At 61.6% G+C, this 115343-nt stretch carries 92 protein-coding genes, 1 tRNA gene and 5 pseudogenes (1 of these 98 running past the window's edge); 37 read left to right on the forward strand and 61 right to left on the reverse strand.

What is annotated here, in order from left to right:
• Positions 1–51 carry the 5' end (the start) of a glutamate synthase large subunit gene (gltB, locus tag AC0L24_RS06520; protein WP_292661540.1) on the reverse strand. The gene continues 4686 nt to the left of window position 1, outside the view, so 51 of the gene's 4737 nt are visible here — the first part of the coding sequence; its start codon is at positions 49–51; the stop codon falls past the left edge of the window.
• Between the two features lie 510 nt (positions 52–561).
• Here gltB and AC0L24_RS06525 point away from each other — a divergent pair.
• Positions 562–1614 (forward strand): threonine aldolase family protein, encoded by a 1053-nt coding sequence (locus AC0L24_RS06525; protein ID WP_128363168.1) that lies wholly within the window; start codon positions 562–564, stop codon positions 1612–1614.
• A 69-nt stretch (positions 1615–1683) separates the two neighbouring features.
• Here AC0L24_RS06525 and AC0L24_RS06530 read toward each other — a convergent pair whose 3' ends face one another.
• Complete coding sequence (locus AC0L24_RS06530; RefSeq protein ID WP_013529716.1) at positions 1684–2151, reverse strand: Hsp20 family protein; 468 nt, start codon at positions 2149–2151, stop codon at positions 1684–1686.
• Between the two features lie 478 nt (positions 2152–2629).
• Here AC0L24_RS06530 and AC0L24_RS06535 point away from each other — a divergent pair, with 478 nt between their 5' ends.
• Positions 2630–3607: an alpha/beta fold hydrolase gene (locus AC0L24_RS06535; RefSeq protein WP_127329365.1), complete on the forward strand. Its 978-nt coding sequence runs from the start codon at positions 2630–2632 to the stop codon at positions 3605–3607.
• 90 nt (positions 3608–3697) lie between these two features.
• Here AC0L24_RS06535 and hisN read toward each other — a convergent pair whose 3' ends face one another.
• Positions 3698–4471, reverse strand: coding sequence for a histidinol-phosphatase (hisN, locus tag AC0L24_RS06540; RefSeq protein ID WP_127270523.1), 774 nt, complete (start codon positions 4469–4471; stop codon positions 3698–3700).
• 325 nt (positions 4472–4796) lie between these two features.
• Entirely contained in the window at positions 4797–5738 is a 942-nt protein-coding gene (locus AC0L24_RS06545; RefSeq protein WP_127329367.1) for an N-formylglutamate amidohydrolase, read from the reverse strand.
• A 163-nt stretch (positions 5739–5901) separates the two neighbouring features.
• On the opposite strand from AC0L24_RS06545, the gene cpdR reads away from it, so the two are divergent.
• Positions 5902–6264 carry a cell cycle two-component system response regulator CpdR gene (gene cpdR, locus AC0L24_RS06550; protein ID WP_006199474.1) on the forward strand — a complete coding sequence of 121 codons (363 nt, stop codon included), beginning with the start codon at positions 5902–5904 and terminating at the stop codon, positions 6262–6264.
• A gap of 114 nt (positions 6265–6378) precedes the next feature.
• Positions 6379–6453: transfer RNA gene (locus AC0L24_RS06555), tRNA-Val, on the forward strand.
• Between the two features lie 182 nt (positions 6454–6635).
• Here AC0L24_RS06555 and AC0L24_RS06560 read toward each other — a convergent pair.
• From AC0L24_RS06560 to AC0L24_RS06570, 3 genes are all read right to left on the reverse strand, one after another.
• Positions 6636–7031, reverse strand: coding sequence for a hypothetical protein (locus AC0L24_RS06560; RefSeq protein ID WP_292680867.1), 396 nt, complete (start codon positions 7029–7031; stop codon positions 6636–6638).
• 14 nt (positions 7032–7045) lie between these two features.
• Entirely contained in the window at positions 7046–7405 is a 360-nt protein-coding gene (locus AC0L24_RS06565) for a lysozyme inhibitor LprI family protein (RefSeq protein WP_127272393.1), read from the reverse strand.
• Positions 7406–7715: 310 nt separating this feature from the next.
• Positions 7716–7922 (reverse strand): hypothetical protein, encoded by a 207-nt coding sequence (locus AC0L24_RS06570; RefSeq protein ID WP_127267240.1) that lies wholly within the window; start codon positions 7920–7922, stop codon positions 7716–7718.
• A 407-nt stretch (positions 7923–8329) separates the two neighbouring features.
• Between AC0L24_RS06570 and AC0L24_RS06575 the strand changes: the two genes are divergently transcribed.
• Positions 8330–10597 carry an alginate lyase family protein gene (locus AC0L24_RS06575; protein WP_473563572.1) on the forward strand — a complete coding sequence of 756 codons (2268 nt, stop codon included), beginning with the start codon at positions 8330–8332 and terminating at the stop codon, positions 10595–10597.
• A 157-nt stretch (positions 10598–10754) separates the two neighbouring features.
• On the opposite strand, the gene AC0L24_RS06580 is transcribed toward AC0L24_RS06575, so the two are convergent.
• Positions 10755–11909 (reverse strand): dihydrodipicolinate synthase family protein, encoded by a 1155-nt coding sequence (locus tag AC0L24_RS06580; protein WP_127809382.1) that lies wholly within the window; start codon positions 11907–11909, stop codon positions 10755–10757.
• 239 nt (positions 11910–12148) lie between these two features.
• Between AC0L24_RS06580 and AC0L24_RS06585 the strand changes: the two genes are divergently transcribed.
• The 13 genes from AC0L24_RS06585 (at position 12149) to AC0L24_RS06645 (ending at position 27232) form a co-directional block, all read left to right on the forward strand.
• The gene (locus tag AC0L24_RS06585) at positions 12149–13207 is read left to right on the forward strand and encodes a LacI family DNA-binding transcriptional regulator (protein ID WP_027037607.1); all 1059 of its coding nucleotides are present in this window, start codon (positions 12149–12151) and stop codon (positions 13205–13207) included.
• Positions 13204–14805 (forward strand): acyl CoA:acetate/3-ketoacid CoA transferase, encoded by a 1602-nt coding sequence (locus tag AC0L24_RS06590; RefSeq protein WP_127809381.1) that lies wholly within the window; start codon positions 13204–13206, stop codon positions 14803–14805. Before AC0L24_RS06585 ends, AC0L24_RS06590 begins: the two co-directional genes overlap by 4 nt.
• Entirely contained in the window at positions 14798–15574 is a 777-nt protein-coding gene (locus tag AC0L24_RS06595) for an enoyl-CoA hydratase/isomerase family protein (protein ID WP_127809380.1), read from the forward strand. The genes AC0L24_RS06590 and AC0L24_RS06595 overlap by 8 nt, the downstream gene beginning before the upstream one ends.
• A gap of 10 nt (positions 15575–15584) precedes the next feature.
• Positions 15585–17096: an aldehyde dehydrogenase family protein gene (locus tag AC0L24_RS06600; protein WP_473563573.1), complete on the forward strand. Its 1512-nt coding sequence runs from the start codon at positions 15585–15587 to the stop codon at positions 17094–17096.
• A gap of 57 nt (positions 17097–17153) precedes the next feature.
• Positions 17154–18407, forward strand: a complete 1254-nt coding sequence (locus tag AC0L24_RS06605) for an ABC transporter substrate-binding protein (RefSeq protein WP_127267247.1) — start codon at positions 17154–17156, stop codon at positions 18405–18407.
• 102 nt (positions 18408–18509) lie between these two features.
• Positions 18510–19466, forward strand: a complete 957-nt coding sequence (locus AC0L24_RS06610) for a carbohydrate ABC transporter permease (RefSeq protein WP_024502750.1) — start codon at positions 18510–18512, stop codon at positions 19464–19466.
• Positions 19463–20407 (forward strand): carbohydrate ABC transporter permease, encoded by a 945-nt coding sequence (locus AC0L24_RS06615; RefSeq protein WP_023810088.1) that lies wholly within the window; start codon positions 19463–19465, stop codon positions 20405–20407. Before AC0L24_RS06610 ends, AC0L24_RS06615 begins: the two co-directional genes overlap by 4 nt.
• A gap of 4 nt (positions 20408–20411) precedes the next feature.
• Positions 20412–21527, forward strand: a complete 1116-nt coding sequence (locus tag AC0L24_RS06620; protein ID WP_023810089.1) for an ABC transporter ATP-binding protein — start codon at positions 20412–20414, stop codon at positions 21525–21527.
• A gap of 88 nt (positions 21528–21615) precedes the next feature.
• Positions 21616–23118 (forward strand): GMC oxidoreductase, encoded by a 1503-nt coding sequence (locus AC0L24_RS06625; protein ID WP_292139024.1) that lies wholly within the window; start codon positions 21616–21618, stop codon positions 23116–23118.
• Entirely contained in the window at positions 23115–23876 is a 762-nt protein-coding gene (locus AC0L24_RS06630; RefSeq protein ID WP_292139022.1) for a 3-ketoacyl-ACP reductase, read from the forward strand. The genes AC0L24_RS06625 and AC0L24_RS06630 overlap by 4 nt, the downstream gene beginning before the upstream one ends.
• A 12-nt stretch (positions 23877–23888) precedes the next feature.
• A complete protein-coding gene (locus AC0L24_RS06635) occupies positions 23889–25517 on the forward strand; it encodes a GMC family oxidoreductase (RefSeq protein WP_473563574.1) in 1629 nt (542 codons plus the stop codon).
• A gap of 17 nt (positions 25518–25534) precedes the next feature.
• Positions 25535–25843 (forward strand): Dabb family protein, encoded by a 309-nt coding sequence (locus tag AC0L24_RS06640; RefSeq protein ID WP_127809375.1) that lies wholly within the window; start codon positions 25535–25537, stop codon positions 25841–25843.
• 153 nt (positions 25844–25996) lie between these two features.
• Positions 25997–27232, forward strand: a complete 1236-nt coding sequence (locus tag AC0L24_RS06645; protein WP_081738768.1) for an MFS transporter — start codon at positions 25997–25999, stop codon at positions 27230–27232.
• A 7-nt stretch (positions 27233–27239) separates the two neighbouring features.
• Here the strand turns inward: AC0L24_RS06645 and AC0L24_RS06650 are convergent, their stop codons facing one another.
• The 12 genes from AC0L24_RS06650 to AC0L24_RS06705 all read right to left on the reverse strand — a co-directional run bounded on the left by AC0L24_RS06650 (position 27240) and on the right by AC0L24_RS06705 (position 41752).
• Complete coding sequence (locus AC0L24_RS06650) at positions 27240–28085, reverse strand: EamA family transporter (protein WP_127329389.1); 846 nt, start codon at positions 28083–28085, stop codon at positions 27240–27242.
• A gap of 7 nt (positions 28086–28092) precedes the next feature.
• Positions 28093–28995 carry an endonuclease/exonuclease/phosphatase family protein gene (locus AC0L24_RS06655; protein ID WP_128363341.1) on the reverse strand — a complete coding sequence of 301 codons (903 nt, stop codon included), beginning with the start codon at positions 28993–28995 and terminating at the stop codon, positions 28093–28095.
• Between the two features lie 164 nt (positions 28996–29159).
• Positions 29160–30710, reverse strand: coding sequence for a cation:proton antiporter (locus tag AC0L24_RS06660; RefSeq protein ID WP_127809373.1), 1551 nt, complete (start codon positions 30708–30710; stop codon positions 29160–29162).
• A gap of 282 nt (positions 30711–30992) precedes the next feature.
• The gene (locus AC0L24_RS06665; protein WP_023810097.1) at positions 30993–32057 is read right to left on the reverse strand and encodes an ABC transporter ATP-binding protein; all 1065 of its coding nucleotides are present in this window, start codon (positions 32055–32057) and stop codon (positions 30993–30995) included.
• A 16-nt stretch (positions 32058–32073) separates the two neighbouring features.
• Entirely contained in the window at positions 32074–32865 is a 792-nt protein-coding gene (locus AC0L24_RS06670; RefSeq protein ID WP_027037623.1) for an ABC transporter permease, read from the reverse strand.
• Positions 32862–33776: an ABC transporter permease gene (locus tag AC0L24_RS06675; RefSeq protein WP_023810098.1), complete on the reverse strand. Its 915-nt coding sequence runs from the start codon at positions 33774–33776 to the stop codon at positions 32862–32864. Before AC0L24_RS06675 ends, AC0L24_RS06670 begins: the two co-directional genes overlap by 4 nt.
• A 63-nt stretch (positions 33777–33839) precedes the next feature.
• Complete coding sequence (locus AC0L24_RS06680; RefSeq protein ID WP_127809372.1) at positions 33840–34946, reverse strand: ABC transporter substrate-binding protein; 1107 nt, start codon at positions 34944–34946, stop codon at positions 33840–33842.
• A gap of 242 nt (positions 34947–35188) precedes the next feature.
• The gene (locus AC0L24_RS06685; RefSeq protein WP_127329395.1) at positions 35189–36361 is read right to left on the reverse strand and encodes an iron-containing alcohol dehydrogenase; all 1173 of its coding nucleotides are present in this window, start codon (positions 36359–36361) and stop codon (positions 35189–35191) included.
• Positions 36362–36378: 17 nt separating this feature from the next.
• On the reverse strand, positions 36379–37767 hold the full coding sequence (locus AC0L24_RS06690) for an aldehyde dehydrogenase family protein (protein WP_127396762.1): 1389 nt from the start codon (positions 37765–37767) through the stop codon (positions 36379–36381).
• Between the two features lie 125 nt (positions 37768–37892).
• Positions 37893–39263 (reverse strand): glutamine synthetase family protein, encoded by a 1371-nt coding sequence (locus tag AC0L24_RS06695; protein WP_473563575.1) that lies wholly within the window; start codon positions 39261–39263, stop codon positions 37893–37895.
• Between the two features lie 86 nt (positions 39264–39349).
• A complete protein-coding gene (locus AC0L24_RS06700) occupies positions 39350–40912 on the reverse strand; it encodes an amino acid permease (RefSeq protein ID WP_127809367.1) in 1563 nt (520 codons plus the stop codon).
• A 21-nt stretch (positions 40913–40933) separates the two neighbouring features.
• Entirely contained in the window at positions 40934–41752 is an 819-nt protein-coding gene (locus AC0L24_RS06705; protein WP_127809366.1) for an N-formylglutamate amidohydrolase, read from the reverse strand.
• Between the two features lie 143 nt (positions 41753–41895).
• Here AC0L24_RS06705 and AC0L24_RS06710 point away from each other — a divergent pair, with 143 nt between their 5' ends.
• The 3 genes from AC0L24_RS06710 (at position 41896) to AC0L24_RS06720 (ending at position 47208) form a co-directional block, all read left to right on the forward strand.
• A complete protein-coding gene (locus AC0L24_RS06710) occupies positions 41896–42723 on the forward strand; it encodes a MurR/RpiR family transcriptional regulator (RefSeq protein ID WP_127398961.1) in 828 nt (275 codons plus the stop codon).
• A gap of 193 nt (positions 42724–42916) precedes the next feature.
• Complete coding sequence (locus AC0L24_RS06715; protein ID WP_127809365.1) at positions 42917–44080, forward strand: efflux RND transporter periplasmic adaptor subunit; 1164 nt, start codon at positions 42917–42919, stop codon at positions 44078–44080.
• On the forward strand, positions 44077–47208 hold the full coding sequence (locus AC0L24_RS06720) for an efflux RND transporter permease subunit (protein ID WP_473563576.1): 3132 nt from the start codon (positions 44077–44079) through the stop codon (positions 47206–47208). The genes AC0L24_RS06715 and AC0L24_RS06720 overlap by 4 nt, the downstream gene beginning before the upstream one ends.
• 62 nt (positions 47209–47270) lie before the next feature.
• On the opposite strand, the gene AC0L24_RS06725 is transcribed toward AC0L24_RS06720, so the two are convergent.
• The 6 genes and pseudogenes from AC0L24_RS06725 to AC0L24_RS06750 all read right to left on the reverse strand — a co-directional run bounded on the left by AC0L24_RS06725 (position 47271) and on the right by AC0L24_RS06750 (position 53175).
• Positions 47271–47681, reverse strand: a complete 411-nt coding sequence (locus AC0L24_RS06725; protein WP_127809363.1) for a GtrA family protein — start codon at positions 47679–47681, stop codon at positions 47271–47273.
• The gene (locus tag AC0L24_RS06730) at positions 47678–48487 is read right to left on the reverse strand and encodes a ChbG/HpnK family deacetylase (RefSeq protein WP_127809362.1); all 810 of its coding nucleotides are present in this window, start codon (positions 48485–48487) and stop codon (positions 47678–47680) included. Before AC0L24_RS06730 ends, AC0L24_RS06725 begins: the two co-directional genes overlap by 4 nt.
• Entirely contained in the window at positions 48484–49473 is a 990-nt protein-coding gene (locus tag AC0L24_RS06735) for a glycosyltransferase family 2 protein (RefSeq protein ID WP_127329411.1), read from the reverse strand. Before AC0L24_RS06735 ends, AC0L24_RS06730 begins: the two co-directional genes overlap by 4 nt.
• Positions 49466–50629, reverse strand: coding sequence for a glycosyltransferase 87 family protein (locus AC0L24_RS06740; RefSeq protein ID WP_127809361.1), 1164 nt, complete (start codon positions 50627–50629; stop codon positions 49466–49468). Before AC0L24_RS06740 ends, AC0L24_RS06735 begins: the two co-directional genes overlap by 8 nt.
• 215 nt (positions 50630–50844) lie before the next feature.
• Positions 50845–51881 (reverse strand): annotated as a pseudogene (locus AC0L24_RS06745) (zinc-binding dehydrogenase).
• A gap of 52 nt (positions 51882–51933) precedes the next feature.
• Entirely contained in the window at positions 51934–53175 is a 1242-nt protein-coding gene (locus AC0L24_RS06750; RefSeq protein ID WP_128289366.1) for an acyl-CoA dehydrogenase family protein, read from the reverse strand.
• Between the two features lie 115 nt (positions 53176–53290).
• Here AC0L24_RS06750 and AC0L24_RS06755 point away from each other — a divergent pair, with 115 nt between their 5' ends.
• The 5 genes from AC0L24_RS06755 to AC0L24_RS06775 all read left to right on the forward strand — a co-directional run bounded on the left by AC0L24_RS06755 (position 53291) and on the right by AC0L24_RS06775 (position 56902).
• On the forward strand, positions 53291–54106 hold the full coding sequence (locus AC0L24_RS06755; protein ID WP_127398842.1) for an SDR family oxidoreductase: 816 nt from the start codon (positions 53291–53293) through the stop codon (positions 54104–54106).
• 39 nt (positions 54107–54145) lie between these two features.
• Positions 54146–54631 carry a MaoC family dehydratase gene (locus AC0L24_RS06760; RefSeq protein ID WP_023810115.1) on the forward strand — a complete coding sequence of 162 codons (486 nt, stop codon included), beginning with the start codon at positions 54146–54148 and terminating at the stop codon, positions 54629–54631.
• The gene (locus AC0L24_RS06765; RefSeq protein WP_292631952.1) at positions 54628–55659 is read left to right on the forward strand and encodes a phosphotransferase family protein; all 1032 of its coding nucleotides are present in this window, start codon (positions 54628–54630) and stop codon (positions 55657–55659) included. The genes AC0L24_RS06760 and AC0L24_RS06765 overlap by 4 nt, the downstream gene beginning before the upstream one ends.
• A gap of 164 nt (positions 55660–55823) precedes the next feature.
• The gene (locus AC0L24_RS06770) at positions 55824–56462 is read left to right on the forward strand and encodes a TetR/AcrR family transcriptional regulator (protein WP_128290218.1); all 639 of its coding nucleotides are present in this window, start codon (positions 55824–55826) and stop codon (positions 56460–56462) included.
• A 191-nt stretch (positions 56463–56653) separates the two neighbouring features.
• Positions 56654–56902, forward strand: a complete 249-nt coding sequence (locus AC0L24_RS06775) for a DUF680 domain-containing protein (protein ID WP_127268964.1) — start codon at positions 56654–56656, stop codon at positions 56900–56902.
• A gap of 42 nt (positions 56903–56944) precedes the next feature.
• Here AC0L24_RS06775 and AC0L24_RS06780 read toward each other — a convergent pair.
• From AC0L24_RS06780 to AC0L24_RS06815, 8 genes and pseudogenes are all read right to left on the reverse strand, one after another.
• A pseudogene (locus AC0L24_RS06780) lies at positions 56945–57994 on the reverse strand (Gfo/Idh/MocA family protein).
• Positions 57995–58042: 48 nt separating this feature from the next.
• A complete protein-coding gene (locus tag AC0L24_RS06785; RefSeq protein ID WP_127809356.1) occupies positions 58043–58828 on the reverse strand; it encodes a ThuA domain-containing protein in 786 nt (261 codons plus the stop codon).
• A gap of 78 nt (positions 58829–58906) precedes the next feature.
• Positions 58907–59137, reverse strand: coding sequence for a hypothetical protein (locus tag AC0L24_RS06790; protein WP_127398121.1), 231 nt, complete (start codon positions 59135–59137; stop codon positions 58907–58909).
• A 59-nt stretch (positions 59138–59196) separates the two neighbouring features.
• Positions 59197–59781: a sarcosine oxidase subunit gamma gene (locus AC0L24_RS06795; protein ID WP_127398119.1), complete on the reverse strand. Its 585-nt coding sequence runs from the start codon at positions 59779–59781 to the stop codon at positions 59197–59199.
• Positions 59774–62767, reverse strand: a complete 2994-nt coding sequence (locus AC0L24_RS06800; protein ID WP_127809353.1) for a sarcosine oxidase subunit alpha — start codon at positions 62765–62767, stop codon at positions 59774–59776. Before AC0L24_RS06800 ends, AC0L24_RS06795 begins: the two co-directional genes overlap by 8 nt.
• On the reverse strand, positions 62764–63060 hold the full coding sequence (locus AC0L24_RS06805) for a sarcosine oxidase subunit delta (protein WP_015315781.1): 297 nt from the start codon (positions 63058–63060) through the stop codon (positions 62764–62766). Before AC0L24_RS06805 ends, AC0L24_RS06800 begins: the two co-directional genes overlap by 4 nt.
• Positions 63061–63071: 11 nt before the next feature.
• Positions 63072–63512, reverse strand: a complete 441-nt coding sequence (locus AC0L24_RS06810) for a hypothetical protein (protein ID WP_127395266.1) — start codon at positions 63510–63512, stop codon at positions 63072–63074.
• A complete protein-coding gene (locus AC0L24_RS06815) occupies positions 63512–64765 on the reverse strand; it encodes a sarcosine oxidase subunit beta (RefSeq protein ID WP_292701316.1) in 1254 nt (417 codons plus the stop codon). The genes AC0L24_RS06810 and AC0L24_RS06815 overlap by 1 nt, the downstream gene beginning before the upstream one ends.
• A 268-nt stretch (positions 64766–65033) precedes the next feature.
• Between AC0L24_RS06815 and AC0L24_RS06820 the strand changes: the two genes are divergently transcribed.
• The 6 genes from AC0L24_RS06820 (at position 65034) to AC0L24_RS06845 (ending at position 69003) form a co-directional block, all read left to right on the forward strand.
• Positions 65034–65792: an SDR family oxidoreductase gene (locus tag AC0L24_RS06820; protein WP_292680893.1), complete on the forward strand. Its 759-nt coding sequence runs from the start codon at positions 65034–65036 to the stop codon at positions 65790–65792.
• Positions 65793–65900: 108 nt separating this feature from the next.
• Positions 65901–66287 (forward strand): SET domain-containing protein, encoded by a 387-nt coding sequence (locus tag AC0L24_RS06825; RefSeq protein WP_127395264.1) that lies wholly within the window; start codon positions 65901–65903, stop codon positions 66285–66287.
• Between the two features lie 201 nt (positions 66288–66488).
• Positions 66489–66767, forward strand: a complete 279-nt coding sequence (rpsU, locus tag AC0L24_RS06830; protein WP_023810129.1) for a 30S ribosomal protein S21 — start codon at positions 66489–66491, stop codon at positions 66765–66767.
• A 139-nt stretch (positions 66768–66906) separates the two neighbouring features.
• The gene (locus tag AC0L24_RS06835) at positions 66907–67749 is read left to right on the forward strand and encodes a tetratricopeptide repeat protein (RefSeq protein WP_127267752.1); all 843 of its coding nucleotides are present in this window, start codon (positions 66907–66909) and stop codon (positions 67747–67749) included.
• 203 nt (positions 67750–67952) lie between these two features.
• On the forward strand, positions 67953–68429 hold the full coding sequence (locus AC0L24_RS06840; protein WP_127290636.1) for a DUF992 domain-containing protein: 477 nt from the start codon (positions 67953–67955) through the stop codon (positions 68427–68429).
• 94 nt (positions 68430–68523) lie between these two features.
• Positions 68524–69003: a DUF992 domain-containing protein gene (locus AC0L24_RS06845; RefSeq protein ID WP_473563577.1), complete on the forward strand. Its 480-nt coding sequence runs from the start codon at positions 68524–68526 to the stop codon at positions 69001–69003.
• A 239-nt stretch (positions 69004–69242) separates the two neighbouring features.
• Here AC0L24_RS06845 and AC0L24_RS06850 read toward each other — a convergent pair whose 3' ends face one another.
• From AC0L24_RS06850 to AC0L24_RS06915, 14 genes and pseudogenes are all read right to left on the reverse strand, one after another.
• A complete protein-coding gene (locus AC0L24_RS06850) occupies positions 69243–70307 on the reverse strand; it encodes a tyrosine-type recombinase/integrase (protein ID WP_473563578.1) in 1065 nt (354 codons plus the stop codon).
• Positions 70304–70426, reverse strand: a complete 123-nt coding sequence (locus tag AC0L24_RS06855) for a hypothetical protein (RefSeq protein ID WP_473563579.1) — start codon at positions 70424–70426, stop codon at positions 70304–70306. Before AC0L24_RS06855 ends, AC0L24_RS06850 begins: the two co-directional genes overlap by 4 nt.
• 837 nt (positions 70427–71263) lie before the next feature.
• Complete coding sequence (locus tag AC0L24_RS06860; protein ID WP_473563580.1) at positions 71264–71635, reverse strand: hypothetical protein; 372 nt, start codon at positions 71633–71635, stop codon at positions 71264–71266.
• Between the two features lie 456 nt (positions 71636–72091).
• A pseudogene (locus tag AC0L24_RS06865) lies at positions 72092–72629 on the reverse strand (zinc-binding dehydrogenase); the annotation flags it as partial.
• 13 nt (positions 72630–72642) lie between these two features.
• Complete coding sequence (locus tag AC0L24_RS06870; protein WP_473563581.1) at positions 72643–73410, reverse strand: ATP-dependent metallopeptidase FtsH/Yme1/Tma family protein; 768 nt, start codon at positions 73408–73410, stop codon at positions 72643–72645.
• A gap of 43 nt (positions 73411–73453) precedes the next feature.
• Entirely contained in the window at positions 73454–73795 is a 342-nt protein-coding gene (locus AC0L24_RS06875; protein WP_473563582.1) for a hypothetical protein, read from the reverse strand.
• Positions 73789–75669, reverse strand: a complete 1881-nt coding sequence (locus AC0L24_RS06880) for an AAA family ATPase (RefSeq protein ID WP_473563583.1) — start codon at positions 75667–75669, stop codon at positions 73789–73791. The genes AC0L24_RS06875 and AC0L24_RS06880 overlap by 7 nt, the downstream gene beginning before the upstream one ends.
• Positions 75669–75881 carry a hypothetical protein gene (locus tag AC0L24_RS06885; protein ID WP_473563584.1) on the reverse strand — a complete coding sequence of 71 codons (213 nt, stop codon included), beginning with the start codon at positions 75879–75881 and terminating at the stop codon, positions 75669–75671. Before AC0L24_RS06885 ends, AC0L24_RS06880 begins: the two co-directional genes overlap by 1 nt.
• Before the next feature lie 365 nt (positions 75882–76246).
• Positions 76247–77059, reverse strand: coding sequence for a hypothetical protein (locus AC0L24_RS06890; RefSeq protein ID WP_473563585.1), 813 nt, complete (start codon positions 77057–77059; stop codon positions 76247–76249).
• A 340-nt stretch (positions 77060–77399) separates the two neighbouring features.
• Positions 77400–79991, reverse strand: a complete 2592-nt coding sequence (locus tag AC0L24_RS06895; protein WP_473563586.1) for a UvrD-helicase domain-containing protein — start codon at positions 79989–79991, stop codon at positions 77400–77402.
• Positions 79992–80109: 118 nt separating this feature from the next.
• Positions 80110–83124, reverse strand: coding sequence for a type I restriction endonuclease subunit R (locus AC0L24_RS06900; RefSeq protein WP_473563587.1), 3015 nt, complete (start codon positions 83122–83124; stop codon positions 80110–80112).
• A complete protein-coding gene (locus AC0L24_RS06905; RefSeq protein WP_473563588.1) occupies positions 83108–84421 on the reverse strand; it encodes a restriction endonuclease subunit S in 1314 nt (437 codons plus the stop codon). Before AC0L24_RS06905 ends, AC0L24_RS06900 begins: the two co-directional genes overlap by 17 nt.
• A gap of 8 nt (positions 84422–84429) precedes the next feature.
• Positions 84430–86787 (reverse strand): type I restriction-modification system subunit M, encoded by a 2358-nt coding sequence (locus AC0L24_RS06910; protein WP_473563589.1) that lies wholly within the window; start codon positions 86785–86787, stop codon positions 84430–84432.
• Positions 86784–89000: a helix-turn-helix domain-containing protein gene (locus AC0L24_RS06915; protein ID WP_473563590.1), complete on the reverse strand. Its 2217-nt coding sequence runs from the start codon at positions 88998–89000 to the stop codon at positions 86784–86786. The genes AC0L24_RS06910 and AC0L24_RS06915 overlap by 4 nt, the downstream gene beginning before the upstream one ends.
• A gap of 182 nt (positions 89001–89182) precedes the next feature.
• On the opposite strand from AC0L24_RS06915, the gene AC0L24_RS06920 reads away from it, so the two are divergent.
• Positions 89183–91747, forward strand: a complete 2565-nt coding sequence (locus tag AC0L24_RS06920; protein WP_473563591.1) for an ATP-binding domain-containing protein — start codon at positions 89183–89185, stop codon at positions 91745–91747.
• A gap of 433 nt (positions 91748–92180) precedes the next feature.
• On the opposite strand, the pseudogene AC0L24_RS06925 reads toward AC0L24_RS06920, so the two are convergent.
• Positions 92181–92468, reverse strand: a pseudogene (locus AC0L24_RS06925) (ATP-binding protein); the annotation flags it as partial.
• On the opposite strand from AC0L24_RS06925, the pseudogene AC0L24_RS06930 reads away from it, so the two are divergent.
• Positions 92469–92887, forward strand: a pseudogene (locus AC0L24_RS06930) (DUF3363 domain-containing protein); the annotation flags it as partial.
• Positions 92888–93089: 202 nt separating this feature from the next.
• Here AC0L24_RS06930 and AC0L24_RS06935 read toward each other — a convergent pair.
• The 5 genes from AC0L24_RS06935 to AC0L24_RS06955 all read right to left on the reverse strand — a co-directional run bounded on the left by AC0L24_RS06935 (position 93090) and on the right by AC0L24_RS06955 (position 103902).
• Positions 93090–93767 carry a hypothetical protein gene (locus AC0L24_RS06935; RefSeq protein ID WP_473563592.1) on the reverse strand — a complete coding sequence of 226 codons (678 nt, stop codon included), beginning with the start codon at positions 93765–93767 and terminating at the stop codon, positions 93090–93092.
• Complete coding sequence (locus tag AC0L24_RS06940) at positions 93764–94348, reverse strand: hypothetical protein (protein ID WP_473563593.1); 585 nt, start codon at positions 94346–94348, stop codon at positions 93764–93766. The genes AC0L24_RS06935 and AC0L24_RS06940 overlap by 4 nt, the downstream gene beginning before the upstream one ends.
• Complete coding sequence (locus AC0L24_RS06945) at positions 94345–95826, reverse strand: MotA/TolQ/ExbB proton channel family protein (protein ID WP_473563594.1); 1482 nt, start codon at positions 95824–95826, stop codon at positions 94345–94347. The genes AC0L24_RS06940 and AC0L24_RS06945 overlap by 4 nt, the downstream gene beginning before the upstream one ends.
• Positions 95827–95956: 130 nt before the next feature.
• Positions 95957–103099, reverse strand: coding sequence for a hypothetical protein (locus AC0L24_RS06950; RefSeq protein WP_473563595.1), 7143 nt, complete (start codon positions 103097–103099; stop codon positions 95957–95959).
• A 137-nt stretch (positions 103100–103236) separates the two neighbouring features.
• Complete coding sequence (locus AC0L24_RS06955; protein WP_473563596.1) at positions 103237–103902, reverse strand: hypothetical protein; 666 nt, start codon at positions 103900–103902, stop codon at positions 103237–103239.
• A 573-nt stretch (positions 103903–104475) separates the two neighbouring features.
• On the opposite strand from AC0L24_RS06955, the gene AC0L24_RS06960 reads away from it, so the two are divergent.
• The 3 genes from AC0L24_RS06960 to AC0L24_RS06970 all read left to right on the forward strand — a co-directional run bounded on the left by AC0L24_RS06960 (position 104476) and on the right by AC0L24_RS06970 (position 106974).
• Positions 104476–104739 carry a 5-methylcytosine restriction system specificity protein McrC gene (locus tag AC0L24_RS06960; protein ID WP_473563631.1) on the forward strand — a complete coding sequence of 88 codons (264 nt, stop codon included), beginning with the start codon at positions 104476–104478 and terminating at the stop codon, positions 104737–104739.
• 32 nt (positions 104740–104771) lie between these two features.
• Positions 104772–104957 (forward strand): hypothetical protein, encoded by a 186-nt coding sequence (locus AC0L24_RS06965; protein WP_473563597.1) that lies wholly within the window; start codon positions 104772–104774, stop codon positions 104955–104957.
• Between the two features lie 580 nt (positions 104958–105537).
• Positions 105538–106974, forward strand: coding sequence for an MFS transporter (locus AC0L24_RS06970; protein WP_473563598.1), 1437 nt, complete (start codon positions 105538–105540; stop codon positions 106972–106974).
• A gap of 12 nt (positions 106975–106986) precedes the next feature.
• On the opposite strand, the gene AC0L24_RS06975 is transcribed toward AC0L24_RS06970, so the two are convergent.
• From AC0L24_RS06975 to AC0L24_RS07005, 7 genes are read right to left on the reverse strand one after another with little or no spacing between them, the layout of a single operon-like run.
• Positions 106987–107679: a response regulator transcription factor gene (locus tag AC0L24_RS06975; RefSeq protein ID WP_127409005.1), complete on the reverse strand. Its 693-nt coding sequence runs from the start codon at positions 107677–107679 to the stop codon at positions 106987–106989.
• On the reverse strand, positions 107676–110411 hold the full coding sequence (locus tag AC0L24_RS06980) for a sensor histidine kinase (RefSeq protein WP_127809350.1): 2736 nt from the start codon (positions 110409–110411) through the stop codon (positions 107676–107678). Before AC0L24_RS06980 ends, AC0L24_RS06975 begins: the two co-directional genes overlap by 4 nt.
• A 54-nt stretch (positions 110412–110465) precedes the next feature.
• On the reverse strand, positions 110466–111032 hold the full coding sequence (gene kdpC, locus AC0L24_RS06985) for a potassium-transporting ATPase subunit KdpC (protein WP_127321033.1): 567 nt from the start codon (positions 111030–111032) through the stop codon (positions 110466–110468).
• A gap of 12 nt (positions 111033–111044) precedes the next feature.
• Entirely contained in the window at positions 111045–113138 is a 2094-nt protein-coding gene (gene kdpB, locus AC0L24_RS06990) for a potassium-transporting ATPase subunit KdpB (RefSeq protein ID WP_127379918.1), read from the reverse strand.
• Positions 113135–113332: a hypothetical protein gene (locus AC0L24_RS06995; RefSeq protein WP_245466407.1), complete on the reverse strand. Its 198-nt coding sequence runs from the start codon at positions 113330–113332 to the stop codon at positions 113135–113137. The genes kdpB and AC0L24_RS06995 overlap by 4 nt, the downstream gene beginning before the upstream one ends.
• Positions 113333–113357: 25 nt before the next feature.
• Positions 113358–115061, reverse strand: coding sequence for a potassium-transporting ATPase subunit KdpA (gene kdpA / locus AC0L24_RS07000; protein WP_473563599.1), 1704 nt, complete (start codon positions 115059–115061; stop codon positions 113358–113360).
• 20 nt (positions 115062–115081) lie between these two features.
• Positions 115082–115171, reverse strand: a complete 90-nt coding sequence (locus AC0L24_RS07005; RefSeq protein ID WP_032808122.1) for a K(+)-transporting ATPase subunit F — start codon at positions 115169–115171, stop codon at positions 115082–115084.
• Between the last annotated feature and the right edge of the window lie 172 nt (positions 115172–115343).

Here is a 115343-nt window from a genome sequence, read left to right on the forward strand (position 1 = left end):
TTTCGTCTGCGCGGCCTGGCCGTTCGTCGCAGAGTGCGTCATGTCCGTCATCTCCTGTCCTCCATTCCCAGCCATTCAGGCGCTGGTTTGCCTCGGCAAGCGCTTGGCTCACCCTGATCCTTGTGGCACGTCTTGCGAAATCCTTGCCGAACCAGGCGGCTTTCCGCATGGATCGCATCTGGTAATCGTACAGGCCAGAGTCTGGCTGTCCACCTGTCGCTCGCGGCAACAGCCGGAGAGGCCCAAATGATACGCCAATCCAGCTCGTTTTGTGCGACAAAATAAGACAGCACTACTGTCCTAAATTTTTATGGCAGAAATCTGGGACGCACACAAGACCGATTCACAAAAAACCTGGGCGTCTGGCGACAGAAAATGTCGTGAAGCCGGTGGAAAACGTAAGCTTCAGTCGTCGGCCGGGGCTTTGCCGGTTGGCTGGCTTTACTGTTTTTCCGGTGCCTGGCCCCTTGCGGTCCGCTCGCGAAACCGGTCAACTTCAGGCCGATTTCCCCAAAGCCCGATCTCCCCAACCCCCCGACCTCCCAAGACATAGGCAGATGCATGTTCTTCGCTTCCGACAATTGGGCAGGCGCCCATCCCAATATTGCCGCCGGCCTGTCGGCCAATGCCGGCGGCTTTTCCACCGCCTATGGCGATGGTGCGCTCGACCGGGCAGTCTACCAGCGCTTCAGCGAGATTTTCGAACGCGAGGTCGCGGTTTTCTTCGTCGCCACCGGCACGGCCGCCAACTCGCTGGCGCTGACCACTTACAACAAGCCAGGCGGCATTTCCTTCGCCCACCGCGAATCGCATGTCATCGAGGATGAATGCGGCGCGCCGGTGTATTTTTCCGGCGGCTCGCGCCTGCATGACATCGATGGCCCGCTGGGCAAGATCGACCCGCACAATCTGGAAAGGACCATCGCCCGTTTTGCGCCCGAAATCGTCCATTGGGGACGACCGATGGCCGTTTCGATCACCCAGTCGACCGAGGTCGGCACCATCTACGGCCTGGATGAGATCGAGACGATCTCGGCGATCGCCAAGAAGCATTCGGTGCCCCTGCACATGGATGGCGCCCGCTTTGCCAACGCGCTGGTCGCGCTTGAGACGACACCGGCCGAAATGACCTGGAAACGCGGCGTCGACATCCTCTCCTTCGGCGGCACCAAGAACGGCTGCTGGTGCGCCGAGGCGATCGTGCTGTTCGATCTTGATCGCGCCAAGGAATTGGCCTTCCTGCGCAAGCGCGCCGCCCAGTTGTTTTCGAAATCGCGCTTCGTTGCGGCGCAGTTCGAGGCCTATTTCAAGGACGGATTGTGGCTGGACACCGCCCGCCACGCCAACGCCATGGCCGCGCGCCTTGCCGCGGCGATCGAGGATTCGGCAACGGCGAAGCTGGCCTGGCTGCCGCAAGCCAATGAGGTGTTCGCGGTGATCAAGAAGGCCGAGGCTGAAAAGCTGCAGGCAGCGGGTGCCGCCTTCTACGACTGGCACAAGCCGCACGGTTTCGACGGTCATATCGGCGAGGACGAGTTGCTCTATCGCTTCGTCACCAGCTTCGCGACGACGGCCGAAGATGTCGACCGCTTTGGCCAGCTGATCGCAGGATAATCAATATCCCTGACAACAAAAAAGCGGCGCCTTTCGGCGCCGCTTCCGTCTCGGGAGGAGACTTGTACTTTAGGCAGCGGTCTTGGCCTCGATCTGCTTGGCCTTGGCCGAAGACGCCGTAATGGCGATCTTGCGCGGCTTCAGCTCCTCGGGGATGTTGCGCTTGAGGTCGACGAAGAGCAGGCCGTTCTTCAGCGAAGCACCGACGACTTCAACGTGATCGGCAAGCTGGAAGCGGCGCTCGAAAGCCCTTGAGGCAATGCCGCGATAGAGCAGTTCGGACCCTTCGCCGGTGCCCTCGTCTTTGCGCTCACCTTTCACGGTCAGCACATTGCGATGGGCTTCGATCGAGATTTCCTCGTCCGAGAAGCCGGCAACCGCCATCGAGATGCGGTAGGAATCCTCACCGGTGCGCTCGATGTTGTAGGGCGGATAGGTCTGCGCGCCATCCGGCTGCGCAAGCGAATCGAGCATGGTGAAGAGGCGGTCGAAGCCGACGGTCGAACGATAGAGCGGGGAAAAATCAACGTGACGCATGAGGTGTTCTCCTGTTGAGCAACATGGTTTGCGTATGGCCGGTGCGAAACCCTTGAGCGGCGTTTCGGCTAGACCAGCGGCCCCGACATTGGCGACCGCATGAGACATTTGGGGAGCGCCCGAAGGCATTTCAAGATTTCACCCGACGGCAAAAGCCGTGCGGCTGATTCCCAGATGAACGGCAGATGAACCGGCGCTTCGGCGCGCGTTCAGACAGCCGGCGCTAGAGTGCATTCCAGGATCAAGGACTGGCGGCGCCGATCGCACTACAGGCGCCGCAACGAGGCCGACCGGGTGTTAACGTCCCTTCCTCCCGGATCGACAGAGGCCGGAAGCACGCTTTCAAGCGGCTTCCGGCCTTCCCCGTTGCAGCCTCCGTCACCCGGAATTCCTTGGCTTTTGGCGCATGGGCGTCTATCACCTTAGCGGAGCCGGCCAGCGCAGGCGGGCATGCGAGACGCCGAGCACGAAGCGCCGAATGACGGATCTTTTCACCGAAAACTCCCTTTTTCACGAAATCGAGGGCAATCCGCGGCCGGAAAATGCCACCGGCGGCTTCTTCACCACGCGTGACCGCAAGAATATCCGCTACGGCCTGTTCGGCGCGGTCGCTCGCCCGATGAAGGGCACCGTGGTCCTGCTCACCGGCCGCAACGAGTGCATCGAGAAATATTTCGAAACCATCCGCAATCTTGCCGATCGCGGCTTTGGCGTCGCCACGCTCGATTGGCGCGGCCAGGGCGATTCCGACCGGCTGATCCGCGATCACCAGCGCGGCTACGTCAGCAGCTTCCGCGAGTACACCGCCGACCTCGAACAGTTCTTCGAGGAGATCGTGCTGCCCGATTGCCGCGGACCGTACTACATCCTCGCCCATTCGGCAGGTGCCTTGATCACCCTGCTTGCCGCCCCATCAATGGTGAACCGCATCCGGCGCATGGTGCTGATCGCGCCCTTCCTGACGCTGCCCGACCTGCCGGTCTCGATCTCGACGGTTCGCCGCGTCTGTTCTCTATTCTGCGCTCTCGGCCTCGGCCGGCTCTACGCCGCCTGGGGTCCGCGGCCGAGGATTACGGCCCCGTTCGAGACCAACAAGCTGACATCGGACCCGGAGCGCTATCGGCGCAACACACGGATCTATGAAGAATACCCGCAACTGGCGCTTGGCGGGCCGACGATCCGCTGGCTGCAGGCAGCCGCGAAAGCATCGGAAGCCGTCAGCGACCCCGATTTCATGGCTCGGATCCAGGTCCCGCTGCTGATCATCGCCGCCGGCGCCGACCAGGTCGTCTCGACCAGGGCCGTGGAAGCCTACGCCAGGCGTCTGCGGCTCGGTTCGCTGCTGATGATCGATGGCTCCCGCCACGAAATCCTGCAGGAAGCCGACATCTACCGCGAGCAATTGCTCGCCGCCTTCGACGCCTTCATTCCCGGCAGCGACGACCCCACAGCCTGACGGGCGCCGGTCGCTCCCCAAGGGGTGCCGCCGGCAGTAAAACGACTGCTTCAAGCGGTCGGCATCCCCTGAATGGCGGCGGACGCTCGTTTAGCCGCGCAGGGCGGCCATGGCGGCGGCATGAAGTTCCGGCGTCGCCGCGGCGAGTACATCGCCGCCCTGTTCCGCCGGCCCGCCATCGAATGTGGTGACGACGCCGCCTGCCTTTTCGATGATCGGGATCAGCGCCACGATGTCGTAGGGCTTCAATCCGGGATCGGCGACGATGTCGACGCTTCCCGAGGCGATCATGGCGAAGGCATAGCAATCGGCGCCATAGCGGGCGAGCTGGATCTGTCTTTCGAATGCATCGTAACGGTTGCGCGCCTCGCCCTTGAACAGGGCCGGCGTGGTGGTGAACAGCGTCGCCTGGTCCAACTTCGTCGTCTTGCGGGTCGTCAGTTTTCGCGGCCCGCCTGGCCCCTCATAATGGGAGCCCGAGCCGTTGGCGTAGAAAAGCTCGCCGGTGAAGGGCTGCGCCATCATGCCGGCAACGGCGTCGCCATCGACCGTCAGCCCGACCAGTGTGCCCCACACCGGCAGGCCGGAAATGAACGCGCGCGTGCCGTCGATCGGGTCGATCACCCAGACGTGCCGACTTGAAATGTTCTCGCTGCCATGCTCCTCGCCTAGAATACCATGATCGGGATACTCAGCCGATATCAGAGCCCGGATGGCGCGCTCGGCCTCGCGATCGGCCTCGGTGACCGGATCAAAACTGCCCTGTTCCTTGTTGGCGACCGCACCTTGGGCACGAAAGCGCGGCAAGGTCTCCGCCGCTGCCGCCTGCGCGATGCGACGCATGAAATCGATGCTGATGTCCAACTGATTCTCCCGCATTGCAGCATGCCCGAGCCCGGCTTTGCCGCCAATTTCGTGCCAAAACAAGGGTGTCGAGGATTTTTCCGCGACGGCATCTGTTGCCTGGATGTCACACAGGCGCCATCGAAACGCAATTTCCACATCAGAGTGAATTAAAAAAGGCTGAAGGTCGCTTGACATTTGTGCAGCGCACAATACCCTCAATCTCGGACAGGGTTTCCTGTCCATGCCCTCCTTGGGCGTTTCCTCCCTAGACTTCGACCGTATCGTGCAAACGATGCGGTCTTTTTTTATGGCGCCATTCAGTCCGCGGCCAGCGGCAGGTTATTCACTCCGCGGCCAGTGGCAAGTCGATGAAATGATGATCGGGCATCGACATCAGGTCGGCTGAGAACCGCGTCAGATCGTCGGCCAGCGCATCGAAGCCGGCAGCCTTCTCGAATGTCCGCTCGTTCATATAGAGCCCCCGGTTGACCTCGATCTGCAGCGCGTGCAGATGGCGCGCCGGGCGGCCATAGTGCTCGGTGATGAAGCCGCCGGCATAGGGCTTGTTGTGGGCGACCGAATAGCCCATGGCGCTGAGCAGGCCGATCGCGGTGTCGGTCAGGGCGGCCGTTGCCGAGATGCCGAAACGGTCGCCGATGATGAAGTCGGGCCGCTGGCCGCTGTCGCCGACCCTGATGCTCGCCGGCATCGAATGACAGTCGATCAGCACGGCAAAGCCGAACCGCGCATGGGTTCTGGTCAACAGCCGCTTCAGCGTCTCGTGATAGGGCTTGTAGACGGCCTCGATGCGGGCGACCGCTTCGGCCAGCGGCAAGCGGCCGGAATAGATGTCGAGCCCCTCGCCGACCAGCTTCGGCACCGTGCCCAGCCCGCCGGCCACCCGTGCCGAGCGGATGTTGCAGAAGGACGGCACCGGCTCGGCGAACATGCGCGGATCAAGCTCCCACGGTTCACGGTTGACGTCGAGATAGGCCCTCGGGAAATTCGCCGCCAGCAGCGGTGCGCCGAGCGCGACGGTCCCGCCGAACAGCTCATCGACGTAGCAGTCCTCGGACCGGCGGATGGCGTTGCGGTCCAGCCTTGCCATGGCAAGGAAGCGCTCCGGATAGTAGCGGCCGCTATGCGGTGAGTTGAAGAGGAAGGGGACGCGCTGCTCGACGCCCGACCGGATTTCGAAGGGTGGAAAGACCGAAAAATCCTCGGCTGCCGTCTTCAATTTGAACGAACCCGAAAACACCAGTGCATCATGATGTGAAAGTGCCACCTTGCAAGCCTCGTGTCCAGCATTTCGGCCGCAGCACACGCCCGGTAAATATGGATCATCCCCGTCAGCGTTCACTTGATGTTTACCCTCACCTCCTCATATACAGGATGGTTAACGGGCTTGCCCAACGGCAACCTCGGGCGGGTGATTCGGACGGGATATCATGGCACGCATTCTTCTGGCGGAAGACGACGACGATATGCGTCGGTTCCTCGTCAAGGCGCTGGAGCGCGCCGGTTACCAGGTCAGCGATTTCGACAATGGCGCCAGCGCCTATGAGCGGCTGCGCGAGGAACCGTTCTCGCTGCTGTTGACCGACATCGTCATGCCGGAGATGGACGGCATCGAACTGGCGCGGCGCGCCACAGAGATCGATCCTGATCTCAAAGTCATGTTCATCACCGGTTTCGCCGCCGTTGCGCTGAACCCGGATTCCAAGGCGCCGAAAGACGCCAAGGTGCTGTCGAAACCGTTCCATCTGCGCGACCTCGTCAACGAGGTCGAAAAGATGCTGCAGGCGGCCTGAGCCGTTTTTAGCCGAGGCGCCGCACTCTTCGCCACTGCGGCGAGACGACGCCTTCTTTCCTTTTTCCTGCTATTGACGCGCTGGATCAAAAATGGTGTATGCGCGGCTTCGGATGGGCGTGTAGCTCAGCGGGAGAGCACTGCATTGACATTGCAGGGGTCACAGGTTCAATCCCTGTCACGCCCACCATCCAACCAGACAAGCAGATCTTGCATCGGCATTTCCCGGCTGGTTCCCCAGAGGTAGAGAAGTTCGCATAGGTTGACTTATAGCCTGCACCTGGCGCAACGCCGCATGCAGTGCTTGAGCTTGGCGAACGGTTCTCGATTGGGTCGAGGCCGGACTATCGGGGCAAGCCTTGCGAAGCCAGCCTACTGGTCATCGTCATCGCCATTGTCTGGATTGTCGACCAAACATCCCGCGCCGTGACACCCTTGGTAATTGCCTTGAGTGTCGAAATTCGGATTGCCGTCCTTGTCGTAACTCGGCCTTGGGTCGATGTAGCTGTCGTTCTTTCGACGCGCTTCCTTGCGATCCTTGTCTCTCTGTTCCTGCGCAGCCATGCGATCCAATGAGCGCTGCTCGTCTTCTGAACGTTGTGAAGTCTGTTGCATCATGCAGTCGGCAAACCTGTTGGTTCCAGGCCTGTAGCCGTAAGAAGCGCACTGTTGCTGATCCATTGCGCGCTGATCCTCAGCGCTGACGCAACCAGCAACCGCCAACGGCGCAAGCGCGATCAGCACATATCTCATCTTGAAATTCGGCATTTTGTCACTCCAGATCATTCTGATGGCACCGGGCAAGAGAGGTCACCCTCCTGGCAGTTCAGGTAGGCCCTCAACTGCCTGGTGCGAGCCTTGGTCAGTTCAGCCTGACAAGCAGCGGCAACCATCGGCGCCGCGGAGCCACCATCGTCACCGCTGGATTGAAACGTGCATTCGGCGTTGCGGAACGCAATCCACGCTCTCTGCGCTTTCACCAACCGTGCCTTGCCGTCGGAATCATCCGTAAGCCGCTTCTGGATTTGCTTGAAGGTTTGGTTCAACGCCTGATCGGCTCTTTTGAAGTCCGAAGCTGGATCAGCCAGAGCCGCGGTGGCGGCGAACGACAGCATGGCGACGCCAGCAAGTAGAAAACGCATGATTGTATCCCCGGAATGAAAACAACCACAAGTAAGCACGCATGGGGGCAGCCGACAAGCACCGAAAAATTAGTAAGCAAAGGGTTGTCGGGTTCAACAACGCAGGACGGACGAGCTGGGGCCGTGAGGTGATATGCGGTGAATGGCCGCCACAAGCTGACGTTGAGATTTGCCGTTTCACCATTGTCGTGGGCGGCGCCGGCGAGTTTCGCAACCCGGTCCTGACAGACCGGACGCCGGACGCAAACGCCGTCGCGGAAAGCTGTGCGCCCGTCCCGGTGCTGACCGGGAAGGGCGACAGGCAATCAGATCATTGCGGCTCTGGATCAGGCGTATTTCCCGGCCTGTCGCCGCCGCCCTTGCCTTCACGGCAAGGCTCGCCGATGCCGCAGCATTTGCCGTTGTAGGTGACGCCGGGCTTCAGCTTGTCGCATTCCCTGGGAGCGGTTGTCTTGCAGCCGGCCAGCACCGAAACGGCGATGGCGGCCAAAAGGACGTTTCTTGAAACAGTAAACATCAGACGTTCTCCTTGATGGACCATGTTTGGACACATCGCTTGGTCGCGCCTCGGGAGAAATTGGTTCACAAGAAAATTGCGATCACCGGCGGAATCTTTTTGCGAGCTTGCCTTCGCGTGAAGGCGCATCGCCGATGCCGGGGCATTTGCCATGCTATGTGGTTTTCGGATTTGATTTATCGCATTGTCTTGTCGGCGTTGCCTGCAACCTGCCGTGACCGATGCAGCAGAACCGTAACAGGACATTCGCAACATTGCAGGCGAGAGACGTTTTCCATGATTGATCGCGTTGGACAATTCAGGGCTTGGTCGCCTCACACTCAGAAATGGTCCAGGGTCGAAGGCGGAATGGTTGGCGAAACTGCGCGCATTCCCGAGGCGGTGATCGGGTCTCCTTGCGTGCCGTCATGAGTTCACAGTCCAGAAGGGAAAAACTGTCGCCTTGGCCGAAGATACATCGCGAACTGAACCGTGTGCGCACGCAATTGCAGTCGCCGTGGTCGACATTGGGCAACGCGCTCATTTCCGCAAAGCAGAACGCTGAATACCGACGCGAACTCGGCAAGCGGATCGAAGCCGCCCGCGAGACTTACACGGCGTCGCCGATCTCGCAGATTGCCGACAGCTTCATGCTCGTCCGGATCATCGGCAATGATCTGGAACCGCGACACCGCAAGGGCCAGTCATTCGACAACGTGCTGTTCATTCTGGACAACGAACCGGTCTTCGACGCCTGCGAAAAATTCTGGATCGTCAATCGGATAGTCGACACCGACGAGGAAGCCCGGATCATCGGCCTGCTCGAAAGCCGCCGTCAGAATTTTCACACAATCCCCTTCGAACTCGATGCGTACCGGAAGATATCCTGGGACGTCGACCAGCTTGTTGCCGGCGACCTCAGATTCTCAGAGAAGGGCCGGGCGAGCGGAAAGTCCGCGCGTTACGAAACGCACATCCGCCGCAGCAAGAACCTCTATGTGATGAACAACAATGGGGCTCGCAACGCCGCGCTCGCGATTGCCCGCGGCAGGGCAAAATGGCTGATGCCCTGGGACGGGAACTGCTACCTGACAGGCTCTGCGTTCCAGCGGATACGGTCCGCGATCGAGAGAAACCCGCACCTTCCCTACGCTGTGGTGCCCATGGCGCGTATTGTCGACAATGCGCTTCTGCTGGACCAGAGCTTCCAGCCGCCGGCCGAGGAAGAGCCGCAGATCATATTTCGAGCCGATACCACGCAACTGTTCGACGAAAACTATGGCTACGGAAGGCGGCCAAAAATCGAGATGCTGTGGCGGTTGGCAGTTCCCGGCCCCTGGGATCGCTACCGCGACGACGCCTGGGATTTTCCACGCCCGGTCCGGGCAGCGGATGCCGGGCTGCTCCAGAAAGCGGGCTGGGTGGCGCGCCTGGATTCAGGACGTTCGCATCTGGAGATCGGCAAGGCCGGCTTCGTCGCGCGTCTGGTCAGCCGCGACCAGGCGATCGTCGATATGGTCGATCAATGTGACGCCAAGGCAGTCGCCGCTCGGCTTGATACCTCCCGCCTGGCTTTCTATGACGAAGACGCCCTCGCCCACGCGGTAAAGGACGGACCCATCCTGCGCTATCTCGAAACCGCGGCCGGTCAGGCACTCGCCCGCGGTCCATTCAGCGTGCTCGACAAGACTGGCCGAGCCCCCAGCGGGGATCCCCAGGACTATTTTCACCCGGCGCCTTACTGGTGGCCCGACCCCGACAGACCCGATGGCCTGCCCTATATCAGGCGCGATGGCGAACGCGTGCCCGGCACGGCATTGTATGCAGCAGGAAGCGAAACCTACGATCGCACACGTTTACAGCGCGTCTTCGACGACACAACCGTGCTTGCGCTCGCCGCAACCGTGCTTGATGGACGTCATTACGCCGTCCACGCCGCGAGGCTCATTCGCGCATGGTTTGTCGATCCCAAGACAAGAATGAACCCGCATTTGCGCTATGCGCAGGTGCGGTCGGGCCACGACAACAATGAAGGGGCCGGCTACGGCATCATCGAGCTGAAGGATTTCTATTTCTTCCTGGATGCCGTACGCTTGATCGAGCGAACAGGAGTACTGGGCGACGAGGATCGCGAGGCGTTCAGAGCCTGGCTCGGTTCCTACTGTGAATGGCTGGACACCGCGCCGGCAGCCGCGACGGCCTTCTGCAGCAGCAGCAACCAAGGAACGTACTACGATTTGCAGCGGGCATCGATCGCCACATTTCTTGGCGACAGCGCCACCCTGGCCAAGATCAGCCTCTATGCTCGGGAGAGATTGGCGACCCAGATCGCAGCCGACGGCTCCTTGCCCAGGGAACTGTCCCGCACGCGCCCCAGGCACTACGCCATGTTTACCTTGCAAGGCTGGACGTCGCTGGCCCGTGTCCTGTCTTCGGTTGGTGACAATCTCTGGCAGCACAAGACAGCCGAGGGACTGGGACTGGTCCAGGCGCTGCACTGGCTTGTTGCGCACGAGAACAAGCCACACACCATGTCGGCCGAAACTGTCGATCCGGATCGGCTTGGGCCGCTGCTTCTCGACCTGACGCATCATGATCCCGCAGGGATGCCACCTGCCGATCTGGGAAGGGCGGCCAAGCCCATTTTTCATCCAGACGAGGCAATCGCGCCTTTTTGGCTGTGGCGAAGACGTTAGAGCAGTTCACCGTTTCACGGAAACGGCGACCCGCTCTAACTCCTTGTTTTTACGCAATTCCGGACGGAAAACCGTTTCACACTTTTCCTGGAATTGCTCTAGGGACATCCGGCATTCCTGGCCTGTCACGTCGATGATGAGAACCACTTTCCCGAAATCAAACGCCCGCGACGGTGCAAAGGCTCTTCATTCTGGCCACCGCCAGATCGGGATCAGCGAGCAATCCTGCCTGGTCGGCAAGGCGGAACACGTCGGCATAGTGACGGATGCCGCGCGCCGACTGCATGCCGCCGACCATCGCAAAATGGTCCTGATGGCCATTCAGCCAGGCAATAAAGACGATGCCGGCCTTGTAGTACTCGGTCGGCGCCTCGAAGATTATTCGCGATAGCGGCACGGTCGGCGCCATCAATGTGTCATAGCCGGCGCGGTCACCCTCCGCCAGTTTCGACAGCGCCGCGTTGGCGACCGGCGCAATCGCGTCGAAAATACCGAGCAGTGCGTGCGAGTGTCTTTTCTCGTCGCCGGCGATCAGTTCGGGATAATTGAAATCGTCGCCAGTGAACATGACGACGCCGTCCGGCAGACGGTTCCTCAGCGCGACCTCCTTGCCGGCATCGAGCAGCGAGATTTTTATCCCCTCCACCTTGCCAACGTGGCGTTCGATGATGGCAACAACTGTATCGAGAGCAGTCTCGAAATTCTCGCTGCCCCAATAGCCCCTGAGCGCCGGATCGAACATGTCGCCCAGCCAGTGCAGGATGACCTTGCCGGATGCTTGGGACAGGATGCGGTCGTAGACGCTGACATAGTCGTCCGGCCCCTTGGCCACAGCCGCCAGTGCCCGACTGGCCATCATGATCGCCTTGCCGCCCAAGCCTTCGATGAAAGCGAATTGCCGCTCATAGGCGGTGACCACATCGTCCAGCGTCCTGGCGGCGGCGGGTGCCAGATGGTCGGTCCCGGCACCCGAGGCGAGATCGGCGCCATCGACGGTACGCGCCTCGGCGATCGAACGGCGGATCAATTCCTGTGCATTCGCCCAGTCGAAACCCATGCCGCGCTGCGACGTGTCCATCGCTTCGGCGACGCGGAAGCCCAGCCGCCACAGATGGTGACGGAACGCCATCGTCCTGTCCCAGTCGACCACCGGCCTGGACCACGGATCGGTCATGGCAAGCGGATCGGCAACGACGTGCGCGGCGGCATAGGCGATACGCGAAAATCGCGCGCCGATGTCAGGCTGCACGGGCTCGCCAACCAGCGTGTACCGGGTGCTGCCGCCACCCTCACCAGGCAAGGAAATGTCCATCGATCTCTCCCTTCTCAACGCTACTAAATGGAACGTTCCAATAAATCAAGAACCTTTAAGATTCCGGCTCCACGGCAGGAAGAATGCTGCATTGCAACACAAATCCTTGTGGGGCAAGCCATTTGAGTACGCACAATCGGCGTTCGAGGCGCGGGAAAAATCCCGATTGACTTACGAGCGGAGCAGAGATTAGAACGTTCCAATAACTTTGGGCCTGCACTCGGGGAGGATGCATCTGGATGGCCAACCGGGCCAAGGCGACAATATTCGACATCGCCCGCGAAGCAGGCGTGTCCAAATCGACGGTATCGCTCGTGCTCCAGGGCAGCGGGCTGATCCGGCCCGAAACAGCGAGCAAGGTGCGCAAGGCGATCGAGGATGTCGGTTACGTCTACAACCGCGGCGCCGCCAATCTGCGCAAGGCGCACTCCAATGTGATCGGCATGGTCATCAACGATCTCACCAATCCTTTCTTCGCAGAGCTGGCGGTTGGCATGGAGCGGGTCTTCCAGTCGGCGGGCATCGTGCCGTTCATCGCCAACACGGCGGAAAATCCGGTACGCCAGGAAGAAGTGCTGAAGTCGTTGATGGAGCAAGGCGTCGCCGGCCTCATCGTGTCGCCGGCTCGCGGCACGACGCCGGGCGCCTTCAGGCGGATCGAGACGGCAGGTCTGCCGGTGGTCTTCGCCATGCGCCGGCTTCCCGAGAGCCGTATTCCGGTTATCGCGCCCGACAATCATCGCGGCGCCTATCTCGCCACCGCCCATCTGATCGGCAAGGGACATCGCAGGCTGGTCTTCTTCGGCGGTTCGTCCGACCTGGTGGTCTATCACGATCGGCTTGGCGGATTTCGCGAAGCCTGCGAGACGCAGGGCATCTCCGACCGCGACGCACTGGTCGTCGAGGGAGAGACCAGCCGCAGAGGCGGTATCGCGTGCCTCGAAACCGCTCTCGCTATGGCTGAACCGCCGACCGCGGCGCTCTGCTTCAACGACGCTGTCGCCTTTGGCGCCATGCTGGCGCTGCGCAAGCGCGGGCTTGAGCCGGGAACTGATTTCGCCATCGTCGGTTTCGACGATGTGGCCGAGGCCGAACATTACATGCCGGCTCTGACCAGCGTCGCGGTGGATTCGGCCGGCCTCGGCGAACGCGCCGCCCATGTCATGCTGAAAATGATCCAGTCGCGCACCACACGCGCCGAAGACCATATCGGCGCGGTCAATCTGGTCGTCAGGGAAAGCTGTGGCCCGGATCGCCGCACCCGAAACAGGACGGCCGGTTCGGGGAGCACGAATTGAGCAAGGTCGTTTCGGCAGCGCAGGCAGCGGGCCTGATCAAGGACGGCATGGTCGTATCCGTGTCGTCGTCGAGCGGCCTCGGCTGCCCCGACGCCGTGCTTGCCGCGATCGGCGAACGCTTCGACGGGGAAGGCCATCCGAAGAACATCACGACGCTGCACCCGATCGCAGCCGGGGACATGTACGGCATCAAAGGCATCGACCATCTGGCCAAGCCCGGCCTGCTGAAGCGTACTTTGTGCGGCTCCTACCCGTCCGGCCCCTCCTCTTCCGAACCGCCGCAGATCTGGAAGATGATCGGCGACAATTCGGTCGCCGCCTACAACGTGCCGTCCGGCATCCTGTTCGACATGCACCGCGAAGCGGCCGCCAAGCGGCCGGGCGTGCTGACCAAGGTCGGCCTCGACACCTTCGCCGACCCGCGCCACCAGGGCTGCGCCATGAACGCCGCCGCCAGCGAGCCGATCGTTTCGGTGCAGCAGTTCGACGGCGAGGAATGGCTCTATTTCCGCTCCATCGTGCCGCAGGTCTCGATCATCCGCGCCACGTCAGCCGACGAGCGCGGCAACCTCACCTACGAGCATGAGGGCGCCTATCTCGGTGGCCTCGAACAGGCGCTCGCCGCCCGTAACAATGGCGGCATCGTTATCGCGCAGGTCAAGCGCGTCGTCGAAAACGGTACGCTGAAACCGCATGACGTGCGCGTGCCGGGCGTCCTGGTCGACCATATCGTCGTCGCGCCCGACCAGTTGCAGACGACGCTGACACCCTATGACCCGGCGATCTCCGGAGAAATCTTCCGGCCGCTGTCGAGCTTCCGCACGCCGGAGATGAACGTCCAGAAAGTGATCGCGCGCCGCGTCGCCATGGAGTTGCGCGACGGCATGGCCGTCAACATCGGCTTCGGCATTTCCGCCAATGTCCCGCGCATCCTTCTCGAGGAAGGACAGCATGGCAAGATTACCTGGGTGATCGAACAGGGCGCGGTCGGCGGCGTGCCGCTGCTCGACTTCAAATTCGGCTGTTCGTCGAACGCCGACGCCTTCATGCCCTCGCCGCACCAGTTCATCTATTTCCAGGCGGGCGGCTTCGACGCCTCGCTGTTGTCCTTCCTGCAGATCGACCGCCATGGCTCGGTCAATGTCTCGAAGCTTTCGGCGCGCCCGCATGTCACGGCTGGCGCCGGCGGCTTTGTCGACATCACCGCGCGAGCGAAGAAGATCGTGTTTTCCGGCTTCTTCAACGCCGGGGCAAAACTCTCATTGGCCGATGGCGGCATCCGCATCGATCAGGAGGGCAAGGTCAAGAAGGTGGTCAACGAAGTCGAGCACATCTCGTTTTCGGGCAAGCGCGCAGTCGCGCAGGGACAGGACATCACCTATGTCACCGAACGCTGCGTGATGAGGCTGACGCCGGAGGGCCTGGTCGTCACAGAACTCGCACCCGGCATCGATCTGCAGCGCGATGTGCTGGCGCAGTCGGAAATTCTGTTGGGCATTGCCAAGGACCTCAAGACGACACCGGCAGCCCTCTATCAGGAGCAACCGATAGGCCTGTCGCTGAATGGCGGCGCCTCGCTTGGAGGCGCGCATGGCTGAGCACCTCGTCACCTTTGAAACCGACGGCGCCATCGGCGTCGTCACGCTGCGCCGGCCGGAGAAATTCAACGCGCTGGACATTCCGATGCTGCGCGCGTTGGAGACGGCGCTTGACGCGGCCGAGATGGCCGAGGGCGTCCGCGTCGTGCTGCTGCGCGGCGAAGGCAAGGGATTTTGCGCCGGTGGCGATGTCGAGGCCTGGGCGCGGATGAGTGCCGCCGATTTCCAGGTGCAATGGGTACGCTACGGCCACCGCGTCTTCGACCGGCTGGCGCGGCTCAGGCAGCCGACCATCGCTGTTTTGTCGGGCCATGCACTGGGCGGCGGGCTGGAGCTGGCTGTGGCTTGTGATTTTCGCGTGGCGGAAACACAGGTGAAACTGGGCTTCCCCGAAACCTCGATCGGTGTCGTACCCGGCTGGTCGGGCACGCAGCGCGCCGTGCGCCGCTTCGGCGCGCAGACGGTGCGCCGCATGGCGCTCGGCGGCGAGATCTTTCTCGCCCCCGAGGCACTCGCTCTGGGCATCGTCGACCGGGTGGTCGCGACTGGCAAGGCATACGACGAAACAAGGGCGTGGGCGGAAAAGATCGCCGAGCGCGGCCCGCTGGCGACCGAAGCCGCCAAGCTGATGATCGCGGTCGCCGAAGGCGAGGAAAGTGCCGCCGCCACCGAAGCGCTGGCCAGCGGCTTCATCGCCCTGACCGGAGATCTCAAGGCCGGCGTCGACGCCTTCAAGGCCAAGCAGAAGCCGGCCTTTTCGAGATCCTAGAGGAAAACAGATGAACGCCCCACTCAAGATCGCCATGCCGGCCGATGCGTCCGCGGCGCCGAAAGCGTACAGACTGCTGATCGACGGCAAGCATGTCGATGCCCGCGACGGCCGCACGATTGCTCGAAATAGCCCCGGCCACGGCTTCACCGTCTCGCACTACGCACAGGCCGGCGTGGCCGAAGTGGAAGCCGCTGTGCAGGCCGCCCACAAGGCGTTCGAGACCGGTCCATGGCCCCGGATGAAGGCGGCCGAGCGTGCCGCGATCCTGCTCAAGGCGGCCGACTTGATCGAGGCGCGGCTGGAAGAGATCGCCCGGCTCGATGCACTGGAATCGGGCAAGCCGATCGCCCAGGCGCGCGGCGAGATCGGCGGCGCCGTCGAGATTTGGCGCTATGCCGCCTCGCTTGCCCGCACGCTGCATGGTGAATCCTACGCCAATCTCGGCGATGCCATGCTGGGCGTCGTCCTGCGCGAGCCGATCGGCGTCGTCTCGATCATCACCCCATGGAATTTCCCGTTCCTGATCGTCAGCCAGAAACTGCCCTTCGCGCTCGCCGCCGGCTGCACGGCGGTGGTCAAGCCGAGCGAAATGACCTCGGCCTCGACCTTTGTGCTCGGCGATATCCTGATGCAGGCCGGCCTGCCCGCCGGCGTCGTCAATATCCTGGCCGGGCTTGGCGCCGATGTCGGCGCGCCGATGGTCAGCCACCCGCTGGTCGAGATGGTCTCGTTCACCGGCTCCACCCGCGTCGGCAAGATGACGATGGCGTCCGCCGCGCAGTCGCTGAAGAAAGTCTCGATGGAGCTCGGCGGGAAGAACGGCCAGATCGTCTTCCCGGACGCCGACCTCGAAGCGGCCGCCGATGCGGCGGTGTTCGGCGGCTTCTTCAATGCCGGCGAGTGCTGCAATGCCGGGAGCCGGCTGATCGTTCATGAGGCGATCGCCGACGATTTTCTCAGCACCGTCAAGGCGCTTGCCGCCAGGGTTACGGTCGGCGATCCGCTCGATGACCAAACCAAGGTCGGCGCGATGATCTCGTCCGACCATCTGAAGAAGGTGGCCGGCTATGTTTCTGCCGCTGAAGGCGACGGCAGCCAGGTTTACAGCGGAGGCAAGCAATTGGCCTCCAATGTCGGCCAATATCTTGATCCCACCATCATCCGCGGCGTTACCGAGGAGATGGCCATAGCGCGCGAGGAAGTGTTCGGTCCGGTGCTCTCGGTGCTGACTTTTGAATCGATTGAAAAGGCGTTGCACATCGCCAACAACACGCCCTATGGTTTGTCGGCGGGCGTGTGGAGCGCCAGCATCGACACTTGCATGTCGATCGCGCGTGGAGTGCGTTCGGGAACCGTCTGGGTGAACACATTCATGGAAGGTTATCCCGAGCTGCCTTTCGGAGGCTACAAGCAGTCCGGTCTCGGACGCGAACTCGGCAAACGCGCCGTCGAGGACTATACCGAGGAAAAGACAATCCAGTTTCATCGCGGCCTGCGCACCGGGTGGTGGGTCGGCTGAGTTGAGAAGAACCCGGTGGGCTTCACCGGTCGTGTAATGCAACAAGGGAGGTAGTACATGTTGCGCAAACTGCTAATAGGAACCGCTCTCGCATCCGGCCTGGCTTTCGCGGCCCACGCCGAGGACGTCAAGGAAGTGCAGATGCTGCATTGGTGGACGTCGGGCGGCGAAGCGGCTGCTCTCAACGTCCTCAAGGGCGATCTGGCCAAGGAAGGCTATGCCTGGAAGGACGTGCCGGTGGCCGGCGGCGGCGGCGATGCCGCCATGACCGCGCTGAAGGCGATGGTCGCGGCCGGCAATTATCCGACCGCCTCGCAGATGCTCGGCTACACCGTGCTCGACTACGCCGCTGCCGGCGTCATGGGCGACCTGACCGAAACGGCGAAGAAGGAAGGCTGGGACAAGTCCGTTCCGGCGGCCCTGCAGAAGTTCTCGGTCTATGACGGCAAGTGGGTCGCGGCGCCGGTCAACGTTCACTCGGTTAACTGGCTGTGGATCAACAAGGCCGTGCTGGACAAGATCGGCGGCACCGAGCCGAAGACCTTCGACGACTTCGTTGCCCTGCTTGACAAGGCCAAGGCGGCAGGCGTGATCCCGCTCGCTCTCGGCGGCCAGAACTGGCAGGAAGCCACCATGTTCGACTCGGTCGTGCTGTCGACCGGCGGACCTGAGTTCTACAAGAAGGCCTTCAACGACCTCGATGACGAGTCGCTGAAGTCCGACACGATGAAGAAGTCGTTCGACAATTTGGCCAAGCTCGTCACCTATGTCGACCCCAACTTCTCCGGCCGCGACTGGAACCTTGCCACCGCCATGGTCATCAAGGGCGACGCCCTGGTGCAGGTCATGGGTGACTGGGCCAAGGGCGAGTTCAACGCCGCCAAGAAAACGCCGGGCACCGACTTCCTTTGCTATCGCTTCCCGGGCACCGACGGCTCGGTGATCTACAACTCCGACATGTTCGGCATGTTCAACGTTCCGGACGACCGCAAGGCCGCCCAGGTCGCGCTGGCCACCGCCACCCTGTCGAAGAGCTTCCAGTCGGCCTTCAACGTCGTCAAGGGTTCGGTTCCGGCCCGTACCGACGTTCCGGACACCGACTTCGACGCTTGCGGCAAGAAGGGCATCGCCGACCTGAAGGCAGCCAACGAAGGCGGCACGCTGTTCGGCTCGCTGGCCCAGGGCTATGGCGCGCCCCCGGCGGTCGCCAATGCCTATAAGGATGTCGTCTCCAAATTCGTCCATGGTCAGATCAAGACCTCGGACGAAGCCGTGACCGAGCTGGTCAAGGCGATCGACGACGCCAAGTAAGCGCCACGCCAAAAATGCCTTCCCCGCTCCGGCGGGGAAGGCCCAGATCCGCGAACTTAGATCCGCGAAGCTGGTTGGCCGCGAGTCGACGGGAGGAGCCCCATGAGCACGGTAGCGACAAGCCAGATCAAGCTGACGCCGGAGCATGCGCGGCCACGCGCCTCGGTGCGCTCACGCCTGCAGGACGCATTGCCGAAGATCGTGCTGGCGCCGAGCTTCGCCATCACCATCGTCTTCGTCTACGGCTTCATCCTGTGGACGATCTATCTGTCCTTCACCAATTCCAAGACCTTCCCGTCCTATGTCCTGACCGGCTCGCGCGCCTATCAGCGGCTGTGGGGCTGGACCTTCGACACCGACCCGCCGTCGAGCTGGTACACGTCGATAACCAATATGGGTATTTTCGGTTTCCTCTACATCGCAATCTGCCTGGCGCTCGGCCTGTTCCTGGCCATCCTGCTCGACCAGAAGATCCGCGGCGAAGGCGTGCTGAGGCCGATCTATCTCTACCCGATGGCGCTGTCCTTCATCGTCACCGGCGTCGCCTGGAAATGGTTCCTCGATCCCGGCCTCGGCCTCGAGCAGACCTTGCATCAATGGGGCTGGACGAGCTTCCATTTCGACTGGATCAAGAACAAGGATTTCGTCATCTACACGGTGGTCATTGCCGGCGTCTGGCAGGCCTCCGGCTTCATCATGGCGATGTTCCTGGCCGGCCTGCGCGGCATCGACGGCGAGATCATGAAGGCGGCGCAGATCGACGGCGCCACCACCTTCCAGCTTTACCGCCGCATCGTCATCCCGCTGCTGCGGCCGATCTTCCTGTCGGCTTTCATCGTACTCGCGCACCTCGCCATCAAGTCCTACGATCTGGTCGTGGCGCTGACCAGCGGCGGCCCCGGCGGCTCGGCCTGGCTGCCCTCCAACTTCATGTATGAGTACACGTTCAAGCGCAACGAAATGGCCGTCGGCTCGGCCAGCGCGGTGATCATGCTGATGACCATCGTCGCAATCATCGTGCCCTATCTCTATTCGGAACTGCGGGAGAAGCCGCGATGAGCGCCGTCACCACTCCCGCCCGCCAGGCCTCTGGCGGCGTCAACGTCAAGGTCATCAACCGCATCGTCATCTACGGGCTGCTGGCGCTGTTTGCGCTATTTTATCTGATGCCGTTGTTCGTCATGCTGGTGACCTCGTTCAAGACCATGGACGAGATCCAGAACGGCAACATGCTGGCGCTGCCCAGGGCACCGACCTTCGATCCCTGGCTGAAGGCTTGGGGCGAGACCTGCGTCGGCCTCACCTGCGCCGGCATCAAGGGCTATTTCTGGAACTCCATCAAGATGGTGGTCCCGGCCGTGCTGATCTCGACAATGCTCGGCGCGCTCAACGGCTACGTGCTGACCAAATGGCGTTTTCGCGGGGCAACGCTGGTGTTCGGGCTGATGCTGTTCGCCTGCTTCATCCCGTTCCAGTCGGTGCTGCTGCCGATGGCGACCATCCTCGGCAGCCTCGGCCGCTTCGGCGTCACGCTGCAGAATGCAACGGGAACCAGCTTTGGCCTCGGCAACCCGACGGTCAACCTCGTCTTCGTCCACGTCGTCTACGGCATCGGCTTCACCACGCTGTTTTTCCGCAACTACTACGAGGCGTTCCCGACCGAACTGGTCAAAGCGGCACAGGTCGACGGCGCATCCTTCTTCCAGATCTTCCGCCGCATCATGCTGCCGAACTCGATGCCGATCTTCGTCGTCACCGTCATCTATCAGTTCACCAACATCTGGAACGACTTCCTGTTCGCCTCGGCATACGCCGGCACCGGCGATGCGATGCCGATGACGGTGGCACTCAACAACGTCGTCAACACCTCGACCGGCGTCGTCGAATACAACGTCAACATGGCCGCCGCGATGATCGCGGCACTGCCCACCCTTCTCGTCTATGTGCTCGCCGGCCGCTATTTCGTGCGCGGTCTGATGGCGGGCGCCGTCAAAGGATAATCCGATGGCTTTTCTGGAAATTGATGGTTTGAGGAAGCGCTTCGGCCAGGTCGAGATCCTGAAGGGGATCGATGTCGAGCTCGAGAAAGGCGGCTTCCTGGTGCTGGTCGGCCCTTCCGGCTGCGGCAAGTCGACCTTGCTCAACACCATCGCCGGCCTGGAGACGATCACCTCGGGCGAAATCCGTGTCGACGGCCGCACCATCAACGATCTGCACCCCTCCAAGCGCGATATCGCCATGGTTTTCCAGAGCTACGCGCTCTACCCCAACATGACGGTGGCCGGAAACATCTCCTTCGGCATGGAGATGCGCGGCGTGCCGGCGGCGGAGCGCCAGAAGGCGATCGACAAGGTGGCCAAGGTGCTGCAGATCGGTCACCTGCTGCAGCGCAAGCCGAGCCAACTATCCGGCGGCCAGCGCCAGCGCGTCGCCATGGGCCGGGCGCTGGTGCGCGACCCCAAACTGTTCCTTTTCGACGAGCCGCTGTCCAACCTCGACGCCAAGCTGCGTGTCGACATGCGCATCGAAATCAAGCGCCTGCATGCCACCACCGGCACCACCATCGTCTACGTCACACACGACCAGATCGAGGCGATGACGCTGGCCACCAAGATCGCGGTCATGCGCGATGGCGAGGTGCAGCAGTTCGGTACGCCGGCCGAAATTTACAACAACCCGAGCAATCTCTTCGTCGCCGATTTCATGGGCTCGCCGGCGATGAACCTGATCCCGGCGACGATCGGCACGTCAGGCAACGCGCTGTCCGTCGTGCTGCAGCGCGAAGCACGAGAGCCGATCTCGCTGCCGATGGCCAATGCACCGGCCGGCCTGTCGGCATTCCAGGGCAAACCGATCATCTTCGGTGTCCGCCCCGAAGCCCTGACCGATCCGGAAGGTGCCGAGCGCAACGCCTCGCACATCGCAACCGCCGACTGTCACATCGAGGTCGTCGAACCGGCCGGCTCGGACACTTTCGCCGTCACCAATCTCGGCGGCAAGGGCGTGGTGGCGCGGCTGCGCGCCGACGCCAACATCCAGCCGGGCACCAACACGCCGCTTGCCTTCAACCTGACCAAGGCGGTGTTCTTCGACCCGGCGACCGAGACCCGTATTCGCTAATGTATGTCGCCCAAAAGTGGATCCGGTTTTGGGGCAACGACATGCATCAAAACAAAAAACTAAAGCGCGTCGGGACGCGATTTAGGCCATGACAAATCCGGACATCGTCATCATCGGCTCCGGCATCGGCGGCGCCACGATCGCTTCCGGCCTTGCCGGCAGCGGCGCCTCGATCCTGATGCTGGAGCGCGGCGAGCCGTTGCCGGCGACGCCGCACGCGCGCGACACGCGCTCGATCTTCGTCAACGGCCATTACAGGCCGAAGGAGATGTGGCGTGAGGCCGGTGGTGCCGCCTTCAACCCCGGCAATTATTACTATGTCGGCGGCAATTCGAAGTTCTATGGCGCGGTGCTGATCCGCTACCGCAAGGAGGACTTTGCGGCCATGGAGCATTTCGGCGGAGTCTCTCCGGCATGGCCGTTCACCTATGACGAATTCGAGTCCTGGTATTCGAAAGCCGAGCAGCTGTTTCGCGTGCGCGGTGCACTGGGCGAGGATCCGACCGAGCCGTTCCATTCGGTCCCCTACGCCTACAAGCCGGTGCCCGACGAGGCACCGATCGCCCGCGCCCGCGCCGAGCTGAAAAACCTTGGCCTGCATCCGGCCTCGCTGCCGCTCGGCGTCGACATCGACACCTGGCTGAAGGAGGGCAAGACCGGCTGGGATGCTTTCCCGAACACCGGCCAAGGCAAGGTCGACGCACAAACGGGACCGCTGACGGCGGCCCTCACCGACCAGAACATCAAGCTCGAGACCGGCGCTTACGTCGAATATCTCGAAGCCTCGCCAGACGGCACGACGATATCAGCCATTCACTACCGGCAGAATGGCGAGCTGAAGAAAGTATCACCGAAGCTGGTCATCCTGTCGGCCGGCGCGGTCAATTCCGCCGTCATCCTGCTGCGCTCGCCCACATCGGATGGCAAAGGCCTAGCCAACCGCTCCGACCAGGTCGGCCGCAATTTCATGAACCACAATTCCAGCGCCATGCTGGCGATCGACCCGCGCCGCCGCAACGATGCCGTCTATCAGAAGACCTTGATGCTGAACGACTATTACCTGTCCGACGGCAAGGGCGGCAAGCCGCTCGGCAATGTCCAGCTTCTGGGAAAGATCGACGGCAACATGCTGCGGGCCAATGTCAAATACACGCCCGGATTCGCGCTCGACTTCATGGCCGGCCACGCTGTCGACTGGTACCTGATGTGCGAGGACCTGCCCGATCCGGAAAGCCGCATCATGGTCGACGGCAAGGACATCGTCATGCAGTGGCGGCGCTCCAACATGCAGTCGCTCGACGGGCTGACCAAGGTGATGCGCGAAAATTTCCGCGCCTGCGGTTATCCCATCGTTCTGTCGCGCCCCTTCGACAAGCGCACGCCGTCGCACCAATGCGGTACGATAAAGATGGGCGACGATCCGGCGACGGCGGCGCTCGACCCTTACTGCCGCTCCTTCGACCACCGGAACCTCTTCGTCGTCGACGCCGGTTTCCTGCCGAACTCGGCCGCGGTCAATCCGGCGCTATCGATTGCAGCCCAGGCGCTGCGTGTCGCGGACCACATCCGCAAGACGGACCTGGCGGCATGACCCGCCCTGCGGCCATCGTCACAGGCGGCGCGCGCGGCATCGGACTGTCATGCGCCGAGGCGCTGGCCGATGCTGGCTTCGATATTCTGGTCGCCGATCTTGCTGACCAAGCTCCAGACGAACTTGCCGCCGCCATTGCCGCCCGCGGCTCAAAATTCGCCTATGTGCGTTGTGACATCGCCAACCTCGACGACCATCCAGCCCTCGTCACCGCCGCAACGAACGCCTTCGGTCGCATCGACTGCCTGGTCAACAATGCCGGCGTCGGCGCCGTGGTGCGCGGTGACCTCTTGGACCTCAAGCCGGAGAATTTCGACCGCACGCTCGGCATCAATCTGCGCGGCACCGTGTTCCTCAGCCAGGCCGTGGCCAAGGCGATGCTGGCTGCGCCAGGCGATCACCAGAGGTCGATCATCACCATCACCTCGGTCAGCGCTGAAATGGCATCGCCGGAGCGGCCGGACTACTGCATCTCGAAAGCCGGGCTTTCGATGTGGGTGAAGAACCTGGCGCTTAGGCTTGCGCCCGAAAATATCGGCGTGTTCGAGGTCCGGCCAGGCATCATCCGCACCGATATGACATCAGGCGTGACCGCCAAATATGACGCCCTCATCGACGGCGGTCTGGTGCCGGCAAAGCGCTGGGGCGAAGCATCAGACATCGGCGCGGTGGTGGCAACACTCGCTGGCGGAAAACTCGGCTTTTCGACCGGCTCGATCATCAATGTCGACGGTGCGCTCTCCGTGCCGCGGCTGTAAGTGGACAGTGTCATGACCGACTACATCATCGTGGGCGCCGGTCCGGCCGGCTGCGTTCTGGCCAACCGGCTGAGCGAGAATCCGGCAAATTCGGTCCTGCTGCTGGAGGCTGGCGGCAAGGACTGGCATCCCTACATCCACATGCCGGCCGGGTTCGCCAAGATGACGAAGGGGATCGCCTCCTGGGGCTGGTCGACCGTGCCGCAGAAGCACATGAAGGATCGCGTCTTCTGGTACACGCAGGCCAAGGTTGTCGGCGGCGGCTCCTCCATCAACGCCCAAATCTACACGCGCGGCAATGCCCGCGACTATGATGCCTGGGAGAAGGAAGAAGGCCTCGCCGGCTGGGGCTATCGCGACGTGCTGCCCTACTTCAAGCGAGCCGAAAACAACCAGCGCTACGCCAACGATTTTCACGGCGACCAGGGCCCGCTCGGCGTGTCCAACCCGATCGCGCCGCTGCCTATCTGCGAGGCCTATTTCCGTGCCGGCCAGGAGATGGGCATCCCCTTCAACCCGGACTTCAACGGCGCTGCCCAAGAAGGCGTCGGCTACTACCAGCTGACCCAGAAGGATGCCCGGCGCTCGTCCGCTTCAGTCGCCTATTTGAAGCCGATCCGCGCCCGCAAGAACCTGACCGTCCGAACCGACGTGCTGGTGACGCGCATCGTCGTCGAGAAGGGCCGCGCCATCGGCGTCGAGGTGGTCGACAGGCCGGGCGGCGAGAAGAAAATCCTGCGCGCCGAACGCGAGGTGATCGTCTCGTCCGGCGCCATCGGCTCGCCGAAACTTCTGATGCAGTCGGGCATCGGCCCCGCGGACCATCTGAAGTCGGTCGGCATCACACCGGTGCACGACCTGCCCGGCGTCGGCTCCAACATGCAGGACCATCTCGATCTGTTCGTCATCGCCGAATGCACAGGCGATCACACCTATGACAACTACGCCAAGCTGCACCGCACGGCCTGGGCCGGCCTGCAATATCTGCTGCTGAAGAAGGGGCCGGCGGCCTCCAGCCTGTTCGAGACCGGCGGCTTCTGGTACGCCGACCCGACAGCCGCCTCGCCCGACATCCAGTTCCATCTCGGTCTGGGCTCGGGTATCGAGGCCGGCGTCGAGAAGCTGAACAATCCCGGCGTCACTTTGAACTCGGCCTTCCTGCGGCCGCGCTCGCGCGGCACGGTGCGGCTGAAGAGCGCCGACCCGGCCGACCACCCGCTGATTGATCCGAACTACTGGTCCGATCCCTATGACCGCGCCATGTCGATCAAGGGGCTGCGGCTGGCCCGCGAGATCATGCGGCAGAAGGCGCTTGCCCCTTACGTGCTGCGCGAGGTGCTGCCCGGCCCGTCACTCGCCAGCGACGACGAGCTGTTCGACTATGCCTGCCGCAGTTCCAAGACCGACCACCATCCGGTCGGCACCTGCCGCATGGGCCATGACGAGATGGCTGTCGTGACGCCGGATCTGCGGCTGCGCGGCATCGAGGGCCTGCGCATCTGCGACGCCTCGGTGATGCCGCGCGTGCCTTCATCCAACACCAATGCACCGACTATCATGGTCGGTGAAAAGGGCGCCGACCTCGTCCTTGGCCGCGAGCCGCTGCCGCCGGCGGTGTTTTCCGGAAACCGGGCTGCTTAGCCACTGAGGGGTAAGACATGATCAGGCACTGTGTTTTCGCCAAGTTTCGCAACGATGTTGCCGCCGCCGAGCGCAAGGCGATCCATTCCGATCTCGAGGCGCTTCGACAGGTGATCGACGGCATGGACGCCGTAAAATTCAGCGCCAATGTCAGCCCGGAGCCGTTCGCACGCGGCTTCACCCACGGCTTCACCATCGATTTCCGCGATGCTGCCGCGCGCGATGCCTATCTTGTGCATGAAGCGCACCAGCGCGCCGGCGCGCGCCTGGTCGCTGCCCTGGAAGGCGGCACGGACGGACTGCTGGTGTTTGATCTCGAAATCTAGACCTCATTCTCAAGCCACGATCGAGTTCATCGACAGATCGCACCGGTCGCTCCTCATCGCACCTTCCGCCATTCCAGCGGGCGTTCGATCAAATGAGCCACGCGAAAACGTGACCACCGGTCTTCCCTGAACTGGCCGATAATTCCCCCATCGATGATGATGGAGGAAGATTTGCCCCTTAATTCGCAGCAGAAGAAGACCGTCCTCGCCTCATTCCTGGGCTGGACGCTCGATGCTTTCGATTTCTTCCTTCTGACATTCCTGCTCACCGATATCGCGACCGAATTCCACGCCGACGTGCCCGCGGTCTCCAAGGCGCTGTTCCTGACCTTGGCGACACGCTTCATCGGCGCGTTCTTCTTCGGCATGCTTGCCGACAAATACGGGCGCAAGCCGATCCTCATGCTCAACATAGTCAGCTATTCGGTGATCGGCGCGCTGGCCGCCTTCTCGCCCAATCTCGGCATATTCCTCGCCCTGCGTGCTTTGTTCGGCATCGCCATGGGCGGCGAATGGGGGCTGGGCAGTTCGCTGGCCATGGAATCCATTCCGCCGAGCGCACGCGGCATGGTCTCCGGCATCCTGCAATGCGGCTATCCGGCCGGCTATCTGCTGGCGGCGGTGGTCTATGGCCTGCTCTATCAGCAGACGATCGGCGGCTACACGATCGGCTGGCGCGCCATGTTCCTGCTCAGCTTCGTGCCGGCGCTGATCGTGCTCTTTATCCGCTCGCATGTGCCGGAATCGCCGGCCTTCGTCGAAGCGCAGAAGACGGCTCGACCTGGCATGTGGGAAACGCTGCAGAAGCACTGGGGCGTCGCGCTCTATGCCGTCGTGCTGATGATGTTCTTCAATTTCTTCAGTCATGGCACGCAGGACCTCTACCCTACCTTCCTGAAGAAGCAGCACGGCTTCGATCCGCATACGGTGAGCTGGATCACCATCGTCGCCAATATCGGCGCCATCGTCGGCGGCCTGGCCTTCGGCGCGCTGTCGGAGAAGATCGGCCGCGTTAACGCCATCACGCTGGCATGCCTGATCGCCTTGCCGTCCATCCCGCTATGGGCCTACTCGACCACGCCGTTCATGCTCGCCATCGGCGCCTTCGTCATGCAGGTCGCGGTCCAGGGTGCCTGGGGCGTCATCCCCGTGCACCTCAACGAGCTTTCGCCCGGAGCGGTGCGGGCGACCTTGCCCGGCTTTATCTATCAGGCGGGCAATCTCGCCGCGTCCTATGGCGGCCCCTATCAGGCAGGAATCGCTGAAAGCGCCGGAGGCAGCTATGGCTATGCCCTGGCGCTGTTCGCAGGCGTGGTCGCCGTCTGCATCATCGTCGTCATCCGCTTCAGCCCGGAACGACGTGGCCAGGTGATGACCGTCCTGACCTGAGCGGCGCCTAACCAAGCCTCAGCGCGACGACGCCGGCCACGATGCTGAGCGCGGCGGCACCGCGCCAGCCGGTCATTTTTTCGCCGAGAGCGAAGACCGAGATCATCATGGCAAACAGGATCGAGGTTTCGCGCAGCGAGGCCACCGAAGCGATCGGTGCTTTGGTCATCGCCCACATGACGATCCAATAGGCGGCGCCGCTGAGTACGCCGGTGAACAGCCCTGCCTTCCAGTCGCGCGCCAACACCGGCAGCGCCTTCGGCCCGCGGAAGATGAGGCACAGCACCAACGCGCCTAAAGCATCGCAGATGAACAGCCAGGCGGCATAGCTCTGCGCGGTTGCCGCCAGCCGCGCGCCACTGCCGTCCGACAGCGTATAGCTGGCGATGAAGATGGAAGTGCCGAGCGCGAAGCCAACCGCGCGCAGATTGAGTTTTTCCAGATGCGCGCCGCCACGAAACGACATCACCAGCGTGCCGGCCGACAACAGGAAGATGCCGAGCATGGCGAACGGGCCGGGAATCTCGGCAACGACGAACATGCCGCCGAAGGCTGAGAGCAGAGGTGCGGTGCCGCGCGCCAGCGGATAGGTCTGGGCGAAATCGCCGGCCTTGTAGGCGCCGATCAGGAAGGTCCGGTAGCCCATGTGGAAAACGACGGAGGCGATGATGTAGGGCCACACCTCCGCCTTCGGCACTTCGACGAAGGGCAGCACCACGAGTGCCGCCGCGCCCATGCCTAATGTCATCAGCGTGATCGACAGGAAGCGGTCGAGATGAACCTTGACCAGCGCATTCCAGATCGCGTGCATGGCAGCGGCGGCAAGCACTGCAAAGAAGACGAAAAGCGTCATGCGCGGCTCATGTGGCGATGCCCGGCGTTTCCAGGTCTATGTCCACCCGCAGCGGAAAATGATCCGAGGCAACCTCGCCGATGTCTGCACTGATCGAACGCACCCGCCCGGCGAACATGCCGCCGACGAAGCAATGGTCGAGCCGGCGCTTTGCCAGTCTGCCGTCGATGGTCTTCACATGGGTGTGGAAGTCCGGAACCGGCTCCCCGGCAACGGCGGCGGCATCGACGAAACCGCTGAGATAGGCGGCACCTCGATGGTAGGGCGTGCTGCCGACGATGCGGCGATACTCGGCGCTGTCCGGCTCCATGTTGAAATCACCCATCCAGATCGCCGCCAGCGGGTTTTCCGGCTCCGCTTCGCCGCTGGTCCAATTGCGCGTGGGCTCGTCGTCGACGCCGCTCCACGGTCCGCCATCGGACGGTGCCCGGCGATGCTCGGCCATGAGGTAGTCGATCTGCTCCAGCCGCTCCTCGGCCGCGATATGGGCGAGATGCAGCGACAACACCCGCACCGGCCCTGCCGGCGTGCGGATCATGCATTCCAGCGCGGCGTTGCGGGTGTTGAGCGGCCGCTGCGTTCGGCGCATTGGCAGCGCATGCAGCCGCGACCAGACGATCGGCAGTTTCGACAGCACCATGGTGCCGAACTGGCGGCGCCGATTGACCAGACGGCCGTCGCGCCTTTCGCTGGCGTCCATGTCGAAGGCCGGGCCGTAGACCCAGTGATGTTCGGGCAGCAGACGGGAAAGCAGCTCCGGCTGGTCGTCGTAATTGCTGCGTTGCCAGTGCCGCTCGACTTCCTGCAGCGCAATGATGTCGGCACCGGCAACGATGCGCGCGGCGCGCGAAAGATCGTAGCGGCCGTCGCCGCCGAACCCGTACTGGATGTTGTAGCTGACCAGCTTCATTGCTTATCCGGCTCAATTTCGTGTTGGCAGTAGCGGTTCGATGCCACGGTTGCAATGTGCAGGAGAATGGACGTGGCTTGGACCAGCCTTGCTTCACCGGGATCATGCACCGATCCCGAAGCACTTCGATATCTTCCGTGCGCCGGAAAACGGCGTGCGATGCCTTATGTATTCAGCGGCTGGAACCGGCCGGGTGGCGACGCCGCCAGTTCGGTCCAGTCGATCTCTTCCTCCAGGCGATGATAGGCTTCGTCGCCAATCGTCCCGTTGCGGCGCAATTCCTCCAGCGCGTCGCGCTGGCTCTTGATCGCATAAAGACGCAAGCGGTCATATTCGGTCGCCGCCTGGGCATCGTCGGGATTTTTGGCGATCTTGCGTTGAGCGGCATATTGCTCGCGCACCGCGGCCGCCGCGTCCGATGTCTTGCCGCTCAATATGTCGAGGGCGGCCTGCATGACCACAACACGCGCCTGCGCAACCTCGCGGTCGACGGTTTCGTCAGGGTCGAGGTTCAGCAGGCGCAGCAGCGGCTTCAAGCTCATGCCTTGCAGCACCAGCGTGCCGAGCACGACCGTGAAAGCAGCGAGCACGATCGGGTCGCGGGCCGGGAATTCAGCCGGCAGGGCGAATGCCGCCGCAAGCGTCACCAAACCTCGCATCCCGCACCAGCCGATCAGCACGCCGCCACGAAACGACGGAGCGTCACGCTGACGATCAGCCACGCCGAAACGGCCAAACCACCTGATGATCGCTCCGCACCCCAGCACCCAGATGAGGCGTGAGACGATGACGATGGCAAGCACTGTCCCGGCCAGGACGAACGCATCGGTCTGCCCCTGCCCGGCAAGCCTGCCGACGATCGTACGCGCCTGCAGGCCCATCAGCACGAAAGCCAGAACATTGAGCACGAAGACCGCCGTCTCCCAGACCGAATAGGAGCTGATGCGGTTTCTGGCCGGCATGCGGCGCGGTGCGGTGCGGGCGATCGTCATGGCATAGACGACTATGGTGATGATGGCCGATAGTCCGATCCTGTCAGCCAGGATCCAGACCCCGAATGTGCCGGCAAATTGCACCACAGTGCCGCTCGCCGGGTCCTCGATCCGGCCCAGCGTCATCAGAGACACCCGGCCAAGCAGGTAGCCGGCGGCAAGGCTGCCGAGCGTGGACAGCAGGATCATCGGAACGGCGCTGCTCAGCAGAATGGAACCTGCTGCCGCCGAAATCGCCATCCGGTAGATCAGCAAGGCGGTGGCGTCGTTGAGCAGGCTCTCGCCTTGCAGAATGGCAGTGATGCGGTGCGGCACCTTGAACTGGCCAAGCACGGCCGATGCCGCAACCGCATCGGGCGGCGCCACGATGGCGCCAAGCGCTATGGCCGCGGCGATCGGCAGGCCTGCCATCGCCCAGCCGGCAAGTGCGACCGTCGCTGTCGTGAACAGGACGGCACCAAGCGCCAGCAGCACAAGCGGCACCCTGTAGCGGTTGAGATCGCGCAGCGAGGTATCATAGGCGGCATCGAGCAGCACCGGCGCGATGAACAGGGCTAGCGCCAGTTCCGGATCGATCTCTATGGTCGGCACGCCAGGCACGAAGGCGATGGCCACCCCGGCCAGCGCCAGCAAAGAGGGATAGGGAACCTGTACGCGCCGCGACAGCGCCGTCAGCGCAACGGCGATCAACAGCAGAACGAGTGTCAGTTCGAAAAGCGCCATGGCCTGTTATAGCCGGGATGCGAGACGCTGGCAGTGGCAAAGCGGCTGGAAACTGTTGATTGGCCAGCAAGCTCGAGCCGATGGGAATATGCCCCGAATTGCCTTCCACCGATGCCCTGCCAAATCGACAAATGCGCCGACCGCACCGACATCGAAATCACCGATAGAGGGCTCGCTTAAACACGGACTTCCCTGCATTGCAGCCCATTGCCACGCGGACGGAAGCATCTCCCGTCTTCGCAGACCGGGATGCAGCCATTCATTTTGAGCAAGCGCATCAGCCTAGTGCAGCACCAGCATGTCGCTCGACGAGAACGAGATCTCGGCCTTTTCACCGACTGCGGGTGGCGGGGTTGCCGGGCTGTTGAAGGTGTCGAGCGAGACCGTGTTGCCACCGATGCCGACGCGAACCCGGATGACCGAGCCGAGAAAATGCACTTCGGAGATTTCTCCCGAAAGGCTGGAGTCACGGCCGGGCTGACGGCCCAGCGAAATCGCTTCCGGACGCAGCGCCAGCGACAGCGTGTCACCTGATTTGGAGCCGTTGAGCTTGCCCTTGAGCGAAACCTGTTCGGAATTGACCCGCACCGTGCCTGCAGCCGCATCGGTGACGGTGCCTTCCAGCACGTTCAGCGTGCCGACGAAATTGGCGACGAACTTGGTCGCCGGACGGTTGTAGATCTCGAACGGCGTGCCGACCTGCTCGGCTTTGCCGCCATACATGACGGCGATGCGGTCGGAGATCGACAGCGCCTCTTCCTGGTCGTGCGTGACAAAGATAGTGGTGATGCCGAGCTTCTTCTGGATCGAGCGGATTTCCTCGCGCAGCGACACGCGCACCTTGGCGTCGAGCGCCGACAGCGGCTCGTCGAGCAGCAGCAGCTTCGGCTTCGGCGCGATAGCGCGGGCCAATGCGATACGCTGCTGCTGGCCGCCCGAGAGCTGGTAGGGATAGCGATCCGCCATCTGCGGCAGCTTGATGATGCCGAGCATTTCGGCGACACGAGCATCGATGTCCGCCCTGGGCATGCCGGCGACCTTCAGGCCAAAGCCGATATTCTGCGCCACGGTCAGGTTCGGAAACAGCGCATAGGCCTGGAACACCATGCCGACATTGCGCTGGTTGGGTTTCAACCTCGTAATGTCCTTGCCGCCGACGACGATCGTGCCCGCGCTCGGCTCCTCGAAGCCCGCCACCATGCGCAGCACGGTGGTCTTGCCGCAGCCGGACGGGCCGAGGAAGGAGACGAATTCGCCGCGCTCGACGTCAAGATTGAAGTCCTCGACCACCGTTGTGGCGCCGAAGGATTTTCGAACGTGCTGGATGGAGAGGAATGGGTCGGCCATGGCGTGGTTCTCTCGATCAATTTGGGCGGTTCGCCGATTTCGGCGCGAAGCGGGACAGTATCTGGATCAGCGACATGCAGCCCCAGGTGATGGCGAAGGCGATGATGGCAAGTGCCGCCGGCTCATAGGCGCGGTTGGCGCCGATATTCTGCAGATAGGGGCCGAAGGCCGGCCGGTTGAGCAGGCTGGCCATGGTGAATTCGCCGATGACGATGGCGAAGGTGAGGAAGGCGCCCGAGAGCACCGCGATCAGCACGTTGGGCAGGATGACACGGGTGATGATCGTCCCCCAACCAGCACCAAGGATCTGTGCCGCCTCCGTCAGTGTGCGCACGTCGATGGTGCGAAGCCCGGTGTCGACGGCGCGATACATGTACGGCAGCGCCAGTGTTGCATAGCCGATGACCAGCAAGGCATTGGTGCCTGTATCGGTCGCCAGGAACGGCAGCGGCGAATTCGACCCGTACATTCTGATGTAGCCGAAGACGATGACGATGGCCGGAATGACCAGCGGCAGCAGGGTAATGAATTCGACGATCGGCCGCAATTGCGGCAGCCGAAGCCGAATCCAATAAGCGGCGGGCACCACGATCAGCACGCCGAGAATGATGGTGAAAACGGCGGCCAGTACCGAATAGCCGAAGGTGGCCTGGAAGCGGGCATCGCCCAACACGACCTTGTAGGCGTCGAAGGAGTACTCCCCGCGCCGCATGCGCATCGAGAACTCCACGGTCGCGATCAGCGGGATGAAAAAGTAGGCCGCGCCAAGAGCAAAGACGAGCCAGGCCCAGAACTTTCCCGACTTCATTTCAGCCACCTCTCGGAACGGGTCCGGAACCAGATGTAGAACACATTGGCAAGACCTGTGATGACGATCATGCCGAAGGCGATGGCATAACCGAGATGGGCATTGTGCAGCACATCTCCACGGATCTGTGCATAGAGCAAAATCGGCACGATGTTGAGCGACGAGCCGGTCAGCGCATAGGCGGTGGCGATGGCGCCGAAGGCGTTGGCGAACAACAGGATCACGGTGCCGAGGAAACTCGGCCAGATCACCGGAATGACCACCATGCGCCAGTACTGGGACATGGTCGCGCCCAGCGTCGCGGCAGCCTCGCCCCATTCCTTCTTCAGCCCGTCGATGGCCGGCACGATGATCACCACCATCAGCGGTATCTGGAAATAGACATAGGTCAGTGTCAGGCCCCAGAATGACAGGATGTTGAAGCCGTGCGCGTAGATGTTAAGGCCGAACACGGTGTTCAGGATCACCGTCGCAAGGCCGAGGCGGCCGAGCGTGGCGAGGAAGGCAAAGGCCAGCGGCACGCCGGCAAAATTGGAGGCCACGCCGGAAAAGGTCAGTGTCGCCGAACGTATCCAGTCCGGCAGGCCACCGCGCACGATGGCGATGGCAATCGCCAGGCCCGCAAATGCGCCAATCAGCGATGACGCAAGACTGATCTTGATCGAAATCCAGTAGGCGGCAACGATGGACGGTTGCGCCAGCGCTGCGATGTTCTCGAGCGTGAATTCGCCGGCATCGTTCTGGAATGCACCCAGCATCAGATAGAGCGTGGGCAGGATGAGGAACATGATGGCGAAGATGAAGAAAGGCGCGACACCAAGCCATTGTGTCGGCAGCCGCATGCTGCGTGCTTCGGCGGGAGGCGCAGTCTTCCCGGTAACAGCGTGGTCGGACAATGAGATATCGGTCATGCGCCGGCTACCGTCTTCGAGAGAAGGACCGGGCGGCCGCGAAGCCGCCCGGCATGGTGTGAGTTACTTCACGTTGGCGCCGACGACGGCATCCCAGTTCTTGGTGATGGCTTCCTTGGACTTGCCCTGCTCCTCGAGTGTCGGGAACACGGCGGACGCATAGGCTTCGGCCGGCGGCAGCTTGGCCAGGATGTCAGCCGGGATCTTGCCGTTCTTGGCGAGATCGTTGAAGCGGATCGGGTGGCAATAGCCTTTCAGCCAGCCGATCTGGCCTTCGTCCGAGTAGAGGTATTCGAGCCAGAGCTTGGCTGCATTCGGATGCGGCGCGTAGGCGCTGATCGCCTGCACGTAGACACCGGCGACAACACCGGTCTTCGGCACGACGACGTCGACGGGCGGATTGCCCTTCAGCGTGTCGCGGCCTGCGAGCGCGTTGTAGTCCCAGGTGACGAGGATCGGGGTCTGGCCCTGGGCGAGCGTCGCGGCCTTTCCGATGACCGGCACGAAATTGCCGGCGGCATTGAGCTTCTTGAAGAAGTCGAGGCCAGCGGTACCGGCAGCTTCACCAGCGGCGGCGCCTGACGACAGGCCGGCGGCATAAACCGCCTGGATCGCCTGGTTCGAGGCACGCGGATCACCGGCAAGGGCCACCGAGTTGGCGAATTCCGGCTTCAGCAGGTCGGCCCAGTCGGCCGGAGCTTCCTTGACGAGATCCTTGTTCACCTGGAAGGAAAGCACGCCGTAATAGTCGCCGGTCCAGAAACCTTCGGCATCCTTGGCGCTGTCGGGGATCGAGTCCCAGGTCGACACCTTGTAGGGCTGGATCAGGCCATCAGCCTTGGCGGTCGGGCCGAAGGACAGGCCGACGTCGATGACGTCGGGCGCCTGCGGGCCCTTGTTGTCCTTGTTGGCCTTGATCGCCTCGATCTCGTCGCCGGAACCGGCATCGGGATTGAGTTCGTTGACGGTGATTTCCGGATACTTCGCCTTGAAGCCTGCAATGACGTCGCCGTAGCCGCACCAGTCATGCGGCAACGCGATGGTGGTGAGCTGGCCTTCCGCCTTGGCGGCCTTGACGAGATCGTCCAGCGAATCCGCGGACGAAATCACCGTCGACGCGAAAAGCGCCGCGGCCGAAAGGGAAAGCACTTTCCCCGTGAATTTGAACATGTGTTCTCTCCGTTGAACTGACGCCGTTGGACGCCTGCGATGCGGTATCGTTTTCATGTGACAGCCAGATGAAAGCTTTGTGAAAGCGGCTGCTCGCAGTGCGAAAAAGTAAACTCTTTTTAACCTGATGTAGCAATCGCTCCGCGATTCTTTTTCCGGCTAATTAGTTTTTGCCTTGCCCGTCATCCTCCCCCTTGTTTTCATAGCCCCTTTTCAGATCACTTTGCGGCGCGGAAAACGCCTCAGATCGTTCCGGCGATGGCGTTTTCGAGCAAGGTCAGCGCCGCCTTCTTGGTCAGCTTGACCGGGTTGCCGCCGGCAGTCGGATCGACCACCGCCATATCGGCGATCAGCGTCTTACGCTTCTTGTCCATGTCGAGCCCCTTGATAAGGCCGGGCAGTGCATGCGGCACCTTCAGTTCCTTGCGAAGCTTGATGATGGCTTTGGCGAAGCCGTCAAAGCCGCCCTTGATGCCGCAATAGGCGGCGAGCCGGCCGATACGCTCCTCGATGGAGTCCCGGTTGAAGGCCAGAACATAGGGCATGAACACCGCGTTGGTCATGCCGTGATGGGTGTCGTAGAGCGCGCCGACCGGGTGCGACAGCGAATGGATGGCGCCGAGCCCTTTCTGGAAGGCGGTGGCGCCCATGGCGGCGGCGCTCATCATATGGGCGCGCGCAACGAGATCCCCGCCGTTGGCATAGGCCTTCGGCAGGTTCTCGAAGACCAACCTCACGCCTTCGACGGCGATGCCGTCGGCCATCGGATGGTAGCCGGGCGCGCAATAGGCTTCGAGGCAATGGGCCAGCGCATCCATGCCGGTACCGGCGGTGATGAAGCCCGGCATGCCGACCGAAAGCTCCGGATCGGCAATGACGATAGCCGGCAACAATTTGGGATGGAAGATGACCTTCTTGGTGTGCGTCGCCTCATTGGTGATGACGCCGGCGCGGCCGACCTCCGATCCGGTCCCGGCGGTGGTGGGCACGGCGATGATCGGCGCGATGGCATCCGAATTGGCGCGCGTCCACCAGTCGTCGACATCCTCGAAATCCCACACCGGCCTGACCTGCCCGGCCTGGAAGGCGATCAGCTTGCCGAGATCGAGCGCCGAGCCGCCGCCGAAGGCGATGACGCCGTCATGCTTGCCCTTCTTGAACACGGCGATGCCGGCGGTCAGGTTGGATTCGACCGGGTTCGGCCTGACCTCGGAGAAAACGCCGTAAGGGACCTTCGCATCGTCGAGGATCTCTAGGGTCGAGGCGACGACCGGCAGTTTCGCCAGTCCAGGGTCGGTGACGAACAACGGCCGCTTGATGCCGGTGGCCGCCAGCACCTCAGGCAATTCCTTGATGCGGCCGGCGCCGAAGCGGACGGTGGTGGGGTAGTTCCATTTGGAGATCAGCTTGGACATTTTTGTCTTTCAATAAATCAGATGGCTTCGCGCAGATGGAATGATTTCGGCCTGGTGAGATTGTCATAGCCGATGGCCGACAAGCCCGCGCCCTTGCCGGTGTCCTTGACGCCGGTCCAGACCAGTGCCGGATCGAGGTAGTCGCAGCGGTTCATGAACACCGTGCCGGTCTCGACGCGGTTGCCGATCGCAACCGCATGCTCGGTATCGCGGGTCCAGATCGAAGCCGTCAGCCCGTAAGGACTGTCGTTCATCAGCGCGATCGCCTCTTCGTCGTTACGCACCTTCATGATGCCGACGATCGGTCCAAAGCTCTCTTCGCGCATGACGCTCATCTGATGGTCAACATTGGTAAGCACTTCCGGCGCCAGATAGGGCGAACCGGCCTTGTCGTTAGCCACCTTCATGTTGACGTGCGCCACCGCGCCCTTGCGCAGCGCCTCGGCCTTCTGTTCACGGATCAGGTCGGCGAAGCGCGCCTGCGCCATCGGCCCCATCGTCGTCGCCTGGTCGAGCGGATTGCCGACGACATAGTTCTTTGTCTCGGCGATGAAGCCTTCGACGAATTCGTCATAGACCTTCTCGTGCACATAGACGCGTTCGATGCCGCAGCAGCACTGGCCGGAATTGTAGAAGGCGCCGTCGACCAGATTGGCGACGGCATGATCCATCTTGGCATCCGGCAGGACATAGGCCGGATCCTTGCCGCCGAGTTCGAGGCCGAGCGTCATGAAGGTGCCGGCCGCAGCCTTTTCGATGGCGCGGCCGCCACCGACCGAACCGGTGAAATTGACATGGTCGATCTTGCCGGAGCCGAGCAGTTTTTCGGTCTGCGCATGGTTCAGCACGACATTCTGGAACACGCCCTTGGGCAGACCCACTCCGTCGAAAGCCTGTTGGAAGCGCTCGCCGACCAGCAGCGTCTGCGCCGCATGCTTGAGGATCACGGTGTTGCCGGCCATCAGCGCCGGCACGATGGTGTTGACGGCGGTGAGGTAAGGATAATTCCACGGCGCGATCACCATGACGACGCCAAGCGGGTCCTTCTTCACATAGCGGCGAAAGCCATCCTTCGGGTTGGAGGCCGGCACCGACTTGAGCGCCTGCTCGGCGATCTCGACCATGTAGGTGGTGCGTTCCCTGACCCCGCCGAACTCGCCGCCATAGCGTACGGGCCGCCCCATCTGCCAGGCGATCTCCGGCACGATCTCGTCTGATATCGCGACCAGCGCTTCCAGCATGGCGAGCATGTACTTGCCGCGCTCGACGATTGGCGTCAGCCCCCACTTCTCCTGAGCCGCCTTGGCACGCTCGACCGCGGCATTGATCGCCTGGTCGGTCGCGATCGGTCGCTCGGCATAGATCGAACCGTCGATGGGGGATATGAGTTTGACCGTCTCGGTCATTTTGTAAGTCCTCGTATTCTACAACAAAATCGTATGGCCTGGCGCTGTCCCTCATCTGCCTGCCGGCACCCTCTCCCCCACGGGGAGAGGGTAAAAGTGAAGGGGCGCCGACGAACCGTCGATACCTAGTACCGCTCGAACCCTCTGTGCAGTTCCCAATCCGTGATGCGGCGGTCGTATTCGAGCTGCTCCCACTTTGCGGTGTGGACATAGTGTTCGAGCACATCCTCGCCGAGCGCCTGCTTGAGCATCTTCGACTTCGCAAGCGTCTCGGTGGCATCGCGCAGCGTCTTCGGAATCTCCGGCAGGCGCGATGCCTGATAGGCATCGCCGACGAACGGCTTCTGCAATTCCAGCTTCTCGTCGATGCCGGCAAGACCGGCAGCGATCAGCGCTGCGAACGCAAGATACGGGTTCAGATCGGCGCCGCCGATGCGGCATTCCATGCGGATGCCCTTGGTGCCCTCGCCGCACAGGCGGAAGCCGGCGGTACGGTTGTCCTCGCTCCACATGATCTTGGTCGGCGCGAAGGTGCCGGCCTGGAAGCGCTTGTAGGAGTTGATGTAGGGCGCCAGGAACCAGGTGAATTCCTTGGCGTATTTGAGCTGGCCGGCGGCCCATTGCTGGCCAAGCGTCGACAGCGTCCAGTCGGCGGTTTTGTCGAAGAACAGCGGAGTCTTGCCGTCGGCGCTCCACAGCGAATTGTGGATGTGGCTGGAATTGCCGGCGAGCCCGTAATTGTATTTGGACATGAACGAAATCGCCTTGCCCTCGGACTCCGCGATTTCCTTGGCGCCGTTCTTGAGGATGACGTGACGGTCGGCCATGTCGAGCGCCTCGGCGTAGCGCACATTGATCTCTTCCTGACCCGGACCCCACTCGCCCTTGGAATTCTCGATCGGAATGCCGGCCGCTTCCATCTCGTTGCGAAGCCGGCGCATGACGCCTTCTTCCTTGGTGGTGATGCCGATCTGGTAGTCGCCGATATAGGGCGATGCGGTATCGAGACCTTGCCAGTGCTTCTTGCGGGCGGAATCGTATGTCTCGTTGAACAGATAGAATTCAAGCTCGGAAGCAAAATAGCCTATATAGCCGCGCTCCGTCAGCCGCTTGACCTGCTTCTTCAAGATGGCGCGCGGCGAATGTGGCAGGTCATCATGGGTGTGGTGGTCGAGCACGTCGCAGATCACGAGTGCGGTCTTTTCCAGCCAGGGAATGCGCCGCAGCGTGGCGAGATCCGGCTTCATGACGAAGTCGCCATAGCCCTTCGACCAGCTCGCCGCCTTGTAGCCGGGCACCGGCTCCATATCGATGTCTGCGGCCAGCAGATAATTACAGCCATGCGTTTCGTCATGCGCGGAATCGACGAAGTACTGCGCCAGGAAGCGTTTTCCCGCTAGCCGTCCCTGCATGTCGACGATGCAGGCCAGCACGGTGTCGATCTCACCGCTGGAGACCGCGTTCTTCAACTGATCGAACGAGAAATTTCCGGCCATTCCTTTGGCACTCCAGCGCTTGTCGATTGAAAGGGAAAACGCAGCCATGGCCGGCGCGAGGCCGGCCATGGCCACAAAGGGCGATATCAGGCGCCAGCTTCGCCGATAGCCACCTCGGCTGCCTTGATCGCGGCCTGGCGCTTGGCAATCTGGTCACCGATCGGCGGACCCTGGAAGCGACGGTTCTCGAAACCGAACCAAAGCAGGGCGGTCAGCACGATGAAGCCTATGGTGATGTAAAGCACCTTGTCGTTCGGCGGCTGGATGGCGATGTAGAAGATGATTACCATGCCGACGATCGATAGCGCGCAGAACAGCTTGAACAGCCCAGCGCCGAGATTCCACGGGCCTGGAGTCGGCCATTTCGCCGTTCCGAAAGCCAGCATGCCGAGCACGATCGGGATGATGAACGACAGGAACAGGAACACCAGCGTCGAATTGACGACGATGGTGTAGATGTTGGTGCCGCCGATCGAAATGAACTGGGCAAGGAACACATACAGGATCTCGAGGATCGCGGCCGTCCAGATCGCATTGACCGGCGTGCGCCAGGTCGGGTTGACCTTGGCGAGCGAAGCCGAACCGATCGGCATGCCGCCGTCGCGAGAGAAGGCAAACAGCATGCGCGAGGCCGACGTCACTGTGGCGAGGCCGCAGAGGAATTGCGAGATCAGGATCGCCAGATAAAGCAGTTCCTTCAGCCACACCGGCAGGATCGCGTCCATGGTCGAGAAGAACACGCTCCAGCCCTGCTTGGCGCCGGCCGCCAGGTCTGGGATGGCCAGAACGATCGCACACAGCATCACCCAGCCGATCAGCGACGACCAGAGCACGGACGAAACGATCGCGCGCGGAACCGAGTGTGCCGCCTTGAGGGTCTCTTCGGAGGTATGTGCCGACGCGTCATAGCCGGTGATGGTGTACACCGGCAGCAGCAGGCAGAGCAGGAACAGGTAGCTCATGGAGTCGGTTTGCGGAAAAACACCGCCGCCCGCATCGCCTGAATAGTTGGTGAACGTCCACAGCCGGCTGATGTCGATTGCCGGTGCGAACACCAGGCAGGCCACGATCAGCACTGCTGTTGCGCCCAGAATAAGAAAGCCCGAAGCATCGGTGAGCATTGCCGTCAGTTTGATGCCGAAATGGTTGAACAGCGCCTGCAGCACGGTGATGAAGGCGACGAACCCGACGATTTCGCCCGGCGTGCCAGTGATGCCAAACCAGCTGCCGAACGTTCCGACAAAGAAGAACGCAGTGCCGATATTGATCGCGCCGAGCACGGTGATCAGGCCGAACAGGTTGAGCCAGGCGGTGAGCCAGCCGGTGAAACGGTTGCCGAGGATCGACGCCCAATGATAAAGGCCACCGGCGGTCGGGAATGCCGAGGCGATCTGCGCCATGGCGAGCGCAAAAAATCCGGAAACGGCGCAGCCGACGATCCAGCCGATGCCGGCGCCCGCGCCGCCGATCGACGACGTCGCCTGCGCGAATGAATTGATGCCACCCGACAGGATGCAGATGATCGAAAATGAGATGGCGAAATTCGAGAAGCGGCTCATGCTTCGCGACAGTTCCTGGGCATAACCCATTCCGTGGAGGACCTTCAGATCCTCCTTCTTGTCGACATCCGAATAGTCTTGCGCTGACATTTTTGTCCCCTTTTTAAGTTCTTAGCTGGCCGATTGAACTGACTTTCCCATTGCACGTTGTCGGGAGCCCCTGGCCTCCTCGGGCTCCAGATCCAGAAAAATGCCCGTGAGCAGATCCGCCCATTTCCGCTGCCCGGTCTCGCCGGCGATTTCGTCGTTGCGGATTTCGATCATCGCGCAGAGCAAGCCGCGCGAGCGCGCATGCCGTTCCAGCGTGAAATAGACACGGTCGGCCGGCGAATAGGGCTCGTTGACGCCGACGGTGACGCCGGCAAGCCGCTTCAGCGCTGATATCAGCGGTGCCGCCAGCCGGCGATCCTCGTCATGGATGATGCCTATATGCCAGGGCCGGTTGCGTCCCTTGTAGACCGGCGTGAAGGAATGCACCGAAACCAGGCGGGTCGCCTGTCCACGCGCCAGCCGGTCATCGACAATCTGCTCGATGGTGGCATGAAACGGCTGCCACGACAGGGCGACACGGGCCGCACGCTCACTTTCCGACAGGCCGGCATTGCCCGGTATGGCTGTAGTCTCGCTGACCGGCGGTACCAGGTCGGGCGCGTCGAGCGGCCGGTTGCAGTCGACAACGAGACGCGAAATACGGGTTTCGACCAGCGTCGCGTCGAGCGCCTCGGCCATGCGCAGCGCTACCGGCAGCGCGCCTGGATCCCAGGCGATGTGGCGGGAGAGGTCCTCGGCGGCAAGGCCGAGCGTGCCGAATTCGGCGGGCAGGAAGTTCGAGGCGTGATCGCAGGTCAGCACGAAAGGGCTCGATCCGCCGGGGTTCGTCACCCTCACGGTATCAGACGATGCAAGGCTGGCGGGCCGTGCTTTCTCCATAGTCTGCCGTCCCCGGGGAGCGCTGTATCGTATGTTACGTATTTTGCCTCATTGCGTCCCTGTGGATGATTTCATACAGTTTGTCCGGCTTTGTCAAATGCGATTTCGGAAAAGACCGTCGACCGAGCCAGGGTGGGGAAAACATGATTTCCAGCATTGCCGAACTGATCGCCGACCGTATCGGCGCGATGCCGGCCAGCGAACGGCGCGCGGCCCAGACGCTGATCGCCAACTATCCGATGATCGGCCTGAAGACGGTCGCCGAATTTTCGGCCGCGGCCGGCGTCTCCTCGCCGACGATCTTGCGTTTCGTCGCCCGGCTCGGCTTCCAGAATTATCCGGAATTCCAGTCGAGCCTGCAGGACGAGCTGGCCGCGCAACTGCAATCGCCGGCAACAAGGACGCTCAACCCGCCCTCGCCCGGCGGCGGCACGGTGTCGCCGATGCTGGAAGCGACGCTCGACAATATGCGCGAGACGTTCAGACACCTCTCCGACAGGCAGCTTGCCGACATCGCCGCCCGGCTCGCCGACCGGCGCGGCAAGACCTTCCTGATCGGCGGTCGCTTCACCGATCCGCTGGCGCGCTACATGGCCGCCCACCTCGCCGTCATCCAGCCGGATGTCTTTCACCTCGCCGGGCAGGAGAGCATGTGGCGCGACCGGCTGATCGACATGGGCAAGCGCGACGTGCTGGTGATCTTCGACATCAGGCGCTACCAGGACAGCCTCGTCCGCTTCGCCGAGAAGGCGCATCAGCGTGGCGTCCAGATCGTGCTGTTCACCGACCAGTGGCTGTCGCCGATCGCCCGCTTTGCTCGTCATGTTATCGCCGGACGAACCGCGGTGCCGTCGGCATGGGACTCTTCGGCTGCCCTTTTCGTTGTCGCCGAAACGCTGATCGGCGCCGTCACCAGGCAACTGGAAGCAGAAGGCGCCAAACGCATTCGCGAGATGGAAAGTCTGCGTTAGTGCCTGTGCGACGATCCAAAGCGTTACGCATATTTTCTCAAAGGTTACATATATTTAATGTGCGCAGCCCCCGGAGAATTGTCATAAAGACGCGATATCGAGGCGGCTTCTTTGCCTTACAATAGCCTCGCTGCGTCTGCTTCATTTCGGGAAACCGGTAGACGGAAGGATTGTTTTACCAACCGGAGTGCCGATGGCCGCCTGGAAACAGATACTTTTTGCACTCTTGGTGCTGGTGGTGGCGGCAGCCGCCTGGCTGCGCTTTTATCCCGGCGCGCCGGACGTGCTGGCACGCTGGGGCATCGACTGGGCCTCCGCGGCAACGCCCCCGGCTGAGACCGGCACCGCCAACGCGAAGCAGGCAAACGGCCGTAATGGCGGCAACCAGCGGGTGAACGTGGTCGCCCTTGCGGCCACTTCGGCTGTTATCAACGATCGCCTGCAGGCAATCGGCACCGGCCGTGCCAACGCCTCGGTGACCGTCAATCCCTACAGCTCCGGCCGCCTCGCCGAACTGCTGGTCGCATCCGGCAGCCATGTCGATAAGGGACAGATCCTCGCCACCCTGGATTCCGAGACCGAAGTGATCTCTCAGGACCGCGCCAAGCTCGCCTTGCAGGATGCGCAGGCCAAACTCGACCGCGTCAGGTCGCTTCGTGCCTCCAATGCCGCGACACCAGTCGCAGTGGCCGATGCCGAAGTGGTCTTGGCCGGCGCCAAGCTGGCGCTTCAGGATGCGGAACTGGCGCTGCAGCGCCGGTCGATACTGGCACCGATCGCTGGCACTGTCGGCATCCTGCCGATCTCGGCCGGCAATTATGTCACCAACCAGTCGGCCATTGCCACGCTCGACGACCGGTCCTCGATCCTGGTCGATTTCCTGGTGCCCGAGCGCTTCGCTGCCGCCGTCAAGGTCGGCGCACAATTGACGGCGACGCCGATCGCCAATCCCAGCAACGCTTATAGCGGCACCGTTTCGGCCATCGACAACCACATCGATGAAAAGAGCCGCACCCTGCTGGTCAAGGCCAAGATCGCCAACCCTGCGGATTCGTTGCGCGCCGGCATGTCGTTCGGCATCACCATGAAATTTCCGGGGCAAATCTATCCGGCCGTCAGCCCGCTGGCGATCCTGTGGGGGTCGGACGGCGCCTATGTCTGGCAGATCGAGGATGGCAAGGCCAGGCGGGTCCCGGTGCGCATCATACAGCGCAACACCGAGACCGTGCTGATCGACGCCGAGATCGACAATGGCGACATGGTGGTCACAGAGGGCACCCAGAGCGTCAGCGAGGGCGGCGCGGTCCGCCTTGCCGGCGAAGAGCAGCGCGCCGCGGACGCCGCCGCAGGCACATGACCAGCCCCGCCAACACTGCCAGCGAGACCGGCTTCACCGCCCTGTTCATCCGCAGGCCGGTGATGGCCTTCGTGCTGAACACACTGATTGCGGTCGCCGGCCTGGCCGCCTTCTACGGCGTCGAGATCCGCGAACTGCCTGATGTCGATCGCGCGGTCGTCACCGTTTCCACCACCTTCGAGGGCGCGGCGGCCGAGACCGTCGATCGCGAGTTGACCGACACCATCGAGGGCGCCGTCGCCCGCGTCTCCGGCGTCAAGTCGATCTCGTCGTCTTCCTCATTCGGCTCAAGCCGCGTCACCATCGAGTTCAACGATGGCGTCGATCTGAATGTCGCCGCCTCGGACGTGCGTGATGCCGTCGGCCGCGTCGCCAACCAGATGCCGGACACCGCCGATCCGCCGCGCATCGTCAAGGCCGACGCCAATTCCGACCCGGTGATGCGGCTGGCGGTGACCTCGGGCAACATGTCGATCCAGGACATGACCGTGGTGGTCCAGGACCAGATCGAGGACGAGTTGGCCGCCGTGCCCGGCGTTGCCGACGTCCAGGTCTATGGCGACCGCGACAAGATCTTCCGCATCGACGTCGATCAGAACAAGCTGGCCAGCCTCGGCTTCACGGTTGCCGACCTCAGGGCCGCCCTTGCCTCGGTCGCCTTCGATTCCCCTGCCGGTTCGATCACCACGACCAACCAGGACCTGATCGTCCGCACGACTGCCGACGTCACCACGCCGGGAGAGTTCGAAAACATCATCGTCGGAGGCACGACGCGCATCCGCGACGTCGCCACCGTCACGCTCGGCCCCGATGTCGGCCAGACCACATTGCGCTCGGATGGCAAGACGGGCATCGGCATCGGCATCATCCGCCAGGCGGAATCGAACACGTTGGACATCTCGACCGGCGTCCAGTCCGCCGTCGCCAAGTTGCAGGAAAACCTACCCAAGGGCATGTCGATCAAGATCACCAGCGACGACGCGGTCTTCGTCAAGGGCGCGGTGCACGAGGTCGAGATCGCGCTCGGCCTGTCCGTCACAATGGTGCTGATCGTCATCTATGTGTTTCTCCTCGACTGGCGCGCGACGCTGATCCCCGGCCTGGCGATGCCGGTCGCCATGATCGGCACCATCGCCGCCATCTATCTGGCCGGCTTCTCGGTCAACATCCTGACCCTGCTCGCGCTGGTGCTGGCGACCGGCCTGGTCGTCGACGACGCCATCGTCGTGCTCGAAAACATCGTGCGACGACGCAACGAAGGCATGGGACCGCGTGCGGCCGCTGTGCTTGGCGCGCAGGAAGTGTTCTTTGCCGTTATTGCCACCACCTTGACGCTGGTCGCCGTCTTCGTGCCGATTTCGTTCCTGCCCGGCCAGACTGGCGGCTTGTTCCGCGAATTCGGCTTCGTGCTTGCCATGTCGGTGCTCTTGTCCTGCGTGGTCGCGTTGACGCTGTGCCCGATGCTCGCCTCGCGCATGCTGACCGGCGCATCGCTCCACCACGAAGGTGGCCATGGCATCGGCGCCCGCATCGGCGGCGCGCTCAATACGGCCTACAAGCGCAGCCTGCATGCGTGCCTCGACGCGCCATGGATCGTGCTTCTAGTCGCGGTGCTGTTTGCCGGCACAGCCTTTACTCTGTTCGGCACCATCCGCCAGGAACTGACGCCGACCGAGGACCGCGCTGCCGTGCTTCTGCGCATCAGCGCCCCGCAAGGCGTCAGCCTCGACTACACAACGCAGCAGATGCAGAAGATCGAGAGACTGATCCAGCCGATGCGCGATTCCGGCGAGATCCGCAGCACTTTCGAGAACGCCGGCCAGAACGGCTCCTACAACTCCGGCTTCATGGTGATGACGCTGGCGCCGTGGAACGAGCGCAGCCGCAGCCAGCAGGAGATCATGGCCGAGATCAGCCAGCTGACCAGGCAGGTGCCGAGCGTGCGTATCTTCCCGGTGCAGCCCAACAGCCTCGGTATCCGTGGCGCCGGCAACGGCCTGCAGTTCGCATTGGTCGGCAACGACCGCAAGGCGCTCGGCGATGCCGCCGTGAAGATCATCGCCGAGATGCAGAAGGACCCGCGCTTCCAGACACCGCGCCTGTCCATCGACCCGACGCAGCCGCAGCTCGCCGTGGCCATCGACCGCGAGCGGGCCTCCGACCTCGGCATCGACATATCAGGACTGGCCAACACCTTGCAGGCCATGCTCGACGGCAACGACGTCGTCGACGTCTACATCGCCGACCGCAGCTACGGCGTGAAGCTGGTCTCGACCACCAATCCGATCAACGATCCGACGGATCTGGAAAACATCTTTCTGAAAACAGCCGACGGACGTTTCGTGCCGATGTCGACCATCGCCACGCTGACCGAACGCGCCGTGCCGCCGTCGCTGTCGCGCGAACAGCAGCAGCCCTCGGTCGCAATCACGTCCAACCTCAGCGGCGACTTAGCGCTTGGCGATGCGCTCACCCGCGCCGAGCAAATCGCCACGCCGCTGCTGCCGCCAGGCAGCCGCATCCTGCCGCTGGCCGAGGCGGCGACGCTGGGCGAGACCAACAGCGCCATGGTCACCATTTTCGGCTTCGCGCTGGTCATCATCCTTTTGGTGCTGGCCGCCCAGTTCGAAAGTTTTGTCAGCGCCGTCATCATCATGGCGACGGTGCCGCTAGGGCTGGCCTGTGCGATTTTCGCGCTTCTCCTCTCGGGCACCAGTCTCAACGCCTACAGCCAGATCGGCCTGGTGCTTTTGGTCGGCGTCATGGCCAAGAACGGCATCCTGATCGTCGAATTCGCCAACCAGTTGCGCGACCGCGGGCTTGGCGTGCGCGAGGCGATCGAACAGGCCTCGATCATCCGCGTGCGGCCGGTGATGATGACGATGATCTGCACCGTGCTCGGCGGCCTGCCGCTGGTGCTGGCGAGCGGCGCCGGTGCCGAGGCGCGCGTCGCGCTCGGCTGGGTCATCGTCGGCGGCCTGGGGCTGGCCACCGTCTCGACGCTGTTCCTGACGCCGGTCGCCTATCTCCTGCTTGGCCGCTTCGTCACGCCGAAGACCCACGAGGAAGCCCGACTGAAGCGCGAGTTGGAGGAAGCCGCCTACACCAATGTGGAGCCGGCTGAATAGAAATCCCAGGAAAAGTGTGTAGCGGTTTTTCGTCCGGAATTTCGTAAGAAAAATAATTCTGCCTATCTCAAGAACCGGCCTTCGATCGACCAGCGCGCGGCGAGGAAATTCAGCACCGCCGCCACCACGACGCCGCCGATTTTCGCCGGCCACACCCCGATGATGCCGGCGAACAGCGCGATCGAGAGGCTGGAGACACCGAGCGAAATCAGCACTCCAAGCGTGGCGAAACGAAGGAACGCGTCATGCAGCCGGATGGCTCGATTGCGCTCAAACGACCACAAGCCGTTCGCCGCGAAGGAAAAGGTGACGGCGACGAACCAGGCAGCGATGTTGGCCGGCACCGGCGGAACCCCGAGCTTGAGCAGCAGGAAAAAGCTGGCAAGGTCGATGGCCGTGTTCGCCAGTCCGACAATGGCGAAGCGGACGATCTTGCTGCCGGCCGAACGCTGGGGCCGATCGGCGTCGCTCATCTCTTGCCGTCCAAGATCTCGACGCCGGCGCGGGCCAGGCTGGCTCCGAACGCGTCCGATGCCAAGGCCGCGAATTCGACCTCGCGCACACCTTGCATCATGTCGCGCGCGCGCAGCGTCTCGTCGACATGGCCGGGATGACACATGAACAGCCCTCGCTCCGGCAACCCTTCGACGGCGGCCCGCAGAACCGCAGCGAACTTTTCGGGTTGCCGCCAGTCATAGATGCCGGCGAGCGGCTGGAAAACGGTGAAGCCCGCGCGCTGCATCGAGCGGTTGAACCCGGCGGCGAGCGCGGCAATCGCAGCGACTTTCGCTCCCGCGGCCAGCGCCGGGGCGCCGCGCAGGGCCGGCCTGTCGGCGCCTTCTGGAAATCGTGCGCACAGCCATGTGCGCACGACAGGAAGGAAATGCACATGCTGATGCCCGTCGACGAAATCGGGGCGGCGGCCAAGCGCCTCGACGAAGCGGCTGTACTGGGCGTCAAGCTCGGCATGGACATGGCGGGCGCCGATGCGGCCGCGCAGAACAGGCAAGGCCAGTGCGCGGAGCGGTGGCAGCCGGCCTTCCGGCGCCAGGGCCGACCGGCCGGTGACGGCCAACTGGTCGGTCAAGGTGAGGTGCAGCCCAACCGCAGCCCGGCCGCACAGCGGTTTTATGCGCTCTGCCTCCTTTGCCCACTCGGGAAAGCCGGTCATGCAGCTGGTGCCGGTCAGGCGCCCCCGATCGAGAAGATCGAGAATCCCGGCGGAAACGCCAGGCGCCAGGCCGTAATCGTCGGCGATCAGGCGAATGCGCCGCGTCATCTGTTCGAAGAGCCCGGCTCCGGCCGGTCGGCGGGGGCATCGCTGCGCACGACATCGCGCACGAGATAGACCGGCCGATCCTTGCTCTCGCTGAGCGTCACCCAGACATATTCGCCGATCAGCCCAAGCAGGGTCAGGTTGAGGCCGCCGAGCAGAACGACGGCAACCAGCAGGCTGGGGTAGCCCGGAACGGCAATGCCGTAGAAGATCACCTCGAAGAACACCTTTGCACCATAGAGCGCGCCGGCCAACGCCGCGAGCAGCCCGCTAAGACTGATCAGGCGCAGCGGAATGACGGAGAACGAGGTGAACCCTTCGAGCGAGAAGGCGATCAGGTTGAGCCGGCTCCATTTCGATGTGCCACTGGCGCGGCCTTCCGGCGAATAGGGCAATGCTTTCTGGCGAAAGCCCGCCCAGGCAAACAGGCCCTTGTTGAAGCGACGCTTGTCACGCAGGCTGGTCAGTGCGCGCGCCACGGCGCCGCGCATGACGCGAAAGTCGCCGGCATTTTCAGGAATGTCGAAACGCTGGCTGCTGTTGATCAGGCTGTAGAAAAGCCGTGCAAGCTGGCTGCGCCGCCAACTCGCCTCGCGGCGGTCGTTCTGGGCATAGACGACGTCGATGTCGGGATGGTTCACCAGCTCGGCGATCAGCTTCAGGCTGATGTCCAGGGAATGCTGGAGGTCGGCGTCCATGATCAGCACCATGTCGCCGCGCGACTGGTCGAGGCCGGCGAGCACAGCGACTTCCTTGCCGAAATTGCGGCTGAGGCGGACGATCTCCCACGATCCCGTCAGCGCCTGCGAAAATCGTCCGGCGCCATCGTCACGGCTGCCGTCATCGACCAGGATCTTGTGCACGGTCATGCCGAAGCGCTGTGCCACGGCCGCTTCGAGCTCGCCGAGCAGGCGCGCGAAGGCCGATGCCGAAGCCGCCTCGTTGAAGAATGGCGCAACGATATCGAGGCTCTGTCGCAACTCAGCCATTCGCGACTCCCGCATTCACCACCTTTTCCCGTGCCTTGGCCCAGAACCACCAGATCAGCAAACCGGCGATGAAAGTGATGGCGACCGGCCGGAACCAGGGGAAGAGGAAATCGTGCACATGGCGCTCGACGCCGCTCAGGCCGGTCACGAACAGCGTCATCGACAGCACCGAGGCGAGGACGCCGCCTCGTTCTTCGCGCCACAACAGGGCGATGGCAAGACCGGCTGGTACCGCGATCATGGCAAAGGTGTTGGGCTCGACGCGCGGGTTGAAGACGCACATGTAGAAGGTGGCCGTCAGGAAGATCGCCAGCGCTGCCTTTCCCCCTTCGAGCCTGCGGTCGAACCAGATGACGGCTGAAAGCGTAAGGAGGGCCATGACCATGCGCACGATCGTTGCGCCGAATTCCGGTATCGGCAGCCCTACCGTGGTGAACGGTGCCGTGAAATCGGTGGACACGAAATGGCTGGTATTGTCGACGGCCATGGAGGTCAACATCTGGGCGAAGACACGATACTGATCGTTGAGATAGCCGGCGGGAGCAAAAGCGTAAGGCAGTGCGAGCACGAACAGCACCGCCAGCACCAGCACCGGTATCAACCGAAGCCGAAGGGCTCCTACCAACAACAGCATTATGATCGCGGTCGGCTTGGCGATGATGGCAAGCGAAGCCCAGAAGAACGTCTCCGCCCGTCGCCCTTCCAGCGCCGACAATGTGAGAAGCCAGCAAGCGCCGGTCAAAAGGATCGTCGCCTGGCCGTTGCGGATCGCGCCGAGCGCCATCGGCAAAGCGAGGAAGAGGCCGAAAGAAAGCAGCCACATCAACTCGCCACCACCGAGCTTGCGCACCTGCCGCATCGCGGCAAAGGTCAGCACCGCAAACCCGAGGGAGTGCCACACCACGCCGCCCAGATGCGGACCGAGCTTGACTATCGGAGTGTAGAGCGCGGCGAAGGCCGGCGCGTAGAGATACCCCATCTCGGATTGGGTGTCGTAGAGCGGCAGACCGGCCAGAAGCGCCTCGCTGCCATCTATATAGGCCTTCCACACCGTCCGCGTGTACGGCGACCTCAGGACCATGGCAAGAACGACCAGGAACGCTCCGATCCACAGGCCAAACCCCAAACGGTCGAAAACCGGCTTGGAAATCGTCATCAAGGCACCCCACACAATCCCGGAACAAGCTCAGTCCAGCCTGTCCCGGCATTCGATGGCGGCGGCATATCACGGACGCAGCGGCATGGCATAGGGGGCTTGATGGACGCGGATATCGGCCTGACGGTCCCGAGGCGGCGGATAACCGGCAATCTCTGACGCAAAGCACTCCGAGGCCCCCTCGCGTCCAAGCTTCTCGAATCTTTCGAATTGGCCTAAGGCCGGATGAACACCTTGCCGTTCGGCTTAGCCAGTTCCGCTGGCACCCGCGCCATCGCCTCGGCAAGCGGCACCACCGCCGTCACGTCGGTCGACCAGCGCCCATTGGAAAAACGCTTCTGCGCTTCCAGGATCGCCGGGCCGCGGCGATCGTGGAACTGGCGCATCCACTCGCTCAGCCAAAAACCTTCGATATGCTTATGCTGGAAGATCAGTTGACCGGGCTCGCGGATAACGGTGGCTTCGGGATCGAGCTTCCCGTAGATGATCCAGCGCGACCGCTTCGGCATAATGTCGAAGATGGCGGAAGCCAGCGGCCCGGTCACCGCGTCGAGAAAGATGCGCGGCTGCTCGGCCTTCACCACCTCGCGTAACGCCGCCTTGAAATCCGGCGCCTTTTCGTTGAGGACGTGCGCCGCGCCGAGCGCTTTCAGCGCCGCGATCTGGTCGTCGCGGCGCACGGTGACGATCGGCCGGAAGCCCTCTCCGTTGCCAGGCCAATGATCAGCTTGCAGAGCTGGCTGGCGCCGGCGGTCATCATAAAGGCCTTTCCGCCTTCCTCCTTGACGACGTCGAACATGGCGAGCGCGGTGAGCGGGTTGACGATCATCGCCGCGCCATCCTCGTCGCGAACGGTGTCGAGCAGCGGGATGCAAACATCGGCCTCGGCTACGGCATAGTCGGCCCAAGAGCCCCAATTGGTGACGCCCGTGGCAAAAGCGACACGCTTGCCGATCAGGCCTTTGGGATAGGGTTCGTCCCCGCTGGCGACGACAATGCCGACGCCCTCGAAGCCCGCCGGCTGTCCCTTGGCGCGCGGCTGGCCGTACTGGCCCTTGACGAAGGCGACATCGGACGGATTGATCGAGGCGAGACTGACCTTGATCAGCACCTGCGTCGGTCCGGGTGTCGGCACCGCGATGTTGCCCGGCTCGAGATAGGGCTCCATCGCCTCCAGCACGCTGCCGCTCGGCGTCCTGGTGTAGCCGTCGCCGACCGGCAGCAGCGCCTTCATTTCGGAGGGGACGGCCATTGGAACACTCCGTGCTTGGGCTGTCGGCATCGCCGGATGACGATGCCGGCGCTCAGACCTTTTCCTGCGTGTATTTCTTCAGCTCGGTGCGCGCCACCTGACGGCGATGCACGGCGTCCGGCCCGTCGGCAAGGCGCAAGGTCCGCAGATGCGTCCACGACCGCGCCAGCGGCGTGTCCTGGCTGATGCCTTGCGCGCCGAACATCTGCACCGCTTCGTCGGTGACCTTGAGCGCGACGCGGGGTGCCACCACCTTGATCTGGCTGATCCAGGGGGCCGCGGCGCGGGCGTCGCCCTGGTCGATCATCCACGCCGCCTTGAGGCAGAGCAGCCGGGCCATTTCGATCTCCATGCGGCATTCGGCGATGATGTCGAAATTGGCGCCGAGCTTTGCCAGCTTCTGGCCGAAGGCCTCGCGGCGCAAGGAACGCTGGCACAGCATCTCGAGCGCCATCTCGGCCTGTCCGATGGCGCGCATGCAGTGATGGATGCGGCCGGGGCCGAGCCGCCCTTGCGCGATCTCGAACCCCCTGCCTTCGCCGAGGATCAGGTTCGATGCCGGTACCCGCACATTGTCGAAGCGAAGATGCATGTGGCCGTGCGGCGCGTCGTCATCGCCATAAACCTGCATGGCCCGCACCTTGGTCACGCCTTTTGTGTCCGATGGCACCAGGATCATCGAATGACGGCGGTGCTGCGGCTCGTCATCGCCGCCGGTCCTGACCATGACGATGTAGATGGCGCAGCGCGGATCGCCTGCGCCCGAAGCCCACCATTTCTCGCCGTTGAGCACATAGTCGTCGCCCTGACGTTCGCAGCGCATGGCAATGTTGGTGGCATCGGACGAAGCGACATCCGGCTCGGTCATCAGATAGGCCGAGCGGATCTTGCCGTCGAGCAGTGGCTCGAGCCATGCTTTCTTGAGGTCGGCCGAGCCGTACCGCTCCAGCACCTCCATGTTGCCGGTGTCGGGCGCCGAGCAGTTGAAGGTCTCCGCACCAAGATGCGCCTTTCCCATTTCCTCGGCCAGATAGGCGTATTCGACGGTGGAAAGGCCGTAGCCGCGTTCCGAACCGGTCAGCCAGAAATTCCACAGGCCGCGCTCTCGTGCGGTCTTTTTCAGCCCTTCGAGGATCTCGCTCTGGCGCGCACTGTAGACCCAGCGGTTGCCTGTCTTGCCCACTTCGCTGAGGAATTCATGGTCGAGCGGCATGATCTCGTCGCGCACCATGGCCGCGACGCGCGCGTGGATCGGCTTCAGCCGCTCGGTCATGCCGAGATTCATCTCCGTCATCGGTCGCTAACCCTTCATGCATGCCAGGCATTTTGTCAGTGGCAAGGATGACCGTACTTCGGATAGCCTTGTCAACGCGAACTGTTTGCCCGCATGCCGAGCGCGGAGGATTGTGATGAGCTATCTGGACGAGCTGTTTTCGGTGGCCGGCAAGACCGCGCTGGTGACGGGTGCCGCGACCGGCATCGGGCGCATGGCGGCGACCGCGCTGGTGCAGGCCGGCGCCAACGTGATGATCGCGTCGCGCAAGGGCGATGACTGCATCAAAGTCGCCGAAGAACTGAACGAGCTTGGCGCATCCGGCCGGGCCGAAGGCTTCGCCGGCGATGTCTCCAGCGAAACCGGCATTGCCGCACTCGTCGCCGAGGTCAAAGCACGGACCGGGAAACTGCATATTCTGGTCAACAACGCCGGCGTCTCCTGGGGCGCGCCGCTGGAAAGCTTCCCCTATTCGGCATGGGCCAAGGTGTTTGGCGTCAACGTCACCGCGGTCTTCCATCTGACCCGCGAATTGCTGCCGCTGCTTGATGCCGCCGCCAGCGACGCCGATCCGGCCAGGGTGATCAATCTCGGTTCGGTGATGGGCACGCAGCCGCTGGCCGACGACGCCTATTCCTACACGGCGTCCAAGGCAGCCGTGCATCATCTGACCCGCACCCTTGCGCTCGAGTTCGCCGGCCGCCGCATCACCGTCAATGCCTTCGCTCCCGGCCCCTTCCAGAGCCGGATGACGGCATTCGCCACCAGTACGGATGAGCAGGCCAGGCACGTCGGCAGCCATGTTCCGATCGGCCGTATCGGCGCACCGGATGACATTGCCGGCGCAACGCTCTATTTGTGCAGCCGTGCAGGCAGCTATGTCACCGGCGCCATCCTGCCGATCGACGGCGGACAGTCGGTGCAGCATGGGCTGACCCTGTTCAAGGAATGACATTTTCCGGCCACAGAAGCCGGGGGTGAACTGGAGGACATGAGCGTGGAACCGATCAGTCTCGATGTGCTTCTGGCCAGTGTCGGCAAGGAGGTTGGCGTGTCGCCATGGCGGGCGGTCACGCAACGCATGATCGACCAGTTCGCCGACGCCACCGACGACCACCAGTTCATCCACTGCGATCCGGAGCGGGCCATGCGCGAAACGCCGTTCGGCGGCACCATCGCGCACGGCTTCCTATCGCTGTCGCTGTTGTCGGCGATGACCTTCGAGACCATGCCGCCGCTGGAAAACGGCAAGATGGGCGTCAACCACGGCTTCGATTCGCTGCGCTTCCTGGCGCCGGTGAAAACGGGCGCGCGCATCCGCACGCGTTTCGTGCTGGCCGACGTCAAGGTTCGGCCGTCGGGCTGGGTGCAGACCGCGCATGACGTGACGATCGAAATCGAAGGTTCGAAGAAGCCGGCACTGACCGCGCGCTGGTTGACGCTGACCTTGATCGAACGCCAGCCCGAGACGGCATGAGTGATCCCGTACTCGACCAGGCAGCGCTTGCGCCTTACCTCGAGGCGAACATACCGGGCTTTTCCGAGCTTGCAGCAGTCGAGAAGTTCAAATCCGGCCAATCGAACCCGACTTACCTTTTGACGGCGGCAAGCGGCCGTTACGTGCTGCGCGCCAAGCCGCCGGGGCAATTGCTGAAATCGGCGCATCAGGTCGACCGCGAATTCAGGGTGATGAGCGCGCTTGCCGGCACCGCCGTGCCCGTGCCTGCCATGCTGCACCTGTCGGCGGAAGACTCGCCCATCGGCCGCATGTTTTACGTGATGGATTTCCTGGACGGCCGCATTTTCTGGGATCCGGCGCTGCCGGAGGCTCGCGACAACGAAGAACGCGCCGGTATATACGATGCCATGAACGAAACCCTCGCGGCGCTGCACGAGATCGATGTCGGGACAGTGGGGCTCGGCGATTTCGGGCGGCCGGGAAATTATTTCGAGCGCCAGCTGGCGCGCTGGACCAGCCAGTACCGCGCCTCGGAGACTGACGCAGTCGCCGAGATGGACGGGCTGATTGCCTGGTTGGAAACGCATATGCCCGCCGATGACGGCCGGATCTCGTTGGTGCATGGCGACTACCGGCTGGACAATCTGATCTTCGCGCCGGACCGGCCGAAGGTGCTGGCGGTGCTCGACTGGGAATTGTCGACATCAGGCCACCCCTTCGCCGATATCGCCTATCAATGCATGCAATGGCGGCTGCCGCACGCTTCCGGCTTTCGCGGCCTGGGCGGCGTCGACCGTTCCGCACTCGGCCTGCCCTCCGAGGAGGACTACGTCGCCGCCTACTGCCGGCGGCGCGGGCTCACCGGTATCGGCAACTGGACGTTCTATCTCGCCTTTTCCTTCTTCCGGCTGGCCGCGATTTGCCAGGGCGTCTACAAGCGGGCGCTGGACGGAAACGCCTCCAATCCGGAAAAGGCCCGGACCTATGGCGAGGCGGTAAAGCTGCTTTCGCGCCTTGCCGCGAAGCTGATCGACAAGGAGGCGTGATGGGCCGCTTTGACGGAGCAAAGGTGCTGACCACGGGTGCCGCCAACCTCGACAAGCGTCGGCACGATCCGAAGTATACCGCTTGGGAACTTCCCGTGCCCTTGTCCGTTTCCGTACAGCGTATATAATTTAGCCAGCCACCAACCAACCAAAGGCACCAGATCTTGCCGCAGAGCGTCCAGACACGCCGCGAGAAGCAAAAGGCAGAACTGCGCTCCGAACTTGTCGAGGCCGCGCACAAGCTCGTCCAGGAAGAAGGCTATGAAGGCCTGACCATCCGCAAGCTGGCCAAACGGGTCGGCTACGCCCCGATGTCTGTCTATTCCTACTTCGCCGACAAGCAGGACATCCTGTTCGCTCTGGCCGAGGATGCGTTCGAGACGCTGGCCCGCCGCATCGAGGAGCATCCATCCGATGATCCAATCGAGGCCTTGCAGGCGGTGATGACCGAATATGCCGCTTTCGGACTCGGCAATCCCAACGAATACCGCACCGTGTTCATGACCGAAAAGACCAAGCTGCCAGAAGGCTACAATGAAATGGAGGAGAGCAACCCTGCTATGAAGGTGCTGATCAGCAGGGTCGAGGCCTGCGTCGCCGCCGGCAAATTGCAGGGCGATCCGCGCGCCATCGCCACCATGCTGTGGGCGGTCGGACACGGCACGATCTCGCTGCTCATCACCTTTCCGTTTTACCCCTTCGGCGATCCGCAGGTCTTCGTGAAGCGGATGTGCGATTTCACGCTCGCCACGCTCAGCACGCAAAACGTCCCGCCGCTGACCGAGACACCGGTCAACTGCTGAACGCCGTTTCCTGGTTTTGTGTATTCCCCTCCAGACCTGGGGGGTCTTGGTTAACAAAAATTTATTGTACGCGTACGGTTTTCCTTGAACTTCGCGATCGACGGGCGTATATGTACAGCGTATCGTACATGTACGAGAGAAATTCACCCGTCGGTACGAATTGAATTCGACCTGGAAACCGGAGACTGACAATGAAAAAGACACTCCTCACCCTCGCCGCCGTGCTGGCACTTTCGGGCTCGGCCTTCGCCGCCAACACCACCCATCCCGTCAAGCATGCGCCGGTGGCGGCCTGCGTTGACACCAGGACCAACGTGAAGCTCGATTGCGCTTCGACCGGTTCGGTCGAGAAGAAGGGTGCCACGCAAAATACCGCTGAAGGCAAGGGCCCGCGGCTCGGCATCAGCATCAATCCGTGGATTGTACCAAGCGCATTTTGACATCAGCAAAGATCGCGTCTGGCCGGCACAAGCCGGCCAGCTTCAGCCGACCGAAACCGGCAGCTTCGCCGCTGAACTCTCGAAGGCCGCGTCGATCAGCTTTTGCATGTCCGCGGCACGCCGGAACGACGGATCGCCATTCCGGCCTGTATCCAGCGCATCGGCAAAGCGTCGCGCATTGCGCTTGACACTGGGCAGCGCCAAGATCTGCCAGCGCTGAAGATCGACATCGCCGCCGAGACAGGCCGACAGGTTCGATGCCTTGCCGTCGGTTTCGACCCTGATGGCGCCCTTGGTGCCGTGCAGGGCCAGCGACAGATCGTTGGCGTGGCCGGTCATGTAGCGGCTCGCCACGATCGTAGCGAGCGCACCGGAACTGAGCCGCGCCGTCATTGCCACGCTGTCATTGGCGTCCAGCACATAGTCGCCGATGCGCTCGCCCTCGGCCTTCGGAAACGTCACCAGATCGGCATGCAGGCTGACGATATCCTGGCCGGCGCCATAGGTGGCGAAGTCCAGGATATGGATGCCGACATCGCCCAGCACGCCGGTCGAACCGTGCCGGCTCGACATGCGCCAGAGCCATTTGTCCTCGACCCGCCAGTCGCCCCACGACTGGCTGACCAGCCAGCTTTGCCGGTAGCTTGCCTCGACATGGCGCAACACGCCGATCTCGCCGGCCAGCACCATGCGCCGCGCTTCATGGATCGCCGGTGAGTTGCGATAGGTCAGGTTGACCATGTTGACCACCCCTGCAGCCTCGGCCGCTTCGGTCATATCAAGCGCGTCGGCGTGGTTCGGCGCCAGCGGCTTTTCGCAAAACACATGCTTTCCCTGGGCAAGCAGCGCCAGCGTCGTTGCCATATGCGCACCGTCCGGCGTCGCGTTGATGGCGGCATCGAACTAACCCCAGGCGATCGCCGCCTCCAGGCTCTCGAAAGATTCGCCGATCTTGCTGACGGCGGCAAACGCCGCCGCGCGGCCAGGCACCTGGTCGACGCAAGCGACGATGCTGCAGCCCGGGATCCCGACAAACTCCTCGACATGATGCCCGGCGATACCGCCGGTGCCGAGCAGAAGAATTCGATGCATCAGTTCAGGCCCCCAGCCACCTCACACCCCAATCAACTCAGGCCCGAATCAACTCAGGCCCTTGTCGCCGTCGGCATGCAGGCGCGGCCCCTTCTGCACGATCTTCTCCTTGGCCGCATCCGTCGGCACGTTCGGCGCATTGGTGATGCCGGACCATGCCGGCGCCGGGTTGTGCGCCCAGTGCACGGCGTTGCGCAGCACCTGCTGCACGCCCTCGTTGTGATAGATCGGATAGGTCTCGTGACCGGGCGAGAAGTAGAAGATCCGTCCCGCGCCGCGCTGGTAGGTCAGCCCGGACCGGAACACCTCGCCACCCTCGTACCAGGAGACGAACACCGTCTCCAGCGGCTCCGGCACGGCGAAGGGCTCGCCATACATTTCGGTCTCGCCGATCTCCAGGCACTCGCCGATGCCTTGCGCGATCGGGTGGCCGCGGTTGATCGCCCAGACGCGCTCGCGCTCGCCCGCCTCGCGCCATTTCAGCGAACAGGGCGTGCCCATCAGCCGCTTGAATATCTTCGAGTAGTGGCCGGAATGGAGCACGATCAGGCCCATCCCTTCCCACACCCGCTTCTGCACCCGCTCGACGATCTCGTCCTTGACCTCGCCATGCGCCGCGTGGCCCCACCACAAAAGCACGTCGGTGGCCGCCAGGCGCTTTTCGCTCAGGCCGTGCTCGGGCTCCTGCAAGGTGGCGGTGGTCGCCTCGATGCCCTTGTCCTGGTTGAGGGCGGCGGCAATGGTGCCATGCATGCCCAAGGGATAGAGGTCGCGCACGGCTTCATTGGTCTGCTCGTGGACATTCTCGCCCCAAACGATCGCTTTTGTCGGCATTTTCATCTCCCAAAGCGCTTTAAATAGCATGTCAAAAGGGATTGAGAAGGTCCCGATGCCGCCTGGCCCGATGGAATACTACGTCTTGCGCTTCTTGCGCCCCGGCACGGTCTTGGCCTTGCCCGGTTTCGCCGGTGCGCCGGGGATGGCGGTTCCGGTAATGGATATCGGATCGCTGGCCGGGAACGTGTCTTCGAGGCCTTCCTCGAGTTCCTCTTCGGCGCTCGGGGCTTCATGTCGCTCATGTTCGAGCGAGCGGACGGCCGATGTCTTTATGACCGGCGACTTCGGTGCGGAATTCGACGGCATCGGCATTCTCCCTCGGCGTGCGGATGCAGAACGAGCGTGCCCTGCAAAACGTTCCGAGTTCAGACCGCCGCGTCGCGCGATCCCTCGGACAGGAAAGTAAAGACATAGTCCGAGAAGGAACGCCAGCATTCGACCCGGAAGGCATCGGCGGCTGTGCGCAGCAGCACGATCTCGGTCTTGCCCAGGATGGTGCGCGACGCTGCGCCCACCGGGAAGGCGTCGAGCGACAGGTCCTGCGGGCAGCCAGCATTGATCGTCGCCGCTGCCCCAGTGCCCGTCACCGATATCGCGATGTTGCGATGCGAGACGCCGACCGCCGAATGCAGCGCGGATACTTTGGCGCAATCGGCGAGCGGATCGTTGCCGGCCTCATCGATCACAAGCCATTCGTCGGGACCGAGCCACAAGACGGTGCGCCCGCCCTTCGCGGCAGAGGTTTTCGGCTTGTTCGGCAAGGTCACGCCGAGCGCCTTCGAAAGCGCTGCGGCCGAGGCTTCCGGCGCACGCAATGACATGCGCTCGGCCGGCGGCAATACCTCGACCTTGGCGCCGGCGGCAGTGGTGCTGCGCCCAGCCAGCGCCGGACGGCGTTCGACCGAAGGCGATGCGGCCGGAGCCGTCTTCCTTGCAGCGGCCTTAGCCATTGAGGCGCCCTCCCGTCTCGTCGAAGAACACCATGCCGGTAACCTCCACTTCGATCACCCCATTCGGCATCGGCACATAGAGGGTCTCGCCCATCCGGTCGCGGCCGCCGGCGACCAGCGCCAATGCGATCGAGCGGCCGCAATTTTCCGACCAATAGCTCGAGCTGACATGGCCGATCATCTTCATCGGGATCGCCTGCTTGGGATCCTCGACGATCTGCGCGCCTTCTTCCAGAACCACTTTGGGGTCCCTGGTCTTGAGGCCGACCAGCTGCTTGCGGCCCTTGGCGACCAGATCCGGCCGCGTCAGGCCGCGGATGCCGACGAAATCGGTCTTCTTCTTGCCGACCGCCCAGTCGAGCCCGGCGTCGTTCGGCGTTACCGTGCCATCCGTGTCCTGGCCGACGATGATGTAGCCTTTTTCAGCGCGCAGCACGTGCATCGCCTCGGTGCCGTAGGCGGCCGCACCATGCTTCTGGCCCTCGGCCCACAGGGCTTCCCAGACCGCCTGGCCATAGTCGGCCGGCACATTGACCTCGAAGCCGCGCTCGCCGGTGAACGACATGCGAAACAACCGCGTCGGCACGCCGCAGATCTTGCCTTCACGCACCGACATATGCGGCAGCGCCTCGTCGGACATGTCGATGCCTTCGACCAGTGGCGCGATGATGTCGCGCGACTTGGGCCCCTGCACGGCGATAACAGCCCACTGCTCGGTGATCGAGGTCAGCCAGACATTGAGATGCGGGAACTCGGTCTGGAGATAATCCTCCATGTGGTTCATGACGCGCGGCGCGCCGCCGGTCGTCGTCGTCACGTGGAAACGGTCGGGGGCCAGCCTGCCGACGACGCCGTCGTCATAGATGAAGCCGTCCTCGCGCAGCATGATGCCGTAGCGGCAGCGGCCGGGTTCCAGCTTCTCCCATGGGTTGGTGTAGAGCAGTTCCATGAACTTGGCCGCATCCGGCCCAACCACCTCGATCTTGCCCAGCGTAGAGGCATCGAACAGGCCCGCCGTCTTGCGCACCGCGACGCATTCGCGGTCGACCGCGGCATGCATGTCCTCGCCCGCCTTGGGGAAATACCAGGCGCGCTTCCACTGGCCGACATCCTCGAACACGGCACCTTGCGCCTCGGCCCAGGGATGGATCGCGGTTCTGCGCGTCGGGTCGAACAGCGGACCGCGCGCATGGCTGACGATCGCGCCGAAGGTGACCGGCGTATAGGGCGCACGGAACGTGGTCAGGCCGACCTCCGGGATCGGCTTTCCCAGCGTCTCGGCGGCAATCGCCAGGCCGTGCATGTTGGAGGTCTTGCCCTGGTCGGTCGCCATGCCGTTGGTGGTGAAGCGCTTGACGTGCTCGATCGAGCGCATGCCTTCGTGCACCGCCTGGCGGATATCCTTGGCGGTGACGTCGTTCTGGAAATCGACGAACGCCTTCACAGTCGTGTCCGGCCCGGCGCCGGGCGCCGCGCCCAACATACCGCGCGACCAGCTCTCCGACGCATCGACCTTCGGCTTACTGCTCTTGGCGGCTTTGGCGCCGGCATCTTTCGCCGCCTTGGCGCCCGCCGCATAGGCCTCGTCCACCGTCGCCGACAGCCCGTCGGTGCCGTTGCAGGCGCCCACCGAGACGCAGTCCTGCGCATAGGTGCCCGGCACGAAGCGCTTGGTCTCGTCGTTGAAGGCGACCTTTCCGCGCGACTGCGAGAACAGATGCACCGACGGCGTCCAGCCGGCCGACATCAGGATCGCATCGACCGCGATGGTGCGTTCGCCGCCGCCATTCTTCGGCTGCACGGTCATCGACGACACCCTGAGCTTACCGCCAGCGCGGATCACCGCGCGGCCGAAATTGATCTCGATGCCGAGCGCCCTCGCCTCGTCGATCACCGGTCCGGTCGGATTTTCGCGCAGATCGACGATCGCCGCCACGTTGACGCCGGCCTTCTTCAGGTCGATCGCCGCCGCGTAAGCAGAATCATTGGCGGTGTAGACGCCGACATTCCTGCCGACCGCGACGCCATAGTGGTTGAGATAGGTGCGCGCGGCACCCGCCAGCATGATGCCCGGCCGGTCATTGTCGGCAAACACCATGTGGCGCTCGATCGCGCCCGAGGCCAGCACCACGCGCTTGGCCCGGACCTGCCACAGCCGCTCGCGCGCCAGATCGTGGCCGGGGGTCCTCAGATGCTCGCTGACACGCTCGACCAGCCCCACAAAATTCTGCGCATAGTAGCCGAACGCCGTCGTTCGCGACAGCACGCGGACATTGTCCATTGCGGCGAGCTTCGCCACGGCAGCTTGCGCCCAGGCAAAACCGTCCTGGCCGTCGATTTTCGCGCCGCTCTCGAAACGCAGGCTGCCGCCGAACTCGGCCTGCTCGTCGGCGAGGATGACGCGCACGCCGGTCTCAGCCGCCGCAAGCGCTGCCGCGATGCCTGCCGCACCGCCGCCCAGCACCAGCACGTCGCAATGCGCATAGCGCGATGAATAATGGTCGGGATCCGGCTGGTCCGGGGAAACGCCAAGACCGGCTGCGGCGCGGATCTTTGGCTCGTAGAGCCTCTTCCACGCCGCTTTCGGCCACATGAAGGTCTTGTAGTAGAAGCCGGCCGAAAGCAGCGGCGAGGCGATATCGCTGACCGCACCGAGGTCGAAGGACAGTGACGGCCAGCGGTTCTGCGACTGCCCATCAAGCCCGTCATAGAGCTCCTGCACGGTCGCCCGCACGTTCGGCGTCTTGCGTGCCGCGTCGCGCTTGATTTCGACCAGGGCGTTCGGCTCCTCGGCGCCCGCCGACAGGATGCCGCGCGGACGGTGGTACTTGAACGAACGGCCGACGAGATGGACGCCATTGGCGAGCAGCGCCGAGGCCAGCGTGTCGCCCTCGATGCCGGCATAGGACCGGCCATCGAAGCTGAACCGCGCGGTCTTGGCTTGGCTGAAGCGGCCAGCGCCGGGAATGCGGAACGCGCCGCTCATTTGGCAACTCCCGGGAGCTTCGACGGCTTCGGCTCGCCGGCCTTGTAGGTCATGACGAATTTGTCGGTGACGGTGTCGCGTACGGCATTGAAGAAGCGCGCACAGCCATGCATGTGCCGCCAGCGCTCATAAATGATGCCCTTGGGGTTGGAGCGGATGAAGAAGAATTTTTCGAAATCGTCGTCGCTCTCGCCTGATATGTTGGCCGAGCGCGCGATATGCGCCTCGCCGGCGTTGCGGAACTCGAGTTCCGGACGCTCTTCCTCGCAATAGGGGCAGCGGATGAGAAGCATTTGGTTCGTTCCTACAATTCGCCGTGGCCGACGCGGGCGCCCGCCGGTTGATCGCAAAGCTTCTGTCCCAGGGTCGCGAACGGTGCGACGAGCCGGATGCGCTCTTCCACGCTTGCAGCGGGACGAAAAAGATCGCGGGACGCCATGTTGCCGAGGGTGAGCTGGATCGGATCGGTTGTGACGATGACTTGACGCGGCTGGAATGTCTCGTCTTCTTCGAGCCCTTCGGGTCGTCCCTCGAAGAACATCACCACCCTCTGGCCGCCGCTCCAGACGCAGGCCAACGTGCCGTCATCGACCGAAAACGGCCAGCCGGCTTCGTTGCCGGCACGGCTGATCGGCTGCGTGCGCACTTCGTCCGGCGAGGGAAAATGGAACATGCCCCGTTCTCCCGCCAGCACTTGCTCCCCCGCCAGCATCAGCGGCATCGCGACAGCCATCTCAGCCATCATCAGTGCGCCACCGCCGCCGCCGCCGCCTCGTCGATGAGCCGTCCGGTGCGGAAGCGTTCGATGGTGAAGGGCGCGTTGATCAGATGCGGATCGTCTTTGGCGATGGTGTGGGCAAAGACATGGCCCGAACCCGGCGTTGCCTTGAAGCCGCCCGTGCCCCAACCGCAATTGACATAGAGGCCCGGCACCGGCGTCTTGGCCAGGATCGGCGAGCGGTCGGGCGTGACGTCGACAATGCCGCCCCACGAGCGCAGCATCTTCATGCGCGTGAAGATCGGGAACATCTCGCAGATGGCGTCGAGCGTATGTTGCAATATGTGCAAGCCGCCGGTCTGCGAATAGGAGACATACTGGTCGGTGCCGGCGCCGATCACCAGCTCGCCCTTGTCGGACTGCGAGATATAGGCGTGCACCGTGTTCGACATCACCACGCAGGGCACCACCGGCTTGACCGGTTCCGACACCAGCGCCTGCAGCGGATAACTTTCCAGCGGCATGCGCACGCCTGCCATGTTCATGATGACGGAGGAATGGCCGGCGGCAACGACGCCGACCTTCTTGGCGCCGATGAAGCCGCGCGTCGTGTCCACGCCCATCACCGCGCCATTGGCCGCCCGCTTGACCCCGGTGACCTCGCAATTCTGGATGATGTGGACGCCGCGCGCCGAGGCGCCGCGCGCATAGCCCCAGGCAACGGCATCATGACGGGCCGTGCCGCCGCGCCGCTGCAGCGACGCACCGACCACCGGATAGCGCGCATCCTTGGAGGTGTTGAGCGGTGGGCAGAATTCCTTCGCCTGCTCCGGCGTCAGCCATTCATTGTCGATGCCGTTCAGCCGGTTGGCGTGCACGTGGCGCTTCAGCACCTGGACGTCGTGCACATTGTGGGCGAGCATCATGACGCCGCGCGCCGAATACATGACGTTGTAGTTGAGTTCCTGGCTCAAGCCATCCCACAGCTTCAGCGCATGGTCGTAGATGCCGGCGCTCTCGTCATAGAGATAGTTGGAACGGATGATGGTGGTGTTGCGGCCGGTGTTGCCGCCGCCGAGCCAGCCTTTTTCCAGCACCGCGACATTGGTGATGCCGTGCACCGTGGCGAGGTAATAGGCGGTGGCCAGGCCATGGCCGCCGGCGCCGACGATGATGACGTCGTATTCTTTCCTGGGCTCAGGCGAGGACCACTGTTCCTCCCAGCCCTTGTGACCGCGCATGGCTTCACGGGCGATGGCGAATACCGAATATTTCTTCAACGTCCCAACCTCGCCCCAAAAAGGCTTCGCGAATGGCGGCCGGCGTTCATTCGGTCCCGGCGCGCGAGGTGTATCACTAGCGAAACAGCGCTTCCACCCTTGCGCTGTTTGCGACGGCGCTTGCCGTTTTGCGCCGTGGCGGAAAAGACGCATCCGGCGCGTCGGCGCTTTCCAGCATCTTGGCACGTATCGGGTGGCTCGCCTTGCCTCGATCTGCGACCAAGCATCCCAACTGCCGGTCAGGCCGGCGCGAAGAAAGGATGCAAAAATGTTCGCACTCGCCAACAAGATCGCCATCGTCACCGGCGCCAGCTCCGGCATCGGCCGGGCCTCGGCAAAACTCTTTGCCGAGGAAGGCGCCAAGGTCATCGTCGCCGCCCGCCGCCAGGCCGAGCTCGATGCGCTTGTCGCCGAGATAGAAGACAATGATGGCGCGGCCATCGCGCTTGCCGGCGATGTCAGGGACGAAGCCTATGCAAAGGCCCTTGTCGATCTGGCGGTCGAAAAGTTCGGTGGGCTCGACATCGCCTTCAACAATGCCGGCGCCGTTGGCCGGATGGGGCCGATTTCGGACCTGCCGCTGGAAGGCTGGCGCGAGACGCTCGACACCAATCTCACCAGCGCGTTTCTCGGCGCCAAATACCAGGTGCCGGCAATGGTCGAGCGTGGCGGTGGTTCGCTGATCTTCACCTCCACCTTCGTCGGCCACACAGTCGGCATGCCCGGCATGACCAGTTATGCCGCGAGCAAGGCCGGCCTGATCGGACTGACACAGGTGCTTGCCGCCGAATACGGCCCGAAAGGCGTGCGGGTCAACGCGCTGCTGCCCGGCGGCACAGACACGCCGGCGGCGACCTTCAAGACCCCGGAATCACGAGCCTTCGTCGAATGCCTGCATGCTTTGAAGCGTATCGCGATGCCGGAGGAGATCGCCCGCTCGGCACTCTATCTCGCCTCCGACGCCTCGAGCTTCACCACCGGAGCGGCTCTGTTTGCCGATGGCGGCGTGTCGATCAATCGGACGTGAAGATTCCAGCGGCGGGATGCATGTTCATAGCCGCCAGGCAAACGGCCGCTCTTGATTTTTCGCCGCGATTTGGCGATTCCGTTCCTGTCTAAAAGCGGGTCTGGAACCATGATGCTGATCAGAACCTATGTGACTGCGAGTGCGATCGAAGGCGTCGGCGTGTTCGCCGCGGAGCCGATCGGGAAAGGCGCTTCGATCTGGCGGCTCGATCCGGATTTCGACCGGCTGATCCCCATGGACAAATACGAGACGGCACCCCCGCATCTCAGGGAACTGCTCGACCGCTATGCCTATCCGAGCCCGGACCGGCCGGGTTTCATGGTCTATGAAGTCGACAATGGCCGCTTCATGAACCATTCCAGCAATCCGAATACGGATTTTTCGCAATATGGCGGAGCCACCGCGACCCGCGACATTGCCGTGGGCGAGGAGATCACCTGCGACTACGGCGAGTTCTTCGAGGATTTCGAGCTGCTGCACCTCGCGACGGCCTAGTCGGCTCCTTATCTCATGGGCAAGTGGCACACTTGTCCCAGGGCAAACAGACGGCGGCTGGCCCCGCAAAATCATTTCCGCTGTGGACAGCGCGGCATGATTCTGCTATCAGCCGCCCCAATTCGTGGTGTAAACCGCCGCGGAGGCTAGTGGCTATGGCCGCTTGCCTGTTGATATCAAACCCGAAAGACAGGATTGCCCGTGCAGGTACTCGTCCGCGACAATAACGTTGATCAGGCGCTTCGCGCTCTCAAGAAGAAGATGCAGCGCGAAGGCATTTTCCGCGAAATGAAGATGCGCGGTCACTACGAAAAGCCGTCCGAGAAGCGCGCCCGTGAAAAGGCTGAAGCCGTCCGCCGCGCCCGCAAGCTGGCCCGTAAGCGCGCCCAGCGCGAAGGCCTGCTGCCGATGACGCCGCGCCCTGTTGCTGCTGGCGCCGCCGGCGGTGCAGGTGGCGCTCCGCGTCCGCCGCGGTTCTAACGCCAATTTTTCGTCCTTTTCGAAGGATATCAGAGGTGGCGCGATGTGGAATCGCCGCCACCTTTTTGTTTTGATGTGACAGGTCCGGAGGGGGGAGCCGGACCTGAACGACGCGGCTTGAAGTGAGGACAGGGCAGAAATGAACGCAACAAGCGTGGAGCGCGGGACCGCATTGCGTGGTTTCGCCCTGACAGCGGCCCTGCTCTCCGGACTGGCGCTTGCCGGCTGCCAAACGGCGGGCCCGACCGGTGAATTCAACAACATCGACAAGGCGCAAGGGTCGAGTGAGAACATTTCCTCGCTGTCGGCGGTCATCCAGCGCAATCCCCAGGATCCCGAAGGCTACAATGTGCGCGGCTCGGCCTATGGCCGTGGCGGTCAGTACCAGGCGGCGCTCAAGGATTTCAATCAAGCCATCCAGCTCAATCCGAACTTCTTCCAGGCCTATTCGAATCGCGCGCTCATCCAGCGCTTCCTCGGCAACCAGGAAGCAGCGCTCGCGGACTACAACCGTTCGATCCAGATCAACGGCAACTACGACGCCGCCTATATCGGCCGCGGCAATCTCTACCGCAAGGCGGGTCGCACCCAGGATGCCTTCAACGACTTCCAGAAGGCAATCCAGCTCGATACGACGGACGCGCGCGCCTACCACAATCGAGGCCTGATCTATCAGAGCCAGGGCCAGCACAAATTCGCCATCGAGGACTTCTCGACCGCCATCTCGCTGGCGCCGGACGCCGCCGAGCCCTACAATGGCCGCGGCCTCTCCTATCTGGCGACCAACGACGAGGACAACGCCTTTTCCGATTTCAACATGGCGATCAAGCTCGACGGCAGGAATGCCGAGGCCTGGTCCAACCAGGCGCTGATCTATGAGCGGCGCGGCGACAAGGCGAAGGCCGCGAAATCCTATAAGGAAGCCGTTCGCCTCGACCCTACCTACCAGCCGGCCAAGGATGGCCTCGCCCGCGTCAGCTGATCTCGGTTTCGGCTTCCCATACAAATCCGCGTGACATCCAAGTGCCGCGGGATCCTTTGCGTGTCCGAAAAGGACGCACTTCGCAACCGCGCATTAACCCCGGCAGGAGGCTTTCGGCCCCTGCCTTGATCGCGCCAAGTTTTCAGCGGAACGGTCTACCCACCCAAGCCGTTGTTGAAAGTATTTTGCGAAAGGACCCTCCCATGATCAAGAAACTCGCCTGCGCCGCTGCCCTCGCCACGACGATGTTCGCGGTGGCTCCGGCCAGCGCCGGCAAGCTGCAACTCGGCACGCTCGATTGCACCATCGACGGCGGCACCGCTTATATCGTCGCTTCCAACAAGGGCGTGTCCTGTGTCTTCCGGCCTCATCATCACGGGCCGTCCGAGATTTACACAGGCGTCATCTCCAAGATCGGCCTCGATGTCGGCCAGACGCATCAGGGCCAGCTCGTCTGGGCCGTGCTGGCCGCGACCCGGGATCGTGACGGAGGCGATCTCGCCGGCAGCTACTACGGTGTCAACGCCGAGGCGAGCGTGGTGACCGGCGGCGGCGCCAATCTGCTGGTTGGCGGCCTGGACAGCGCCGTCATGCTGGAGCCGCTCAGCGTCCAGGCGCAGACCGGCGTCAACCTTGCCGTGGCTGTGACCTCGCTCCAGCTGATCCACTCATTCAAGTGATTGCATGGAGCCGTGCGCTCCATGACCCCTCACCCCGCGGCGCGGAACCAGATAGGATGGTTTCGCGCCGTTTGATTTTGGAGGGGGAACCATCATGCTGAAGACAGCCATAGCTGCCGCCATGTTCACCACGCTATCCGGAGCGGTGCAGGCGCAGGACCGAGGCATGGAAGTCGGTACGCTTGACTGCGCCATAGGCGGCGGCACCGGCTTCATCTTCGGCTCGAGCAAGGATCTGAGCTGCACCTTCAACCCCGCCGACAAAAGCTTCGCGCCGGAAGCCTATTTCGGCGCCCTCAACAAATACGGCCTCGACATCGGCACGACGAAGCAGACGGTCATGCAGTGGATCGTGCTGACGCCGCTGAAGAACATCTATGCGCCGGGTGCGCTGGCCGGCGACTATATCGGCGCCAGCGCGGAGGTGACGGCCGCCGTCGGCGCCGGCGCCAATCTGCTGGTCGGCGGCTCCTCTCAGGCCTTCACCTTGCAGCCGCTCAGCTTGCAGACGCAGACCGGCATGAACCTCGCGATCGGCGTCAGCCAATTCCAGCTGCGCAGCACCGAGAATTGATCGCGCAACGAAGCCCGCCAACGGAAGGGGCATCCGCGCGAACGGCCCTCAAAAAACCGCTTGAGCTCAACCCCGGTTGAGGTTTTACAAGCCTGCCCCGAGCGCAACAACGCCTCGATCCAGCGCTGTCGATTCGCATGGCCCTGCCGGGATCGCCAGCTCTTCTTTAACCAATTGAAAATAAACAATTTTCTTGCCAATTTGTCCCGCACCATCTCGCGCTTCACAGAAGTGGGACACTAGTCATCCACCCGCTTCTGTTGACGACGTCGAGCGGCGTTCTTGGCAAGACGCCGTTTCTCAGCGGCTTTCGTATAGATCTCAGCAGTTTCCGACTTGTTCCAACCGAACATCGCTTTGAGTTCGTCGGCCGAGGCTCCCGCCTCGGCGTGATCCGCCGCGGCCGCCTTTCGAACACCATGCGCCGAGCAATGCGGTAACCCTGCCTGAACGCACCATCTCTTGAACTGAGCGCCAAAGTACTCGATCGTGTAGGGCTTGCCCCTGTCGGTGATGAGGTACGCAGTTGCACCCGTCTGTGTCATATCCAGCGCTTCACGCAGTTCGGGCGGAATCACAACGACCACGTCGCTAGGATGGCGCGTGTTTCGATTCTTGTAGGCCCGGAATAGTAGAACACCGCGATCTTCATGCTGCGGTCCCACCAAGGTAGCGTCCGAGCGCCGGGTACCGAGTCCGATGAGAATCTCCAGCGCGAGTCGGGGTTTAGTTCCCAACGGGAAGCAATTGCGATACTGCTCAACTTCCACTGGCTTCCACGAATAATGACCTGTGGATTGGTGAATCTTTGGGACTTTGTAAGTTGGGTTGGATGTTGCGAGTTTATTTTCGATTGCCCAGTTGAACAGTCTTTTCAGATGCTTTACAAAACCATCTGCCTCGGCAGGTGTTTCTTTTCTTTTATCTCGACTGCTTATAACGTCCTCTTGGCGAAACCGTTTGTATGGAAGATTACCTGCGGTTTCTAGAAATTTATTTAGTGAGCGCTTCTTATGCTTTTGAGTTGACGGATCTAACGACGTAAACTCTCCAGATTTGTAGTACTTATCGACAAGCCGATTAAAACTGTCTTCGGTTTTTACAACTAATTCCTTTTTCTTTTGTTCTTTTCCACCAATCGCCAGACGATAGGCAACCATGAACTCCTCTGTGATGCAGCCGTTCTCATCTTCAAACTGCTCTTTAAGCCGTATCTTTGAATGCCCCGGGCGCCTTACGTAATAGCGAACGTTGCCGTGGCGGTCCTTATCACGGCCAAGAAACTTGAGACGGCTACTAGTCATGCCACCACTCTGTCGAATGGATTGGCGCCGCCGCCATCGTCGATCAGGCGCTCCCAGGCGGCGGCCACTTGCTTGGTGTCCCAAAGCACGACCCCACCAATCCTTCGTCCCTTTGGCATTCTCCGGTCTCGCACCCAGGTATCGAATAGGGCTTCAGATATTCCGAGCGAGGCAGCCGCCTCCCCGCGCCTAAGCGCAAAGCGGGGGATCGAAAGGCTTCGAAGAGTCGGCGTCCAATCGACCGTGGTGACATCCAAGGCCCGTCCACGATTGCCACCGGCACGACGGGCGGAAGGATTCTTCCGCACAATCGGGCTCGGTTCAGCGATTCCCGCGCCGCCGGACTGCTGGCTAATTAATGGATACGATTGCATGACACCTTACTCCCGTGCGCTGAACTCTACTCACTGATCAGTCTGAACTCGTATTTTCTGATCCCGCCTTCACCCAGGCTTTCGTCGCTGTCATCGCCGACCTGGCAAGTCACGAACTGGACCCGCGCCTTCATGCGCCTGCTCCCAGATCAGAGCTTGTGCGACAGCGATCACTTTCCTCCCTGGCAGAATGGCGTCGCTTGCCGAAGCTCGGGATGTTTGCGCAAGATAGCCTGCACTCCCTCCCGCGTGCCGCGCCACTCCATCGTGCTGAACTCGAACATGGCGCGCAGCCACCAGCTCTGTCGGGTTAGGTCGAAGGCAGTCGTGGTGTCCCGGAGGTCAATCGGATAGCCCTGTAGCGAGAGGTAGAGGCGCGCGCATGCTCTTCCGCTTGAGCAGCTGGAAGTTCCGCCTATGGCGAACTCAAGGATTTCGGAAGCGATGCTGCGTCCAGAAACGCCTGCTGCCACCCAAGGTATGAGCCATCTGCGGTCGTCGCCCAATTCTGCGAGGGCGCAGCGGATGGTCTCCATAGCCCGTGTGGCTCTGGCCAGTCCGGCAAACGAGCCGTCATCTTCTCTAGCGGTCATCTCTGCCTCCCTCAGCTTCCCTCCAGGCCTTTTGGGCAGCCTCAGCCTTCCTGCGAAGGTAGGGATGCCGCCTCCACACGGTCTCGAGCTCGTTCATGGTGAAACCGGGCCACTGGTCGTCCACATGCTCCATCATCGCCCTGACGAACCAGCTCTTACGATGCTTGTCGAAGCCTTTGGTCGTCCAATGGAGGGGGACCGGGTAGCCGGCGAGCATCATGATAAGGTGGGCGCAGCCGACCTCGGATGATGAGTCGCCTCGAGTGAAGTCGAGGATGAGGGGCTTGATGCTGGTATGCTCCGGCATCCTCGTCTCGCTCATCCACCGCTCCAGCGTCTCCTGCGCAGTGTGCTTGTCCAACTCTGCCCTCCTGTTTGTTCCGTCGTTACAGCGTCGCGCCCGGGACCACCGGGCAGCGCCCTATTCAACCGCCATCGCTCCGACAATGTCAAGTCGAGATTTGCCGTAACCAATTGAAAGGATTCGTTTATTCGGCTTTTTGAATCCTTGCCGAATCTCTTGCAAAGCCAATCCGGAGAGCCCTCTCCACAAGGTCGTGAGAAGGATCTGAGTAAGCACAAAAAGGGAACGGAAAGCGTACGTGTAGAATTCGCAGCCGTAGTCTTCCCGCACCAACGAATCCTTGTTAGGGGATGGCACGAAGCGCCTGCGTGGCAGGTCGGCAGGTGCATTCCCCTGACCGGAGGGGCGCTTGCGATTGAGGTAGAGATAAAGAAGCCAGCTCGCTGTCCAGTATTGCGGGATGGGAAGCCAGTTCAGAATCTAATGAGGCAGAGCCGCTCGCCGTCCCGGGCCTCACGGACGAACGCGGATGATCGTCTTCCCCGAGCGTCGCTCGGTCGGGTTGAAGGCGGAAACGGCATAGTCGAGGGTCGAGATGTTGCCGATGTTCGTCCGCAGTCGTCCGTCCCGCACCCGCTGGACGATCTTACCCAGTAGAGCACGATCGGACTCGACAGCGAAGTCGACCGACAGGCCATTGGCGGGACGCACGTCGGGCGGTCCGACGACGGTCACCAGTGTTCCTCCGGCTCGAATTAGGCCTGCGGACCGCTTCTGGATGTCGCCGCCGATGACATCGAACACTATCTAGATCGACGCCGCCGACGTCTTCCAGGGCGTCGTTCACGAGATCGACGAACTCGTTCGCGCCGAAGTCGAGCGCCTTCTGACGGTCGGCAGAGCGTCCGGTGCCGATGACGTAGGCGCCGGCCTCTCGTGCGAGTTGTGTCACCATCGATCCGACTGCGCCCGTCGCACCATGCGCAAGGACGCTCCGCCCGGCCCGAAGGCGGCCATGGTCAAACAAGCCCTGCCACGCAGTCAGACCCGAATGGTGACGACCGTCAGTCGCTAGCAAATGGAAGAATGCGGCTGCGCGCGCTCGCCAAAGCGGTATGCAACTCGCTACCCTCCAGCGTTCCATGCCTCATGAGAGCCTCAGCCAGGAACTCGATCGCGGCGATGTTGCTTCGGATCATGGCGCGCGCGCGTCCATAGGCATCCTCAAGTCGGTCATTGATGCGTTGCGCCAGCGTAGGATGATAGGTGAGTAGCGTGGGGCGGTCGTCCACGGGCAGATGTAAAAGGGGCATCTCGGCTGCAAAGCCGAGTACGGTTTCCATTTGAGTGGCCAGCGCCGTTGCGGTTGCCAGATCACTGGTGGAAGAACCGCCGGAACCTGCGGTGACAGATCCCAGAATTTCATATTCCGCTGCACGTCCGGCCATTCTCATCACCAGCACTGCGCCCGCCAAATCTTCTGTTTCTTCGTTTAGATCGGGAATCTCGGCTTCGATGTAACCGCCGGCCGGACTGTCGATGGTAATCGCGGTGATCTTGCCGATCCCGAGACTGAGATAGGCAATGGCGTGCCCAGATTCATGAACGGCCATGCGCCACCGCAGTGCATGTGGCCTTTCGGGACGACCGGACGTGAGGATTTCGAAGAGGTCGGAGTACACGAGCGGGCGCTGGTCGCGACGTGCCTTGTGGCGCGCCTCTCGGACCAGTCTTTCGATGTCGGCTCCTGTCAGCCCCGTTGCCTTCATAGCTAATGCGCGGAGAACTTCGGTGGCTGCGGCCTTGCCCGCAGGGCTTTCCTCAACAGTCATGTACGCCTCCCCTGAAGCTGTGAGAACGGGGCCATCCAGCGCTTCATGAGTCACCGAACGGGCGGCCATGCGGACGGCCAAGTTTGTACCAGCGCGACAAGGTGCGAGCCCACTTCCCGTCCGCCGACATCAGCCAGAGGTCCGAGGTGATGATCGGCCGCTCATCGCCCGTGAGCCTCGGATGGCCAGTGGAAAGCCCGACGAGGCACCGGATCGAGCGTCGACCGACAAGCCAGCTATCGAGGCGTGGAGCACGTTCGACGAGGTCTTCGACCGGGGTGCCAAGGCCCACCTGCTCCATGTCGGACACAAGAGCGGACAGGCGGCCAAATTCAACCTCGAATGCCCAGCTCTGAATCTGGCTGCCAGGTGTGAACGTCAGCATCGACGTGCTCCTTCGTCTGTAGTGTCGGACATCGACGATGTTTCGGGATGGGCTTGGTCCACTGCCTCGGATTTCGGCTCGCGATCCGTGCCCGACGGCCGCGCGGGAGCACTGGCGGCGACGGAGGCGAGATCATCTTTCAAATGATGCCGTAGGATTCCTGCCAGCGCCGTCGTGTCGGGTTTTGGGACAATGATGTGCTTCTCTAGCCTCCCGGACCGCAGCAGCGCGGGGTCGATCATTCCAGGATTGTTGGTCGCGCCGACGACGATGACTCCGACAGTTTTCGAGGCCCCATCCAGCAGTTCAAGCAGGCGATTGACGATGCTGTTCCAGTAAGTGTCCCAGTCACGTCCTGCCCCCCGTTTGCCGATGCCATCGATCTCATCGATAAAGAGGATCGCCGGCCTGTGTGCCTCGGCTTCCGCGAAGGTCGCAGATATGCGTTTCAAAACGTCGCCCACATAACCGGGTTCCAGCCACGTCGCGACGGAACTGACAATCAGCGGAATTTCCAGCGAATTGCAGAGGGCCCTGGCGAAGGTGGTCTTGCCCGTGCCCGGCGGGCCGCTGAGCAACAATTTCACGCTCATGTCCTCCCAGGCGAGCTTGCCGGCGCGCCACAGCGCCAGATCCTCATTGAGGCCGAGCGCCCATTCCTTCGCCTCGCCGTAACCTGACAGCGTTTCGACGCGCGCAATGAAGCGATCCTTGTCGGTCCCGGTCGGCTTTGTCGGCTTGATGATCTCGCTGCCTGAACCGGGACTGCCGCGCCCGGATTTGGAGGCCGTCGTGCTGCCGGACGATTTTCGGCCAGAGTCCTTGTCCGCAGCGCCGCTGCGGCTCTCCTCCTCGATGACCGATGCGAGCCGCATGCGGGCAAGGTCATCCAGAAGGTTAAGGGCGCGCGCCACGGGCGTTCCCGGCCGGATCGCGAGCGCCAGATCGGAGAGCGTCAGCACGGAGGCATGGGCGTGGGCAATGCCGCCTTCCGGCAAGTCACCAAGAACCGCGCGCATGGTCTTGCGGATGATGTCCATGTCCATCGGACCGCAGGTTAAATTGATCCGGGCGACCCGCTGGAGGAGCTCCGGAAGTCGATCCTCGCTCTCGGTGACGCCAAGGATCGGATAGACGCTCCGGGCGGCGACCGCGATGCGCCGGTCTGTCTTCTGCTCAGCATCTGCCTCGAAATCTTGGCCCTGGAAGGTGATCACCCGCCACCGGGGATCCTCGGGGACATGGGAGAAGCGAAGTCCGTACCCTTCCCGCGTGAGATCATAGCCCTTGCACGCCGCGACCTTGCCGGGAAGGATCAGACCCCGCCCGAGCAGGTCGAGGAATGCCTCTTCGAATCCTGCGACCCGCCCGGTGATTGTCATGATGGGGCTTGGGATACGGAGCAGCCCCAGGACTTCGCCGAGCGATGTCGCGCTCATGGTGATTGACTGGGCGACGAGCAGCATGGTGGCGACGTCTATCGCGCGCAGAGGCTCGGCCGACCGGCGCACGGCGCTGAGCAGGCTTGCCGTATCCGGAAGACGGTGAGCAAAAGATCGCGCCGTACCGCTGCCCTTCCGGAGTCCTTTGGCGCCGCGACCGGCAGAACTCTGCGAAGCCTCCATCGCAATGCCGTACTCGTCGACTTCCGCCGCACTGCCCGATCTGGAACCGGCACTGCGAACCAGGCGCAGGATCTCGGCCTCCGATTTGCCGGCGACAGCTGGCCCTGGCGCGAAGATACACACCTTCCGCCCTTCAGCGGTCCGCCGTTCTTCGACAAGGATTCCACGCTCCACGGCATGGTCGATGGCGTCAGCCTCCGCGCGGTGGCGGAGACGCCAAAGGAGATGATTTGCAAGACGGGTATCCATCACCCAGGCCTCCGCTTCGAGCGTTTCAAAGGTTTCAGGTTGAGGAGCCCAGACGCGTCGCACCACTCGGCGACCATGATGCAGGCTGGATCACCTTCCTCGACGCGTCGGGTCAGCAGTTCGATGATGACGGATGGAATGGGAACCCGCTGGGCGAGGCTGATCCGCGCATAGTGGATGACGAGACCCACCGTCACCGCGGGATCCTCCATGGGCTTAATCCTGCAGTCGCAAGCCGTGATGCGGCCGGCGCGCCTGAACTCGGCGCAGGATTCGCTGTGCCCGAGAAGCATCAGAAGCGGAAGCGAGGCGGTCGCTTTCCTTGGTCTGACGGTCGGCGTCACGTTGCGAGTTGCCGAGACGGGTGCCCTCCGAGGTTTCGACCTTGGGGCTCGGATGCCGTTGCCCAGGCCTGCAGGCTTCGGGTGCTTCTGTTTCCGGGTACTGGGCGTCTCGACGGTGAGCCGCGTAGGCTCCTTCCAGGGGACTGGCTTTCTCATGGGGACATACTCCTCCCGTTCCGCAGCACGCTGCGGCCGGTGATTTCGACAATGGAGAGCGGGAATCGCCTGTGGCGTCAGTGCAGGCCCGGCCTTCGGGCGTATCCGAAGCGGGGCTGTTGCGTCACGGACGCCTGCAACGGAACGACAGAGGCCTGCTCGTGCCCAACTGGCGGATGGTCGCCCGCGGGATTCGCTCCGTCGAGGAGCTTGTCAGGTTCGACGGGGTCGCCTGCCAGCGTCCGGCACCGCCGCGCAAGCTCATCCTGGACCCGACCGGAGAATGCTTCCCGGACCTGCCTAATGAAGGCCGCAGCGCCCTCGGATTCGAGAAGGCGGTCGATCTCTGAAAGCCGGAAGACGCCCCGTTCGGGATCAGACACCTGGTCGGCTCCGTCGACGATCGCGGTCTCAATCTTCACCAGGAGTGGCCCCCGGTGTTCAGCCACCCATTCCGGCGCGATCGCCGCCACCGCCAACATCCTGAATCGCAGCCGGTCCACTTCCTGAGGACGGTAGGAGCCGAGGCTCCGTTTGATGTCTAGAATTAGCCCGCTGTATGTTGTTCTGTTCACCACGAAGAGATCAGGCTTGTAGGTCTCGGTCGAATGTACCCGAGACGGAAAGCGGACCCCCTTGATCTCGTCGGAAGGTGTCCTCTTCAGCATCTCCTGCGCGGCGGGCACGATCGGCATCGCCGTTGTCGGCAGCAGTTTGAGGTTGGGGTTCTTCTGGACGGCCTGGCCGATGGCAAGTTCCAGCAGCCGGCCTTCCTGCATCACCGCCGAACGGAAGAAGCTGAAGAGCGACGCATACTCGCCGAAGGTGATGTCGCCCCGGACCTCTCCTGCGAGCGCGGCCTTCATCGCTTCATCGACCAGCCTGTCCATGTCGTTGTCAAAAGATCCAGGCGGCAGCGATCCTGTCGATTGTCCCAAATGTCGTCGATAACCCGACTGCCGCACCGTCGAACCCCGCTGGTCCCCTTCCGGACGGCGGAAATGCCATCTATCACTTCTCATAGCCCAAGACCTCTTACTAGGTTGCGGGTCAGGCCTTCGTTGGTGCTTCCAACACCAGCGGAGGCCGCTTGCTGTTGCTCCGCAAGCGAAGCACGCGCAATCGATCGGGATCCGCGGCGGATCTCAAACGAAGATCTCAGACATAGTTAACGCAGCGTCGCAATATGGCTGGCGCGACTTGCAAGCGGAAAGCCCGGAGCCTTATTTCCTAGGGAAAGAGGTTTCCGAGTTGTCGCAGTTCGGCTGCCACATTCGGGCCAAACTGCAAATCATGACGCCGACTTTCATTTAGGTCGGTGATCAATGAACGCATGTTTTGCCATTTGCGGCGTCGCAAGCTACCTGCCGCTCGCAGGCCGCGGCCATCGACCAATTCAATGAGTTTGTCTTGCGCTTCTAAGGACAATCCCAACCCATGCGCCGTGTAGAGGAACTGGAGGCCCGTCAGCTTGCCAACATCACTAATGTCCCTGTCCGGCTCAAATTCAGGAAGGAGTTCAGGGATGCCCTGAACAAGTGCCGGATTCAAAATTTCGAATTCGCTCCAGAGGGCTGTTCCGATCGTATCCGTCACCTCCACAATCCAGGGACTGGCCTCACCGTTGAACGACAGGATTAGTTCGCGCTTGGCGCGCGTCATGGCAACATAGAGCTTGCAGGACGCCCGATATGCCTCTTCCACCGGAGCGTCGCGCGGCGGTAGCACGCCGTTTCTGCAATTGAGAATGATCAGCGTGTCGAACTCATAACCTTTCGTCTGTTCTAGATCGCAGAAAACGAGACGGTCAGAACTGGGATCATATGCACCGTCGAGAGCGGTGACACCGCACTTCTTAGCGAAGCCATTCACGTCCAACCCCGAAAAGCCCGCAAAGGCCACGCAAACGGTTTTAGCATCGTTCTGCAGGGCAGTGGCTGCATAGGCGCGCGCGTAGGCAATTTCTTCTTCCAGCGTACCCGCGGCAAGTGCCATTGGAACGGAACCACTGAAATTCGCGAACTGGGGATCGAGAATTTCCAGATCGTCGCTGTCGAACATTTCATCATTTAAGTTATTGCTTAAGACCTCATAGGCAGCCTTCAATATCTCCCGGCTGTTTCTATAGTTTTTTTGAATGCGCTCGCGTGTCACACCGAAGAGGCCTGCCTCAGGCAGCGACCGATGCTTCGGGAGGATGGTCTGAGCGATATCACCGCAGAGAAAAATGTCGTTCGATCCGGCTTTGACTAGCTTTCGAATGACCCGTATCTCGGTGGTGCCGAAATCCTGTGCCTCATCGACAAGGATGTTCGTATACTGCGATTGGATGTCGTCCAGATGCCTCGTCAGCGCCGAGGTCAGGCCTAGATAGTCGACGACGCCCACATCGCGCATTTTCTGCTCCCAGCCGTCCAGCCCCCTAAGGATATCTGACCGGCGATCGGCGGCGATCGGGAACTTTCGTCCCTTACGCTCAAGACTGAGATAGGAAGTGCGCGCATCGGGCGTCACAGCGCTGCGAATCCAGTCAAACTCTTCCCGGAGATACGCTTCACCATTAACACCGCGTGCCGTCATTGATTTCTGCAAGGGCAGCAGCACTTTCGCGGAGTCGTTATTCAGCCACTGACGATAATACTCCCGGAACACCAGGTCGACATGCTCATCGGACTTCCAGGTCACGTCTACATAATAACGATCATTGTGCGGTTCTAACCTATGGAGGAGCTGCTGGGCGAGTTCGAAGAACGACGTGACCTCGATGCGACCTCGAACGGCGTCCTTGGTGCAAGCCGCATCAACAAGCTGACCGAGAAGACCGGCGAGGCTGCGGTTCAGTGTGAGAAGCAACACTCTCGAATCCGGCGCTTCCGCCAAGCGGAGTGCGCGGCGAACGGCGACGCACGTCTTGCCCGACCCTGAAACTCCTGAGAGTTGGGAAGCGCCCGAATAATCGGCCTTCACTACCTTTTCCTGCTCGGGATGAAGATACAGAAACCATTCATACCAGCTGGAACGCTTCTCGAATGACGCGAGCCAAGCCTCGTATTCGGGCGACCCAATGCGGAGGCGGCGGATATCCTCACCGTCGGCCACCTCGAGCATCTCGGCTTCATTGACGTCCTCAAGGAGTCCGATACGGCCCATGCTCAAGTCGACATGAGCCTGTGCGCCTTCGTAGTTACCCGAGAGGAGAAGATTGAAAACAGAGTGGACGAGTTCGGCCTTCTGCGTATTGGGAATCTCGGTGACCAAGGTTTCAAGATCGCTGGTGGTCGAACGGGCATCCAGCGCCTCCAGCTTCCTTGCGACACTGCGCGGAAGGCCGTCCAGTACGTGGTCCGTCGACTCGGGGTCGAGACGCTCGACGACGGGCATGTCGTGGTGGTCCGCTCGGAAGTCGTTTGCATGAACGACCTGCTGGCCGGAACCGGGAACAAGAACAGCCTTCAGTTCCCTTACAGCGGGCTTCATGCCCTTCTGCCTGTCCAACCATTTGTCGGCGTCCTCATGATCGCCAACAAACAGGAAAAGACATGTCTTGTCGGTCTGCTGAGTAATCAGACGCCAACCGTCACCGAGATCATATTTCACAGCGTTCTGGATACGATTTTCGCCATGATTGGTGACCGAAATCCCGACGAACGGATTTGGGTCGCGCAGGCTGCCGAGGATGGCCTTGACCTTGATCGTCTTTTTTTGCAGTTGGCCGCCTCCCAGGAAGGCCCTGCTGAGCGACTTGTCGAATTCCTTTGTAGTGAAGTAGGCGATTTGCCCGACGGCGCTGCCGGCGGCGTCGATGCCTGATGCGATATTCATGAAGTCCCCCATCCTTCCCGTGCCCACTAGTGCTGGGTCACGAGCCCCATCCCAAAACATACAAGCTTTCAGCAGTATTGAAATGCCGTCATCTCACATCAGAACCGCACCAGGTCTCTCACGCACCAGGCTGCCTCGGCGCGCGCTTTGTGGCTTCGAAGAGACGGTCTTGGATCCAGGCTTTGAAGGCCTTGTCGGTGTTGTAGAGAGCATAAAGATCTGTGTGATCAGCCAGGCTACCGAGCAGTTCGTCGTCAACCGCCCGATCATGTTCGATCCGGGCGTTTTGAGGATCGCTGTTTCGTAACGCGTTCTGCACCCGGTCATTTGAGCCGATTTTTTCTGGCAGTTCCTCAAACAGGAAGCGCGTGACTCGATCCTGATCGCGAAACTCCGTCGCTCCAAAACGCTCATTGAAGTCACGGATCACGCTGCTGAGCTGGTCTATTTCCGGCTCGGGGCGACCACCCGAGGCACCCATGGGGACTGGATCAATCACAGCGTCAGCATCGGTCAACGCGATCTCCATCGCTGCCTCGACCTCAACGCGATAGCTGTCCATGTCGATTGTCTCGAGCACATCGATAGGTGTTTCGTCGCCTGCGGGACTGGGCAGCTTCGGGATGAGTAGGGTTAGAAACGTCGATAATTTCTCCCATTCGGGCACCGCGTATCTCAAGATCGCGCCGAGGAATGCGTAGGTCCGAACGAACGCCTTGGCCGCGCCCTTGAAGGCGATCTGATCGTCTTCCGCTAGCTGCTCATACTTCGCCGAGCATGCATCCAGAATTGGGTCGAGTCGGTCGCGCGCCGCAGCCTCCAGGAATAGCGATACGATGGTTCCGACATCCTCATCTGTGTAGATGGCGGCGCCGTCGAGCCCCCGCTTGAGATCGTGGAGCTTGTTGGCGTCAGTCTCTCCGGACAGGATCGTAGTCCTATAGAAATCCGAGAAGGCAGCCTCGATGACGGCCGGATCGTTGCGGAAATCCAGCACGAACGGTTCGGTCTTTCCCGGCCGAGCCCGGTTTAGACGGGACAGCGCCTGCACCGCTTTCACTCCCGCGAGCGTCTTGTCGATGTACATGGCAAACAGCTTCGGCTGATCGAAGCCGGTCAAATATTTGTCGGCCACCACGAGGAAACGATAAGGATCAGCGTCGAACCTCTCCTCCAACTCACTGCTTGGAAATCCGTTGAACGATGCCTCCGAACGTTGCTCACCCGCATCGTCGACCGTACCCGAAAACGCGATGATGGCTTTGTATGGCGAACCCCTCTTAACGAGAGCCGCGTTGATCGCCCGCCAATAATCAATCGCGCGCTCGATGCCGTCCGCCGCCATAATGGCGCGCGCTTCGCCGCCGACCTTCCGCCGGGCGATTACCTGGTCGAGGAAGTGATCGACGACGATCCCAGCCTTGGTGGCGATGGCATGGTCGTGCCCTTCGACGTAGTGCCGCAGGGACTTCAAGGTGCGCGAGACGTCGACTTCTGGATCGTCCGCCGCCGTCTTTGCTAGCCGATAGTAGCTTGAGACTGGCGTGTAATGGGCGAGCACGTCGAGAATGAATCCTTCCTCGATCGCCTGCTTCATCGAGTAGAGGTGGAAGGGCCGGTGCTTGACCACTCCTTCTTCCTCATAGCGCTCGCCAAACAATTCGAGGGTTTTGTTCTTCGGCGTCGCAGTGAAGGCGAAGTAGCTGGCGTTGTCCAGCATCCGCCTACCTTCGATGATCGCTAGGATTCGATCCTCGGTCGTCATCGCATCGTCTTCCGCGCTCGCGCCTAACGCGTTGTTGAGCGCGCCTGCCGCGCGACCGCCCTGGCTGGAATGCGCTTCGTCGATGACAATGGCGAAGCGCCTGCTGCGGTGCGTGCCGCCGATGTCATCTAGAATGAAGGGAAACTTCTGGACTGTCGTGACGACAATCTTCTTCCCGCTCTCGATAAAGGCCCGCAGATCGCCGGACCGCTGGGCATGGCCCATTAGACGCGCAGTTTGCGCGAAGCCGCCGATGGTATCCTTGAGGTTTTTGTCCAGCACCTGACGATCGGTCACCACGATCACGGTATCAAACACCGGTGTGCCTTCGCGCTCCAGTCCCACGAGCTTGTGCACAGTCCAGGCAATCGAATTTGACTTGCCCGATCCTGCCGAATGCTGGATCAGGTAGCGCTTTCCCGCTCCCCGGTCAGTCGCGTCGGCGCACAGCGCCCGCACCACATCGAGCTGATGATACCGCGGGAAGATCGGCTTGCGCGCGGTGATCCTGCCGCGTGCGTCCCGCTCTTCGACGATGCCTGCGAAGTTCTCGATTATGTCGGCGAGGCTGCGCTTTGCGAGTACCGCGCGCCACAGATAATCGGTCTTGATGCCGTCCGGATTGGGCGGGTTGCCCGCGCCATCGTTCCAGCCGCGATTGAACGGCAGGAACCAGCTCTTCTGCCCGGCGAGCTGACTACACATCCGCGCCTCGCGATCGTCTACCGCAAAGTGAACGGCACAGCGGCCGGGGCGGAAAATCAACTCCCTCGGGTCGCGGTCGGTTTTGTACTGCGCCTCTGCATGAGCGGCTGTCTGCCCGGTCAGGCTGTTCTTCAGCTCGAACGTTGCCAACGGTACGCCGTTGATGAACAGGCCGAGGTCAAGGGCGCGTCGCGCTGTATCGAGTGAATAGCCGAGCTGGCGGGTGACCGAGAAACGATTGTCGGCGAAGCGCATTCCCGCCGTAACGTTTCCAGGCGACGGCAACGGATAGTAAAGCCGCACCTCGTGAGGGCCGTGGCGCACTCCGGAACGCAGCACATCGATAACGCCGCGCGCGGTGATCTCGCCGCGCACACGCGCCAGGAATGAGCGCCGCACGGGCGTGTCCGAATCGATCGATAGCGGACCGACAAGATCCGGCTGGGTTGCGTGGATGAAGGCTGCGAGTTGGGTGATATCGAGCGCGTGGACCCGATCGAAGTCGTCGCGATGTCCCTCGACATAATCGTTGGGTCCAATGTACGGGCTGCTCTCTTCCGCGACGGCGCCCACGGGGGATTCGTCCGTTGATGATGCGCCAGTCAACGCGCCAACGATCAAGGATTCCAGCCCGTCTTCGCTGATGTCAGTCGATCGACTCAAGCTCGTCCTCCATGCCTTCCTCGTCGAGGGGAACATCGGCCGCCCTGTTATTTCTTCCGACAGCGGCCTGCGAATCCCGCACGTCGACTTTCCCCACCACGATCGCAGCGATCAGGGAGTCCCGATACTCTAGTATAAGCTTAATTTCGGAATCGATACGATCTTTGGCAACGTCAAGAGGTTTAGTTTCCTCGTGAACTGCATCCAATATCGACTTCTGGGTTTTGGGATCGGGCACTCGAATTTTCATACCCCCCAATCGAGATCCAGATATTTCCTGAAAAGTGGTTCCAGTCGCGAGAACTTTCATTTCAGGGACCAAACGACCAACCGCGAGTGCCAAAAACTCTGTCGAGATCTTGGAACGATCCGGCACCAGCGCCTTGCATCCTTGGTTGGTGGCAAGGGCAACGTCGGCGATAGCGATGTTGCCGACCGGCGCGCGCGATGTGAGGATGACCGAGCCTGCCGGAACGATCGAGGCTGCACAATTGCGCAGCCCCGCCTCGGTCAGCTTGCGGCGTGAGTTAGAAAGTCGGGAGGACGCGCTGATATCGGGGGGAGTAGCCCAGATGATGTCACCATCCCAAAACTCGGTATTAGGAGACGGTGTCGACCCTCCAACGATGCCGTGCAATGCCCGTTTGAGCATCATCTCGGTTGCGGTGCTGACATCATGCTTAGTCAGCACCGATTCGATGATTTGAGCACGCTGTTCATCGAGGATAGCCACTGTTCGGCGCTTGGCGGCGACAAGGTGTTGCACCTGGGTCGTGTAGGCATCGAGGAAATCAGCGATCCGACGCTGTTCGTCGGGCGGGGGAGCCGGAGAAAGCAGCGGCTTAAAATACTGCCAGTAGAGGCGGTTGCGATCCGGGACGATGCCTCGCGAAGCGAAATCCACCTCACGCATATAGGCGACCGTGCGAAACAAATAGGCGTAGAATCGTGGATCGACGCCGTCCTGCGGGCGGGCGACCACATAAGCAGGACTGATAAGCCCGTCGCAAGGTGCAACGCCCACCGCGCCCTGCCACATGCGCATGATATTATAGGCAATGTCGCCATGGACCGCCCGCTTGTATTTCGCGCGGTCTGCCATCTGCTGCTTGCGCCCCCCCTCCATATCCCGGACTCGCACGCCCGTACGCAACGAAACCTCAAGGATTGGTAGGTCGGGGAAGCCAGTTTCGTTCCGCTCGACGAAGAGCCGGCCGTTCCGGACCACACCCCAATGCGCAGGGACACGACCGAGCCAATCGACGCCGCTGTCCCGGTATTCGGGATAAGGTTTCAATCTACCCCTCACGCGTCGACCTCGACCAGCACAGCATCGAGCAGTTCCTGAGTCTGGCGTTCCAGTGCGTCGATCTCTTCCTTGATTTCCGCCAGTGGTCGGGGCGGCTTCGGCTTGTAGAAGTGGCGGGCGAAGGAAATCTCGTAGCCGATCTTCGTCGCGCCCCGGTCGATCCAGGCGTCCTTCGCATGGGGTGCTACCTCACGCTTGAAGAACGCCTCGATGCCGCCGGGTTCGTCGAAGGCGACGATCTCGGTATCCGACAGGTTCTTGTCCGGCTCATAGGCAACGACTGCCGCCTTGCCTTTATGCATGACCGCAAACAGGCCGCCAAGTGGATCCGCGGGCTTGGCGGACAGCCTGTGCGTGGTCTTGACGATCGGCTTGGCCACGGGGGAACGCCAGCTCATCGCCCGCGCAATCAGCCGCGTCTCCGCGGGCTTCAGTGCAGGCGTGCGCGCTTTGGCTGCCTCGAGCACCTTGGCCTCGAACACGCCATAGTCATCGTAGTCGTCCTCGCCGACCGCCTTCATCAAAGCCTCGGCCGCTTGGTGGAGCCGCCGGTCCCGCGCCCAGGTCGACGGATCGAGCAGCTTCTTCACCGTCTTCTTCGGCACGCGCGGCGTCGTTTCGACAGCCTCGGCGGACTCATCCTGATCCTGATCTTCTTCGACCTCGTCGGCTTCGGGTTCGGGCGGATCGAGATGCAGTCTCAACCGCTCGGCCACCGACGCGAAATCATCAAACAGAGCATCGCCGAACTCGGCGTGCAAGGCTTCACGGAATGGCCGGTGCCCACTTTGGAAACGAAGGGCCTCGATCCCTTCGCGGGTGAAGCGCGATGCAAGCCGCAACGGACGCTCGACCACGATCTTCCAGTAGCCGAAGGACTCGTTTGGCAGGACGACCGAAATATCGCTCGGCTTCATCGCAGCGTGAGCGCTCACCACAGTTTCAACTTGCGTGGAGGTCATCTCGCAATTGCGCTTGCCCAGGTTTCGTGACAACGGCTGGAAGAGCTTGGTCGCATCGATCAACTGGACCTTGCCCTTCCGGGCCTCTGCCTTCCGATTGGTCAGCACCCAAACGTAGGTTGCGATGCCCGTATTGTAGAAGATGCTGAGCGGCAGTGCGACGATTGCCTCCAGCCAGTCATTCTCGATGATCCAGCGCCGAACATTGCTCTCGCCGGAGCCGGCTTCGCCCGTGAACAGCGCTGAACCATTGTGAACGTCAGCAATACGCGACCCCAAGGGCGTATCCTTCATCTTCGACAGCTTGTTGACCAAAAAGAGGAGCTGTCCATCGGACACGCGTGGAAAAAGGCGGAGCCGCTTGTCATCGCCTGCGACGCCATCATGCTTGACCACGAAGCGCGGGTCGTTCGCTGCCGCTTTTCCACCCATAGCCGCAAGATCGACCTTCCATGTTGTTCCGAACGGCGGATTGGCCATCATGAAGTCGAACTTCAGCCCATTTCGACCGTGAGCGTCTGCCGTCAAGGTAGAGCCGAAGGCGATGTTCCGCGCCTCGTCTCCTTCGCCTTTCAGGAGCAGATCGGCCTTGCAGATCGCGTAGGTCTCTGGATTGAGTTCCTGGCCATAGAGGTGAATCTCGGTCTTCTTTCCCTCCTTGCGAGCAAGGTCTCGCAGCTTGGCTTCGCCGACGGTCAACATGCCGCCGGTTCCACAAGCGTCGTCGTACAACAGGTATGTTCCGTCGCCGATCCGATCCTTGATCGGACGGAAGACCAACTCCGCCATCAGCTCGACAATGTCGCGAGGCGTGAATTGCTCACCAGCACCCTGATTGTAGTCTTCGTTGAACTTCCGCAGCAGTTCCTCGAAGATCGTGCCCATCGTATGATTGTCGAGTGCCGGAAGCCGAATTCGACCCTGATCATCTCGCACCGGCGTCGGAGCAAGATTGATCCGTTCATCACAGAACTTTTCAATGAGCGCATGCAGGCGATTGTGTTCAGCCAGACGACCAAGTTCCTCGCGGAACTTGAAGCGCGCGATCACCTCCCGCACGTTCTCCGAGAACCCGTCCAGATATTCCTCGAAATCGGCCTTCTGCGTGGCAGGATTAGGCCTTGCAAGAAGCTGCCTGAGGGAGAACGGAGACCGGTTATGGAAAGCTTGGCCTGCCGCCCGATCGAGCGCAGGTCCCTGTGCCGCCTCGGGCACTCCTGCCACGTCCAGTTCGGCCTTCCTCGCCAAAACCGCCGCTCGTGTAGGCTCCAGGACAGCATCAAGCCGTCGGATGACTGTCATGGGCAAGATGATATCGCGGTATTTGGTTCGGTCGTAAACGTGGTGGAGCACGTCATCGGCAATGCTCCAGATGAATTGATTGATATTCATGCGGACACCGGACGCGCGAACGGAACAACATTGATCGCGAGCGAATCCTCTGGAAGGTCGCCAGCGCTCTCATCCGACAAGCGTTCGAGCGGTTGAATGACCGAGCTTTCCCATAGCGATGCAATGATGCCTTCCAATTTCTGATTCAGCTCCGTTCGTTTTTCAAACCAATCTCGTATTAGCCGCTCCACACGACCTTTAAATCCTGGGCCAGCACCCCACTGAGACACGCATTTTGACCAGAGCGCGGCATCTGCTTCCAAGGGTCCCCTGTAGACTTCGACCGCAGCCGTCCGCGCTGCCTCGGCGAAAGCACGACGCCAGCCGGCAGCACTCGTTTCGACTTGTTGAATCGTTTTCTGCGCGAGAACAAGATCAGGGTCTTGCTTCAGGGTATCCAGAACTCCCTGAAGCCTCTCAAACCATGTTTTGCAACGAAGCAATGCGTCTTTTGCCCCACCTGCACCGACTTGATGGCTGACGCTGAAATTCGAATATTCCCCGTTGCGGCGCGTCATCGCCCAAACGGTCGATGCATAACGGATTGCACCCATTGCATCGATCAACTCCTGGGACGGCTGCCTCACGCGTGGAGGCAACACGTTGTGAGCGCTCAGAAAGTGACTTAGGCGATCGGCGACGGCCTGCACCGCTGCCGTGAATGCTTGCGTCTCATGATTCCGTATCACTTCGTCCGCCGCAGCACATTCATCAAACAGCCTCTGCTCGACACCCTTACGAAGACGCACCACTTGATCGATAAGCTGGGTCCGCAGTTTGGAAGGATCGTCCTTTTTTGCATTGAAAAACAGGATTGGAACGCCATTCAATGCTCCATCACCAATGGCAAGCGTACGGAGGATCTGATCTCGCTTGAGGGAATAACCGTCCTCGTCGTCGATGGGCGGCTCGCCAGTGTCGTCTTTAACTGCCATTGCTTCGCCATCACGCGGAAGCGCTAGGACGCAGACTTTACCTTGATCCACGCGCATCCCATGTGCGTTGCGCAGATGGTCGAGCAGGAGCTGAACAGATGTGCTCGGCGCTTGATTGAACGTCGAGCACAGCACAACGTGAGTGCGGGAATCCTTCAGGCGTGCATCCAGATCGCCTCGAACCGCGATCTCGTCCATCCCCTTCGTATCGATTGCGGCAAAAGATACACCTGGAAGCTCCGAACCAAAACCAGGAATCAACAAATCAATCGAGGCAGGCAGCGGAACGTCCGCCAAACGCCCATTATTGATCTCGGTAAAGAGCTTGCGCATTTGCTGCATAGCGCTCTTAACACCGCCATCCTCAATCCAGATTTCGCGCCGCGTGCGGAGTTCCAGCTTCATGCGCTCGATCACGCGAGCTCTGAATTCCTCCTCTGTTTCGCATTGACCTGCCAGTTCTGCCACCTGATTTCGAGAGATGATCCGACCCTCTGCATCGCGTTCGCGTTTAGGGGCGAGACCAGCCATATTGCGCAAAGCCCGCTGCATCTCTTCGCTGACGTTTACACTGTCGTTTTTGTCCACGTCCGTGCCTGGCCTGCGCATCCAAGTCGCGGCGCAAAATTCGCCGACGAAATTTCGGATTTCCTCATCTGACTGAGGTTGAACTACTATGCCGTAGCCCGGACCTCGTCGAATGTTCACTTCACAGAGGGTCGTGTGCCCGCCACCGGTTTCCAGCACAACCCGTTCTCTCAACTCGCCACCCGTCGTGGTCGGATCAAGCAAACCGTAGAGAAAGCTGATCGCCGTCGACTTGCCGACGCCCACTTCCCCGACAAACGCAATCTGATGGGTGATCTTTCCGAGGTATGCTGCCGACACCTCGATAGCAGCACGTTGCCGTTCGATCTGACGCTTCAGCGGCCAGGGCCGCTCTTGCTCGCCCACAAACGTGGCGATCTCGTTTAGCGTGTCCTCGGCTAGCTCCAATGCATTCCGTTGGGGATTCGAGAAATCTGGTCGTTCGATGTACTGCCACTCCCGATTCAAAAAGGACACGTATTCGAGAGCCTGGCCAGAGCCGAGCTCGACAAGGGCAGCGAGAACCTTGTCGATCTCGCTCGCCGATCCGAGTTCACCTTTCTCGATACGGGAAATGCGGCTTTGATCTACTCCCGCCTTTAGCGCGAGCTGAGTTTGCGTGATTCCTGCGTCCAACCGGAATGAAGCGATATCGGAACCGATATTCGTAGTAGCCACTGACATATCCATCTCAGTATCTCCAGATTTCTCCGGCTATGTATCAGGTTGACTTCATATATGCAATTGTGCAATTTCATAACATGGATCGCGCTCGGCGCAGTCAAGCTGACGCGTCCGAACTGGAGCCAACTCCGCTCCAGCGAGAAGTTGGTAGTCTATCCAGGGACGATTCGAAGCGGGAGGGATTGAAAGTGCGTCAGCAGACAATTGATCGGGCTAAAGAGGAATTCGATATCCTTGGCGAACTCAGTGCAAGACTTTCAGAAAGGATTCGTGAAGGCAACCGAGCCAGGCGACCGGAAGTCATCCGGAATATCCAGCAAGTCGAACTGGTAAATATCAGCGACGGCCTGACAAAGGCGTTCGAGGAAGTCGCAAAGCGCGGATATGGACGTGTTGTGTTTGCGGATGAGTATGACGAAAATGGGGATTACGCTGGCGCTACCTATTATCGTGTTTCGCAAGCCAATGCAGGATTTCCTGACAGACCCATCCGCCTCGTGGCTCGCAATTCGCCAGTCGGAAGCCAAATAGCGTCTTGTTCTGTCGGAGAAGAGATCTCCGTTCGTGTCCCGAAGGGAGAGCGTTCGATTGTCGTTACCGGAATTGTCGACATAACCGGTATGAACAATCTTCTCCGCGAAAATCCGGACGCGAAGAGACTCCTGTTTAGGGTTGGCGACGGCCTCACGGACGAAGAGGTATTCAATCTTCGATCGTTCGTCCGCTCATTGCCGCGTCCCGTCCTAACTTCAGATCCCGAAGAGACACGAGCTGAGCCTGTCGTTAAGGACTCGCCAACTGAAGTCGATGGATCTCTATCGATTGCCAGCCATTCAGAAGAAGATGTCGTTCAACTGGTTCCGACGCCAGAGTTCGATGTGTCACCTTCAGACGAAGTATCTGCAGATGCTCGAGCCGATCCTTTCTGGAATATCCGCCGCAACGCTTTTTTGGGTGACGACGTGGAGGTCTCGCTCGGCACCCAGTTCTTCACGCAAACAACAACCAACCAGGAAGCCGGCATCCAAACCGTGCGAGGCCTCCAGATTGTCCATGGCATTGCGGGCAGTGGCAAGACTTCGGTCGCCCTTGGTCGGTTGAAGTTCTTCGCGAACTTCAGATCACTTGAGCATCTCCCTGAGTACGGGTTGCACGAGCGGGACTTCGCCGACTTTGATGCCAGCGGCATGATTGGCTTCGTGCTCAGCCCGAGTCTGGTGTCGTATCTGAAGCAGACGGCTGAGAGCTTGGACATCGGAGCGATGAAGATCCAAGATTTCGCCGAATTCCTGAACGCCGAGCGCACGCATCGTCGCGTATTCATCGGTCGTCCGTTCAAAAAGTCTTCGGAACCCTGCCACCCGGAGCAGAAGTCGGTTCGCTGGCTGAAGATTCTAGACATCGTTGCAGCAGGGTGCGTCGCAGATGGTATGAGAGAGATAGCCGCGGCTCCTCTGGCAAAGCCCGCCGTTCCGGGAGCTGAAAAGATATCGGACCGACGCTGGGAGCAACTCGTTGCAGGTTCCTGGACCAAGGGACCGCTCAGTTCTAGGCTTCATAGCTTAATCAGAAGCTTGGAGGGAGCGCCGGACCTCGACGTACGGACGTTCGTCTTGCGCAAAGTGGCGATCGAGATCGATCGCCGAGTGCGTCTTGGGGAAAATGAAGCTCGCGACCTCGAGTCGGGTGAGCGGCGAATTGTCCGCGAAGCCGTCGAGAACGCTCAACAGCGGTTGTTCAGGCTTCTCAATCCGCAAGACCTATACGTCCGCATATTTACCGATCCTGCGTACCGTACACGGATTGAGCAACTTGCCCTGAGTGTGGGCATCCCGTCCAAAGACGTGGTTGAACCGATAGTCGAGCGCCTTGATCAGAACCTGGTGACGGATGACGACGTCATCTGCGCCCTTTGCCTAAACGCACTGTCTTGCGATCAATTCGAGCGTGACATCCGGGCCATCCCATACTTGAGGACATTTGCGGAGCGGGTTGGGGTCTTCATCGATGAGTACCAGGACTTTAGCGAATTGCAGGTGCTCCTGATGGGCTACAAGGCGCTGTCGAAGTACTGGCTCGTGACTGTTTCCGGGGATGCGAGCCAACGGCTTCATCGCGATGGTCTTGCAGAGGTGCAGCGCGCCTTCCCCCAAATTGCAATGCGTCATGCATCCGTCCTCCTAGACCGCAACATGCGCCAGGTCGGCCCACTTGCGGCGCTGTCAGCATGTTTCCGTTCATTGACGGAGGAAGACGGAGGACGAGCGGTCAACCCCTGCCATGCTCCGCTGGACGTGTACGAGGATCCCGCGGAATTCGCCCGGATGGCGACCGATCGCATTGTCGCGCTTCCGGAGACTGCCAGCGTGGCCGTAATTTGTGCGGACGACCAGGATGTTGATCGGTGGTTCGCGTTGATGCAGGGCGATCTCGATGCGAACTTCCGAAATCCAATGATCTCAGACCATTCAAAGCTGACGATGCGGTTTCACACTCATTTCACGACCCCGGTAGAAGCCAAAGGGCTTGAATTCGACGTGGTTGTGATCCCGAATTTGGCTGCGTACAATGGCTCGGACGCTGTCGGCAGGAATTCGCTCTACGTCGCAGTTAGCCGTCCTCGGCATGCGCTTCTGATGGGTTGTGACTATGAGTCCATCGGCTCGTCAATGGTCGCTGGTCTTGTGGATGATGAACATCTCATACTTCGAACGCAAGAGCCTGCAGGCGACCGTATCGAGCGCGTGGCATAGAGGACGTCGCGACTCTTTGCCCGACGAGGCCCGGCATGGAGGGTGCGAGTTGAAACCTTTGTAGCTTCACAAGAAAAGCTTTTCCGACAAGGACTCATGCCTTGGGTGTGGCAAATTCCACATATGGCGTTCTTGGCTCGTTCCGATCAATGAAACGAACGGCAGCAGCGTCTAGCGAGCTAGGGTTTCCCGATCTCGGCAATGTCATCGTCAGCCTTGCTCAGAATGAGTTGGAAGCACGCATCACACCCACGCCGTTCAGTCGAATAGGCCTGCCCAAGCTGTCAATGACCACGGAATCGGGACCCTGTTTTTTCGAACAAAAGGGACCCCGGCTTTCGGTGTTGAGAGGCACGCCGGTAAGCGCCCGATCAGGCGAAGCTGGTCGGGGTTGCACAGCCCTGATCGGGTGCGACTGATTGGCTTTCGGACTTCAGCTTTGAGAGCGGCTCTTGAAGCGCCAGGATTCGTTGCCAGTCTCGGCGATCTCGCAGTGATGGGTGAGGCGGTCGAGCAGCGCGGTTGTCATCTTGGCGTCGCCGATGACGCTCGGCCATTCCCCGAAGGCGAGATTGGTGGTGAAGATGACGCCGGTGCGTTCGTAAAGCTTCGAGACCAGATGGAAGAGCAACTGCCCGCCGGCCTGGGCGAAGGGAAGACAGCCGAGTTCATCGAAGACGACGAAGTCGAGCCGGGTAAGATGATCGGCAATGCGGCCCTGATGCGACTCTCCATGGGCGGGTTCGGCGTAGAGGCCCGCGACGCCATGCAGGCCCGCGCCGAGTATCTCGCCGACGAAGGGCTCGCCCGCGCCGCCAGGGTCAGCGCATCATCCTCCAGCGCGATTTGCTCAACACGCTGCTCGGTCGCGAGTTGGACGCCGTCGGCAAGAATCTGTCGGAAAAAACCGGCTTGCCGAAGGTGACGGCTACTGCCGGCCAACACGTCTCAGGCACCTATCGCCAGCGCTTGCTACTCTCGTCGGGTCGCTTCGCGATGATCGACAACGGCCTCGGCTTCCAACTCGTGCCGTGGTCCGCTGCACTTGAGAAGAAGCTTGGCCAGCACATCGCTGGCGTCGCCAAGGAGGGAGGCGGCATTGAATGGGGTTTCACCCGAAAGCGCAGCCTGGGACTGTAGTTTGCAATCGTACAAGATGCCCGGGAAGGCTTCGGATCACTGAGGCTGCCGAGCTTCATCATCCGGTTACAAAGGTTCTGTGCGTTCGCCAAAGCGGGCGTTCGAATTGCGGCGGAGTCGAAGCCACCATAAAACGATTGTCGATCGAGCAACGATGTCGATCGGCCGCGCACTTTGCCTGCCGTGGCAAGCTAGTCTGAGTCTAGAGGCAGTAGGCTGGAGTCTGAAAGCGGCGCGGGCTTTTTAGGTCGAGAGGGGTTCCGACCGGATTGTCCGCACGATCCTTCCATGTGAGCACCTGCTCCGCGCCTGGGAGCAAACCCGTCGCATTCGATTTGAGCGCTAAGTAGTCATCAAGGCCGTCGTACACCAAGATCGTCGCCTCGAGCGGCATCGGGTTCGCCAGCTTAAACCAATCTTCCCCTGAGGGACGGCTGTGAAGACGGACGGCAACCTGCCATTTTCCGGGGCAAGGTTCGCTCAACCGCAATCTGGTGCCTGATTCCGTGTTGGCGGCGGTTCTCATGTTTGCCTCACCGAACCAGGAAAAGCCGCTGGCGAAGGCCGACTTCCAGTAGCGTGTTCCCTTCGAGATGAGTTTGCCGGTCGCGGGGTCGACGGTGAAATCCGACGAGGTGAGCCGGATCGGCGGCTTGTCGGCATAGGTCAACTCGATCTCAGCGAGTTCCTGCGCGGCACCCCATCTGAGCCATACCTCCATGAACCGGCCGGAGCCGCCGCTGCCGGCAGCGTTGTTGGCTAGCGGCATCGAAGCAAAAATCAGGAACAGGAAGAAGGTGGCGCCGAAGCCGCCCGAAATGGTGTCAATGAAGCTCAGCGCCAGGTTGCTTTCGGATGGCTTCTGCCGACGTCGGCTCATAGCTCATCGGCCCCATCGAATGGAACGCCTCGGAAAGTGTCGCTCGCAAAGCGAACGATGTTCTGCGGCGTACTCGGATTGAATCTGACGATCGCCTGATCCCACTGCTGCCAAATGGCCGGATTGATCTTGATCGATGGCGACCAGGTGTAGGCGCCGATGCCAATAGTGACGCGCATAACGATGGCTGGGGGCTTGGGCGCTAGGATCCTGGTGGTTTTTGCCGGAAGGCCCTTCTTAAAAACCAACATCTTGCCGCAAAGCACCGTGCCATTCTCGGAGCGGGACGTGAAGTCCCAACTCTCCACCTCATCAGCGTCGCTAGAAAGAGATCTGATTACCGGGCATTCGGACGAAACCAGTTGCACGATCACGGGAGACGGACCCGCAAGCTTTTGGCGCTCCAGCGCCACTGCGAGCCCCGACCGACCCGTGGTGACTACCCGCTGCGCTTCCTGCGCCGGCACCAACTTCACCATGACCACGAAGATCAGAAAGAGGGCGACCGAGCCACCGAGCACGCACGTCAACACGTCGGTGAAGCTTAGGAAGAACGGATTGTCGGGTTGGTCGAAGTTCATGTCGGCGGCGGATCGAATTGGTCGCGGAACAAGGTAAGCGCGGTACGCTCTTCGAACCAGGCTTCAAGCGCCGAGAAGAAGGAGATGACGACACCGAACAGCAGCGCGATCATGGTGGTGGCAAAGGCAAGGCCGAGATTGCCTGACAGAGACGTTATGGCGTCCGCACGCTCCGGCGTGGTGGTTGCCCAGACAATCTGGTCGGCATTGGAGAGCGACATCAGGATGCCTCGCACGGTGCCGATGAAGCCTATCGCAGGCAAGGTGGCAATGGCAAAGCGGACGGGCCAGCGTCCGCTGACAAGTTCATCGGAAAGCTGATCTTTCCAGTAAGTTCGGATGCCCGGGTCTTCGCTCGTTGCTTTGCGATAGAGCCAGCCACGGACAAAGGATTGCAACTCTCGCGCCGCCATGGTGGATGCTGCCTTGTCCGCCCCGCGTATGGTCAAGTCAGCGCCGCGAGCCGTCGCCATCGATGCGAGACCACGCAACAGGATCAGCAGTAGGGCAAAGATGCCGTCGACGATCAGAAAGTACTGTTCGTACCCGGTGTAGTAGGTAAGCTCGGTCGTTGAGGCGCGCACGTTGGGATTGGAACCGATGCGCCCGAGTAGGTACGTGGCCATCTTCTCGAACGCGACCATGCGCAGATAGAAATCGCGCGGGCTGAGAGGATCAAGCGAACACCGCTTCTGCAGTTGGGCGTCGTAGCCGTAGCCGAGATTGTTGAGGGCAGAGGCGGCACCGTCCTTGCTGCGTAGAGATATCTGTGCATCCGAGAGGCGCGTCAGTTCGGAGATGATTTGAACGTCGGAAATGGACGTAGCCGGCGCGAACCGGAAGATAGAGTTCAGCCACCCCCGGAACCCGAAACTGCCAGTCTCGCTCTGCAACATGCCTGCCGTGTCGGTCACCCAAGGCGGATAAACCCCGGCGGCGAATTGCGCGATGCGATCGCGCTTGAATTCGTCTTCGGTAACGGTTGAGCTGTTGCGACACATCTGGCCGGCGAGGCCAATAACAAGATCTATAGTGCCTGCTTTCCGGGGATTTATTGCGTTCTTACCGCCACCTTCACTGGTCAGGTAGTCATAGACGGCCTTAGCAGCTGAATTACTGCTCCACGCGCCCTTGAGTTCGTCGGGCGTCTCGGCTTCGGTCACCTCAATGACACCGGCCTTGATCAATAGCGACCACATCAGTTGCTCACTTTTCGACCGCCCATCGTTGCCCTCGGTGCCGCATCCACCTGGGTCGAGCCCTTGGGTCTCGAAGCAGAGATCGACGATACCGTCGACTGCCTTAACCTCCTTGATCAATTTTGCTCCGTAGTGCCCCTCCAGCGCTGCATAGCAGATCGTTCCCATGACGAGCGAGACGCCGATTGCCACGACCCAGCCAAACCTCGTCAAAGAAAGACTACGATGAAAGAGTTTCCGGCGCATCCGAAGCATTAGGACGAGGAACTGGTCGCCCAACGACCCGTACCTAAACAGCCTGCGCCTTAGCACCTGGAACCGGCGTCGCATTCGAGGCATTGGGCCTGGGCCTGTGCGCCTCGGTTCCTGGATTGCCTTAGAACTCGTGTTCAAATTGTTCATAGTCTGCTCATGGCGAGCACGGGTCCCTGCGAATTGCGATCAGTGGATGGCTGTTGGGATGGTATTTGTCTAACGCGGCGTCGGGATCGGAAAGTATTATGGCAAGATCGGATTCCGATAGCGGGCGAGTGCCAGGCGGCATGGCGGACTGCAACTCCGCCAGCAGGTGATCCACAGTCGGACAGGCGCGGCGGCTGGCGCGAGGCGCTGTGCTAAAATCGCCGGCATGGGAGGTGCTCGACGGGCCCGCGAGGAGATCGAGCAAGACGTGCATGGCTGTTGAAGCCGCTTGGCGTTGCCGCATGACGTAGAGCCTCAGGCTGCTCTGCGGCGCGGCGCCGAGAGTCACTCCCCACGGATCGCCATCGGACAAAAGGGGAATTTCTTCGCGCAGCGCATCAAGAACGTCGCGCCGCGAGGATTTTTCCATGGACGGCGCATTGGCCAAGTCAAGGTCGATCAAGCGGGTCAGTACACCACCCTCCTTTCCCTTATGCAGCCACGTGACGCGGCGCACGTCGCTCTCGGTGCCGCCGAGAGCCAAGTCTGTGGTCTCAAAATCGAAATCGACAGTGGGAGCTTGTTTGGCGTCGAACCACGCGTGGTAGATCGGCTCACGAAAACCTTCAAGCATACTCCAACGCAGAAGCGGGCTATCCGGTGGCAGCAGCCCCGTCACGGTCGATCCATTGGGAGCCTGCATGAAGACGCTGCGGCCGGCGTCGGCGCCCGTCTGATCAAAGATCTGAAACAGAGAGACATGGATAACATTGTTGCCTTCAAGCGGAACATCGAAGCGATCGACCTGTGGCGCGTCAGTTTTGCCGCTTACCAATATGTCGCGGGCCCGGATGTCGAGGAGTTCGTACTCCTGCACGGCCGTTATTGTGCTAGACGCGTCGCCCATCGCGCCAAGCGCCACGAGCCCGGTGTGCGCACGGCAGACGCGGACGAAGAGCGGATCGCTCTCCAACTCCGGCGGCGCGATGCCGGCTACGGGACATTCGACCATTGCATAGAATTGGCTACTGGCGTGCAGTAGGCGCAGCCGCATGTCGTAGATCGTGCCTTCGTTGCTCTTCCAACAGAGAACCGGCTTGTAAGACGTTACCATTTTTGTCTTGTCGGCTGCGTCGTCGCCGACCAAGCTGTTGAGGCCAATGGAGGGCGTGTGGCTCACACAATCCTCGTAGTCGTAGCTCATCTGCCGACCGACGCCGACTCTGGGATACGCGGATGTCGAAAGCGCTCTTACGGGGTCGGTCGCATCGGTGCAGATCGAGGCGGCTGTCACTGAATCGAAGGTCCATTCATGCCATGTCGCGTTGCCCGGATCATCATGGGTATGCCCACCATAAAGACTGACGGACTTGTCGCGTGCGGAGTAGACCCAGAACTGGAAGCGGTCGCCCGGTTCGGACGACCAGGCACCTTTCTGGCCGAAGACCTTCTCGCAATATATTGCAGCGACCTTATCGTCGCCAAAACCCTCGTTAATGCCAGGCACCTGCGGTTCGCGCGGCAATTGGCCCTGACCCGGATCGATCGGCTGGTTCTTGTAACCTTTGGGCGGGTCCTTTTGAGGATCGGGCGCGCCGGGCGCGCTGCCGGGATTATCTTTCTCCCCATCGTCGCCACCACCATCTTTGCCATTTTGGGAACTGACCTGGCCGCTGCCATGCATAAGCGATACAGTCACGTCCTTGAGCTTGAGCTTAAGGAGCGACTTAAGGTCGATGTCGAGGAGGTCCTTAAGTATACCGAGCAGCAGAGCGGGAGTCATCGTGTCCATACTGGGCGTAATAACGGTGACCTTGATGCCTATGAAGCTCAGCGAAGTGACCGTCGATTGCAGCGAAGCATCCAGGCGGGCGCCCGCCGGATGCCAACCGAACAGATCAAGATCCACTTGCGCGCCGACATGTGGTTCGCTGAAATCGAGCCGGCTAGACCCCACGACATCAGCATTGCCAATGAGCAGGTTCTGGTTGACCGAGATCTGCATCGTCTCGTCCGCGCCCTCGGCGCATTGCTTGGCGCAGAGCAGGAGCCGGCTTTCCTGTAGCTTGATGCCGAGGATCCCCAGAAAAGTACGGGCTGCGGCGATTTTCTTCTCACCATCAATCTCGCCGGACCCCTTGATGTCGATGATGGCGTCGACCCCGGGCGCCGTGTGCGCATCGAAGGTGACGCTTGTCTTGGCCAAATCCACGGTGCCGGTCGTGAGCATCAGGTCGATGGAGTTGAGCAGGACCAGCGCAGCGTCCATAGTGAAACGCTTGGAGCGGAGTTCCCGCAGATCGAGCGACCCCTCGAGCTTGATTATGTATCCCAAAGCGGAAGTGAAAGGCGCGACGTCGGTTTCAAGAATGAGTCCCCTTTGGCCGCCCTCGCTTCCAGTGTCGTAAACCACCGTTATGTTGGTGAGCGCAAAATAGACGAACTCAAGATCGATGCCGAGCCGCATCCTGATTTGGCCCGCCAGTTTGACGCCTGAGTCGGAAATCTCGACGCGCCGCAAATCGACCTTAAAACCGCCGCTGTCCCCAAAGCCGAAAGTAGCCGAGATGCCGAACACGATGCCGTAACGAAGGCCCTCGGCACCCAGTCTTTCGACACGGGGCGCGGTGACCTTGACGTTCTCGCCGCCGAACGGCAGCGAGTCACTAATCACGCCAAGAATGTTGGTCAGAAGCGACTCGCGGACATCGATGTCGACCTTCGTACCACCCGGCAGTCCCTTGAAAGGGATGGTCAGTCGAGCGACAGCCTTGACGCCGTGTATGTCGATATCGCCCTTGAGCGTCAGGTGGGCGTCGTTCCCGAACAACACGGCTTCTGTGCCATTGGGCTGCAGGGCAAATTCACCAATACCCGCGAGCGGAACCGGATCTGAGAAGCGTCGTACAAGTTCTTCTGTCACCTTCTGCTGCACCGCCGCCTTGGCCGCTTCGCCGATGAGGCTCGCGGCGTCGCCACCGGAAAGCGCAGCGAAGTTTATCCGGCCCAGCGAAACATCACCCAACCAAGGCAGCTCGCGGATCACGAGGAGCGCGGACGCCGCATCGTCGCCGATCTCGAACTCGCTGATGTCGAGCTTGCCGCCGACCGCAATGAGCCCTCGGATGCGGCATTCTACGACCGACCCGAGCGCCTTCCGACCGTCCTGGTCCAGCTTGGCGAGGTTGATCCGCCAATTTGCGCCATCCGGAACAATCGAGATGCCGGTCAGGCTGCGAACTCGAGCCGCCGCGTCGCAATCGTCCCTGAGCGTTACGGCCAGATCGAGCTTCTGTACTCCCGGATTGCCGGCGAGCTCGGTCGCAAGAGCATTGGCATTGTCGATTGCGAGCTCAATACCGAACAGTGCGATCTTGCGGCTCTCAAGGAGTTTGAGCAGTTCAGTAGCCGCACCTTTGCCTGCGCAAATCGCGATCGCCGCCGGCGTCTGCGCAGCGCTCTGGACCAACTGCTTCACCACGGCGTCCGGATCGCCGAGGACCTCGGGCTTGATCCTGAGCATGACTGGGAACCGGCACCCATAGAGTGCGACATCTGCCGAAATGGCCAGCATGAGTTGGTCATTGGCATATTCGGGAATGACGTTCATCTTTGACAGGGGTTCGACGACGAGGTTGGCGCCTTTGAGCAGCGCGTCCTGGAAGACACGGCCCGCGTCCGGCGCAAAGGTCAGTTGGCGAACCTTGAAGCCGGTGTCCGTCGCGAGGATAAGCGCATCGCCGGTGACTTTAGCCTGCATATAGCCGAGCGTGTAGGCGATCGATCCGGAGAGAGTCTGCCCCTTCCAGTCCAATGCAATGCGTGCGCCTTCCGGCTCCGGTGCGAGCCAGAGCCCCTGATCCCGTGTTCCATAAATAGGCAACCGAAGAGCACTGAATTGGGCGCTGAAATCCAACTCGGCGATCTTTGACTGCACCGCCGTTTCGAGTGCTACTTCGAGATCGGCGATCTTGCCATTCTCAAGTATGGTCAGGACGACCACGCCGGTATCGAGCCCACCGATGTCGGAACGGAAGGACACAGACACGTCGTCGATCTCGGGAGACACTGAGACGTCGAGGTTACCCACATTAAAGACCGAGGGAAGCCCTAGCCGATGCAGCGCCTTGGCAGCAGTGGGGCGATCGAATGAAACATCGTTCTCGCCGCGAGCAGCTGAGGCTTTGAAGCCACCAGCCGCGAGGCGCACGACATTGTGCACGCTGACTCCAAGCGGTATGATTTCAACGCCTGCTCCCCCGGCAGCCGAGTCCGCCACACATTCCTCCGCGCCTTTGGTATTGCAGATGGTCGCGTTGCCACCGCTCAGCGTTCGGCGATACACCAGCGACGCCGTGTAGACTGGCAGACCGTCGGTATCATGACCCGTCATTTCTAGTTTGATGTCGAGCCCGATCCCCGCAAGGCTCGCACTGATATCGAGCGAGGTGTCAGCCGGCTTCTCCGGGCCGAGGGTCACGGTTTCGCGCCCGATCTCATCTTCGGCCGCTGCGTTGCCCGCCTCCGCGGTAACCGGTAGCGGCCCATCTGCCTCATAGAAGGCGTCAATTTTGGCGATCAGAGGCGCTAGTGCGGCTGTTTCCCGCTCAACGGCAGCAATCTGCCCGTCCAAGCTCAGTGCCGTCTCGAGACGCTCCGTTGCGGCAGGATCGTCGGCAACGGGCCCGGCGGTGTCTGCTCCAACTGCGGTACGCGCTGAACGTACAGCACTCAGATCGGCTTCGGATATCCCTGCGCGCAGAGCGGTCACCGCATCGGCGCTGGCTTCGTCCAGCGCGTTGAAGATCGCGAGATGGCGCGCGTGTTCGCTCGCAGCGTTGAGGCTCCGCTTAAGTGCCGAAGCCAAATCGCTATCGCCATTAGCTCTGAGTTCGGCTGAGAGGAACGGAGCGATCTGCGCCGCTTCGACCTTGGGACCCTGGCTCTCGTCGAACAGGAAAAGTCTGTCTTTTTGGCCATCCTCGCCGGCGGTTACAACGGATTGTTTTAGAGCTGAGGCACATTTTTCGCCCGTCTCAGCGGCGAGGGTGCAGTCGAGGGCGACGCGACGCTTGTGGATGGAGCCACAAATCTCTGCAGTATATGGCTCGGGCGGATTCGTCGCACCGTCCATGGCACCGCCCTGCGGCAACAGTTCAAATGCAGCGATAGCGGCCGCAGGCCCGTTCTGCGCTAGGAACTCGACGCGCTTGCCAACGTCGGCAACTTCTTGCGGAGATTGCAGAATGGCCCGACCGGGCTTCATGACATCGCAGTCAAGCCACGACCGGCTCTTTGCATCCGGCGCGAGATAGGCCAAAAGGCCACGCATCAGCTTCGCGCTATCTGACTTCGCATCCGCTGACAGGGCCGGCAATGCCGGAGGGGCACTGCGCAGGCGCTGTAATTCATCGTCGAGCCGCCGTCCGTCCGCAGTTGCCGGGCGACGTTCGAGGTTGCGAAACAGCGCCTTGAGGTATTCGCCGAGCCGCGCGCCATCCCCCTTCCCCTTGTCGAGCTTAACGTCATGTAGCAAAAAAACATAAGCGGAGCCGATAGCGACGCGGTAGCGAAAATCGCCAAAGTCGGCTTTGTAACCGGCAATCGCGCCAGCCTTGTCCACGGCGGCAAAGATGGTGCGCACCCGATCCAGCAAAGCGAAATTTACACCACCTTTCTGCGCGAACGCCTTCTCGATCGTTAGGCCCGGAAGAACCCGGCTCGCAGCGGTCAACTCTTGCATCAGTTGGGGCTTACCGGCGAGGCCGTTCGCTGCGAGGTAGCTGCGGATGAATGATTGTTCCACGACAACCATGCGAAGATCGAAAGCCATGGATTTCGTGAAGGGTGACATCGCGGGATTGCTTGTCCCTAGCGGATCGAAAAGCCTGCCGGGCCGCGCGAAGAGCTTACGCATGACCCTGCGATTCAGCTTGAACAACTCAACGTTGAGGGTGCGGAGCAACTCGCGCGTTTCCGGCGAATACGGCGGCAGTGGGCCGTCTGCGGTGCTTGTCAGATCGGCCATTCTAGCGCCGTCAAAAAGAACCGACCAAACAGTGTCGATGCGGGCGAGTGGGTAGAGCTCGATTAGGTCAACGAAGCCCACACCGAGCGGTCTTGTGACAATGTGTGCGGCTTCGAAGAAGCGCGGCGGTTGGGCTTTTGGGAATTTTTCGCGCTGTGCCTCAAGATATTGGTCGAAAGCGCGATAGACTTGGCTGCGCTCAACGATCGAATTTGGGACTGCTTCGCTCCCCGCCATCGACTGTCGCATCTGGCAGTCGAGGATATCGAGCATGACCGGATCGAAATGCCCGAAGGGCAGCAAATCCGCTTCGTCCTCATGCTCGTTCAGGTACGCTTTCAGCTTGTCAATTGGTTGGTTGAGACCAACGATCGGGCCCCCGACGAGCGTCAGGGCGACGTTAGCTCGATCAGTGAGCCGGCGCAACTCGCGCGCGAGAATGCCCGGCGCCTTAGACGGGTCTGCCCAATCGACACCCTTGAAGGGGTGTGCGATGATGCACCCATCGAGGCTGCCACTAACACCGCCGCTGTTGAGGAGCATCAGGTCGTATAGCCACGAGAGAGGCGAAACGACTTCGCCAGCATTCGGGAATGCCTCGATCGTCTTGCCGTCGCTGACCTCAAGCATAAATTGTGCTGCTCGAAGCACGTCGATCATCGCCCCGACGCCGGCTTGGGCATAGTCGACAAGCGGGTCGCCGTTTGCGTTCTTCGCCGGGGTTGACAGCTTGCCCGAATCCTTCGCCCGTTTTTCCAATACGGCGACCACCGCGGCGCGCTGTTCTGGTGAAACGACGATGCGGTATTGGAGGTCTTCAAGCGGCGTCCCATCTGGCATTCCGGCCGCTGCTTCCCACTTCCGCTGCGCGTTGTAATGCGCTGCAGCCGTCTCGACGTCGCCATCGGAGCCGACCGCGACTTTCCAAGCAAGTTGCGCCGCATCGCCAATGCCAACGGGATCTGGAATGATCGCAAAAGATCGGAACGATGTGCGAAAATGCTCTCTGTCCTCCCAGTAGATTTGTATTGCTACGTGGGAAGAAGATGCCTCAACGATGACCGTTCCCCCATCAATCGCCGCGCCCTCCATCGTGGAGGTGGAGGCTGTGACGGCTGCCAAAACCCGAGTGGTCGAGCACAGAACAATTGCCAGTGCGCAAATCGAGCGAAGGAAACGCGGCCTAAGGTCCCTCATAAGCTTCAACTCTGAAAATCGGAAAAATTCCAGAAGTTTTAGTCGATCCTTATTTCCCAAGGCTATCTCACCCGAGTTGCATCCGTCTTGCTGCAACTCCATAGATATTCGAGCGGACCTTGGCCTACGGAGCCCTCAATCCTGCCATTCACCCACATCCGATGAGAGGGAAATCTCGATCCTGTGACTTTGACTTCGAGCATGGGGTTATCCCCTGAACAAGAAACAACCCCTTCAACCCGGTGCCATATCCAAACGCAACTTCGATAGTCATGCAGGTAGAACCCGGCTAGCGTCGCCGCGTTAGGACGGCCACGCATCTGCCAGCTGAATCGACGTACTTTTTCCGCATCATCGGGCGCTAAATTCATAAGCTGCGCTTCTTGCTCCAACTCGCCTTTGGCCTCCAAGGCAAACAACTCTGTTCCGGCGTCGGTTGAAGCCGAACTCAGGCTCACAGAGGATAGTTTGCCGCCAGAGCATGTCGCATTTAGCTTGGCTTCGCTCCACAACCTATAGTCTTCTGAGCCAAGGTCACCAGCTTGGGGGTCTTCCGAAAAATTAGCGTTTGTAATCGCTTCGAGAACCCCCGCTTCTATCGAATGAACATCTTCAAACTTGGTCGGAGCGATGAATGATTTCACCTGGATTTTGAATTCTTCGGCCGATGCAGACCCAATCAGCGCAACAAGGGAAATCGCGACTAGAAACCCTTTCGCGAATCCCATGGTTCGTCCCCTCTACGCATTGGTCTTCTGGTTTTCTTGCGCTCAAGCTAATATTACAAGTAAGGCGCAACAGAGCAATAGGGAATGTAGCCCCTCGCAGTCGCAAAATTTGAGACGACACTCGTCTCTTATTTGAAGAGATGCGGTCGACTGAAGCAGGCGAAAACCGCTTCGCCGACGAGCGTCAAGAGGCGGAGCCGATATTTGAATGTGGGCTTGCCGGCGCCACGGCGCTCAAGACCTCAAGACCTCAAGACCTCAAGACCTCAAGACCTCAAGACCTCAAGACCTAGAAGATGCCATTCAGGACGCGCCTGTCATCCACGCGCGGGACGTGAGTCACGCTTTCACCGCGCCGAATGGCTATTAATTGCCCCGATCCTTTCCCTGCAAGCCGCGAGGCGCTGCGCGGGTGTTTGGGATCGTATCTGACTGACATCTCGCATCGAGACGGACCAACTGCGCGTGGCAGAACTTGTTCGGCATGACACGACTGTTCGGCATGACACGACTGTTCTTGCGCAACCAATATCAGACGACCAGCAGCGGCAAGGCACGGCGCTCCTGTTTGAGATGAACGCGCTTTTCGAGGAGTATGTCGGACGCTTGGTGACGCGCGCTCTCACAGGGACCGAGTTCCGCGTTACGCTGCAGGGTGGGCGACTGTTCTGTCTGACTTCTCTGGAGGACGCGCGCGCCGCGTTCCAAACAAAGCCCGACATCCTAATTTGGCGCGGAGGACAGGTAACCCAGGTGATCGACACGAATGGAAACGTATATCCGCGCGGATCGATGGTCCGAAGCAGGGGGTTTCTCAAGGTCACGTTTACCAGATGATGTTTATGCCCATCTCTACAAGGCGCCTCGGCTTGCTCTACCCCTATCACGAGGGGCTAGGCGACAATGAGGGCCTCCATGCGCAGTTCCGGATCATAGGCCAAGAGACGATAGTCGAGACTGCCAGCGTCGACGTTACCGACGGGAAGGATCTTGTGGCACGCCTGAGGAAACAAGTTCTTCCAACCTTCATGGAGGAGTGTCTGGTTCTCCAGTGAATCGAAGGTTTGATTGGCGCGCAAACCGGATAAGGTTCGACCCCGGCCTGTTCCCTCTGCCAGTGTCTGGATATGGCCAGTTAAGTCCTTTCAGGAGGACCAGCAGCGGCCAAGTTGAATCCTTGCGTTAACTGAATTTAGCGTGCTGGTGATGCCAATTTAGCTTGTTGCATGACGAGTTCAGCGGCAGGCCGTTTCTGTCCGAGCCTGCTGCTGTTGGAACAGTGGGAGCCTTCCAGACCTAACGTAGGCGCGTGTTCTCCAAAACGCTCTTCCACTTCGACATGTCATCAAGGGCTCGCCAAATTTGGTTCGTACTTTCTCCCGTTCGCTGCACTCAACATTGGGCTTCCCATTCTAGCAGGAGGAAATCAGGACGCGCTGTTCGCTCTCGTTGGCCAGTGTCTGGACACACAGTGAGACAAAATTGAACCCTGCGCATTTGAATACATTGAGAAATTTGGATGTCCCACAAACTTCTAAGCTATTGACGAACAAGGAAAATCACATTCCTGCCGGAAACCCGTACTGGCTTCTGGCGTCCTGCGCTGGCGTCGAGATATGCAAGACGGGGGTGGAAATGACCGGGATCAGCACAAACAGGGTCGACTGGCGCGTATTGTGGGCAAGCGGCGACCTGGCGCGCTTCTGCTTCATCAGCCTCGGCATTCTGCTGCACGCCACCAACGAAACGATGGTGGCAACGGTTATGCCGGCCATGGTCGGCGAACTGGCGGGCGTACAGCTCGTCGGCTGGTCGCTGGCGATCTACGAACTCGGCGCCATCGTTGCCGGCGCGGCCGCCGGACGACTGGTGAGTTATGTCCCCTTGCGCACCAACATGGTGGTCGCCGCGCTGCTCTACGCAACAGGCGCGCTGATATGCGCCACCTCGCCTTCCATGCAGCTGTTCCTCGCCGGCCGCCTGATCGAAGGACTTGGCGGCGGTGCGCTGGTGTCGCTGGCCTTCGTCTCGGTCGAACGACTGTTCTCGCGCGCCATCTGGCCGCAGCTTTTCGGCATCATGTCGGCTATCTGGGGCGTCGCCGCCTTCAGCGGACCATTGCTCGGCGCGATCATGACCGAGCTGTTGTCATGGCGCTGGGCCTTCGGCATCTTCACACTCGGCGGCGCCGCCATGGCGCTGGCAAGCTTCCTCGTGCTCGACACGCCGCAGGCGACGAAAACCAAGACGAGCACGGGCAAGGCACCACCCTTCCCGTTCGCGGCCCTTGGCTGCCTTGCCGTCGCCGTGGTGCTGATCGCCTCGGCCGGCGTCGACATCGCCTTGCTGCGCTCTTCGCTGCTGATGGCCCTCGGACTCATCGGCCTGGTGCTGTTCTTCACCATCGACGCGCTGAAGCCGCGTTCGCGGCTGTTCCCGGCGCGGCTGTTCTCATGGCGCACGCCGGTCGGCGCCGGCATGACCATGGTTGCCGCCTTTTCGGTGGCGACCTGTTCCTTCGGCGTCTACGGACCGCTGTTGCTGACCAGCCTTCACGACATTCCGCTGCTGACCACCGGCTACATCATCGCCGCCGAATCGATAGCCTGGTCGATCCTCTCGATCCTGGTCGCCAACGCGCCGCCGCAGCGCGAGCGGCTGATCATCGTCGGCGGCGCAGTGATGATCGCGGCCGGCATCGCCGGCTTTGCGTATGCGATACCCCTGGGCTCCATCCCGCTGATCCTGATGTGTGCCCTGTTGCAGGGCGGCGGCTTCGGCGTCGCCTGGCCGTTCCTGACGCGCGTCATCGTCGCCTCCGCCCCGGAGGGCGAGCAGACCATCGCCTCGGCGGCGGTGCCGACCATGCAGCGCATCGGCTATGCCGTGGGCGCCGCCCTTGCCGGCATCGTCGCCAACGCCAGCGGCTTTTCGCAAGGTCTGAACCACGACGCGGCGGCGAACGTAGCGTCGTGGTTGTTTCTTGCCTTCGTGCCGCTCGGCATTGTCGGCTGCCTCGCGGCTTTGCGGGTTTCCAGACCGCTTGGCCAGCCACGGGAAGCTATCGGCTAAAACCTGGCCTGCTCATTCGGCCTCGCGCAGGCGGTAGCCGACGCCGGTCTCGGTGGTGATGTAGCGCGGCTGGTCGGGGCTCTTCTCGATCTTTTGCCTGAGCTGCCGGACATAGACCCTGAGATACTGCACATCGGTCGAGTCGCCCCAGACCTGCTTCAACAGGAAATGATGGGTCAGCACCTTGCCGGCGTGCTGCACCAGCATGCGCAGGATGTCGTATTCCTTCGGCGACAGCTTTACCTCCTTGCCCTCGACCTTGACGATGCGCTTGACCAGGTCGACGCTGAGATCGCCGGTCTGGAAAATCGGCTTCTCGCCCTGTTGCTGGAACTTGTGGCGGAGCGCCACGCGAATGCGCGCCACCAGCTCGTTCATGCCGAAAGGTTTGGTGACATAGTCGTCGGCGCCGAGTTCCAGGGCCTGGACGATGCCGGCCTCGTCGGTTCGGCTGGACAGCATGACCACTGGAATGTCGAGACCATCGTCGCGCCATTTGCGCAGCAACTCATGACCGCTCATGCCGGGCAGCCCAAGGTCGAGCAGGACGAGGTCCGGCTTCTCCGCCTCCATCAGCTCGATCGCCACCTTCGCGTTCGGCGCCTCGCTGACCGCATAACCTTGACTGCCGAGCCCGACGCGCAGCAGCTTGCGGATCGGCGGCTCGTCATCGACGACCAATATCCTGACGTTCGAGTTTGTCATGCCAGGTCACCCACGTCGTGGTCGTCGGTATTCGAAGCGTCGAAATTGGGCGGATTTGCCGGCCTGGGCATTTTGATGGTGAACACCGCGCCCGAACCGTCGGTCCGGTTTGCCGCCATGATGGTGCCACCCATCGCTTCGACGAAGCCGCGGCAGATCGACAGGCCGAGCCCCGTACCGGCGCGGATCTGGTCCCCCTTGCGCACTCGATAGAACGTGTCGAAAATCCGTTCCAGATCGCCGGGAGGAATGCCTGGCCCTTCATCCATGATTTGCAGCAGGACGGAGCCATTGTCGGTCCAACCCTGCATGCGAATCGTCGAGCTTGCCGGGGCATATTTCGCCGCATTGTCGAGAAGATTGAACAACGCTTGCTCGAACAGCACCGGGTCGACCTTCAACATCGGCAAATCCCTGGGGATGTCGGTCTCGATCTTGTGCTCGCCAATGATTTTCCTGGCCCTTTGCAAGGCGGAGCCGACGATGTCGCCGACATAGTGAAAGGCGTAGTTCGGCTCCATCGCGCCGGACTCGATCTTGGTCATGTCGAGCAGATTGGCGATGAAGCGGTTCAACCGCTCGGATTCGTCGAGCACCGTCGACAGCAGTTCGGCCCGGTCCGGTTCGGGAAGCGCTGCTGAAAAATCCCGCAGCGTGCCGGCCGCGCCCATGATGGCGGCGAGCGGCGTTTTCAGATCATGGGAAATGGAGGTGAGCAGCGCCGAGCGCAGCCTGTCCGCCTCAGCGGCGAGCTTGGCGCGGTCGACGTCGGCAACCAGTTGTATACGCTCGATGGCGACCGCCGCCTGGTCGGCCAGTGCGTCAAGCAGCCGCTGCTGCTCGGGCGTCAGCAGCGGACCCTGCTTGTCGTTGTCGAGGCCGACGACCCCGATGGCCGTGCGCCCCGTCCGCAAGGGCAAATAGAGGCGCCGGGCGCCCGGAAGGGTGTCAGCGCCGCGACCCGCGGCACGATTGTGCTCCCAGGCCCAGCGGGCGGCGGCGATGTCGGCCTCGGCCAGCGTGTCGTCCGGCGGATAGCCGGCCTTGACGGTGATCGTCCCGTCTTCCGGCAAAAGCAGCACCACGCGCAGCTTCAGCATCGAGGCGATCTGGAAGGCCGTGGCCCAAAGGACGTCGTCGAGCGTACCGGCGCCGGCGAGCTTCTTTGAAAAGAGGTAGATGTCTTCCGTGGCCCGCGCCCGCGAGCGGGCGGCGACCGCCTGGCGCTGCACGCGCGCCGTCAGATTGCTGGCGATGACCGCAACGACGAGAAAGACGCCGAGCGCGACGATGCTCTCCGGATCCCGGATCGTCAGCGTATAGCGAGGCTCCAGGAAGAAATAATTGAAAGCAAGGGCGCTGGCGAAACAAGCGTACAGAGCCGGCCACAGACCGCCGGTTACCGCCGATGCCAGTACGCCGATGAGAAGAATGATCGCCAGGTTGCGAACGTCGAGAAACTGGTCGAGAACGACGGCGAAGGCGAGCGAACCGATGACAAAGGCCGTGGCCTTGAGATAGGGCCAGATCTCGAACTGCCACTGCTCGTCCGCCGCCTTGACGCTCCTCGACGTCACCTCGGCGTTGCGTTCGGTTCCTGAAATCACATGGACGCTGATGTCGCCGGCATTGCGGATGAGATCGTAGGTGAGCGAGCCTTCGATCAATTCCCGCCAGCGCGACCGGGTCGGCCTGCCGACCACGATATGGGTGAAATTGTTCGCCGTCGCATGGCGAACAATGTCCTGCGCGATGTTCTGACCGGGAATGGTGGTCACCTCGGCGCCGAGCTGCTCCGCAAGGCGAAGGTTCGTCGCGAGCCGATCCTTGTCCGCTTCGGGCATGCTGGCCGAGCGAGGGCTGTCGACATGCAGCGCCGTCCACGGGGCACGGAGCCGGTCGGCCAGCCTGCGCGCGTAGCGAATACGCGCCGCCCCGCCCGGACGCGCGTCGACGCAGACGAGAACCCTTTCCCCCGCGGCCCACGGTCCGGGAATGGCGTGGGCCTGCATATGGATCAGCAACTGGTCGTCGACGCGCTGCGCGGTGCGCCGCAGCGCCAGTTCCCTGAGCGCCGTCAGATTGCCCGGCGAGAAATAGTTCTCGATCGCGCGCTGCGCGGTGTTGGGGAAATAGACCTTGCCTTCCTCGAGCCGCTTGATCAGGTCGTCGGGGGTGAGATCGATGATCTCGACATCGTCGGCCTGGTCTATGATGGAATCGGGAACCGTCTCGCGAACCCTGACCTTGGTGATCTGGGCGACGACGTCGTTCAGGCTTTCGACATGCTGGATGTTGAGCGTCGTGTAGACGTCGATACCGTGCGTCAGGATTTCCTGGACATCGAGATAGCGCTTGGGATGGCGGCTGCCGGGCGCATTGGTGTGGGCGAGTTCGTCGACAAGAACCAGCGCCGGGCGCCGGGCGAGGATGGCGTCGATATCCATCTCGTCGAGGATGCGCCCCTTGTAGTCGACCTTGCGGCGGGGAATGACCTCATAACCCTCGACCAGGGCCAGTGTCTCCTTGCGCCCATGCGTCTCGACGACACCGATCACCACATCCACGCCGTCGGTCAGCCTGGCGCGGCCCGACATCAGCATCTCGTAGGTCTTGCCTACGCCGGGAGCGGCACCCAGGAATATACGCAGCCGGCCGCGACCTTCCCGCTCGGCATGGTCAAGCAGTGCGTCGGGAGAAGGTCTGGCGTCGTTGTTTCTGTCGTCCGGCATCGGGACCGATCATGGATGGCGCGGGGGATACTGTCGATCCCCGGCCCGCACCATTCACTGTTTCGCAGCGTCCAGCGCAAGGTTGAGACCGAGCACATTGACCACAGGCTCGCCCATGAAGCCAAGCTCCCTGCCCTCGACTTGGGCATCGACAAGCGCCTTGACCTTGGCTTCATCGATCCCCCTGGCCTTGGCCACCCTGGCGGCCTGGAAGTAAGCTGCTTCGGGACTGATATCGGGATCGAGGCCACTGCCGGACGTCGTCACCAGGTCCATCGGGACGGGCTGGTTCGGATTCTCCGCCTTCAGTCTTTCCGCGTCGCCCTTGATGCGGTCGATCAGCTTGGGATTGGTCGGGCCGAGATTGCTGCCGCTCGAGGCGGCGGCGTTGTAGCCGTCGCCGGCGGCCGAGGGGCGGCCATGGAAATACTTGTCGCTGGCAAAGCCCTGGCCGATCAGCTCGGAGCCGATAACCTTGCCATCCTTCTCGATCAGGCTGCCATTGGCCTGGCGCGGGAAGATCGCCTGGGCGATGCCGGTCATGCCCAAGGGATAGATCAGGCCGGTCAGGACCGTGAAGAAGACGATCATGATGATCGCGGGTCTTATCTGTTTGAACATGAGCGTAATTCCTTAAGCAAGGCCAAGCGCGGTGACGATCATGTCGATCGCCTTGATGCCTACGAAAGGCACGATGAGGCCGCCGAGGCCGTAGACGAGAAGATTGCGGCTGAGCAGCGCGCCGGCGCCGATGGCGCGATATTTGACGCCCTTCAGCGACAGCGGGATCAGCGCGATGATGATCAGTGCGTTGAAGATGATGGCCGACAGGATGGCGCTTTGCGGCGTCGCCAGATGCATGACGTTGAGTGCCTGCAGCGGGCCGGTCGTCTGTCCCGGTGCGACGTAGAAGACGGCGAACATCGCCGGAATGATGGCGAAATACTTGGCCACGTCGTTGGCGATCGAGAAGGTCGTCAGCGAACCTCGCGTCATCAAGAGCGCCTTGCCGATCTCGACGATCTCGATGAGCTTGGTCGGATCGCTGTCGAGATCGATCATGTTGCCGGCCTCGCGGGCGGCAACCGTGCCGGTGTTCATGGCGACGCCGACATCGGCTTGTGCAAGGGCGGGTGCATCGTTGGTGCCGTCGCCGCACATGGCCACCAGCTTACCCTTGGCCTGTTCGTCGCGGATCAGCTTCAGCTTGTCCTCCGGTGTGGCCTGCGCGAGGAAGTCGTCGACGCCGGCTTCCGCGGCGATAGCCGCCGCCGTCATCGGGTTGTCACCGGTGATCATCACCGTGCGGATGCCCATGCGGCGCAGTTCGGTGAAACGCTCGCTGATGCCGCCCTTGACGATGTCCTTGAGGTGGACGACGCCGAGCAGGCGCCCGTCGCGTTCGACCGCCAGCGGCGTGCCGCCGGACTTGGCGATCTCGTCGGCGATGGACTGGAGATCGCGGATGGATTCGCTGCTTGGGCGCGTGCCATGGGCGGCGGCTGCCGACTGGTTGACATGGGCAAGCACGGAATCGACGGCGCCCTTGCGCACCGATGAACCATCGATGTCGACGCCGCTCATACGGGTCTGCGCTGTGAAGGGCACGAAAGTGGCGTGCAGCGTTGCCATGTCGCGGGCGCGGATGGCGTATTTCTCCTTGGCCAGCACGACGATGGAGCGGCCTTCCGGCGTCTCGTCGGCGAGCGAGGCTAGCTGAGCCGCGTCGGCCAGTTCCTGTTCGGTGACGCCCTTGACCGGGCGAAACTGCGTCGCCTGGCGGTTGCCGAGTGTGATCGTGCCGGTCTTGTCGAGCAGCAGCGTGTCGACGTCGCCTGCGGCTTCCACGGCGCGACCCGACATGGCCAGCACGTTGAATCGCACCAGACGGTCCATGCCGGCGATGCCGATGGCCGAAAGCAGCGCGCCGATCGTGGTCGGGATCAAGGTGACGAACAGCGCCACCAGAACGGTCACCGAGATATAGCCGCCCGAGTAGGAGGCAAAACTCGGGATCGTCGCGGTGGCCAGCACGAAGATCAGCGTCATGCCGACGAGCAGGATGTTGAGCGCGATCTCGTTCGGCGTCTTCTGGCGCTCGGCACCTTCGACCAGCGAGATCATGCGGTCGAGGAAGGTATGGCCGGAGGCGGCGGTGATGCGGACGCGGACCCAGTCTGACAGCACCTGGGTGCCACCGGTGACCGCCGAACGGTCGCCACCGGATTCGCGGATGACCGGCGCCGATTCGCCTGTTATCGCCGCCTCATTGACCGACGCGACGCCCTCGACCACTTCGCCGTCCGACGGGATGATGTCGCCGGCCTCGACCAGGACGGCATCGCCGACCTTGAGGCTGGTGCCGGGCACGAGTTTGTATTTGGTGCGGTCCTCACCGGTCAAGAGCTTGGCCTGGGTCTCGGTGCGTGCCTTGCGCAGCGAATCCGCCTGCGCCTTGCCGCGGCCTTCTGCGACCGCTTCGGCGAAGTTGGCGAACAGCACGGTGAACCAAAGCCAGATGATGATCTGCAGCGTAAAGCCGAGATTGCCGCCTCCGGTGACCAGGTCCTTCACGAACAGCACCGTGGTGAGCGCCGAGACGACGGCAACGACGAACATCACCGGGTTCCTGGCCAGCGTGCGCGGATCGAGCTTGCGGAAGGCGCCGCCAATGGCGGGAACCAGGATGCGTGCATCCATGATGCTTGCTGATTTCGAGTTGCTCATTTTGAAGCTCCGGCTTCGGTGTTGTTGGACGGCACCCGATGATTGGATGCCGAAAGGAAATGCGGCGGCCCGTAGGCCAGCAGCCAGAGGACGAGCATGACTGCCGCAAGGCCGAGAAACGTCGACAGGGTCGGGAAAGGAGGAGGTCTCTCCTCCTTTCGGTGATCGTCCCTGTGGCCGACCTTGCGGCGCATGGCATTGAACCAGGACATGACGGTCTCAGAAGGTCTGCCCGTGAGCCATCGCCAGGTGCTCGATGATCGGCCCGACGGCGAGCGCCGGGAAGAAGGTGAGGCCACCGACGATCAGGATGACGCCGACCAGCAGCCCGACGAACAGAGGGCCATCGGTCGGGAAGGTGCCGGCGGAAGCCGGAACCGTTTTCTTCGCCACCAGCGAGCCGGCAATGGCCAGCGCCGGGATGATGACCAGGAAGCGGCCCATCAGCATGCCGATGCCGATCGTGATGTTGTACCAGGGCGTGTTGCCGCTGAGGCCGCCAAAGGCCGAACCGTTGTTGGCCGCCGCCGAAGTGTAGGCATACAGAACCTCGGAGAAGCCGTGCGGGCCGGCATTGCCCATCGACGCCACGCCGGTCGGCAGCACGACGGCGATGGCCGTGAAGATCAGCATCGCCAGCGGCAGGCACAGTATGGCCAGCATAGCCATCTTGACCTCCTTGGCCTCGATCTTCTTGCCCAGATATTCGGGCGTGCGGCCGACCATCAGGCCGGCGACGAAGACGGCGATGACGATGTACATCAGGATGCCGTAGAGACCGGCGCCGACACCGCCGACGATAACTTCGCCAAGCTGCATGTTGATGATCGGGATCATGCCGCCGAGCGCGGTGAAGGAGCCGTGCATGGCGTTGACGGCGCCGCAGGAAGCGGCCGTGGTGATGACGGCAAACAGCGCCGACAGGGCGATGCCGAAGCGGCTCTCCTTGCCCTCCATGTTGCCGCCGTCGATGCCCAGCGCATGCACCAGCGGGTTGCCGGCGGCTTCCGCCCAGTAGCAGATGGCGACACCGGCGATGAACATGACGCCCATGGCCGAGAGGATCGCCCAGCCCTGGCGCTGGTTGCCGATCATGCGGCCGAAGACATTGGTCAAGGCGGCGCCGATGGCGAAGATCGACACCATCTGGATCAGGTTGGAGATCGCGTCGGGGTTCTCGAACGGGTGCGCGGCATTGGCGTTGAAGAAACCGCCGCCATTGGTGCCGAGCATCTTGATGGCCACCTGCGAAGCGACCGGGCCGACGGCGATGGTCTGTTGCGCGCCTTCCAGCGTCGTGGCGTTGACGTAGGCGCCGAGCGTCTGCGGCATGCCGAGCCAGACATAGACCAGCGTCAGCACGATGCAGAACGGCAGAAGCAGATAGAGTGTGGAGCGGGTCATATCGACCCAGAAATTGCCGATCGACTTGCCGGACGCCCGCGCAAAGCCGCGGATCAGCGCGATGGCGATGGCAATACCGGTAGCCGCCGAAACGAAGTTCTGCACCGTCAGTCCGGCCATCTGCACGAGATAGGACATCGTGCTCTCGCCACCATAGTTCTGCCAGTTGGTGTTGGTCATGAAGCTGGCGGCGGTGTTGAAGGCCAGCCCTGGTTCAACCGCTGTCATGCCGGCAGGGTTGTAAGGCAGGCTGCCCTGCAGACGCTGCAGCGCATAAAGCACCAGGAAGCCGGCGAGATTGAAGAGCAGCAGGGCGACCGCGTAGGTGGTCCAGTGCTGTTCCTCGCGTTCGCTGGTTCCGCAAATACGATAAAGCCCACGCTCAAGCGGGCGAAGGAACGGCGAAAGCAGCGTGCGGTCGCCGTTGAAGACGCGGTGCATGTAGCCGCCGAGCGGCTTCACCAGCAAAACGACGATCCCGCAATAGACCAGGATCTGTATCCAACCGTTCAGTGTCATGGGTGTGGCTTTCCGTGCCTTCAGAAGCGTTCTGGACGAACGAGGGCGTATGTCAGGTAGGCGAGCAGGAACAGCGTAACGCCGCCACCGAGAATATAGTCGACGATCATTTTTTCAGCCTCGCTCTAGAGCGCGTCACAAGCTTTTATGTAGGCGAAACAAAGGGCAAAGAACAAAATTCCGATTCCGATAACGGCCATATCCATTGTGTTTATTCCTTTTGTTCTTTTGTACTTTGCGAATTTGACAGGAGAGTTCGCAATATCTCGAAAGTGTCCCGTC

It is taken from the genome of Mesorhizobium sp. WSM4809 (genome assembly GCF_055811655.1).

What these genes read in the sequence shown, in the direction of transcription:
- AC0L24_RS06975 (WP_127409005.1), bottom strand. Translation starts at nt 107,679, where the DNA reads ATGACAAACTCGAACGTCAGGATATTGGTCGTCGATGACGAGCCGCCG.
- AC0L24_RS06690 (WP_127396762.1), bottom strand. Translation starts at nt 37,767, where the DNA reads ATGACCGAGACGGTCAAACTCATATCCCCCATCGACGGTTCGATCTAT.
- cpdR (WP_006199474.1), top strand. Translation starts at nt 5,902, where the DNA reads ATGGCACGCATTCTTCTGGCGGAAGACGACGACGATATGCGTCGGTTC.
- AC0L24_RS06635 (WP_473563574.1), top strand. Translation starts at nt 23,889, where the DNA reads ATGACCGACTACATCATCGTGGGCGCCGGTCCGGCCGGCTGCGTTCTG.
- AC0L24_RS06645 (WP_081738768.1), top strand. Translation starts at nt 25,997, where the DNA reads ATGATGATGGAGGAAGATTTGCCCCTTAATTCGCAGCAGAAGAAGACC.
- AC0L24_RS06750 (WP_128289366.1), bottom strand. Translation starts at nt 53,175, where the DNA reads ATGACGGAGATGAATCTCGGCATGACCGAGCGGCTGAAGCCGATCCAC.
- AC0L24_RS06870 (WP_473563581.1), bottom strand. Translation starts at nt 73,410, where the DNA reads ATGACTGTTGAGGAAAGCCCTGCGGGCAAGGCCGCAGCCACCGAAGTT.
- AC0L24_RS06835 (WP_127267752.1), top strand. Translation starts at nt 66,907, where the DNA reads ATGAACGCAACAAGCGTGGAGCGCGGGACCGCATTGCGTGGTTTCGCC.
- AC0L24_RS07005 (WP_032808122.1), bottom strand. Translation starts at nt 115,171, where the DNA reads ATGATCGTCGACTATATTCTCGGTGGCGGCGTTACGCTGTTCCTGCTC.
- AC0L24_RS06820 (WP_292680893.1), top strand. Translation starts at nt 65,034, where the DNA reads ATGTTCGCACTCGCCAACAAGATCGCCATCGTCACCGGCGCCAGCTCC.
- AC0L24_RS06725 (WP_127809363.1), bottom strand. Translation starts at nt 47,681, where the DNA reads ATGAGCGACGCCGATCGGCCCCAGCGTTCGGCCGGCAGCAAGATCGTC.
- AC0L24_RS06655 (WP_128363341.1), bottom strand. Translation starts at nt 28,995, where the DNA reads ATGAAGCTGGTCAGCTACAACATCCAGTACGGGTTCGGCGGCGACGGC.
- AC0L24_RS06880 (WP_473563583.1), bottom strand. Translation starts at nt 75,669, where the DNA reads ATGGATACCCGTCTTGCAAATCATCTCCTTTGGCGTCTCCGCCACCGC.
- AC0L24_RS06695 (WP_473563575.1), bottom strand. Translation starts at nt 39,263, where the DNA reads ATGGCCGGAAATTTCTCGTTCGATCAGTTGAAGAACGCGGTCTCCAGC.
- AC0L24_RS06840 (WP_127290636.1), top strand. Translation starts at nt 67,953, where the DNA reads ATGATCAAGAAACTCGCCTGCGCCGCTGCCCTCGCCACGACGATGTTC.
- AC0L24_RS06625 (WP_292139024.1), top strand. Translation starts at nt 21,616, where the DNA reads ATGACAAATCCGGACATCGTCATCATCGGCTCCGGCATCGGCGGCGCC.
- kdpB (WP_127379918.1), bottom strand. Translation starts at nt 113,138, where the DNA reads ATGAGCAACTCGAAATCAGCAAGCATCATGGATGCACGCATCCTGGTT.
- AC0L24_RS06790 (WP_127398121.1), bottom strand. Translation starts at nt 59,137, where the DNA reads ATGCCGTCGAATTCCGCACCGAAGTCGCCGGTCATAAAGACATCGGCC.
- AC0L24_RS06605 (WP_127267247.1), top strand. Translation starts at nt 17,154, where the DNA reads ATGTTGCGCAAACTGCTAATAGGAACCGCTCTCGCATCCGGCCTGGCT.
- AC0L24_RS06560 (WP_292680867.1), bottom strand. Translation starts at nt 7,031, where the DNA reads ATGCCGAATTTCAAGATGAGATATGTGCTGATCGCGCTTGCGCCGTTG.
- AC0L24_RS06595 (WP_127809380.1), top strand. Translation starts at nt 14,798, where the DNA reads ATGGCTGAGCACCTCGTCACCTTTGAAACCGACGGCGCCATCGGCGTC.
- AC0L24_RS06670 (WP_027037623.1), bottom strand. Translation starts at nt 32,865, where the DNA reads ATGAAGTCGGGAAAGTTCTGGGCCTGGCTCGTCTTTGCTCTTGGCGCG.
- AC0L24_RS06565 (WP_127272393.1), bottom strand. Translation starts at nt 7,405, where the DNA reads ATGCGTTTTCTACTTGCTGGCGTCGCCATGCTGTCGTTCGCCGCCACC.
- AC0L24_RS06825 (WP_127395264.1), top strand. Translation starts at nt 65,901, where the DNA reads ATGATGCTGATCAGAACCTATGTGACTGCGAGTGCGATCGAAGGCGTC.
- AC0L24_RS06805 (WP_015315781.1), bottom strand. Translation starts at nt 63,060, where the DNA reads ATGCTTCTCATCCGCTGCCCCTATTGCGAGGAAGAGCGTCCGGAACTC.
- AC0L24_RS06610 (WP_024502750.1), top strand. Translation starts at nt 18,510, where the DNA reads ATGAGCACGGTAGCGACAAGCCAGATCAAGCTGACGCCGGAGCATGCG.
- AC0L24_RS06760 (WP_023810115.1), top strand. Translation starts at nt 54,146, where the DNA reads ATGAGCGTGGAACCGATCAGTCTCGATGTGCTTCTGGCCAGTGTCGGC.
- AC0L24_RS06680 (WP_127809372.1), bottom strand. Translation starts at nt 34,946, where the DNA reads ATGTTCAAATTCACGGGGAAAGTGCTTTCCCTTTCGGCCGCGGCGCTT.
- AC0L24_RS06845 (WP_473563577.1), top strand. Translation starts at nt 68,524, where the DNA reads ATGCTGAAGACAGCCATAGCTGCCGCCATGTTCACCACGCTATCCGGA.
- AC0L24_RS06885 (WP_473563584.1), bottom strand. Translation starts at nt 75,881, where the DNA reads ATGGAGGATCCCGCGGTGACGGTGGGTCTCGTCATCCACTATGCGCGG.
- AC0L24_RS06620 (WP_023810089.1), top strand. Translation starts at nt 20,412, where the DNA reads ATGGCTTTTCTGGAAATTGATGGTTTGAGGAAGCGCTTCGGCCAGGTC.
- AC0L24_RS06575 (WP_473563572.1), top strand. Translation starts at nt 8,330, where the DNA reads ATGAGTTCACAGTCCAGAAGGGAAAAACTGTCGCCTTGGCCGAAGATA.
- AC0L24_RS06615 (WP_023810088.1), top strand. Translation starts at nt 19,463, where the DNA reads ATGAGCGCCGTCACCACTCCCGCCCGCCAGGCCTCTGGCGGCGTCAAC.
- AC0L24_RS06570 (WP_127267240.1), bottom strand. Translation starts at nt 7,922, where the DNA reads ATGTTTACTGTTTCAAGAAACGTCCTTTTGGCCGCCATCGCCGTTTCG.
- AC0L24_RS06600 (WP_473563573.1), top strand. Translation starts at nt 15,585, where the DNA reads ATGAACGCCCCACTCAAGATCGCCATGCCGGCCGATGCGTCCGCGGCG.
- AC0L24_RS06895 (WP_473563586.1), bottom strand. Translation starts at nt 79,991, where the DNA reads ATGAATATCGCATCAGGCATCGACGCCGCCGGCAGCGCCGTCGGGCAA.
- AC0L24_RS06535 (WP_127329365.1), top strand. Translation starts at nt 2,630, where the DNA reads ATGACGGATCTTTTCACCGAAAACTCCCTTTTTCACGAAATCGAGGGC.
- AC0L24_RS06650 (WP_127329389.1), bottom strand. Translation starts at nt 28,085, where the DNA reads ATGACGCTTTTCGTCTTCTTTGCAGTGCTTGCCGCCGCTGCCATGCAC.
- AC0L24_RS06970 (WP_473563598.1), top strand. Translation starts at nt 105,538, where the DNA reads ATGACCGGGATCAGCACAAACAGGGTCGACTGGCGCGTATTGTGGGCA.
- AC0L24_RS06995 (WP_245466407.1), bottom strand. Translation starts at nt 113,332, where the DNA reads ATGCGCCGCAAGGTCGGCCACAGGGACGATCACCGAAAGGAGGAGAGA.
- AC0L24_RS06940 (WP_473563593.1), bottom strand. Translation starts at nt 94,348, where the DNA reads ATGAACTTCGACCAACCCGACAATCCGTTCTTCCTAAGCTTCACCGAC.
- AC0L24_RS06720 (WP_473563576.1), top strand. Translation starts at nt 44,077, where the DNA reads ATGACCAGCCCCGCCAACACTGCCAGCGAGACCGGCTTCACCGCCCTG.
- AC0L24_RS06660 (WP_127809373.1), bottom strand. Translation starts at nt 30,710, where the DNA reads ATGGCGCTTTTCGAACTGACACTCGTTCTGCTGTTGATCGCCGTTGCG.
- AC0L24_RS06915 (WP_473563590.1), bottom strand. Translation starts at nt 89,000, where the DNA reads ATGGATATGTCAGTGGCTACTACGAATATCGGTTCCGATATCGCTTCA.
- AC0L24_RS06955 (WP_473563596.1), bottom strand. Translation starts at nt 103,902, where the DNA reads ATGGGATTCGCGAAAGGGTTTCTAGTCGCGATTTCCCTTGTTGCGCTG.
- AC0L24_RS06850 (WP_473563578.1), bottom strand. Translation starts at nt 70,307, where the DNA reads ATGACTAGTAGCCGTCTCAAGTTTCTTGGCCGTGATAAGGACCGCCAC.
- AC0L24_RS06960 (WP_473563631.1), top strand. Translation starts at nt 104,476, where the DNA reads ATGAACGCGCTTTTCGAGGAGTATGTCGGACGCTTGGTGACGCGCGCT.
- AC0L24_RS06715 (WP_127809365.1), top strand. Translation starts at nt 42,917, where the DNA reads ATGGCCGCCTGGAAACAGATACTTTTTGCACTCTTGGTGCTGGTGGTG.
- AC0L24_RS06980 (WP_127809350.1), bottom strand. Translation starts at nt 110,411, where the DNA reads ATGCCGGACGACAGAAACAACGACGCCAGACCTTCTCCCGACGCACTG.
- AC0L24_RS06675 (WP_023810098.1), bottom strand. Translation starts at nt 33,776, where the DNA reads ATGACCGATATCTCATTGTCCGACCACGCTGTTACCGGGAAGACTGCG.
- AC0L24_RS06585 (WP_027037607.1), top strand. Translation starts at nt 12,149, where the DNA reads ATGGCCAACCGGGCCAAGGCGACAATATTCGACATCGCCCGCGAAGCA.
- AC0L24_RS06700 (WP_127809367.1), bottom strand. Translation starts at nt 40,912, where the DNA reads ATGTCAGCGCAAGACTATTCGGATGTCGACAAGAAGGAGGATCTGAAG.
- AC0L24_RS06785 (WP_127809356.1), bottom strand. Translation starts at nt 58,828, where the DNA reads ATGCCGACAAAAGCGATCGTTTGGGGCGAGAATGTCCACGAGCAGACC.
- AC0L24_RS06640 (WP_127809375.1), top strand. Translation starts at nt 25,535, where the DNA reads ATGATCAGGCACTGTGTTTTCGCCAAGTTTCGCAACGATGTTGCCGCC.
- AC0L24_RS06730 (WP_127809362.1), bottom strand. Translation starts at nt 48,487, where the DNA reads ATGACGCGGCGCATTCGCCTGATCGCCGACGATTACGGCCTGGCGCCT.
- AC0L24_RS06795 (WP_127398119.1), bottom strand. Translation starts at nt 59,781, where the DNA reads ATGGCTAAGGCCGCTGCAAGGAAGACGGCTCCGGCCGCATCGCCTTCG.
- AC0L24_RS06810 (WP_127395266.1), bottom strand. Translation starts at nt 63,512, where the DNA reads ATGATGGCTGAGATGGCTGTCGCGATGCCGCTGATGCTGGCGGGGGAG.
- AC0L24_RS06875 (WP_473563582.1), bottom strand. Translation starts at nt 73,795, where the DNA reads ATGCTGACGTTCACACCTGGCAGCCAGATTCAGAGCTGGGCATTCGAG.
- AC0L24_RS06740 (WP_127809361.1), bottom strand. Translation starts at nt 50,629, where the DNA reads ATGACGATTTCCAAGCCGGTTTTCGACCGTTTGGGGTTTGGCCTGTGG.
- AC0L24_RS06580 (WP_127809382.1), bottom strand. Translation starts at nt 11,909, where the DNA reads ATGGACATTTCCTTGCCTGGTGAGGGTGGCGGCAGCACCCGGTACACG.
- kdpA (WP_473563599.1), bottom strand. Translation starts at nt 115,061, where the DNA reads ATGACACTGAACGGTTGGATACAGATCCTGGTCTATTGCGGGATCGTC.
- AC0L24_RS06630 (WP_292139022.1), top strand. Translation starts at nt 23,115, where the DNA reads ATGACCCGCCCTGCGGCCATCGTCACAGGCGGCGCGCGCGGCATCGGA.
- AC0L24_RS06755 (WP_127398842.1), top strand. Translation starts at nt 53,291, where the DNA reads ATGAGCTATCTGGACGAGCTGTTTTCGGTGGCCGGCAAGACCGCGCTG.
- AC0L24_RS06910 (WP_473563589.1), bottom strand. Translation starts at nt 86,787, where the DNA reads ATGAATATCAATCAATTCATCTGGAGCATTGCCGATGACGTGCTCCAC.
- AC0L24_RS06710 (WP_127398961.1), top strand. Translation starts at nt 41,896, where the DNA reads ATGATTTCCAGCATTGCCGAACTGATCGCCGACCGTATCGGCGCGATG.
- AC0L24_RS06685 (WP_127329395.1), bottom strand. Translation starts at nt 36,361, where the DNA reads ATGTCCAAGCTGATCTCCAAATGGAACTACCCCACCACCGTCCGCTTC.
- AC0L24_RS06665 (WP_023810097.1), bottom strand. Translation starts at nt 32,057, where the DNA reads ATGGCCGACCCATTCCTCTCCATCCAGCACGTTCGAAAATCCTTCGGC.
- AC0L24_RS06705 (WP_127809366.1), bottom strand. Translation starts at nt 41,752, where the DNA reads ATGGAGAAAGCACGGCCCGCCAGCCTTGCATCGTCTGATACCGTGAGG.
- AC0L24_RS06800 (WP_127809353.1), bottom strand. Translation starts at nt 62,767, where the DNA reads ATGAGCGGCGCGTTCCGCATTCCCGGCGCTGGCCGCTTCAGCCAAGCC.
- AC0L24_RS06525 (WP_128363168.1), top strand. Translation starts at nt 562, where the DNA reads ATGTTCTTCGCTTCCGACAATTGGGCAGGCGCCCATCCCAATATTGCC.
- AC0L24_RS06855 (WP_473563579.1), bottom strand. Translation starts at nt 70,426, where the DNA reads ATGCCAAAGGGACGAAGGATTGGTGGGGTCGTGCTTTGGGACACCAAG.
- AC0L24_RS06890 (WP_473563585.1), bottom strand. Translation starts at nt 77,059, where the DNA reads ATGGACAGGCTGGTCGATGAAGCGATGAAGGCCGCGCTCGCAGGAGAG.
- AC0L24_RS06765 (WP_292631952.1), top strand. Translation starts at nt 54,628, where the DNA reads ATGAGTGATCCCGTACTCGACCAGGCAGCGCTTGCGCCTTACCTCGAG.
- AC0L24_RS06935 (WP_473563592.1), bottom strand. Translation starts at nt 93,767, where the DNA reads ATGAGCCGACGTCGGCAGAAGCCATCCGAAAGCAACCTGGCGCTGAGC.
- AC0L24_RS06530 (WP_013529716.1), bottom strand. Translation starts at nt 2,151, where the DNA reads ATGCGTCACGTTGATTTTTCCCCGCTCTATCGTTCGACCGTCGGCTTC.
- AC0L24_RS06735 (WP_127329411.1), bottom strand. Translation starts at nt 49,473, where the DNA reads ATGGCTGAGTTGCGACAGAGCCTCGATATCGTTGCGCCATTCTTCAAC.
- kdpC (WP_127321033.1), bottom strand. Translation starts at nt 111,032, where the DNA reads ATGTTCAAACAGATAAGACCCGCGATCATCATGATCGTCTTCTTCACG.
- AC0L24_RS06775 (WP_127268964.1), top strand. Translation starts at nt 56,654, where the DNA reads ATGAAAAAGACACTCCTCACCCTCGCCGCCGTGCTGGCACTTTCGGGC.